The organism is Paracoccus sp. NSM, assembly GCF_052379855.1.
In the GTDB taxonomy this organism is placed as follows: domain Bacteria; phylum Pseudomonadota; class Alphaproteobacteria; order Rhodobacterales; family Rhodobacteraceae; genus Paracoccus.
On the sequence record NZ_JBQTCG010000006.1, the window covers coordinates 55,788 to 138,149 of the forward strand.

Sequence of the window (82,362 nt, forward strand, 5' to 3'; positions counted from 1 at the left end):
AGAAGACGCCCACCAGCAGAAGGAAACCGACAAAGCCCCCGGTGGTCAGCTCGCCGCTGAGCACATAGCCCGCGCCCAGCACCATCACCACGACCTGAACCAGACGCAGACCCATGTATTGCAGCGCGGTCGAGGCCGCCATGACCCGGTACGCGTCCAGCTTGGCCTGGCGGTAGCGGGCATTGTCGGCGGCGAAGAGATGGCTCTCATGGGCCTCGTTGCCGAAGGCCTGAACGACGCGGACGCCGCCAAGCGCCTCTTCCAGGCGGACGTTGAAATCGCCCACGCGGGAATAGATCGCGCGCCAGGTCGCGGTCATACGCCCGCCATAGACGATCACGATGGCCAGCATCGCGGGCACGATCAGCGCCACGATCAGCGCCAGTCGCGGATGGATCCAGAACATCAGCAGGAAGGCGCCGACAAAGGTCATCAGCGCGATGAAGGCATCCTCGGGGCCGTGATGGGCGACCTCGCCGATCTCCTCCAGATCGCGGGTGACGCGGGCGACCAGCTTGCCGGTCCGGGCGCGGTCATACCAGCGCCACGACAGGCGCGTCAGGTGGTCGAAGGCGCGGGCGCGCATCGCGGTCTCGATATTGATGCCCAGCTTGTGGCCCCAGTAGATCACCACCGACAAAAGGCCCGTATTGATCGCGTAAAGCACCAGAAGCCCGGCCGCCGCCGCCAGCGTCAGCGACCAGTCGCCCTGCGGCAGCAGGTGGTCGATGAAGGCCGTGACCGCCAGCGGAAATGCCAGTTCCAGCAGGCCCGACATGACCGCGCAGCCGAAATCCAGCCAGAACAGTCCCATATGCGGGCGGTAGTAGGAAAAGAAGTCTTTCAGCATCGGGCCTCTCAGGCGGGGATGGCGACGGGGCGACCGTCCGGGTCGGTCAGGACCTGCATCGGCAGACCGTAGACTGCATGCAGCGCCGCCGGGTCCATCAGGGCCGAGGGCGGCCCCTCCAGAACCACGCGGCCCTGTTTCAGCGCGACGATATGGTCGCAGAACCGCGCGGCCATGTTCACGTCATGCAGCACCACGACCGCGCTGCGGCCCTGCTTGTGGCACATCCGGCGCACCAGCGCCAAGACCTCGACCTGATGGGCGATGTCCAGCGCGCTGATCGGCTCGTCCAGCAGCAGGGTCGCGGCCTCCTGCGCGACCAGCATCGACAGCCAGGCGCGCTGGCGCTCGCCCCCCGACAGGGTGTCCACCAGCCGGTCGGCCAGCGCCGAGAGCCCGCATTCCGCCAGCGCCGCGTCGATCACCGCCCGGTCCGAGGCGCGACGCCGGCCAAGCGCGCCATGCCACGGATAGCGGCCCAGGGCGGCCAGCTCGCGCACGCTCATCCCCTCGGCCGGCGGGGTCACCTGAGGCAGGACGGCCAGCCGCCGGGCCAGCGCGCGGGCGGGCCATTCGGCCAGCGCGCGCCGCTCGAGGGTGATGCGCCCGCCATGCGGCACCTGCCGGGCCAGCGCCTTGAGCAGCGTGGACTTGCCCGAGCCGTTATGCCCGATCAGCGCCGTCATCCGCCCCTGCGGCAGGTCCAGGTCCAGTTCGTGCAGCAGCCTGCGGCCGGGCACGTCAACGATCAGGCGACGGGTGGAAAACAGTGTCATGCGCGCCTCAGCATCAGCCAGATCAGCCAGGGTGCGCCGATCAGCGACGCGAACAGGCCAAGCGGCAGGTCATAGGGAAAGCCCGCCATCCGGGCACCGAAATCAGCGGCCAGCATCAGGCAGGCGCCGGTCAGGGCGGCGCCGGTCAGGTGATCATCCGGCCGCAAGAGGCCCATGCGCCGGGCCAGATGGGGCGCCATCAATCCGACGAAGGACAGCGGCCCGACCAGCATCGTCGCGGCCCCCGTGGCCAGACCGGCCAGCCCGATCACCGCCAGACGCGCGCGCCCGACGGGCAGGCCCAGCCCGATGGCGACCGGCCCGCCCAAGGGCAGGATCGCCAGCCAGCGCGTCATCGCAAGCCCGGCCAGCAGCACGCCCAGGGCGACCCCGGCCATGGCCAGCGCATCTGCCATGCCCAGATGCGCCGAGGATCCCGACAGCCAGGCCAGCACGCGAAAGGCGCGCATGTCGCCCACGGCCATCATTGCCGTCAGCAGTGCCGAGGCGAGGGCCGAGACCGCGATCCCGGCCAGCAGCACACGCTCGGGCGGCAGGTCACGCCCCGCCGCAAAGGCCAGCAGCAGCGCAAGGGCCAGCGCCGCCCCCGCCATGCTCGCCCCCGCCAGGACCAGAGGCCCCGGCGCGGCCAGCGCAAAGACTGCCAGCGCGAAGCCAAGCGCCGCGCCGCCCGAGACGCCCAGAACCTCGGGCGAGGCCAAGGGGTTCGCGGTCAGGCGTTGCAGCATCGCCCCGGCTGTCGCAAGGGCCGCGCCCGCCGCCGCCGCCGCGATCAGGCGCGGCAGGCGCAGCGGCAGGAACTGGCCCGCCTGTGCCGGATCAAGGATCACCCAGCCGCCCGGCACCCGGCCGACCCAGACCAGCGCCGCACCGCCCAGCACAAGAACCAGCGCCAGCGCAGACAGCAGGCGGCGCGGGTGCTGTGCGCGCCGCGTTGCGGCGGCGGGCGTTTCCAGCCCTGGCGGCGCGGCACCGCGCAGGCGCGGCAGAAGCCACAGAAGCAGAGGCCCTCCGATCAGGCCGGTCAGGGCGCCGGTCGGGAACATCTCTCCCGTCAGCCGGGCACCATGCAGGACCGCCGCGTCGGCCAGCGACAGGATCAGCGCCCCTGCCAGGGGCGACAGGGCCAGAAGCCGCCCCGGATCAGACGCGCCCAAGGCCCGCACCATCGCCGGGGCGGCCAGCCCGACAAAGGCGATCAGCCCCAGCTCGGCAGAGACCGCCGCGCTCAGCAGAACCGCCAGCGCGATTGCCGCCAGCCGCAGCCAGCCGACATTGAGACCAAGGCCGCGCGCGACCTCTCCGCCGAGGGACAGCAGCACCAGCGGCCGCAGCAGAAGCCCCGCCAGCACCGCGGACGGTCCCAGAACCAGCGCCAGCGTGCGGGCGCTGGACCAGTCCTGCTGGACCAGCGAGCCGCCGTTCCAGATGACCAGCGACAGCAGGTATTCGCCCTGCGACAGGACAAGCGCCGCCGTCACCGCGCTGGCGGTCAGCGCGACCAGCATCCCGGCAATGACCATCGTCACCGGATGAAAGGACCGCGCCGCGCCGATCGCCGTGACCAGCGTTGCGGCACCAGCCGCCCCCGATGCCGCGACGGGCCAGCGCCCGCTTTCCAGCATGGCCGGGGCCAGCAGCGTCGCCAGGACCAGCGCAAGCTGCGCCCCCGCGGTGATGCCAAGCGTGGTCGGGTCCGCGACCGGATTCCGCAGCACGATCTGCAGCAGCGCGCCCGTCAGTCCCAGGATGGCCCCCGCCAGCAGCCCCGCCGCGACCCGCGGCAAGAGGCCATAGGCCAACATGATCTGGTCGAGGCTCATCCCCTCGGGGTGCCAGGGCCAGGCTGGCCAGGACGCGGCCTGAAGGACCGGCAGCCACAAGGCCAGCAGGACCGCCACAGCAACAAGGGGCAGCGCGCGGCTCATGCCATCGCCGTCACGAGGCAATCCGCGAAATGCAGTGCCGAGGGCAGCCCGCCGAACGCGTTCATCCGGGGCAGCTGATGGATGCGGCCCAGGGCGACCTGGGGCAGGCTGCGCCAGAGCAGGCTTTCCGCCAGCGCCTCGGCGGCGTGGGGGGGCACGGGGCCGGTCAGGATCAGCGTCGCCTCGGGGATCTCGGCCAGCCGCTCGATCGGGACGGGCGCCAGAAAGCTGTAGGCGGTGTCGCCGTGCCAGGCATTGGCCAGCCCCAGTCGCCCCAAGGTGGCGCCGAACAGGCTGTCGGCGCCGAAAATGCGGAAATGGCGCTGATCACCGATATCGATCAGCGCAAGGGGGCGCCCTGCATGGGCCGAAAGCCGCGCCGCCGCTGCGTTCAGTCGCGCATCGGTCTGGTGCCGGGCGCGCGCTGCCGCGGCGGGGTCGTCCAGCCGCAGGGCGAGGCTGTCCAGCGCCTCGGTCAGGGGGCGCATGGGCGGGATGCCCGGCGCGAACAGGGTCAGCGACAGGACCGGCGCAATGCGCGCCAGCTGCGGCTCATAGCTTGTATAATAGGACGAGGACAGGATCAGGTCGGGCCGCGCCAGATGCAGCACCTCGAGATTGGGCGAGCCGCGCAGGCCCAGATCGATGGTCGCGGGGGGCAGCGTGGTGGCGCCGATCCGGCGGAACTGGATCAGCTCGGCAGCAGCGACGGGGCTATGGCCAAGCGCGACGGCCGTTTCCAGCATCGCCCAGTCGATCGCGGCGATCCGGGGCGCTGCCCTGCCCGCGCGGACCGGCCAAGGCAAAGCCGCCGCCAACAGGGCGGCGGCGGTGGCGGTCAGAATCGTGCGGCGGTCGGGGCCTGGCGCATGGGGCGCCTTTTCTACCATTTCCATATCATTTGTGCATCCACAGTCCGGCCATCGGCATAGGTGCAGCCGAAGGCGCCGCAATTGGCCAGCCACGCCTTGTCCGTCAGATTGCGGATGTTGACAGAGCCGGTCAACGCGCCACTCGTATAGGTTGCGCCAAGATCGGCTAGTGTCGCGCCGTCCAAAGGCAGGGTGTTCTGAGCATCGCCGAAGCGATCACCCACATGGCGCAGTCCACCCCCCAGACGCCAACCATTGCCCAGATCGCGGTCCAGCCAGAGCCCCGCGACGTGGCGAGGTGCATTGGGCAGCGCGCGGCCCGCCGAGGCGCCGCCCTTCTGCTCGGTCTCGTTCCAGGCATAGCTTGCGCGCAGGGCCCAGCCCTCGGTCAGTTCCGCCGTCGCCTCGACCTCAAGCCCACGCGACGACACCTCGCCGAACTGGCGCTGGCCGGTGATGCCGCCCTCGGTCACGGTGCGGCTGACATTCGTCTGGCGCAGATCGTAGAGCGCCGCCGTCACCAATCCGTTCCAGCCCGAGGGTTCATACTTCACGCCCAGTTCGACCTGCCGCCCCTCGGTCGGGCGCAGGGCGTTGCCGTCGATATCGGCGCCGATCTCGGGATCAAACGAGGTCGAATAGCCAAGATAGGGCATCACACCGCTGGTGAGTACATAGCCCAGCCCGACGCGCCCGGTCGTGGCGCTGTCGCTTTGATCAATGGGCGCATTCAGGCCGCCACTGTTCACGGTCCGCCCGGTCTGTTCGGCGCGGTCATGACGCAGGGCCAGCTGGCCGCGCCATGCGCCGGCCTCGATCTCGTCCTGGACGTAGATCCCGGCCTGACGCAGGGTGACGCTGCGGTTCATGTCGAACCAGTAGGACGGGTCGATCGTCACACCATAGACCGGATTGCGCCAGTCCAGCGACGGGGCCGAGCCGAAGCGGGTCCTGGCCTCGGCCTCGTAGCGGCGCAGGTCCAGCCCGGTCAGGATGCGGTGCGTGACGGCGCCGGTGACGATCTCGCCGGTCAGGCGCGTGTCGAGGCTGAGGCTGTCGCTGGTCTCGTCCTGCGCGATGATGCCGCGCGTGATGTCGTTCCCGGTCAGGCCGGTGACGTAGAGACCGGTGTAATCCCAGTCCAGCCGCTCGGCCCGGAAGCCCTGTGACAGCGTCCAGCCATTGTCCAGCATGTGGCTGATCTCGGCGCCCGCATCGACCAGAACGCGGTCGCTGCCCTCGAAGGACGGCTCGCCCGCATGAAGTTCGCGCAGGCTCGCGGCATCGCCGGTCCGGGTCAGCGCATAGGGCACCTGTGCCGGGGTGATCGGAGCGTCCCGTGTGGTCGAGGCCAGCAGGTCGATCACGGTCCCGTCCTGCGGCGCCAGCCGCACCGCGCCCGCCAGATAGCCGCGCTGGTTGGTCAGATCCTCGATCTGCTGTCTGGTATCGCTGCCCAGCCCCGTCAGGCGCCAGGACAGGGTCGCGGAGGGGCTGCGGTTCACATCCGCGAAGGCGCGCAGGCTGCCATTGCTGTCAAAGCCCAGCCCCGCCTCGGAGAAATCGCCCGAACGCGCGCGCTTTTGCACCTGGTTGATGATGCCGCCGGGCGAACCCGCGCCATAAAGCGACGAGGACGGCCCGCGCAGGACCTCGACCTGTTGCAGGCCGTAGGTCTCGGAGGTGGGCGCGCCGAAATCGCGCAACTGGCGCAGCCCGTTCACATATTGCGCGCGGCTGCCGTCGAAGCCCCGGATCACGGGGGCGTCGAAGCGCGGATCGGTGCCGAAAGGCTGGCCGACCACGCCCGCCGTATAGGACAGGACCTGCCCCAGATTGCGCGCGCCCTGATCCTCGATCTGCTGGCGGGTGACGACCGATACGGATTGTTGCGTCTCGGAGAGGCGGGTCGCGGATTTGCCGATCTGCGCACCGGGCGAGACATAGCCCGACACATCGTCGAGGGTCAGCGTGATGCCGCCCAGAACGAAGACGGGTTCGTCCTGCGACAGGGCGGGATGGGTCAGGGCCGCAAGGGCGGCCCCTGCAAGAAGAACGGAGCGCGAGAGGATCATGGCTTTGCTGCTTTAGTGAGACGGCGCCTGATCGACTATTTCACTAAGATTTGTCAATCAAAACCTGACTTAAAAATTCAGGATTGAAAGACAGGCCGTCGGGACCGCCGCGGTCGCGTCTGCGGCGGCCGTTCATGGATCAGCGGTGGCTCCGCGCCTTCGCCGTCGATCCGCGTTCCACCAGCGAGACGGGCAGGATGGTCGGCGCGTCATCGCTGGCCTCGCCCGGGCTGCGACCGTTCAGCCCGTCCAGCAGGCGCCGCGCGGCGATCCGTCCCAGTCCGCGCCGGTCCTGCCGGATCGTCGTCAGCGGCGGGTTGGAATAGGCCGCCAGCGCGATGTCGTCGAAGCCGATCACCGACACGTCGCCCGGCACGTCGATGCCCAGACGCGACAGGCCCGACATGCAGCCGATGGCCAGCTGATCCGACAGGCACAGGATCGCGGTGGGGGGCTTTGGCCCCTGCATCAGACGCGCGGCGGCGGCGAAACCGTCGGCGATCTCGAAAGAGTGGCCGTCGATGCGGGTCTTGGGCAGGTCCAGCCCGGCCTGCGCCAGCGCCTCGCGGGCACCTGCCAGACGCTCTTGCGTCAGGACATTGCCGGGCGGCCCCGCCAGCAGCGCGAAGTCGCGATGGCCCTGTTCCAACAGATGCCCCACAGCCAGCCGCATCCCTGCCCGGTTGTCGCTGCGGACCGACGGGAAGTCATGGCCCTGTGCCCATTCACAGGCAAAGACGACCCGGTTCCGCATCGCGGGGGCCGCCAGATCGGCCAGCGAATCGGCGGGCAGGGCGCCGTCCAGACAGATCAGCCCATCCGCGCGGGCACCCTGAAGATGGCTGACCGCCGACTGCCTGCGCGCCTGTTGCGACAGCGTGTCGGCGACCAGCAGATCGACCCCCGCAGGCGCCAGACTGTCCTGGATGCCCGCGATGATCTCGGAAAAGAACGGGTTTCCCAAGTTGGGGACCAGCGCCAGCACCGTGTCCGTGCGCTGCACGCGCAGCGATCGCGCCTGCGAATTCGCCCTGTAATCATGGGCCTGCACCACGGCCATGACCTGCGCGCGCGTCGCCTCGGAGACCCGGTCGGGGTTGGACAGCGCGCGGCTGACCGTCGCGGTCGAGACCCCGGCCAAGCGGGCGATATCCTTGATCCCCATCGCCTTCATCGCCTCGACCTTTCTGGAAACATCGTCTGAGTAAACGATTACATTTCCCGTTGACGGATTGCAATCTGCGTGAGATGACTCATGGCAATCGTTTACATCGGCCGGAGGAGCCCCCGATGAAAACGATTGCCGCTGCCCGTGAACCGACAGGCAGCCGTCTCAGGGAGGAACGACAATGAGCAAGATCCTGATGCGCCGCCTGCGGGCGGGCGCTGCGCTGATGCTGCTGCCTGCCGCCTCGTGGGCCACCGATCTGGAGGTCACGCATTGGTGGACCTCGGGCGGCGAGGCCGCCGCCGTGCAGGAACTGGCGCGCATCTTCGAGGAGCAGACCGAACATCGCTGGATCGATGGCGCGATCGCCGGGTCGGGATCGACCGCGCGGCCGATCATGATGTCGCGCATCATGGGCGGCGATCCGATGGGTGCGACCCAGTTCAACCACGGCCAGCAGGCGCTGGAACTGGTCGAGGCCGGGATGATGCTGGATCTGACTGAGGTGGCCGAGCGCAACAACTGGCGCGAGGTGATCAACCCGCCCTCGCTGCTTGAGGCCTGCACCTTCGAGGGCCGCATCTATTGCGCCCCCGTCAACATCCATTCGCCGCAATGGATGTGGGTCTCGCCCGCCGCCTTCGAGGCCGCTGGGCTGGAACCCGCCACCACATGGGAGGAATTGAAGGCCGCCGCCCCCGCGCTGCGCGAGGCGGGCAAGCTGCCGTTGGCGCTTGGAATGCAGGGCTGGCAGCAGGGCCTTTTGTTCTACACGCTTGTCGCGGGTCTGGGCGGGCCGGAATTCTACACCAGCGCCTTTGCCGATGGCGACGAGGATGTGCTGCGCGGCGATGAGATGGCGCGCATCTTCGCCGAACTCGACGCGGCGCGCGAAATGTCCTCGGGCGGCAATCTCAGCGAATGGAATCTGGCCACCGCCCGCATCATCGAGGGCGAAGCCGGGGCGCAGGTCATGGGTGACTGGGCGCAGGGCGAATTCGCCGTGGCCGGCAAGACCGCGGGTCAGGATTACGACTGCATCATCGGCGTGGGCGGTGCGCCCGTCATCGCCACAGGGGGCGACGCGTTCTACTTCCCCGTGAACCGGAACGAGGCCACGACCGAGGCGCAACTGGCGTTGGCCGAGGTGATCGTCTCGCCCGAGGCGCAGATCGCCTTCAACGCGGCCAAGGGCTCGCTGCCGGTGCGCGGCGATATCGACCTTCAGGCGGTGAACGACTGCACCACGCGGGGCCTTGAAACGTTGGCTGCGGGCAACACGGTCCTGTCCATCGACGAATTGCTGCAACCGGATTCGCGCGGCCAGATCGAGGATCTGATGGCGGAATTCTTCGGGTCCACCATGACGGCCGAGGCCGCGCATGAGCGGCTGGTGCGTATCGTCCTGGCCGACAAGTGATCGCGGCTGCCCGGCTCCGGCCGGGCAGAGCGCAACCCTGCAGAGGCTTCCGACATGATCGTCCCCGACATTCCCCGCCGCGACCGGCCGAGCCGCCTGTTGCGGAACTGGCCCGCCAAGCTGGCCGCGACGCCCATGATCCTGACCGCGCTGGTGGTCTTCATCGGCTGCTCGGTCTGGACGGTGGTCCATTCCTTCACCAGTTCCCGCCTGCTGCCGCGGCTGGATTTCGTGGGCCTTGCCCAATACGAGCGGCTCTGGAACACGCCGCGCTGGCTGGTCTCGGTCGAGAATCTGGCGATCTACGGCATCGCGGCGCTGATCCTGACGCTGGTGATCGGGTTCCTGCTGGCCGTCCTGCTGGACCAGAAGATCCGGTTCGAGGACGGGTTCCGCACGATCATCCTGTTCCCCTATGCGCTGAGTTTCATCGTCACGGGGCTGGTCTGGCAATGGATCCTGAACCCCGATTTCGGGCTGCAGCACATCATCCGCGATCTGGGCTGGACGGGCTTCACCTTCGATCCGCTGAACAATCCCGATCTGGTCCTGCTGGCCCTGCTGGCGGCGGGTTTGTGGCAGGGGGCGGGGCTGACGACCGTGATCCTGCTGGCCGGGCTGCGCGGCATCGACGACGACATCTGGAAGGCCGCCCGCGTGGACGGAATCCCCGCCTGGAATACCTATCTGCGGGTGGTCATCCCGATGATGCGCCCGGTCTTTGCGACCTGCATCGTGCTGATCTCGGCGGGGATCATCAAGCTTTACGACCTGGTCGTCGCGCTGACGAATGGCGGGCCGGGCATCGCATCGGAAGTGCCTGCGAAATACGTCTATGACTACATGTTCGCCAACCAGAACCTGGGGCAGGGCTTTGCCGCATCCACGATGATGCTGGCCACGGTTCTGGCGATCATCATCCCCTTTGCGCTGCTCCGACTGGGAAGGAAACGCCATGCGTGACCATCTGGAACCGGCGCCCTCGCGCCTGCTGGACGGACCTGCGGGCCGTGCCCCCGTCCGCCGCTTCGCGCCCCGGCGCATCATGGTCTATGGCGCGCTGTTCGTGATCTCGGTCTATTACCTGCTGCCGCTTTGGGTGATGGTCGTCACCTCGCTGAAGGGCATGCCCGAGATCCGCATGGGCCACATCTTCGCCCCCCCGGTCGAGATCACCTTCGAGCCCTGGGTCAAGGCGTGGTCGCAGGCTTGCACGGGGCTGAATTGCGACGGGCTGTCGCGCGGCTTCTGGAACTCGGTCCGGATCGTCGTTCCGGCCACGATCCTGTCGATCGCGGTGGCGGCGGTGAACGGCTATGCGCTGGTCAACTGGCGCTTTCGCGGGTCCGAGGTATTCTTTGCCATCCTGATCTTCGGCGCCTTCATCCCCTATCAGGTGATGATCTACCCGATGGTCATCATCCTGCGCGAGATCGGGCTGATGGGTTCGGTCTGGGGTCTGGTGCTGGTCCATGTGGCCTTCGGCATGCCGATCATGACGCTGCTGTTCCGCAATTACTTCGCCTCGCTTCCCGAAGAGCTGTTCAAGGCCGCCCGCGTGGACGGGGCCGGGTTCTGGGGCATCTTCCTGCGCGTCCTTCTGCCGATGTCGCTGCCGATCCTGGCGGTCGGGGTGATCCTGCAAGTCACCGGAATCTGGAACGATTTTCTGTTCGGCGTGATCTATACCCGGCCCGACAGCTATCCGATGACGGTGCAGCTGAACAACATCGTCAACTCGGTCCAGGGGGTCAAGGAATACAACGTCAACATGGCCGCGACCCTTCTGACCGGGCTGGTCCCGCTGGCGATCTACTTCGTCTCTGGCAAACTTTTCGTCCGCGGCATCGCCGCAGGCGCCGTGAAAGGCTGACATCATGGCACAAGCACAAATGGCCACATCGGCCCTCGACGGGATCTCGGTCTCGATCCGCGACCTGTCGCTGTCCTACGGCGCGGTAAACGTGTTGAGCGACCTGAACCTCGACGTGGCCGAGGGCGAATTCCTCGTCTTGCTGGGGGCATCGGGTTGCGGCAAGTCCACGCTGCTGAACTGCATCGCCGGGCTGCAACCCGCGACCGAGGGACAGATCTTCATCTCGGGGCGCAACGTGACCTGGGCGGAACCCTCGGAACGCGGGATTGGAATGGTTTTCCAGTCTTACGCGCTTTATCCCCAGATGAGCGTCGAAGCAAACCTGTCATTCGGCCTGAAAAACGCCCGCGTCCCGCGCGCCGAGATCGCACGCCGGGTCGAGAATGCCGCCCGCACGCTGCAATTGGGGCCGCTGCTCAAACGCAAGCCCTCGGCCCTTTCGGGCGGGCAGAGGCAGCGCGTGGCGATCGGGCGGGCGCTGGTGCGCGACGTGGATGTGTTCCTGTTCGACGAGCCCCTGTCGAACCTGGATGCCAAGCTGCGGGCGGAACTGCGTGTGGAACTCAAGCGGCTGCATGCCAGTCTGCGAAACACCATGATCTACGTCACCCATGACCAGATCGAGGCGATGACGCTGGCCGACCGCATCGCCATCATGCGCGGCGGACAGATCCAGCAGCTTGCGACACCCGACGACATCTATCGCCGCCCCGCGAACCTCTATGTGGCGGGTTTCATAGGCTCGCCGCCGATGAACCTGCTGGAGGGGCGGCTTGAGGGCGGCGTCTTTCACGGCGCGCTCAGCGCCGACATCAGCCGCTATCCGTTCGAGCGCGCCCCCTGCGACGGCAAGGTCGTGCTGGGCATCCGCCCCGAACATGTCCGCGCCTTCGACGCCGCCGCCGCCCTGCCGATCCGTGCCGAGGTCGAGGTGGACGTGGTCGAACCGATGGGCGCCGACACCCTCGTCTGGACGCGGCTGGGCGACACGCCCTTTCGCGTCCGCATCGACGGCGAGACGCCTATCCGGGCGGGCCAGCGCCTGCCGGTCGGCTTTGACCCCTCCAGCCTGTCGCTGTTCGACGCCGAGAGCGGGCTGCGCCTCTGACGCATTTTCCTGGGAGATGAACATGAAATTGTCGCTGCAACTCTACTCGGCGCGCGATGCCGGGCCTCTGGCCGATGTCCTGCGCCTGCTGGCGGACTTGGGCTTTGACGCGGTCGAGGGCTATGGCGGCGTCTTTGGCGACCTGTCCGCGCTGCAGGGCCTTCTGGCGGAAACCGGGCTGGCCATGCCCTCGTTGCATGTGGCGCTGGATCTGGTCGAGAGCGATCCCGATCAGGTCGCCCGCATCGCCGAGGCGACCGGGGCAGGGGTGGTCTTTGCCCCCCATCTGACGCCCGAACAGCGCCCGCAGGACGCGGTGGGCTGGGCCGCGATAGCGGACCGTCTGGCCGCCGCCCATGCCGCGATGGCCGAGCGCGGGCTGCGTTTCGGCTGGCACAACCACGATTTCGAATTCGTGCCACTGCCGGACGGGCAGGTGCCGATGCAGATCATCCTGGACCGCGCCCCCATGATCGAGTGGGAGGCCGACATCGCCTGGATCATCCGTGGCGGGGCGGATCCGCTTGACTGGATCGCCCGGCACGGGCCTCGCATCACGGCTGCGCATTTCAAGGATATCGCACCCACCGGCGAGTGCGGCGACGAGGATGGCTGGGCCGATCCCGGCACCGGCATCATGGACTGGCCCGCCATCATCGCCGCGCTGCGCACCCATGCGCGGGTCGAATGGCTGGTCGCCGAACATGACCGCCCCGCTGATTTCGACCGCTTCGCCCGTCAGGCCGCCCGCGCCTGGGCCACGATCTGAAAGGCTGATCCCATGAACGAACTGAAACTGGGCCTGATCGGTGCGGGCAACATCTCGGAATCCTATCTGTCGCGGGCGCCGCATTTCCGCGCGATCCGCTTCGTCGCGGTGGCCGATATGAACCCGGCTGCCGCCGAGGCCCGCGCCACCGAATACGGGATCGAGGCCCGCAGCGTGGACACCCTGCTGGCCAGCCCCGATATCGACCTGATCGTGAACCTGACCATTCCGGCGGCGCATTTCGACATCTCGAAACGCGCGCTTCAGGCGGGCAAGCATGTCTATTCCGAAAAGCCCTATGTCCTGACGCTGGACGAGGGCCGCGAACTGGCCCGCATCGCCGCCGAGGCGGGGCTGCGCATCGGCTCGGCGCCTGACACGTTCCTTGGCAGCAGCCATCAGCAGGCCCGCGACCTGATCGACCGGGGCGCCATCGGGCGCGTCGCATCGGGGACTTGCGCGGTGATGAGCAGCGGCATGGAGAGCTGGCATCCAAACCCCGATTTCTTCTTTCTGAAGGGCGGCGGGCCGGTGTTGGATCTGGGGCCCTATTACATCTCGAATCTGGTGCAGTTGCTGGGGCCGGTGGCGCGGGTCGCGGCGCTTTGCGCCACGCCCAGCACGACGCGGGTGATCGGCTCGGCGGCCCGCAAGGGGCAATCGATCCCGGTCGAAACGCCGACCACGATCCATGCCCTGCTGAAATTTGCCCAAGGTGCCGTGATCAGCTTTCAGGCCAGCTGGGATGTCTGGCAGCACGATCTGGAACCGATGGCCCTTTACGGCAGCGAGGGCACGCTGCACCTGCCCGACCCGAACTTCTTCGACGGCGCGCTGCGGCTGACCCGCCATGCCGAACCGGCCAACCTGCCGGATTGGGATCATCCCCTTGGGCCTGCCAATCGCCTGACAAATGACGGCCGCAACGTCGCCGATTACCGCGTGGCCGGGCTGGCCGACATGGCGGCGGCGATCACCGACGGGCGTCCGCATCGCTGCGACGAGCGTCTGGCCCTGCATGTGGTCGAGGTGATGACCGCGATCCTCGCCTCGGGCGAGGAGGGGCGCTTTGTCACCCTGACCACGACCTGCGACCGTCCCGAGGCGCTTGGCCCCGAGGCGGCATCGGCCCTGCTGGCCTGAAAGGACGACCATGACCACGACCGAAAGCCGGGGCATCAAGGGCCCCGCCATCTTTCTGGCGCAATTCGCGGGCGACGCCGCGCCCTTCGACACGCTGCCCAACATCGCGGCCTGGGCGGCGGGGCTGGGCTACAAGGGCATCCAGCTGCCCTGCGATCTGCGCTTCATCGACCTGGACCGCGCGGCCGCGTCCCGCGATTACTGCGACGAGATCGCGGGCATCTGTGCCGAGGCGGGCGTCGAGATCACCGAGCTTTCGACCCATATGCAGGGCCAGCTTGTCGCCGTGCATCCGGCCTATGCCGCCCAGTTCGACGCCTTCGCGCCCGAGGCGCTGCGCGGCAAGCCCGCAGCGCAATCGGAATGGGCGGCGGGGCAGGTGGTCAAGGCTGCCCGCGCCTCGCGCCATCTGGGGCTTGACGTGCAGGTGGGGTTTTCGGGCGCGCTGGCCTGGCCCTATCTCTACCCTTGGCCGCAGCGCCCGCCGGGGCTGATCGACGAGGCCTTTGCCGAACTGGCCCGCCGCTGGCGCCCGATCCTCGACGCGCATGACGAGCAGGGCGTCGATTACGCGTTCGAGCTGCATCCGGGCGAAGATCTGATGGACGGCGCCAGTTTCGAGCGATTCCTCGACGCAACAGGCGGTCACAAGCGGGCGGCGATCAATTACGACCCCTCGCATTTCCTGTTGCAGCAGTTGGATTACCTGGGCTTCATCGACCTTTATGCCGACCGCATCCGGGCCTTCCACGTCAAGGATGCGGAATTCCTGCCATCGGCCCGACAGGGGGTCTATTCGGGGTTCTCGGGCTGGACCGAACGCGCGGGCCGCTTCCGGTCGCTTGGCGATGGGCAGGTGGATTTCCGGGGCGTCTTTTCGCGGCTGACGCAGGCGGGGTATCGGGGCTGGGCGGTGCTGGAGTGGGAATGCTGCCTGAAATCCGCAGAACAGGGCGCGGCCGAGGGCGCGCCCTTCATCGAAGCGCATCTGATCCGGCCCACGGAAACCGCCTTTGACGATTTCGCCGCCGGAGCGACCCCCGACCGGGGCGCGCTGCGGCACATGCTTGGATTGGAGTAGATCATGGAACGCATTCCCCTTGGCATGGTGGGCGGCGGGCAGGGCGCCTTCATCGGCGCGGTGCACCGCATTGCCGCGCGCATGGATGACCGCTTCACGCTGGTGGCGGGCGCGCTGTCCTCGGACCCCGCCCGCGCCCGCGCCTCGGCCGAGGCGATCGGCCTGCCGCGCAGCTATGACGATTACGACAGCATGGCCCGCGCCGAGGCTGCCCGCCCCGACGGCATCCGCGCCGTGGCCATCGTCACGCCGAACCACCTGCACATGCCCATTGCCCGCGCCTTCCTGCAGGCGGGCATTCACGTCATCTGCGACAAGCCCCTGACCGCGACCCTGCCCGAGGCCGAGGAACTGGCCCGCATCGCGGCCTCCTCGCAGGCGCTGCTGATCCTGACGCATACCTATGCGGGCTATCCGATGATCCGCGAGGCGCGCAGGCTGGTGGCCGAGGGCGCGTTGGGCCGCATCCGGCTGGTTCAGGTCGAATACGCGCAGGACTGGCTGGCCCGTCCCGGCCGCAGCAAGCAGGCCGATTGGCGCGCCGATCCCGCGCAGTCGGGCGAAGGCGGCGCGATCGCCGATATCGGCACCCATGCGGTGCATCTGGCGCAATACGTCTCGGGGTTGACGATCCGGTCGGTCGCCGCCGAGCTGACCACCTTCGTCGATGGCCGCGCGGTCGATGACAATGCCCATGTGATGCTGCGTCTGGGCGATCAGGCGCGCGGGATGCTCTGGGCCAGTCAGGTCGCTTCGGGCTCCGAGAACGAGGTCCGGTTGCGGGTCATGGGCGACGAGGCCGGGCTGGACTGGTCCCATGCCGACCCGAACCGCCTGCGCCTGACCCGTCTGGGCGAGCCGTCGCAGATCCTGTCGCGCGGCGGGCCGGGCTTTCAGGGCAGCGCGCGCGTCCCCTCGGGGCATCCCGAAGGCTATCTGGAAGCCTTTGCCTCGATCTATACCGACGCCGCCGACGCGATCATCGCGGGCCGGATGCCCGACGGGCTGCCGGGCCTGCAAAGCGGGCTGGACGGCATGCGTTTCATCCATGCCTGTATCCGATCCAGCCGGCAGGGTGGTCTCTGGCAGGATCTGCGCGACTAGAGCGCCCCTGTCGCGTCCGGCTGGGTGTCGTCCACGACGACCTTGGCCGGGACGACCTCGATCTCGCCCTCGCGCAGGGTCGTGCCGTCGAACCACGCAAAGCAGCGGGCGATCAGCGTCTCGACATCCTGGCGCAGCATGATCGTCTCGATGGGCAGGCAAGCGGCGAAAGGGTCCCAGTCGAAACAGGCGACCCGCAGATCAGGCAGGTCTGCCGCGTGCGCCTGCCAAAACCGGGCGAAACCCTCGAAGGCCGTGATCGAGTTCACCAACAGAGCCTTGGGGATCGCCCCGTTCCGCGCAAGGATCGACGCCATCGCATCGCAGGCCGCCCGCGGGCTGTAGCCGCAGCAATGGATCGCGGCGGCGTCGGGATCATGCCCGGCCTCGGCCAGCCCGGCGCGAAAGCCCTCGATCCGCGCCTCGGTCGCGTATTCGTCGCGTCTGCCGCCCAGAAACAGCGCCCCCGTCCGGGGCGCCAGCCCCGCCATCAGCCGCCGCGTCAGGTCGCGCGCGCCGCCATGGTTGTCCGTCACGACCGAAAACCCCGTGCCGCCGGGCAGATCCACATTGACGCAGCGAATCCCCGCCTCGCGGCAGAGCGCGTTGATGCGGGCCGGTTCCTCGGTCCCGGCCAGAACCAGAAACTCGACCTCTTGCGCGATCATCGTATCGGCCAGTTTCTGTTCGATCCGCGCATCCCTCTGGGTGCTGGCGACCAGCGGGATCAGCCCGCGCGCATGTGATTCGGTTTCGAAATGCTCGGTCAGGCCGGCAAAGAAGCGGTTGCGGTGATGCGGCACGATCAGCCCCGCCAGCGAGGACCGGTTCAGCCGCAGCGCCCGCGCCCGCTGATTGGGCCGGTAGCCCAGGCTCTGCGCCAGTTGCAGCACGCGCTCGGCCGTGTCGGCGTTGATCCGGTGATCCTTCCAGCCGCCGTTCAGCACAAGGCTAGCCGTCGCGGGCGAGGTCCCCGCCGCCTGCGCCAGATCCTTGATCGTGGGCTTCCGTCCTGTCCGCGCCATTCGTCCCCCTGATGATCCTGACCGGAAGAAATAGACGCATTTCCTGTTGACGTCATCTGCTAAAAGGATTTAGCAAATCCTTGACCGACCGGGGAGGAAAGGTCGGCATCACATCATGGGAGGAAATCATGTCGTCCTGGACAATGACGAGGCGCGCCCTGCTGGGCGCTGTTGCGGCGGGTGGACTACTGGCGCAGGGCGCGCTGGCCGACGACCACACGACCATTGGCGTGGTGGTCAAGATCGGGGGAATTCCGTGGTTCAACGCCATGGAAGCAGGCATCAGCGAACGCGCCGAGGAACTGGGCGTCAACGCCTTCATGATCGGGCCGACCAGCGCCGACCCCGCCCTTCAGGTCCGCGCCATCGAGGATCTGATCGCGCAGGGCGTCGATGTGATCGGCGTGGTCCCGAACGATGCCGACGTGCTGGAGCCCGTGCTGGCCCGCGCGCAGGCGGCGGGGATCAAGGTCGTCACCCATGAATCGCCCGGTCAGCAGAATGTGGACTGGAATTTCGAACTGGCCTCGGCGGTGGGCTTTGGCGAGGCTTATGGACAGCAGCTGGCCGAGTTGCTGGGCGGCCAGGGGCAATACGCGGTCTTCGTCGGCGGACTGACCGTGCCGTTGCACAATGCCTGGGCCGACGCCGCCATCGCCTGGATCGAGGCGAACCATCCCGACATGGAACTGGTCGGCGACCGCTTCGGCGTGGCCGAGGACGTGGACGCCTCGCGCCGCACGGCGCTGGACCTGATGCGCGCGCATGAGGGTCTGCGCGGCTTCCTGGCCTTTGGCAGCCAGGGCCCCATCGGCGCGGCCCGCGCCGTCGAGGAACGCCGCCGGGGCGGCGAGGTCATCGTTCTGGGGCCTTTCTCGCCCGGTCAGGGCCGCACGCTGATGCAGGACGGCATCCTGTCGGGCGGCTACATGTGGAACCCCAAACAGGCGGGCGAGGTCTTCGTGACGCTTGGCACGATGCTGGCCAATGACGAGCCGATCGAGGCGGGCATGGAGATCGAGGGGCTGGGCGTGATCGAGCCCGAGGGCCGCAACATCATCGTGGACCAGCTTGTCGAGATCAACACCGACACGGTGGACGATCTGGCCGCGATGGGCCTGTGATCCGCTCCGGGCGGGGCCGTGCCGGTCCCGCCCTTCCCTTGTCCGACGGAGGGTCTGATGCCCGAACCCGATCCGCAGGGTGCAAGCCTGCTGCGGCTGGCGCATGTCTCGAAACGCTTCGGCGGCGTGCAGGCGCTGGACGACATCGCCTTTGACGTCCGCCCCGGCGAGGTCCTGTGCCTTGCGGGCGAGAATGGCTGCGGCAAGTCCACGCTGATCAAGGTGATCAGCGGCGTCCATCGCCCCGAACCTGGCGCCGTGATGGAATGGGAGGGACGCGACATCACCGGCCTGACCCCCTCCGAGGCGCGCGCGCTTGGCATTCAGGTCATCTGGCAGGATCTGGCGCTTTTCCCCGAGATGAGCGTGGCCGAGAACATCGCATTCGAACGCAATCTGGGCGCACGGCCCCGGCTGGTGAACCGCAAGGCCATGCGGGCCGAGGCCGCCGCCGTTCTGGCGCGCCTTGGCGTGGACATTCCGCTGTCGATGCCGGTCGGGCGCCTGTCCATCGCCAACCGCCAGCTTGTCGCCATCGCGCGCGCCCTGGTGGCCGAGGCGCGGCTGGTCTTCATGGACGAGCCGACCGCATCCCTGTCTCAGCGCGAGACGGACGCCCTGATCGCCATCGTCCACCGCCTCAGCGCGCAGGGGATCGCGGTCGTTTTCGTCTCGCATCGCCTGAAAGAGGTGCTTGAGATCTGCACCCGCGTTACCGTGCTTCGCGACGGCAGGCTGGTCGGCACCTATCCGACGGCGGGCATGACGCAGGCCCGGCTGACCGAGCTGATGACCGGAACCAGCTTCGATTATGCCCCCCGCCCGGAAACGCGGCCCGCCGCGCCGCTGCTGGAACTGCGCGGCCTGACGCGGCATGGCGAATACCATGACATTGACCTGACCATCGCACCGGGCGAGATCGTCGGCCTGACGGGCCGCCTTGGTTCGGGGCGCACCGAACTGGCGCTGAGCCTTTTCGGCATGACCCGCCCGGACGCTGGCACGATCCTCTGGCAGGGCCAGCCCCTGCGGATGCGCCACAATCGCGACGCGATCCGCATGGGCATCGCCTATGTCTCCGAGGACCGGCTGTCGCTTGGCCTCGTGCAGCCGCAATCCATCGCCGACAATACCGTGGTGACGGTGCTAGACCGCGTGCTTGGCGGGCTGGGCCTGATATTACCCGCCCGCAAGTCCGCGATGGTGCGCGACTGGCTGACGCAGCTGCGCGTCAAGATCGGCCAGCCCACGGATGCGGTCTCGACCCTGTCGGGGGGCAACCAGCAGCGCGTGGTCCTGGCCAAGTGGCTGGCCACCGCGCCGAAGCTTTTGATCCTGGACAGCCCGACGGTCGGCGTCGATGTCGGCGCGCGGGCAGGGATCTTCGCCATCGTGGACGAGCTGGCGCGTCAGGGGCTGGCGATCCTGCTGATCTCGGACGAGGCGCCCGAGGTCTTTTTCAACGCAGACCGCATCCTGCACATGCGCGAGGGGCGTCTGATCGAGGAATTCACCCCTGCCCGCAGCACGCTGGCCGAACTGGAAGAGGCCGTCCATGCCTGAGATCCTGCGCGCGGTGGGCGCGACCGAACGCTGGCTGATCGTGGTCATCGTGGTGATCTGCCTTGGCCTGTCGCTGGCCACCGACACGTTCCTGACGCTGGTCAACCTGTTCGATCTGCTGAACTATTCGGCGGTGAACCTGATCTTTGCGGCGGGGCTGCTGGTCGTTCTGATCGCGGGCGGGATCGACATCTCGTTCGCGGTGGCGGCCTCGGTCGTGCAATATCTGGTCGTCACGATCCTGATGCAGATCGGCGGCGGCAACTGGGCCATCGGGCTGCTTCTAGCGGGGCTGATCGGCTTCAGCCTCGGCGCGATCAACGCGGCGCTGATCCACCATTTCCGGCTTGTCTCCATCGTCGTCACCATCGCCACGTTCAACCTGTTCTTCGGCCTTCTGATGTTCTTCACGGGCGGCGTCTCGATCTATGCGCTGCCGGGCTGGCTGAGCCGCCGGATCATCCTGTTCGAACACGAGACCCGGTCAGGCTGGGCCGAGATCACGCTGCCGGTTCTGGTCATGGTCGTGATGCTGGCCGCGACCTGGTTCATGCTGCGCCGCCTGAACCTGGGGCGGCAGCTTTTCGCCATGGGCGACAATCCCGAAGGCGCGCGGCGGCTGGGGATCAATATCGGGGCGATGCATTATCTGGCTTATGGTTGGCTTGGCCTCTGCGCCGGCATCGCGGGGCTGATGCAGGTGAACTACGCCCGCGAGGTCGTGCCCAACGCCCTCTATGGCCGAGAGCTTGAGGTTCTGGCTGCCGTGGTCCTTGGCGGCGCACGGCTGGGGGGCGGGCGCGGCACGCTGCTGGGCGCGGTGCTGGGCCTTGCGCTGGTCTCGATCACGCAGAACGGGCTGAACCTGTTGGGCGTCTCGCCCTTTGCCTTTCGCATGATCGTGGGCCTGATCATCCTGATCGCCATCAGCATGTCCTCGGAAACGCTGCGCGGCCTGACCGAGGGCCTGCGCCGCCGCCGCATCCGCGAGGCACAGTCATGAAAGGCGCCGCGATGCCCCGATTTCTGTCCGCCTCTGGCGAGCGTTCGACCCCGGCCCTGCGCGAGAACATGGCGCTGGTCGCCGTGCTGCTGGCGCTGGTCCTGCTGTTCTCGGTCCTCAGCGACCGGTTCCTGACGGCGGCGACCTTCTCGTCGATCGGCTATCAGCTGCCGGAGCTGGGCCTTCTGACGCTGGCCATGCTGATCCCGATCCTGTCGGGCGGCTTCAACCTGGCCGCGACCTTCTCGGCCAATATCGCGGGCCTTCTGCTGGCCTGGGTGCTGATCTGGGGCGGAGGCGCGGCCGCAGGTCCGGTCGTGCTGGTCGCCGCGATCCTTGTCGCGCTGGCAGGCGGGGGGCTGATCGGCTGGGTTCTGGGCGTGGTCGTCGCGCGGACGGGGGCGCATCCGATCCTGGCCTCGCTGGCGATGATGATCTTTCTGCGCGGCTTGGGCGAGTTCCTGACCCGCGGCGGCAGCGTCTCGGGCTTTCCGCCCGCGCTGTTGTGGCTGGGACAGGGGCAGGTCGCGGGTGTTCCGGTGCCTCTGGTCGTCTTCGGCCTCTGCGCGATCCTCTGGGCGGTGATCCTGAACCGGACGCGGCTGGGCTTCTCGATCTATCAGCTTGGCTCGAACCTCGAGGCCACGCGCTATTCCGGCGTCAACACACGCCGCGCCCTGACCATGGTCTATGTGCTGTCGGGCCTGATGTGCGCGGTGGCGGGCATCATCATGGCGGCGCGCTTCAATTCGGTCCGCGTCGGCCATGGCGAGGCCTATCTGCTAATCACCGTGCTGGCCTGCTTTCTGGGCCGGGTCGATCCCTTCGGCGGCTTCGGCCGCGTCATGCCGGTCGTTCTGGCGCTGGTGATCCTGCAGGTGATCGGCTCGGGGCTGAACCTGATCGGCACGAACCAGCATCTGGCCACCGCGCTGTGGGGGGCGATCCTGATCGCGGTGATGGTCGCGCGCCATCTCTGGGGCCGTTGGGCTGCGCGATGAAACCTTTTTCTGAAATAGCAACACCCTTGCAAGGACAGTGATATGACGATCAGCGGCTTTGGCGTGCATACCGCGATGTGGGCGATGGAGTGGAACCGCGAGGCGGCCGAATACGCCATCCCCGAGGCCGTGCGCCACGACATCGCGTTTCTGGAAATCACCATGCTGGACCCCGAAGGCGTGGACGCGGCCCATACCCGCGCGCTGCTTGAAAAGCACCAGGTCGCCTGCGTGGCCTCGCTTGGCCTGCCCCTTGACCGGCTGCCCACGAACAACCCCGAAGGCGCGCTGGATTTCCTGAAGATGGCGCTTGATGTGACCGCCTCGATCGGGGCCGAGGCGATGAGCGGCGTCCTTTACGGCGGCATCGGCCAGCGCACCGGCAAGCGCCCGACCGAGGCCGAATACGACGCCACCGCCCGCGTGGTCGAGAAGGCCGCCGCCTATGCCCGCACCAAAGGCCTCGGCTTTGGCCTTGAGGCCGTGAACCGCTACGAGAACCACCTGCTGAACTCGGCCGATCAGGCGGTCCGCCTGTGCGAGCGTGTGGGCGCCGAGAATGTCTTTGTGCATCTGGACACCTACCACATGAACATCGAGGAAAAGGGCCTGGCCAACGGCATCCTGCGCGCGCGCGAGCATCTGAAATACATCCACCTGTCCGCATCCGATCGCGGCACGCCCGGCATGGACACGATCCAGTGGGACGAGGTCTTCTGCGCGCTGGCCGCCATCGACTTCAAGGGCGGCATGGCGATGGAGAGCTTCATCACCGTGCCGCCTCAGATCGCCGACGCGCTGTCGGTCTGGCGCGATGTCGCCCCCTCGCGCGATGAGGTGCTGACCGACGGTCTGTCTTTCCTCAAGATGAAAGCGCGGCAATATGGGCTGATCTGACAGAAAGGCCCGACATGAAACCGACCGACGACCCCGCCATGCGCGGCCGCACCCCGATCACCCGCGCCGCGCTGACCGAACGGCTTGCCCCTCTGGCCGCCGGGCCGTCTCGCTGCTTTGTGGCCTTGGCGGGGCCGCCCGGCGCGGGCAAAAGCACCCTGGCCGAGGCGCTGCTGGCCGATCTGTCGCGCATTCATCCGGGACGGGTGGCGATCCTGCCGATGGACGGGTTCCATTACGACGACCTCTGGCTGGAACCGCAGGGGATGCGCCCGCGCAAGGGCGCGCCCTTCACGTTCGACGTGCGCGGCTTCGCCGCGACACTGGCGCGGCTGCGGGCCGATGACGGGCCGGTCGCGGTACCCGTCTTCGATCGCGCGATCGAGATCGCCCGCGCAGGCGCCCGCATCATCGACCCCGCCATCCGGCTGGTTCTGGTCGAGGGGAACTACCTTCTGCTGGACGATCCCGAATGGCATCCTCTGGCCGCGCATTTCGACCTGACGGTCGCGCTGGACGTGCCGCTGTCGGAACTGGAACGGCGGCTTCTGGATCGCTGGCGTGACCTGCCCCCCGCCGAGGCCCGCCTGAAGGTCGAGGCGAATGACCTGCCCAATGCGCGGCTTGTCGTCTCGTCCTCGCGCATGGCGGACCTGCTGGTCAAAGCCGACGGGTGAACGGGGCTAACGCAAGGCTTGTGAAAAAGGTTGAGCCTACGGGCGGACGCGGCAATCCCTGGCTCTGGCTTCTGGCTGGCTGCCAGCGAGAGCGCTCAAGGTAAGCCCTGATGATGCCTCGACCGTATTGGCCGCCTCGCCGTTGTGATCGCGTGACCAAAGAGCCGGTGCGCCGTGGTCAAGCCCGCCCGATCCGGGACAGCCGCAAACCACCGGGCGCGCGGTCCTGCGGACCTTGATCGCCGGGCGGCACTGAACCCTGACGCCCCGGCCGGCGTTCCCTGATGATCGCCACGGAGGATGTCATGGCTTCTCGCGCCGTCTGGAAGGGCCAGCTTCGTCTGTCTCTTGTCGCCATTCCCGTTGAACTGCACCCGGCCACGCGCTCGGGCGCGCGGCTCTCCTTTCGCCAGATCCACGGCCCCTCGGGCAAGCCGGTCCGCTACGAAAAGACAGTGGCGGGGGTAGGCCCGGTCAAGCCTGACGAGATCCTCAAGGGTTACGAGCTGGCCAAGGGCGATTACCTGCTGCTGCAACCCGAAGATATCGACGCGATCAAGCTGGAAACCCGCAAGACGCTGGAACTGGTGCAGTTCGTGGACCAGTCCGAGATCTCGCCGCTTTATTTCGACCGGCCCTATTACGTCATCCCCTCGGACGATCTGGCGCAGGATGCCTATCGCGTGGTGCGCGATGCACTGCGGGCCGAGGGAAAGACCGCGCTAGGCCAGCTGACGATGCGGGGGCGCGAATACCTCTGCGCGATCCGGCCATGCGGCGACGGGCTGCTGCTGGAGACGCTGCGCTATGAGGACGAGATCCGCGAAGCCGCGCCGCTTTTCTCGGCGATCGAGGATCAGAAAAGCGATGACGATCTGCTGGACGTGGCGACCCAGCTGATCCGCCGCAAGGCCGCGCCCTTCGATGCGGGCGCCTTTCGCGACCATTACGACGAGGCGTTGCGCGCCCTGATCGAATCCAGGCGCAAGAGCCGCAAGACCCCGCGCACCAAGCTGGGCGATGGCGACGACCAGCGCGGCGGCGGCGCGACGAATGTCGTCGATCTGATGTCCGCGCTGAAGGAAAGCCTGAAGAAGGACGGCCCCAAGCCGCGCGGTCGCGGCAAGAAGTCCGCCTGACATGCCGGGGCTGCAGCGATACCGCGACAGGCGCGATTTCGCCGCGACGCCCGAGCCGTCCGATCCGGGCCAGCCTTCGGGGCTGGCGCTGCGCTACAGTATACAGAACCACGACGCGACGCGGCTGCACTGGGATCTGCGGCTGGAATGGCAGGGCGTCCTGCTGAGCTGGGCGGTCACGCGCGGCCCCTCGCTGGACCCGTCCGACAAGCGACTGGCCGTCCGGACCGAGGATCACCCCCTGTCCTATCTGCAATTCGAGGGCGTGATCCCCAAGGGCCATTACGGCGCGGGCAGCGTGATGCTGTGGGATCTGGGCTGGTGGCAGCCCCTCGAACCGGCGGGGCGTGGGCTGGCCAAGGGCCATCTGCGGATGCGCCTGCACGGGCGTCGCCTGACCGGCGACTGGAACCTCGTGCGGATCAAGGGCCGTGCCTCAGACAAGGGGCGCGAGAACTGGCTGCTGATCAAGCAGCAGGACGAGGCCGCAGGCGGCCCCGACCCCGCCGCGCGCCACCGGACCAGCGTGGCGACCGGCCGTTCGATGGCCCAGATCGCAGCAGGGGCAAAGCCGGTCGCACCACCGCGCAAGGGCGGCACACCGCGCCCGGTCGCGCCGCAGCTTGCCACACTGGCCGACGAGGCCCCCTCGGGCGGCGATCACTGGCACGAGCTGAAACTTGACGGCTACCGCGCGCAGGTGGCTGTCGGCGCCGGGGGCACGCGCATTTTCACGCGGGCCGGGCATGACTGGTCCGACCGTTTCGCCGAATTGCTGCCTGCCTTCGACGACCTGGCCTGCAAATCCGCGCTGATCGACGGAGAGATCGTGGCCGGGGCCGGTCTGTCGGGATTCGGTGCGTTGCAGGATGCCATCGGGGCAGGGGGGCCGTTCCGCTTCGTGGGCTTCGACCTGCTGCATCTGGACGGGCGCGACCTTGGCGGGAAACCCCTTCGCCAACGCCGCGCCGCGCTGGAGACGCTGTTCAATCCGCTGCCGCCGATGGGGCCGCTGCCCCTGTCCCCCGTGATCGAGGGCCCTGTGGACGAGGCCCTCGATCTGATCTGCCGGCAAGGCGGCGAAGGGCTGATCGCCAAGCGGCACGACGCCCCCTATCGCGGCGGGCGAGGGCGCGACTGGCTCAAGATCAAGTGCCGCCGCAGGGGCGAATATGTGGTCGTGGGCTGGCAGCCCTCGGACAGCCCGGCGCGGCCCTTTGCATCGCTTCTGCTGGCCGCGCGCAAGGGCGAGGATTGGCGCTACATGGGCAAGGTCGGCAGCGGCTTCGACGGCACCGCGATGGCCGATCTGGCGGATCGGATGCGCCCGCTTGCACGAAAGACCGCACCGCTTGCGGCGCCTCGTCCCGAGACCGCAGGCGCGCGCTGGATCAACCCCGTTCTGGCCGTCGAGGTCGATTACGCCGAGATCACCGCATCGGGGCGGCTGCGCCACGCCGTCTATCTGGGCCTGCGCGAGGACAAGCCCGCCGACCAGATCCACCATGAGGAGCCCGCGCCCATGTCCGAGCCCACGACCGGCCGCGAGATGATCGCGGGCATCGCGCTGAGCAGCGGCGACCGGGTGATCTTTCCCAAGCCCCGGCTGACCAAGGCCGATCTGGCCCGCTATTACGAGGCCGCCGCGCCCCTGATGCTGTCCGAGATGGCCGACCGCCCCCTGTCGCTGCTGCGCCTGCCCGAGGGGCTGGAGGGCGAGCGGTTCTTTCAGAAACATCCCGGCAGGGGCTTCCCCGACGCGCTGAAGACCATGCAGATCGAAGGATCGGATGGCGACAGCGCGCCCTATGCCTATGTCACCGACGCGGCGGGGCTGGTCGGCGCCGTGCAGATGGGCAGCGTCGAGTTTCACATCTGGGCGGCGCGCCGCGACCGGCTGGACCGACCCGACCGGCTGGTGCTGGACCTGGACCCGGACGAGGGGCTGGGCTTTGCCGCGACCCGCCGCGCCGCGCTGGACCTGCGCGATCTGCTGGCCCAGATCGATCTGGATTGCTGGGCCATGCTGTCGGGCGGCAAGGGCATCCATCTGGTCGTGCCGCTGAAGCGCCAATCCGGCTGGGACAGCGTCAAGCTGTTCTCGCGCGGGCTGGCGCATCTGGCCGAAAGCCGCTGGCCGCGCCGCTTCACCGCGCAGATGGCGAAAAGCCGGCGCGAAGGCCGCATCTTCATCGACTGGCTGCGCAACGAACGCGGCGCGACCGCCATTGCGCCCTTTTCGGTGCGTGCCCGGCCCGGCGCTCCGGTTGCCTGTCCGGTTGGCTGGGACGAGTTGCCGGGGATCCGGCGGGCAGGGGCTTTTTCGACCGAGGCCGCGCTTGAACGGGGCTGGGCAGGGGTGACGCCGCCCCAGCCGCAGGCCCTGACCAACGCGCGCGTCGATGCGCTGGAACGGCTGTTGAACACCGAACCCCCCCGCACCTGAGGCCCTGCGATCACGCTGCGGGCGGTGTGCCCAGAACCCCCCGGCTGATCTCGTTCAGAAAGAGCCATTCGTCGATGTTCTCGGCGACGACGCGGGCCTTGCCGTCGATATGCAGAAAGGAATGGCCGTGGACGAAAGACCACAGCATATAGGCGCGCCGCATCACCAGCGGATCATCCGGTGGCAGGCCCAGCCGATTGGCCGCCGCCCTGACGACCACGCCGAAACAGCATTCGCCCTTTTGCTGAAGGTCCGGTGCATTTTCGTGCCCCTCGGTCAGTCCGAAAACCAGTCGGAAGACGCCCGGCTCGGCCCGCGCAAAATCGACATAGGCCAGCCCGATCGCCGCCACGGCCTCGAGCGAGCCGACCGGATGGGCTGCGGCGGCCTGTTCCATCGAAATGCGTAGCCGGTCCAGCGCCTCGCTTGCGACCGCGCGCAGGATTTCAGGGCGGTCCTTGAAGTGCTTGTAGGGCGCGGCAGAACTGACCCCGGCGCGGCGCGCCGCCTCGGCAACCGAGAACCCGTCCGGGCCATGCGTCTCGACCAGTTCGCGCACGGCCTCGATCAACTGGGCGCGCAGGTCGCCGTGGTGATAGGCGGATTTCGGGGTCACGGCGGGCGCGGGCGCTTCATCGGACATTGTGATCGCCCTTCGCAGTCGATGTCTTCCCGCGGAAGTTAGCAGCGCTTACATGCAGCCGCAAGGCGGTTCGGCGGCTTAGGGATGGCCACCCGCGAATGCGACCCGACGTTGCTTGCCACTTGCCAAAGTGAGTGATTCTAACTTATGTAAGTATCGCTTACATTGAGGATGCGACCATGACCGATCGCGCAGAGACCGTGACCCGCAAGGCACTCCGCCGGGGCGCGACGCTGGCCCTCACGCTTGTCATTGCCAGCGCCGCAGGCGCGGCCGTCATCGGGGGGCGCGCGCTTCTGTCGGCCAGCCCCGCCGATCCCGGCCCTGTCGCCCCACGAACGACGGTGCGCGTGATCGCGGTCGCGCCAGAGCCCGGCTACACCGTCACCCGCCGCTTCGCCGGTCAGGTCGAGCCTGCCGCCCGCATCGAGTTGGGTTTTGAACAGGGCGGGCGGGTCACGCAGGTTCTGGCCGACGAAGGCGATCTGGTCGCCGAGGGCACGGCTCTGGCGCGGCTGGATACCCGCGCGCTGATCCCCGAACGGGCCGCACTTCAGGCCGAACTTGCCGCGCTCAGCGCCGATGCCGAGCTTGCGCGGCTGACCCTGGCCCGACAGGACGCGCTGACCGAGCGAGGCTTTCGCGCCGTCGCCGCGCAGGACGAGGCGCGGCTGACCCTGGCGCGGATCGAGGCCGGGATGGACGCCACCAAGGCCCGGATCGCGGGGGTCGATGTGCTTTTGGACAAGTCCGTCCTGCGGGCGCCCTTTGCGGCGCGGGTCGGCGCACGGCTGGTCGATCCGGGTCAGACCGCGATTGCGGGCCAGCCGGTTCTGGTCCTGCATGACGCATCCCCGGCCCGACTGCGTGTGGGACTGCCCCCCGATCTGGCCGCCACGCTGTCGCCGGGCGACGCGCTGGCGGTCGAGATCGGCGGCCGGGTGCATGACGCCCGCATCCTGCATCTGCGCCCCGATCTTGACCCCGCCACCCGCAGCCGCCCCGTCATCCTGACGCTGCCCGAGGGGGCGGCCCCGCTCTTTGGCGAGACCGTGACCGTGGTCCTGCGGCAGCAGATCGACGAGGCGGGTTTCTGGGCGCCGCTCGCGGCTCTGCGCGAAGGCGCGCGGGGCAGCTGGTCGGTCATGGCCCTGCGCCCCGACCCGGGGGGCGATCTTGTCCAGCCCGTCGCGGTCGAGGTGATCCATGCCGAGGGCGCGCGGGTCTTCCTGCGCGGCGCCCTGCCGCAAGGCGCGCGCATCATCGCCGAGGCGCCCGAGCGCGTGGCACCGGGCCAGTCCGTGCTGGTCCAGCTTGCCCGTGCGGGGGAATAGTCCGATGAATACGCTGTTCTTCCGCCAGCCGCGCCTGGTGATGCTGGCGCTGCTGGTCATCCTGTCGGCGGGGGCCTCGGCCCTCTGGTCCATCGGGCGGCAGGAAGACCCGACCATCACCAACATCTTCGCCACGATCACGACGGTCTTTCCCGGCGCGGACCCGGCGCGGGTCGAGGCCCTCGTGACCGCCAAGATCGAGACAGAGCTGCGCACAATCCCCGAGATCGCGACCATCGAATCCACCTCGGGCACCGGCATCTCGGTCATTTCGGTCGAGCTGGAAGAGACCACCCCCCCGGCGTCCATCGAACAGGTCTGGAGCCTCGTGCGCGACGCGATGCAGGATGCGCGGCGCGACTTTCCCGTGGGCGTGCTGGAACCCGAATTCGACAGCGACAGCGCGGGCGGCTATGCCGCGATCTTCGCGCTGACCATGCCTGACGGATTCAGCCTGCCCCGCGCCGCGCGCGAGGCCGAGGCGCTGGCCGACCGGCTGCGCCGTGTGCCGGGCACCAGTCTCGTGGATCTGCACGGCCTGCCTGAGGAGGAGGTTCTGGTCACGCTGGACCCCGATCGCAGCGCCGCCTTGGGCCTGACCGCCGACGCGGTCTCGGCGGCGATCCGGGCTGCGGATGCCAAGGTTCAGGCGGGGCGGCTGCGCGGCGACCGGGCGGATCTGGTGCTGGGCGTCACCGGCGAGATCACCTCGCTCGACCGGTTGCGCGCCGTGGTGTTGCTGCAAGAGGAAGCGGGCGGCATCACGCTGTTGGGCGACGTGGCCGAAATCACGCGCGGCCCGCGCCTGCCCCTGTCCGAGGCCGCGCTGCATGGCGGGCGGCCCGCGATCCTGATCTCGGCCCGGCTGGGCGACGGGTTGCAGGTGGATCGCTGGATGGCCTCTGTTCGCGCGGCCATCGAGGGACAGCAGGCCGTGCTGCCCTGGGGCCTGTCGCTTGAGACCGTGTTCGACCAGAGCCGCTACACGACCGAGCGCCTGACCGAGGTCGGGCTGAACATGGCGGTGGGCGTCGCGCTGGTGGTCGCGGTCCTGTTCGTCACGCTTGGCGCGCGCGCCGCGCTGATCGTGGCGATGGTTCTGCCGATGGTCTCGCTGGCTTCGGTCGCCACGCTGAACGCGCTGGCCGTGCCGATCCACCAGATGAGCGTGTCCGGCCTCATCGTCGCGCTTGGCCTGCTGGTGGACGCGGCCATCGTGATGACCGACGAGATCGGCAAGCTCATGCGCGTGGGCCTGTCGCGGTTGCAGGCCGTCTCGCGCGCCGTCCGCCGGCTGGCCATGCCCCTGACCGCCTCGACCATGACGACGATCCTGTCCTTCATGCCGCTTCTGCTGCTGCCCGGGCCTGCGGGGGATTTCGTCGGCTCGATCGCGATCTCGGTCATCGTGATGCTGACCTGGTCGCTGGTGATCGCGCTGACCCTGACGCCGGCACTTGCCGGGCGCTGGCTGCGTCCCGGCGGGGGCGAAACCGCGCGCCAGGGGCCGGTGGGACGGCTGTTCCGCCGCGCGCTGACCCTGTCTATGGCCAATCCCCTGCGCAGCGTGATCATCGCGCTGGTTCTGCCGGTGCTGGGCTTTCTGACGCTGCCGGGCCTGACCCCGCAATTCTTTCCCGGCGTGGATCGTGACCAGTTCCATATCGAGGTCGATCTACCCCCCGGCACCAGCCTCGACGAGACGCTGCGCGTGGTGCGCCGGATCGACGCCGACCTCGCCGCGCGGGACGGGATCGCGGATATCGCCTGGGTGATCGGCCGCTCGGCGCCCGCTTTCTATTACAACATGGTCGGCAACCGCGATCAGGCCCCGGCCTTTGCGCAGGCGCTGATCCGCACGCAATCGCCCGCTGCGACCGCGCGCCTGCTGGCGGAACTACAGGCCGACCTGCCCGCCGCCTTTGCGCAGGCGCGGTTCGTGATCCGGGGGCTGACCCAAGGCCCGCCCGTCGCGGCCCCGGTCGAACTGCGCCTCGTGGGGCAGGATATCGACGCGCTGCGTCGGGCGGGCGACGATCTGCGCGGCCTGTTGGCCGAGGTGCCCCAGATCGCGCTGGTGCGAACCGGGATCGCGGGCGGGGCGCCCAAGCTGACCGTCACCGTGGACGAGGCGCGCGCGCGCCTTCTGGGACTGGATCCGGGCCAGGTCGCCCGGCAGATGGAGGCCGGGCTGGAGGGCGTGACCGGCGGCTCGCTGCTCGAGGGGACCGAGGAATTGCCGGTCCGGGTCCGCCTCGGGGCGGGGCTGCGCGGTGATCCGGTGGCGGTCGGCGACATGCCGATCCTGCCGCCGGGCGCGGCCAACGCGGCGCGGGCGGGCCTGCATCCCGGCGTGCCGCTGTCGAGCCTGGGCACGCTGCAACTGGAGCCTTCGGAAAGCACCATCACCCGCCGCAACGGCGAGCGCGTGAACAATGTTCAGGCCTACCTGATGCCGGGCGTCCTGCCCGCCATCGCGCTGGCCGGTGCCATGGCGCTGCTGGAGGCCGAGGGCTACGCCCCTCCGCAGGGCATCCGGCTAGAGACCGGCGGCGATACCGATGCCCGCGACAGCACGGTCCGGGCGCTGGTCGCACCCCTCGGGCTGATCGTCACGCTGTCCTTGGCGGTGGTGGTGCTGACCTTCAACTCGTTCCGCCTGACGCTGATCGCCTTTGCGGTGGCGGGTCTTTCGGCGGGGTTGTCGATGCTGGCGCTGGCGATCTTCGGCTATCCGTTCGGGATCAATGCGATCATCGGGGTGATCGGCTCGATCGGTGTGTCGGTGAACGCGGCGCTGATCGTGCTGTCGGGGCTGCAACAGGACGCGCGCGCCGCATCGGGCGACCGGCAGGCGATGGTCGAGGTCGTGGCAGGCTCGGCGCGGCACATCACCTCGACCACGATCACGACCGTAGGAGGCTTCCTGCCGCTGATCCTTGCCGGGGGCGGCTTCTGGCCGCCCTTCGCCATGTCGGTCGCCGGAGGCGTCGCGCTGTCGGTGACGCTGGCCTTCGCCTTCACGCCGCAGATGTTCGCGCTGACCCTGCGGCGCCCGGCGCCCGTAGCCGCGCCGGATCGATCCGCGACGCCGGAATTCTTGCACCCCGGCGGCGTATAGCCTAGGCGATACGGGCCGGTTCGATTCATCGCGCCGGGACGAGTTGATCGCACGACAAGGGCAGGACATGACGGCCTTGCGCGGGCGCTCGGCAGCCTCGAAGGGCCGCCCGAGCAGTTCATGACCTGGATCAATGCCGACGATCTGCTGCTGTCGGGCGCGCTTGCGCTGGTGTCCGAAATCGACCGGCAGTTCTCGTCGAAACAGGTCTCGTGGCTTGGCGGGGCCGTGGCGATCATGCGCGACGACGTGATCATCCAGTCACATGACCGTCCCCTGCCGGCCGCGGCGATCGGGGCGGGGCTTTGCGACGGGCATCACTGGCCCTTTGTCCAGCAGGAGGGCACGTTCTTCCGGCGCTGGCTCTGGAACAAGGCGGATGCGGCAAGCCTGCTGCCGACCTTCCGGCTGGCGGGCGATTGGGCGCTGTGGCAGCGCTTCGCGCAGCATGCCTCGTTGGTGCAGTCGCGCAATCCCCTGGGCGCGTTCCGGCTGCGAGAGGGTCAGCTTTCGGCCAGCCAGCGCGACCTCTATCTGGCCGAGATCGAGCGCCTGATCCCCACTGCAAAGCGCGACGAGGCCCTGCGCGCGCTGGCGGCGGCGCCAGATGTCATGCGCCGCACGATCCGCAGCCGCTATCCCGACGGGCTGCTGAGCCTCTATGACGAATCCGCCAGGTACGAGCTCGTGGCGCGCCATCAAAGATGCTTCGGCAAGGCCCCGCCGCAGGGCGAAGGCCGGGGCGCGACGCCGCCGGTTGAAGTAACGACCGGCACCTTGCCGGAAGCGGTCGTGCAGAAGCCCGAGCGCCCGCTTGTCCGGATGCCCGGGATCATCGGGCTGGACGCGGAATGGCAATTTCCCGCCATCACGGAACAGCACGCCTTCCACCGCCTGGCCGCGACCGGGCTGAACCTGCCGCGCGCGCCGCTTTACGTGGCCTTTCCCTGGGCCACGCTGATCGACAAGTTGCAGACCCGCGCTGCCGACGCGGCCGACTTCATGGCGGAACTGGACCGGGTCTGTGCCGTCCTGCCCGAAGGGCGGCGCAGGGTGACGGTCTGCCAGCACATCTTCGCGCGGAAGTATCAGTATCTCTTTGACATGGCCGGAATTTCCGATGTGTTCTGGCCCCATGCCACACCGGCCGACCAGCAGTGCGATCCAGCCGCGGAGACGGGCGTCAGGTTTCATCCCTTTCCGCTCTATCCCGTGCAGACGCCCGAGGCCCTGCCCGAAGCCTCGCCCGAGGCCGACGGGTTGGCGCGCCCGCATCTCTATTCCTTCATCGGCGCGCGGGCGAATTCCTGGTATCTGACGCAGTCGCGAAACTGGATCCTCGACCTTCTCAGCGATGATCCGAGGGGGCTGATCCGGGGGCGCGACGGCTGGCATTACCAGCGCGTCGTCTATGACAAGCAGATCCTGAAGAATGCCACTGGACAGCCCGAGACGCTGGTGGATCAATCCGCGACCGACGAGTTCCGCGAGGCGCTGACCGGTTCGGTCTTTGCGCTGTGCCCGTCGGGGACGGGGCCAAACTCGATCCGGTTGTGGGAAGCGCTGGCCGCAGGGACGATCCCGGTGATCCTGGCCGATGACTGGGCGCCTCCGGGCGATCGGCGGCTCTGGGATCAGGCGGCCATCTTCTGCCCCGAGACGCCCGAGGCCATCGCCGCGCTGCCGGACCTCTTGGCCGGGATCGCCGAGGATCCGCAGCGGATTGCCGCGATGCGCCACGCGATGCGGCAGATCTGGCTGCTCTATGGTGCGCCCTCGTTCGTCACCGACCTTCTTGACTTCATCCTGTCGAACGCGACCGAGGCCGGGGACGAGCCGCCCGCGGACGCGGCAGGGGCGCTGCTGGTGCGCTGGAGCGGGCGCCTGCTGCTGGACCCCGCCGCCGCCCTGGACGAGATCACGGCCTCGGACAAGCTGACCGCGACCCTCGCGGCCGAACGGGGACGGATCGCCGAGCCGCGCATCGGGCAGCATTTCGACGCGGTGCTGCGCCGTGCGCTGCATTTCACCCGGCGCGACCTGCCCGGCCTGACCCCGGCCGAGGGGCATGGCCTGCCCGCACCCTCGATCCGGCGCATCCATGCACCGCGTATTTGCCTTTTCGGCCGTCACGCTTCCCGGACGCCCATGGCATATGACGCGATCCGCCGCCATGTCGGCCGCCGCCTCGAGCTGGTGCCCGAACCCGAAGGGGCAGAACTGGTCGTGACGGGTTTCGATCTCGATTTCCGCGAGCACGCGGCGCGCATCGACGCGCTGGCCACCAAGGGCACAAGCCTTGCGGTGATCTCTGAGGAACCTCTTTGGGACATCACCTGGAGCGGTGCGCCCCAGGGTCGCCGCAATGCCTTGACGCAGGGCGGGATCACGCTGAATTACGCCCATCTGGCGCATGGCACGTCCGAGATCTTCGATTTCGAGACTCTGCCCTATTTCCCGCTGACCGACGACCGGTTCATCACGCGCTTCGCCAGCCTGATCGCCCGTCAGGCCGGACGCCGTCCAGCCGATCTGCTGGCGCATTGGCGTGCGGCCTGCCTGCCTGCCGCCTTCATCGCTGAATATCGGGCGGGCGAAAACTACCGCCACAAGCGCCCCGAGGGCGAGGTGGTCCGCCTCAGCGCCTATCGCACCGAACTGGCCGAAGCGATGCGCCCGGATGGCGCGCTGTGTCTGGGCAAGGGCTGGGGGGCCGACGCTACGCGGCAGGACCTGCCCGACTGGCATCTGGACAAGCTGGCCCAGGTGCATGACCGCAGCCTGCTTCTGGGCGCGCAAGAGAACATCCACCTGAACGGCTATATCTCGGAAAAGCCGTTCGACGCCTTCGCCTGCGGTGCGATCCCGGTCTGTTTCGCGGGGCCGCGACACCGGCTTTTCGAACTGGTTGCGCACGCCGCCATGGTGAACACCTACGGGCTGGAGGTCGCAGAGGCCGCCGCATATCTGACGGATTTCTCCCCCGATATGGCCCTAGCCGACGCATGGCTGGACACGGCACAGCGGCTTGCGTCGCTTTTCGGCGATTTCCGGATCGTCGAGGCCGAACGCGCGCGCATCGCCAACGCCCTCGTGACCGAGGTGATGTGCCATGTCTGACAGCGCCGCCGCAGAAATGGTCGATCCGGCTGCCACAAAGGAGGGTCCGCCCATGAAGCCGCTCAAGGCAGAGGCCGCCACCGTCGCCGCTCCCGCTCGGCGCCTGCTGGCCACGGCAGATGTCCCTCCGACCCTTTTGGACGCGCTGTCCGATCAGGGCACGCGGATCGAGACGCCCCCGGACCTGTCGCAGGCGGCGGATGGCGCCCCCGTGGCGATCCTGTGGGACATTCCCGCGGCCTCCATCCGTGAGGCGCTGGCCGAGAGCCGCGACCCGGCGCCCGTCGCCCGCGCCTGGCAAATCCGGGCGCAGGCCCTGCTGGACCTGCATCGGGCCGCCCCCGAGCGGTGTGCGTTGATCGCCGCCTCGGGGCTGGCCGGTCCGGATGCCGCGTCGGTGATCCCGCATGTTTCGGGTCCGAACGGTGCGGGCCTGGCACGGGCGATGCAAGAGGCGGGTGATCCGCTGGCCGCCTTGCTGGCACTGGGCGTTCTGGCCAGCGATCCCGACCTGCGCGACACGCTGTCGGCTCTGGATGGGGCGAGCCTTGGACAGATCCAACCCGCGACGCTGACCAGCGCTGCCGCACGATATGCGGCCCTTCTGGACAGCGCGGGTTGCGCGGTCCTGATGCGCGAACAGTTGCTGCTTCAGCAGCTCTCCCCGGCCGAGGGCGCGGGCGCATCGCCACGGGCCGCAACCGACGGACGCATGGCGCGCATCACGGCGGAACTGCATCAGACGCTGACCCAACTCAGGCAGGAACGGTCGCGGCGCAAGCAGGCCGAGGATCAGCGCGACAGCGCGGTGATGCGGCAGACGCAGACGGCCGAGACCCTGGCCGCTGTCCTCACCTCGCGCTCGTGGCGGATCACGCGGCCCCTTCGGACGCTCAGCATGTGGCTGTTGCGGTCCGCGCCCCCGATCGATGGCGGGCGCGATGAGCCGCGCTGACCCGCAGATCCGGGCCCGAACCCCATTCACGCGACGGCGGCACAAGACAGCCACCTCGCCAGAGGCTGCATGCTGATGCTGGACGAGACCCGCCCCGACCCGACCTTCAAGCAGCGCATGGATCAGCGTCTGTCGGAATGGTATCAGCGCAAGAACCCCGATCCCGACCCGGCGGTTCAGGCACGCCGCCTGTTTCTGGCCTCGTTGGTGAACAAGTCGGTGATGACCGGGTATATCGGTGGCCTCGGCCTGCCGCTGCCGCTTGTCCATGCCGAGGCCGCCTCGCTGGATCAGCTGGATATCGCCGCGCTGCCGTCGCGGGTGGTGATCAAGCCCAATAACGGCGCCGACAGCAAGGGCGTGATCCTGCTGGATGGCGAGGTCAACCGCATGAACGGCGACCGCGTGGCGCCGGCCGACCGGGCGCGCTATGTCCGCGAGACCTGGACCGCCGACAAGATCGTCGAAAAGCCCGGGACGCGGGTCATCGCCGAGGAATTCCTGCAGGATTACGACCCCGCCTTTGCCATTCCGCGCGATTTCAAGGTGTTCGCGGCCAAGGGCCGTTGCGGGCTGATCCAGGTGATCGACCGCAATCCCGAAAAGAAACTGCGCACCAACTCGTTCTTCACGCGCGACTGGTCCCATATCGACCGGCCGATCAAGACGAATTACCGCATGGGCCCCGCCTATCCCCGCCCCGCGGACCTTGAGGTTCTGATCGCGATGGCCGAACGCATCTCGGCAGAGATCGAGGAATTCTATCGGCTGGATTTCTACATGACGACGCGGGGTCCGGTCTTTGGCGAGTTCACGTCCTATCCCTCGGCCGGAGAGGCGTTCACGCCCTATGGCGACCGCCTGATGTGTCAGATGATGGATACGGTGCGCCCACCGATCCCCGCGCCTGCGCCGATCCCCGCACCTCGGGACGATCTGGCCGCCCGCTTTGTCGAGGCGGTCAAGGCCGCGCGCCTTGGCCTGTCCGAGACCGAGATGCCGGGGCTCGAGAACTGGCGCCGCAGGTTCCACCATGTCGTCTATGCGCTGAACAGGCGGTCGCGGCGCCATCTGCTGTTCCGCGACAAGCTGGCCTTTGACGGGATGGTGCGCAGCGCGGGCATGGATGCGCCGCAGACGCTGGCCGTGTTGGAGGGCGGCGTCGTCCATGATACCGTCGCGCGGGACAGGACCGATCCGACGACCTTTCTGGCGCGTCACGAGGGCGCCTTCTTCATCAAGGACAGGCACGGTGCCAGCGGCGAGGGCGCCTATGCGATCACGGCCCTGGGCGGAGAATTCAGCCTGAACGACAAGCCCTCGACCAGGGACGAGATCATCGCCCTGCTTCAGGGTCTTCCCTATCCGGTCCTCATCCAGAGACGACTGGCACAGCACGAGCGCTTGTCGGTGCTGAACCCCAGCAGCATCAACGGCGTCCGGATCGTGACGATGTTCGGCAGGACATGCCGCCAGGCCGAGATGCTGGCCACCGCGATCCGGATCGGCGCGGCGGGCAACGTCGTGGACAACCTCATCGGCGGCGGGTCGTTCTGCGCGATTGATCCGGCCTCGGGCGGGCTGCAGGGCACGCCGCGCAACAATGCGGGGGTTCCGCTATCGGCCGAGCAGCGGGGCCTCGATACATTCGAGGGTTACCGCGTTCCGCATTTCCGCGAGGCCGCCCGTCGCTGTCTGTTGCTGCACGAGATCATCGGCCCCGCCCCCGAGACGATCGGCTGGGATGTCGCCATCACGCCCGAGGGGCCGGTGTTTCTGGAAGGCAACATGTACTGGGACCCGACGTTGCATTCAGGCGCGGGTGACATCGCGCATATGGTCGTGTCGCGGCTGATGCAGCCGGGCTTTGCCTATTGTTGGAAGGCCTAGACGGGGCGGTCGGCCGGATCGGGGGCGTCGAGGGACAGGCGCTCTTTCAACACCTTCTCCACGTCTTTGCGGGCGATCGGCTTCAACAGGAACTCGTCCATGCCGACGGCAAGGCAGAGGCGCCGCAATTCGGGCGAGTCCGTGCCGCTGACCCCGATGATCGGCACGCCCGCCCGGCTGGTCCCAAGCGCGCGGATGCGCCGCGTCGCCTCGATCCCGTCCACGACGGGCATCTGGTGATCCATGAAGATCACGTCAAAAGCCTGGTCCAGCACGGCCTGCACGGCGGCGGCGCCGTTCTCGGCGGTCGTGACCTCGAATCCCAGCCGTTCCAGCAATTGCTGGGACAGGTCGCGCAGCATCGGGCTGTCATCCGCGACCAGCGCATGAGGCCGGCCGGCCCTTGCGTCCCGGGCGGTGACTTCCTGCGCCACGACCGCGCCCGAAGGCTGGTGCAGCACGAACTGCGCGCGGTTGACCAGCACAAGGGGATTGACCGGCTTGCGCAGCATGATCGTCTGAGGGCCGACAGCCTCGGTCATGCTGCGCGACAGAAGGATGCCGGGTCCAGGCGCGAAGGTTTCCGGTGACCAACCCCGCGCCTTGATCTCTCGGTCGTCCATGATCGTGACGGCATCGGCCTGTGGTGCGGTCAGCAGCGACAGCCCGACGCGGTGCAGGGCTCGCTTCAGGCTTTCGGCAAGGCGAGGACAGGCGACGGCCAGATAGGCTGCGCCGCGCGGCGGATCCTGGGCGGTCATCGGTTGCGGAACGGTCGCGGCCATTGGTAATTCGATCCAGAAGTGGCTGCCCCGGCCCTTGGCCGAGTCGACACCGACTTCGCCGCCCATCAGCCCGGCAAGCTGCTTGCAGATCGCAAGGCCAAGCCCGGTGCCGCCATAAAGCCGCGCGGTGGATTTGTCGGCCTGCGCGAAGTTGGAGAACAGCCGCGCCGCCTGATCCTCGGACAGCCCGATCCCCGTATCGCTGACGGCAAGACGCAACCGCCATTCATCCCCCGCCACATGCTGCCCCGAGACCGACAGCACGATCTCGCCCGAGTTGGTGAACTTGGCGGCATTCGAGAGGTAGTTCCCGAGGATCTGGCGTAGCCGCAGAGGATCGCCAAGCATCTCGGCGGGCAGGTCGGGAGAGATGTCCAGAACCAGCTCGACCTCGGCGGAACCGATCGCAGGCACGACGGATTCCAGGCATTCATGCGCCAGATCCGCGAGGTGGAAGGGGACGGTCTCGATCTCCATCCGGCCTGATTCCGCGCGCGACAGGTCAAGCAGATCGTTCAGCAGCCCCGCCACCTGCCGCCCGGACCGGCGGGCCTTGGCGATGTGATCGCTGCGCCGGGCAGGGTCGTCCTCATCGGCGGCAAGGTCCATGAAGCCAAGCACGGCATTCAGCGGTGTGCGGATCTCGTGGCTTATCGTCGAAAGGAACTGCATCTTGAGCTGGACCGCCTGTTCGGCGATATCCTTGCTCTTGCGGGTGGCGAGCCCCGCCTCGTGCTCGTCGGTCACGTCGCGCACGACCCAGACCGCCCCCGCGGCCGGTTCGGCCGGATCAAGCGGTGCGACGGTCACGCGGGCCCTGAAATTGGTGCCGTCCTGCCGTTCCAGCGTGTCCTCGAAGTGATAGGCCTCGTTCCGGAGGAAGGCGTCGGCCGCCGCCGCCGCCCGGTCGTCGGGCAGGATCAGCGACTTCAGCAGATGCCATTGCACGCCCACCTCGCTGACCGTCTGATGCAGCGCGAATTTCCGCAGCAACTGCGGGTTCGTCTGCACGATCACCCCTTCGCGAAGGACCGCAATGCCCACCATCGCCGCGTTCAGGATGGCCTGCTGTTCCATCCGCTTGCGCTCAAGCTGCTCGGTCCGCTCGGCCACGGCGCGTTCCAGATGGCTCTGATAATCGCGGAGCAGCGCGTCGGCTTCGTGGCGCGAGGTCATGTCTTGCAGGATGGCGATGACCTCGACGCCATTCTCGGCGGGAACCTCGCAGAGCAGCACGTCCAGATGCGCGATCTGCCCGTCCGGCCGCCGGTGCTTCCAGCCGACGCGCATCGACTGCGCGGTATGCAGCACATCCTCGAAGTCGGCCCATTCCTGCAGGCCGCGCTCTTGCTGCATCTCGCCCGCGGGCGAGATGTCGAGGAAGGCCCGCCCCACCAGATCGCCCTCTCGTTCACGGCCCAGCAGCCGCACGGCCGCCGGGTTCGCGGTGTGGTAGACCCCGTCGCGCAAGGTCGCGATGGGAAGGGCCGCGCTTTCGGCGATGACGGCAAGGCGGCGCTGGCTGCGGTCCAGCAGATAGCCCGTGGCCCTGGCGCGCCCCGCCTCGCGATCGACCCAATGACGCAGAAAGATCGCCAGCGCGGTCAGGCCGATCACGCCAAGGGCCAGCGCGCCCAGCACGCCGCGCAGCATACGCGCCGCGCCGTCGCGCGACAGCATTGCCTCGACTTCCGAGGGGATGCGCCGCGCGATCGCCTCGAACGACACCGGGTCCAGCCGTCCGACAAGCCGCCAGCCGAAATCGGGCGTCAGCCCCAGGTTCAGGTCGCGCACCACTGCCGAGTGATAGCGCCGGCCATCCGGCCAGACCTCCAGCCCGCCAGTGAAGTTGGTTCCCGCCTCTTCCAGCGCCCACAGATTGAGGGAGTCGTCCTCCAGTGTGTCGGTCGCGAACTTCACCTGGCGGTCGTCATCAACGATGAACAGCTCGATTTCCAGGCTGTCGGCGATCTCGCTCAGAAAGTCAGCGGCCCATGCGCCGTCGATATGGATCGCGACCACGCCGATCGTCGCGCCGGACGGGTCAACGACCGGGCGGGCGAAGTCGAGAAAGCGCAACGGCTCGTCCGGCGTCCCGCCAAGCAGGTCGCTCAGAAGGACGGCGTCGCGCAGATCGCCTGCGTGGTCTCCCCGCAGCCCGGTCTGAAACCAGAGCCGTTCGGAAACGTCCGCTCCGACCAGCAAACCGTGCGACGCCGCCTGCACCGTGCCATCCGGTGTGACAAAGCCTGCCCAACTGATCCTCCGGTGATCCTGCACCAGCGCGGAAAGTGTCTCGTTCAGATCGATATCAGCGTTGCGGGCGATGACTTCGGACAGCCAGACGACCTGGCGCCAGTTCTCGGACATGGCATGTGCAAAGGCGAGTGCCGCCCCGTTCGAACGGACATTGGCGGCCTGCACCATCGACGCGTCCTGCACCTCGCCGGTGCGCAATCGCAGAAGCTGGCTTCCGGCGACGAACAATCCAAGCATGAGCGCGGCCGTCGCGGAGACGATAGCCAAGGCGATAGCGTTCTGCTTTCTATGGCTTTTTGTCAAATTCATGCGGCTGGCCGGTCAACCTCGTCGAATGGATAGGTCTCGAATAGCTGCTGTGCGATAATATACGAAACGGTTCAATTGAACAATCTTTAATTGCGCGCCGGGCATGAATGCACCCGGCCAGAACAGCGCAACAGGGTCAAACAGGTTTCAGGATAGCCAATCTGCGCTGTGCGAACAAGGCTTGCGGATCGTCGGGCGCGACAAGGTGACCGCTCAGAATGTCGCACCACAGCAAGGGGCCGCCCGGATGGGGCAGGGCCAATCCTGACCAATCCGCGACCGGATGAACCGCCGCGACCACCATCAGCGCATCCGCACCGTCGTCGCGCAGGAAGGCCAGAACCGATTGTGCGTGCTCGCCCACGGCCAGAAGCGGACGATAGCTGCCCCGTGCGAAAAGGCCGGGCCGTTTTGCCCGCAAGCGCAGCAGAGCCGCCGTCAGACGCAGCTTTTCGGCGGCAAGACCTGCATCGTCTGACCAGATCGGGCCGCCATCCCATTCCGACAGAAGCCTGCGCCGCAGATCGAAATCGGCGGGGCGGCGATTGTCGGGATCGACAAGCGAATGATCCCCCGCTTCGGCCCCCTGATAGAGGTCCGGCACACCGGGCACAGTCAGCTTCAGCGCGGTCTGGATCAGGCTGGCAGCTTCGGCATCCGCGCGGAGGGCCGAGACGAAGCGGGCGAACGAGGCCCGAAAGGCTGGCATCGTGAGCGCCCGCGTGATCAGGCGGTCCAGAGCGCCCTCGTAACCCTCGTCCGGGTTGATCCAGCGAGTGTTCACGGCGGCCTCGCGGACGGATTTCAGCATTCCTGCGTGGACCCTTTCGGGCAGATCGCCCTCGATTCGGCCATTCTCGGGCCAAAGGCCCAGCAGCAGCTGATAGAGGAAATACCGCTCGTTCGGATCGACCGCATCCGCCGCATCGCCCAGCAAGGCGCGCCATTCGTCAAGTGCTGCCTGCCACCGCTTTGTGTTGCTGCTGATCGCGAGGATCCGCATCCGGGCATCCTCGCCCCGCTTGGTGTCATGGGACGCGGTGCAAAGCATGTTCTGCGGCAGCCGGGCCAGACGCGCCGCCTGCGCGGCGTGGAAAGCCGCGACCGACAGGCCGGTATCGCCGGGATGAGAGCCGACCTCGTTCAGCGCGATCAGCCGGTTGAAGCGGTAAAGCGCGCGATCCTCCAGACCCTTGGCCATCACAGGCCCGGAAAGCTGCTGGAACCGGGTCAGGGCGGCAAGCATCGCCCCGCGCCGGTCGGGCATCGCATCCAGCCCGTCAAGGGTCAGCGTCGCCCCCAGCAGGTCCCAGACCGCGGGGTCGGGATCGGGGGCGCGCAGGCGCGCGCGGGCCAGCGCGGACTCGATCCGTTTGCGGCTTTCGCGGGGCATCCCCTCCGCATCGCCATAGGTGCGATAGACGTCCAGCGCCGCGATCACCTGGGTCAGCGCCTCGCGGATCGCGCCCCGGCCCAGATCGGCCCATTGCGGTGTGCCTGCGGCCAGCGCGGCCAGTGCGTCAGTCAGGGCCTCGGCCTCGGCGCGCATGGGGCCGGACATGACGGCCAGCTTGGCCTCGTGCACGATGTCGTCGGGGGACTGGCTCTGGCCGGTCTCCTCGGCATAGATGCGGTCCAGCGCGTCCTCGCCCGCAGGATCGGCCAGCAGGGTCACGACCTGATTGGCGAATTCGTAGCCGGTCGTGCCGTCCGTGGACCAGTCGGGCGGCAGGTCCTCGCCCGGGCCGAGGATCTTTTCCACGAACAGCCAGAAGGGCCTGCCAACCGCCTGACGCAGCCTGCGGCAATAGCCGCCGGGATCGCGCAGCCCGTCGATATGGTCGATCCGGATGCCGCTGGCGGAGCCGTCGCGCAGCAGCGAGAGGATCAGGGCATGGGTCTCGTCAAAGACGCGGGGATCCTCGACCCGGACCCCGGCCAGGTCGCTGATCGTGAAGAAGCGCCGGTAGTTGATCGCGTCCGCATCCAGCGTGAAGCTGGCCGCGCGCCAATGCTGCCGCCCGATCAGAGCGTCCAGCAGGGCCGGATCGTCATAGGGCGACAGGTCGGCCCCGGCCTGCGCGAGGCGCGCAAAGAGGTCCGGCCAGCCCGCATGACGCGGCCCGGCCCCCGCCATCGCCGCGAATTCGGCCGCCAGAGGCGAGCCCGCGCGTTCCAGAACCTGCGCGTAATCATGCGGGTTGATCGGCAGGCGGTGGCTGTCATGGGCGCGCACGGCAAGGCGGCCGTCCTGTTCCAGATGCAGGCGCAGCCCGCCTTCGGCCAGAACCGTGCCATAGGCGGCACCCAGAAAGGGGAACAGGACCTTGCCGTCCAGCCTGTGCCAGTCGATGTCGAACCAATGCGCCCAGGGGCTGTCCGGGCCCCATTCCATCACGCTGTCCCAGAAGGCGTTTGCGTCCCCGCCGATTCCCATATGGTTCGGCACGAAATCGAGGATCAGGCCCAGATCGTGCCCCCGCAGCGTGGCGACCATCGCGTCGAAATCGGCGCGGCTGCCCAGTTCGGGGTTCAGGCGGTTGTAATCGGTGACGTCATAGCCATGCGTGCTGCCCGGCCGCGCGGTGAAGATCGGCGAGGCATAGACATGGCTGACCCCCATCGAGGCCAGATAAGGCGCAAGCGCGGCCGCGTCGGCAAAGCGGAAATCCGCGTTGAATTGCAGCCGGTAGGTGGCGCGCAGGGGGATCATGTCGTGGCCTCGTGCCACCAGACGACGCCGTGGGGCGGCACGGTGCCCGGCGCGCCGTGGATGCACTCGCCCCTTGCCTGCGGCAGCGCGGCAGGTGCCGGTGACAGGTTCGCGCGCAGGCCGAGGCGTGCGCCGGCAAGCCGCCAATCGACCGCAATCAGCCTGTCGCGGGCCAGTAGCACGCGGCCGGAATGGCCCGGTGCGTCCTTCAGATGCGGTATGATCCGTTCGCGGCGCAGGTCCAGCAGCCCCTGAACAAAGGCCAGCCAGTCGCGCCCCTCGGTCGAGGCTGCGCGGTCCCAGTCGATGCGCGAGGCCGCGAAGGTCGCAGGCGCGTTCGGATCGGGGATCGCGTCGCGTGTGGCCTCGGCCTCGAAGGCGGCGAAGCCCGTGAATTCACGGCGCCGCCCGTCGCGGACGATATCGGCCAGATCGCCGTCGAAGTCGGTGAAAAAGGCGAAGGGTCGCGTTTCGCCCCATTCCTCGCCCATGAACATCAGGGGTATGTGCGGCGACAGAAGATGGATGGCCATCAGCGCACGCACCATCGGCCTTGGCGCCAGCGTCAGCAGACGTTCGCCAAAGGCGCGGTTGCCGATCTGGTCGTGATTCTGAAGAAAATCGACGAATGCCGTCGGCGGCAGATGGGCCGAGGGCGCGCCGTGCCCGCCTTCGCCCTGCCAGACAAAGCCCTCGGCCAATGCGCGGGCGAATTTGGGCCAGGGGTCGGTGGCGAAAGCGGCGTAATAGCCTTCGGCCTCGCCGGTGGCGATGACATGGGCGACATTGTGGAAATCGTCGTTCCATTCGGCCGTGTGAAGCCGCACCTCACCGTCGGGGCCGCGTTCGTGCAGGGCGGTGATGTTGCGGTTGTCCTCGGTCGTCAGATGGGCGCGGGGGAAATGGGCGCGGACCTCTTGCGCGAGTTCGACAAGGATCTCGGGGTCCGAAGCGTCGCGCAGGTGATCGACCGCGTCCAGCCGCAGCCCGTCGAAGCGGAATTCGCCCAGCCAATAGAGCGCGTTCTCGATGAAGAACCGGCGGACGGGCGGGCGATCATAGGCGATGGCCTTGCCCCATGGCGTCAGCCTGTCGGGGTCGAAGAAGTCGGGCGCGTAGGTTTCGAGGTAATTCCCCTCGGGGCCGAAATGGTTGTAGACCACATCCAGAAGCGCCATCAGCCCGTGCCGGTGGCAGGCATCGACCAGCGCCTTGAGATCCTCGGGCGGGCCATAGGCGGGGTGGGGCGCATAGGGCAGCACCCCGTCATAGCCCCAGCCGCGATTGCCTGCGAATTGGGCGACGGGCATGATCTCGATCGCGGTGATGCCGGTGGCGGCCAGATCGGTCAGCCGGTCGATGGCGGCGCGGAACGTGCCTTCGGGGGTGAAGGTGCCGACATGCAGTTCCAGGATCACGGCCTCGTGCCAGGGACGGCCCTGCCAGGGATGCCAGTCGAAGCCACCCGGATCGGTGACGCGCGAAAGGCCGTGGACCGATCCCGCCTGCGCCCGCGCGGCAGGGTCCGGCACGACGCGGCCATCCTGCAGAACAAAGCCGTATTCCGTCCCGGCCCCGATGCCCGGCACGGTCAGCGCGAACCAGCCTTGATCGTCGCGCTGCATCGGATGATCGCGCCCCTCGCAGCGCAGCGACAGCCGCGCCTGCCCCGGTGCCCAGAGGCGAAAGCGCGTGCCCCCCTCGACCGCCAGCGGGCCCCATTCGGTCGGGCGGGTCATGGACGATCCTCGAGCACCATGACGCTGCGCGGCGCAAGCGCGGGGCCTTCATCGGACTGAACGGGCGCGTCGCGCAGATGCAGTGCGCCGGTGGCGCTGTCCAGAAGGCAGGTCCAATGCTGCGCGTGATCGGGGGGCGGCAAGGTCATCGGCACGGCCTCGAAATGGGCGTTGAGCAGGACCAGCAGGCTTTCGCCATCGTTTCGCAGCCACATGCCGACGCTGCGGGCGTCGGGGTCGTGCCAGTTGCCATCCTCCATCGGCTGGCCGTCGGGGCGCAGCCATTCGACCCGCACCCGCAGCCGGTCACTGCTGAGAAACGACGGCAGCGACAGAAGCGAGCGCGACCGGCGCAGCGCGATCAGGCCGCGCAGGTAATCGCGAAAGGCGGCCTCGCGCGGGGCGGGGGTGTCCCAGTCCAGCCAGTTCATGGGATTGTCCTGGCAATAGGCGTTGTTGTTGCCCCCCTGGCTGCGGCCGACCTCGTCTCCCATCAGGATCATGGGCGTGCCCTGCGACAGCATCAGCGTGGTCATCATCGCCCGGCGCAGCCCGTCGCGCAGATCGAGGATCGCCTCGTCCTCGGTCGGGCCTTCGACCCCGCAATTCCAGCTGCGATTGTCGGAATGGCCGTCGCGGTTGTCTTCCTTGTTCGCCTCGTTGTGCTTGTCGTTGTAGCTGACCGTATCGGCCAGCGTGAAACCGTCATGCGCGGTCACGAAATTGACGCTGGACCAGGGGCGGCGGCCGCGCTTGTCGAACCGGTCGGCCGAGCCGGTCAGGCAGGATGCGAGGTCCGGCAGGATCGCCTGATCGCCCTTCCAGTAGGACCGCACCGTGTCGCGATACTGGTCGTTCCACTCCGCCCAACCCGGCGGGAAATTCCCCAGCTGATAGCCGTTCGCGCCGGTATCCCAGGGCTCGGCGATCAGCTTGACGCCCGACAGGACCGGGTCCTGCCGCACCGTGTCGAGAAACGTGGCCGAAGGGCTGAACCGGTCCCGGTCGCGGCCGAGCGACGAGGCCAGATCAAATCGGAATCCGTCCACATGGCAGTCCTGCACCCAGTAGCGCAGGCTGTCCATCACCATCTGAAGGACGCGCGGATGTGTCAGGTCCAGCGTGTTGCCGCAGCCCGTCGTGTCGAAGTAATAGCGCGGATCATCGCCTTGGATGTAATAGCTGGCATTGTCGATGCCGCGAAAGCTGAGGGTCGGGCCCATCTGGTTGCCCTCGGCCGTGTGGTTGTAGACCACGTCCAGGATCACCTCGATGCCGGCCTCGTGCAGGCGGCGGACCATCAGCTTGAACTCGTGCAGGTTCGCACCCGGCGAGATGTAGCGCATCGCCGGCGCGAAGAAACCCGCCGTATTGTAACCCCAGTAATTCGTCAGTCCCTTTTCGATCAGGTAGCGGTCGTCGAAGAAGGCCTGCGCGGGCATCAGCTCGATCGCGGTGACGCCAAGGTCGTTCAGGTGGTCGATCACGCGCGGATCGGCCAGCCCGCCGAAACTGCCGCGCAGTTTTTCGGGGATGCCGGGATGGCGGGCGGTCATGCCCTTGACATGGGCCTCATAGATCACCGTTTCGGCCCAGGGGCGGTTCGGGCGCAGGTCCGGCCCCCATGTGACGGCCGGATCGACGACGACGCATTTTGGCATGACAAAGGCGCTGTCGCGTCGGTCAAAGGACAGATCCTCGCGGCCATGCCCGATCCGGTAGCCGAACAGCGCGTCGTGCCAGCGGATGTCGCCCCGAAGCTCCAAGGCGTAGGGGTCCAGCAGCAGCTTGTTGGGGTTGAAGCGGTGTCCGTTCGCGGGGTCATGGGGGCCGTGGACCCGATAGCCGTAAAGCTGGCCGGGCCGGACCTGCGGCAGGTAGCCGTGCCAAATCTCGTCGGTATATTCGGGCAGGGCGATGCGCGCGGTCTCGCGCTTGCCGCGGTCGTCGAACAGGCACAGCTCGACCTTGGTCGCGTTGGCCGAGAAGATGGCGAAATTCGTGCCCGATCCATCCCAGGTGGCGCCCAGAGAGGCCGGGCTGCCCGGATGGACGATAAAGTCGTTCTTGCTCATGCAGGGGTCATCACGATCGTGGCCAAAGGTGGAAGGGTCAGGCGCAGCGAATGCTCGCGCCCGTGCCAGGGTTCGGCCTCGGCCACCGGATGCGCTGCTTCGGAAACGCCCGAGCCGCCATAGCGTTCCGCATCGCTGTTCAGGATCAGCCGCCATGCCCCGTTTGCAGGCACGCCGATGCGGTAATCCTCGCGCACGACGGGGGTCAGGTTGCAGACGACCACGACGGGCGGGGCGCCGTCATCGGAATTGCGCTGCCAGACCAGCACGCTTTGGGCCGCGTCGCTGGCATCGATCCATTCAAAGCCCGCAGGGTCGCAATCCAGCCGGTGCAGCGCCGGAAAATCGCGATAGATCCGGTTCAGGTCGGCCACCAATTCCTGAACGCCCAGATGCAGCGGGTCGTCCAGGAGGTGCCAATCCAGCGACTGATCGTGGTTCCATTCGCGTTCCTGTGCGAACTCGCCGCCCATGAACAGAAGCTTCTTGCCCGGATGGGTCCACATAAAGGTGAAATAGGCCCTCAGATTCGCGAATTTCTGCCAGCGGTCCCCCGCCATCTGCCCGATCAGCGAGCCCTTGCCATGCACGACCTCGTCATGGCTGAGCGGCAGGACGAAATCCTCCGAGAAGGCATAGACGAGGCCGAAGGTCAGGTCGTGCTGATGGTGGCGCCGGTGGATCGGGTCGCGGCGGAAATAGGCCAGCGTGTCGTTCATCCAGCCCATGTTCCACTTGAAACCGAAGCCCAGCCCGCCCTGATCGACGGGGCGGCTGACCTGCGGAAAGGCCGTGGATTCCTCGGCGATGGTGATGGCGCCGGGATGGTCGGCGGCGACGCGTTCATTCACGCCGCGCAGAAAGGCGATGGCCTCGAGGTTCTCGCGACCGCCTTGCGGGTTCGGGACCCATTCGCCGGGCTGGCGCGAATAATCCAGATACAGCATCGAGGCGACCGCATCGACCCGCAGCGCGTCCACATGAAAGCGGTCGATCCAGTAGAGCGCGCTGGCCTCTAGGAAATTCGCGACCTCGCGGCGGCCGAAATTGTAGATCAGCGTGTTCCAGTCCTGATGAAAGCCCTGTCGCGGATCGGCATGTTCGTAAAGCGCGGTGCCGTCGAAAGCCGCCAGCCCATGCGCGTCCGAGGGGAAATGCGCGGGCACCCAATCCACGATCACCCCGATCCCGGCCTGATGCAGCCGGTCCACGAGGCGCGCGAACCCCTCGGGCGGCCCAAAGCGGCTGGTGGGCGCGAAAAGTCCGATAGGCTGATAGCCCCATGACCCGGTGAAGGGGTGTTCGCTGACGGGCAGGAATTCGACATGGGTAAAGCCCATCCGGTCCAGATAGGACACCAGCAGATCGGCGATCGCGTCGTAATCGAGGATCTCGTCCGCGCCACCCCGCCGCCATGATCCCAGATGCATCTCGTAAATCGAGATCGGGGCCTGCCGGTCCTGCCGCGTCGCGCGTGCCGCCATCCAGCCCTGATCATGCCAGTCATGCGCGGGCAAGCCGTGAACGACCGAGGCGGTTTCCGGCGGCGCCTGATGCGCGAAGCCCACCGGATCGGCCTTGAGCGGCAGGCATTCGCCATGGACGCCCAGAACCTCGTATTTGTAGACATCGCCTGCCATCAGGCCGGGGATGAACAATTCCCAGACCCCCGGTCCCAGCCTGCGCCGCATCGGGTGGCGCCGCCCGTCCCAGGCGTTGAAATCGCCCACTACGCTGACACGCCGCGCATTCGGCGCCCAGACCGCGAAGCTGACGCCCTCGATGCCCTCATGGGTCACGGGATGCGCGCCCAGCCGGTCGTAAAGACGCCGGTGGCTGCCCTCGGCCAGCAGGTATTCGTCCATCTCGCCCAGAACCGGGCCGAACCTATAAGGGTCCTCGACCTGCCATTCATGCTTTCCCGCCCGCATGGCCAGCCGATAGGGTCCTTGGGGGGCGGGGCCGCAGAAGAACCCCTCGGGGTGGATGCGGTCCAGCCGGGTGACGCTGTCGCCGGACAGGGCGATCACCTCAGCGGCCTGGGGCGCAAAGACACGCAGTTGGCCGTCATGCGGGCCGAGGATGGCGAAAGGGTCGTGATGCCTGCCGCGCAGGATGGCCTCGATGGCCGACAGGGTCAGGCCATCGGGCAGGTCGGGCGCAACGGTGTCGGTCATGGGGCCTCTCGGTTCAGCAGTTCCAGGATGCCGGCCAGCGGGATGCCGACCCAGCCAGGGCGGTTGCCCATTTCATAGCCCGCCTCGTAGACCGCCTTCTGCAGCAGGAAGAGGTCCAGCAGCGCGTCGGCCAGCGGCGCGTCCGGCATGTTGGGGGCGCCCTGCATATGGTCACGCCAGGCATTCAGGAAGGCAGCGCTGGCGGTTACGCGCCATTCCTCGATCCTTTCGAGGGCCCGGTCCGCCGAGCCGCCAAAGCCGGTGCGGTGCCGCGCGGCGGCGGTCTGGGCGGCGTAATCAAACGAGCGAAGCATCCCCGCCACGTCGCGCAAGGGCGAGGTCTTGGCCCGCCTCTCTTCCAGACTGCGCGAGGGCTCGCCCTCGAAATCGATGATGGCGACGTCGTTCTGGGCCAGAAGAACCTGCCCCAGATGAAAATCGCCATGCACCCGCGTCAGGCTGGCCGAAGGCTGCATCCGGCCAATGCCCCGCAGGCTGTCCAACAGGCGCGCCCGGTTCGCAAGCAGTTTGGCCGCCAGTGGTGCGGCATCCTCGGGCAGGTCCGCGCCTTCCAGCCGATCCAGCAGCGCGACGGCCTCTGCCTCGGCCTCGGCGGCCCAGTCCGACAGGTGGCGGGCCGTCATCGGCTCGGCCGCAAAGGCCGGGTCGTCGGTCGGGGTGGCCAGCGCCAGGTGCAGTTCCGCCGTCCGCTGCCCCAGAAGCGCGCCGATCGACAGGGGAAAGTCGAAGCCATGCGGAGGGGCGGGATCGTCGGCGGTCAGAGACCAGGTCTCATTCTCGCTCAGGTCCAGCGACAGCGCGTCGATCACCCCCGACCATGCATCCCCGCGATTGGGGACAAAGGCGAAGGCGGCGGCCAGCACGGTCTCGTCATCCTGAGCATGGACCAGATGGCCCAGGTAGCGCGGCGTGTGGGCATAGCCCGCAACCTCGGTCAGGAAATGCGCGACTTCGACATCGGGCTGATGCCCGGCGCGCAGGCGACGATAGAGCTTGAGGATGATCTGGTCCGAAAACGCGACGGACAGGTTTGACTGCTCGACCCCAAGCTGGCGCAGCGCACCGGGATCGGTGATGGCGCGCAAGGCGTCGGTCCCGTGGTAGTGCAGCGCGCCCTGCCGGTCGTCCGCCTTCATCGCGTCCAGCATGAGGACGGGCAGCCTTTCATCAAAGGCGCCGTCGATCAGGGCGCCCACGCGCGCGGTGTGGCGGATCTTGGCCAGCGTCCAGGACAGTTTCGGCGCACCGGGCCGCAGGTGGTCGTCACCCCAACGCGCCGAAAGCGGCAGGAAATAGCGCGGCGCGTTCGGGTCATCGCCCGTGCGGATCGAGACCAGAGCATGGTCGCCCTGACCCAGATCGCCCAGGTGATCCAGGCCCACCCGGTCGGGCGCGGCCTGATCCTTGGCGGCGAACCAGCGTTGCAGGGGCAGCCATTGCGGCAGGACCTCGTGGCGGAACTGCGCCCCTTCGCGCCCGGCAAGGGCGGTGGCGACGCTGCCGTCGCGGGCGGTCAGGGTGATGAATTCGGGCAGGATCTCGGGCAGCTGGTCGTGCCAAGAGGGCATTTCCTCGGGGCCGGACAGGGCGAACCAGTAGAAGCCGTAAGCTGGCAGGGTCAGCATGTAGGGCAGATCGCCGATCGGCGGAAAGGCCGAGCGCCCCGTCAGTTCCACCGGCACCCGCCCGCGATGGCGCGCCAAGTCCAGCTCCACCGCCTGCGCGGCATCGGACAGGTTCGCCACGCAGAGATAGGCGCGCCCCTCGTGCTGGCGCAGATAGGCCAGGATCTTCCGGTTGCCGGGATAGAGCAGCGTCATCTCGCCCCGGCCAAAGGCGGGGTGCTGGCGGCGCACGGTGATCATCCGCCGCATCCAGTTCAGCAGCGAGGACGGGTCTTCGGCCTGCGCCTCGACGTTGATGACCTGATGGCCATAGACGGCGTCGATGATGGCGGGCAGGTAGAGTTGCTGCGGCTTGGCGGTGGAAAAGCCCGCGTTGCGGTCGCCCGACCATTGCATCGGCGTGCGCACGCCGTCGCGGTCGCCCAGATAGTAATTGTCGCCCATGCCGATCTCGTCGCCGTAATAGATGATCGGCGTGCCGGGCATGGACAGCAGCAGCGAATTGAGCAGTTCGATCTTGCGGCGGTCGTTCTGCATCAGGGGCGCCAGCCTGCGGCGGATGCCCAGATTGATGCGCGCCCGCGTGTCGGTGGCATAGGTCTGCCACAGGTAATCGCGCTCTTCCGAGGTCACCATTTCCAGCGTCAGCTCGTCATGGTTGCGCAGGAAGATGCCCCATTGGCAATTCTCGGGGATCTCGGGCGTCTGGCGGATGATGTCGGTGATCGGATGCCGGTCGGCCTGCGCCAGCGCCATGTACATGCGCGGCATCAGGGGAAAGTGGAACCCCATGTGGCATTCGTCGCCCTCGCCGAAATAGGGGCGGGTATCCTCGGGCCACTGGTTCGCCTCGGCCAGAAGCATCCGGTCGGGGAAATGCGCATCCAGATCGGCGCGGATGGCTTTCAAGACGTCATGCGTCTCGGGCAGGTTCTCGTTGTTGGTCCCGTCGCGTTCGACCAGATAGGGGATCGCGTCCAGTCGCAGCCCATCGACGCCCATCTCCAGCCACATGCGCATGACCTTAAGCACCTCGGCCAGCACCTTCGGGTTGTCGAAGTTCAGGTCGGGCTGGTGCGAATAGAAGCGGTGCCAGTAATAGGCACCCGCAACCGGGTCCCAGGTCCAGTTCGATTTCTCGGTGTCCAGAAAGATGATCCGCGTTTCGGGCCATTTCTCGTCCGTGTCGGACCAGACATACCAGTCGCGCGCGGCGGATCCGGGCTTGGCGTGCCGCGCCTTCTGGAACCACGGGTGCTGGTCCGAAGTGTGGTTGATGACCAGTTCGGTGATCACGCGGATGCCGCGCTTGTGCGCCTCGGCCACGAAGGCCTTGAAGTCGCGCATCGTCCCGTAGGACGGATTGATCGACCGGTAATCGGCGATGTCATAGCCGTCATCCCTCAGCGGCGAGGGGTAGAAGGGCAACAGCCAGATCGCCGTGACACCCAGTTCCTGGACGTAATCCAGCCGCTGCATCAGCCCGGCGAAATCGCCGATGCCGTCGCCGTTCGAATCCATGAACGCCTTGATGTGCAGCTGATAGATGACGGCGTCCTTGTACCAGTCGGCCTGCGACCGGTCGATGCCGCCCTTCATGGCGAAGCTGGCGCCCTCGCGCCCCGTCAGCGGCCGGTTCATCGGGCCACCCCCGGCGCGATGATCTGCCAGATCGCATAGGGGCGGGTCTGTGGGTCAAGTTCCAGCCACTGGGTCTTGCCGTGCCAGGTGAAGCTGTTGCCGTGGATCAGGTCACGCACCTCGACCGAGGCATCGTCGGGCAGGCCCAGTTCCCCAAGCGGGATCTCGAAATGGAAGGCGGCGGGGTTGTGGGGGTCCAGATTGACATGGACCAGCACGAAATCTTCGCCCGCGCGCTTGGCATAGGCCAGAACCTGATCGTGATGGGCCGGGCAGAATGTCAGGTTGGTGAATTGGCGCAGCGCGGGATGGTCACGGCGCAGGCGGTTCACCAGCCGGATGTCGTCCTGGATATGGCCGGGCTGGTCCATGTCCCAGGCCCGAAGCTGGTATTTCTCGCTGTCGAGATATTCTTCCTTGCCCGGAACGGGGGCGGCCTCGCAGATCTCGAACCCGTTATAGACGCCGTAATTCCCGCCAAGTGTCGCGGCCAGCACCAGACGCGTGCGGAAGCCCGGCCTGCCGCTGGATTGCAGAAAGCGAGGATTGATGTCGGGCGTGTTGACGAAGAAGTTCGGGCGCATCACCAGACGGCTGTCGGTCTGCGTCAGCTCGGTCAGATATTCGGTCAGCCCGGCCTTGTCGTTGCGCCAGGTGAAATAGGAATAGGATTGCGAAAAGCCCAGTTTCGCCAGCCGTTTCATCACCTTGGGCCGGGTGAAGGCCTCGGCCAGGAAGATCACGCCCGGATCGCGGCGGCGCACCTCGGCGATCAGCCATTCCCAGAAGGGGAAGGGCTTGGTGTGCGGATTGTCCACGCGGAAGATCCGCACGCCGTGATCGACCCAGAACAGGACGACGTCGCGCAGGGCGTGCCACAGGCCCGGCAGCGCATCGCGGTAGAAATGGACGTTGACGATGTCCTCGTATTTCTTGGGCGGGTTCTCGGCGAACTTGATGCTGCCATCGGGGCGCCAGTCGAACCATTCGGGATGCGCCTTGATCCAGGGATGGTCAGGCGAGCACTGGATGGCGAAATCCAGGGCGACCTCCAGCCCGTGGTCGCGCGCGGCGCGGATCAGGCGGTGGAAATCGTCGAAATCGCCCAGTTCCGGGTGGATCGCGTCATGGCCGCCATCCTCGGACCCGATCGCATAGGGGCTGCCCGGATCGTCCGGCCCGGCAGTCAGGCTGTTGTTCGGCCCCTTGCGGTTCGTGCGACCGATCGGGTGGATGGGCGGGAAATAGAGGACGTCAAAGCCCAGGTCGCGCACATAGGGCAGCCGCGCGATCACGTCGTCAAAGGTGCCGTGACGGGCTGCGTCGCCCGATTGCGAGCGGGGCATCAATTCGTACCACGCGCTGAAGACGGCGGCCTCGCGGTCCACATGAACGCGCAACGCGTCCGAGCGGGTCAGATGGGTGCGCGGCCCGGCGCGCTGCATCAGCGCGGCGACCTCATCCGAGGCCAGCACGGCCAGCCGGTCGGCCTCGGGCGCCTTGCTGCGGGCCAAGGCCTTGTCGTCGCGCAGGATGGCGCGGATCAGGGCCTTGTCGTCGCGACCGGCCCGCCCCTCGGGTCCGCCAGCGGCCTCGATCAGGCGGCGACCTTCCTCAAGCTCCAGCGCGATGGCCTGACCGGCGGCGTGCTTGGCCGCGATCTCTTTCAGCCATGTCGCGTAAAGATCGCGCCAGGCGATCAGCGCCATCTCGTGATCGCCCGGCTCAGAGAAAACGATCCGGGCCTGCCAGCGGTCATTCACGACGAAAACCATCGGCGTCTCGTCAAAGGCATCCTGCCCGGCGGCGCGCGTCAGAAGGCTTGCTGCGATGACGTCATGCCCGTCCGAGAAGATGTCGGCCTCGACGATCTCGGGCTGCCCGGCAACTGCCTTGGCCGGAAACCGGCCCCCGTCGATGATATGCGAGATGTCCTCGATGGCCAGCCGGGACGCAGCCAGACGCGACAGGTCGGTCGCGGGTTCAGGCAGGGCCAGCGCGGTGCGGCGTTTCGGGCGGTCGGTGAGCGGCGTCGTCGCGGTCAATGGCAGGCCCCCTCGGATTGCAAAGGGGCGGGAAACCTGCGGACCGGCGCGATGTTCCTGACCGCGCGGACTGATCTTTGTTGATCGTGCCCCGGAGCTGCCTTGCGGGGCAGGGCCAGGCTGACCCGCAAGGATCAGCCGTCGGCGGCCCGGCACGCGGCGGCATCGAACAGGCAAGTTCAGGCTTGAACGTAGCGTTATGTGATATAATAACGCATACATTCCTCGGAGACGGAACCCATGACCAGATTGCTTGCCTCTGCCGCCCTTGCGGCGCTCTTGTCCTCGCTGCCTGCCGCCGTCCTGGCCCGTGACGGGGTTCTGGATGTCGTCGCGCCTTTCGAGATCAAGGGCCCAGATCCGGTCCTGTCGGGCAGCGTGTTCATCAAGATGGATGTTGCGGAAACGCTGGTGAATGCCGATGCCGAAGGCCGGCTGATCCCCGGCCTTGCACTGGATTGGCAGCCATCCGGCGACGGGCTGGAATGGCGCTTCCGCCTGCGCGAGGGCGTTCTGTTCCACGACGGCACGCCCTTTACCGCCGAGGCCGCGGCCAGCGCATTGAATATCGCGCGCGCCAAGCCGGGCCTGCTGGAGACCGCGCCGATCACCGAGATCACGGCCAAGGATGGTGCGCTGGTCATCCGCCTGTCAGAGCCCTTCGCGCCGCTGCCGGCCTATCTGTCGGAATACCGCTCGCTGATCTACGCGCCGGCAGCCTATGCCGAGGATGGCAGCGTCACCGAGATCATCGGCACCGGCGCCTATCGCGTCACGGTGCTTGAGGCGCCGTCGCGGCTGGAGGCCGAGGCCTTCGCAGATCACTGGGACGGCGCCCCCCCGATCGAACGCGTGACCTATCAGGCGGTTGGCCGGGCCGAGACGCGGGCGTTGATGGCCGAAAGCGGTGATGCGGATTATGTCTTCAACCTGGACCCCGCCTCTGTCTCGCGGCTTTCGGCGGTGGACCGGGTTCAGGTCCTCTCGGTCTCGGTCCCGCGTTCGCTGCTGATCAAGGTGAACGCGGGCCATCCCGCGCTGGACAGCCCGGATGCGCGGCGCGCCCTGTCGCTGGCCATCGACCGCGCGGGGCTGGCGCAGGCGATCCTGCGCTATCCGGCGGCGGCGGACCAGATCCTGCCGCCCTCGGCCGGGGGTTGGCATTCGGACAAGGTCGAGCCTCTGGCCCATGACCCCGAGGCCGCACGCGCGCTGCTGGCCGAACTGGGCTGGACCGCCGGTCCTGACGGCATCCTGATGCGCGACGGACAGCGTCTCAGCCTGACGCTGACGACCTATCCCGACCGGCCCGAACTGCCGCTGTCGGCGGCGGTGCTGCAACAGATGTTCGCCGATATCGGGGTCGAGATGATCATCGATTCGACGAATTCGTCTGAAATCCCGGTCCGTCATTCCGAAGGCACGCTGGATATCGCGCTGATCGCGCGGAACTTCGCGTTGGTTCCCGACCCGGTGGGCACCTTCCTGACCGATTACGCCCCGACCGGCGACTGGGGCGCGATGAACTGGCAGAACGCCGATTTCACCGCCCTGATCCATGATCTTGCGCGGGGCGAGGGGGAACAGGCCGAACGCGACCGCGCCATCGCCATCCTGCAGGCGGAATTGCCCGTCATCCCGGTGGCCTGGTATCAGCAGAACGCGGCGGTTTCGAAGGCCATCACGGGGGCGGTGCTGGACCCTTACGAGCGCACGATCGGCCTGCGTCGGATCGAGTGGGCCGAATGACGCATCCGGTGCTGCGCGCGATCCTCTATCGCGCGGCGCAGGCCCTGCTGGTCGCGCTGCTGGTCGGGGTGCTGACCTTCCTGATGATGCAGTCGCTGCCCGGCGACATGGCCTTTCGCATCGCGGCGGGGCGCTACGGCTATGACGGCGTGAACGCCGAGGCCGCCGAGGCCGTGCGCCGCGAACTGGCGCTGGACCAGCCTGCGCTTGGGGCCTTTGCGGCGTGGTTCTGGGACCTGTTGCGGCTGGATTTCGGCACCTCGGCCCTGTCCGGCGCGCCGGTCTGGGACGAGATCCGCCACCAGCTTGGCGCCAGCCTGCAACTGGCGGCCGCCGCGATGGCGCTGTCCTTCGTGATCGGCCCGCCCCTTGGCATTCTGGCGGGCCTCAGGGCCGGGGGGTGGCTGGACCGTGCGTTGCTGGTCGTCTCGACCGCGTTGCGGGCGGTGCCGCAATTCCTGATGGGGCTGGTCCTGATCGTTCTGGTCTCGATCCAGCTGGGCTGGCTGCCGGCAGCAGGCCATGGGCGGCCCGAGCATTTCATCCTGCCCGCGCTGACTTTGGCGCTTGGTCTGGCAGCGGTCTCGGCGCGGATCGCGCGCGATGCGATGGCGGCGGTGGCCGCAAGTCCGCATTACGCCTTTGGCCGCTGGAAGGGCCTGTCGGAATGGCAATTGCTGCGCCGCCACGGGCTGCGCAATATCGGTGTGGCGCTGGTCACCTATCTGGGGCTGCAATTCGCCATGCTGGTCGAGGGCGTCGTGGTGATCGAGACGATCTTCGGCTGGCCCGGCATCGGTCACGCGCTGGTCCATGCGATCTTCGGGCGCGACGTGCCGATGGTGCAGGGGACCGCGCTGCTTCTGGGTCTGGGATTCGTCGCGCTGAACGCGATGGTGGATCTGACCGCGCGCTGGATCGACCCGCGCGACCGCACCGACCGGAGGCTGGGCGCATGAGCCTGACCCTGACAGACCTGCCGCAGCAATCGCGGGCATGGGCGCGGCTTATGGGTGCTTGCCTGCTGGTGCTGGTCCTGGCCTTTGCGCTGCTGGCGCCGCTGGTGTTTCCGGCCGATCCGCTGCGCCAGAGCCTTGGCCAGATCCTTGCCGCGCCTGACGCGGCCTCGCCCCTGGGCTACGACCATCTGGGCCGGTCGCTGACCGCGCGGCTGGCCTCGGCCCTGCGTCTGTCGCTGGCCATCGCGGCGGCGGCGGTTCTTAGCGGTGCCATCCTGGGCGTCGCGGCGGGCGTGCTGGCCGCGTGGCGCGGGGGGTGGCTGGACCGCGCGCTGAGCCTGATCGCGGATGCGTTTCTGGCGCTGCCCGGTCTGCTTCTGGTGCTGATCGTCTCGGCCATCGTGCCGGTGACGGCCTTCGCCTTCTGGATCGGCCTGACGCTGGTTCTGTGGATCGAGTTCTTCCGCCTGACGCGTGCCACGGTCAGCCGCCTTCTGGCCGCCCCCGCGATCGAGGCCTCGCTGCTGCTGGGCTTCGGGCCGATCCACGTCTTTCGCCGCCACCTCTGGCCGGAACTGGCGCCGATGCTGCTGACGCTAGGCGCCTTTGGCGCGGCGACGGCGGTCATGATGATCGCGGCCCTCGGCTTCGTCAGCGTGGGCGTGCGCCCGCCCCGGCCAGAACTGGGCCTGATGATGGTCGAAATGCTGCCCTATTACCGCGAGGCACCGATGGCATTGCTGGTCCCGGTCGCAGCCACCTTCCTGACCCTTCTGGGCCTCAACCTTGTCGCCGGGGGGCGCCGCGCATGAGCGATCTGTTGAACGCGGTGAATGTCTCGGTCCGCTCGGGGATGACAGCTCTGGTCGAGCCCGTCTCGCTGCGGCTGGCGGCGGGCAGCCCCGTCACGATCCTCGGCGAGACCGGATCGGGCAAGAGCCTTCTGGCGCAGGCGATCATCGGCACCCTGCCTGCGGGGCTGCAACCCGCCGGCCAGGTCGAGATCGCGGGGAACGCCCTCGATCTGGCTCGACCGCAGGCCCTGCGCGCCTTGTGGGGCCGCGTGATCGGCGTCCTGCCGCAAGAGCCGTGGCTGTCGCTGGACCCGCTGATGCGCGCGCGCGCGCAGGTGGCCGAGGGGCATGCCCTTGTCCGCGGGCTGGGCTGGGCCGAGGCCGGGCTTCAGGCCGACCGTGATCTGGCCGAACTTGGCCTTGATGGTGCGGGCGCGGCGCGGCCCGATCAGCTTTCGGGCGGTATGGCGCAGCGGGTGGCCTTTGCCGCCGCCCGCGCCGGGGGGGCGCGTATCGTGGTCGCGGACGAGCCGACCAAGGGTCTGGACATCGCACGCCGCGACGACGTGATCGCGCTGCTGATGGCCGGGCTGAGGCAGGGCGGCGGCCTTCTGACGATCACCCATGATCTGGCGCTGGCGCGTCAGATCGGGGGCGAACTGATCGTCATGCTGAAGGGCCGCGTGGTCGAGCGCGGCCCCACCGCCGAGATCCTGACCCGCCCGCGCCACGCCTATACCCGCCGCCTGATCGCCGCCGATCCCGCAAGCTGGCCGCGCCCCGTGCCGCGCCCGCCCCTTGGCGCGCCCGTCCTGAGCGCCGAAAGCCTGACCGTCCGCCGGGGCGGGCGACAGCTTTTCGACGGCTTCGGTCTGGACCTGCATCCGGGCCGGATCATCGGCATCGAGGGGCCAAGCGGTTGCGGCAAGTCCACGCTTGGCGATGTGCTGCTGGGCCTCTGCCAGCCCGCGTCTGGCCGGGTGATCCGGCAGCCCGGCCTGTCGGCGCGGCGGTTCCAGAAGCTCTATCAGGACCCGCCAAGCGCCTTTCCGCGCCACCAACCCCTTGGCGGCGCACTGGCGGATCTGGTCCGGCTGCACCGGCTGGACCGCAGCCGCATCCCCGCCTTGATGGCGCGCCTGCGTCTTGATCCGAGGCTGCTGCTGCGCCGCCCGGCCGAGGTTTCGGGCGGCGAATTGCAGCGGCTGGCATTGCTGCGTCTGCTGCTGCTGGACCCGGTCTTTCTGTTTGCCGACGAGCCGACTTCGCGGCTGGACCTGATCACGCAGGCCGAGGTGACGGCCCTGCTGGTCGAGACCGCGCGCGAACGCGGCATGGCGCTGCTGATCGTCAGCCATGATCCCGACCTGCTGGCCGGGATCTCGGACCAGGTGATCCGGCTGGGCAGCGCCGCGACCCACGCCGACGGGATGCGGGCGGCGGGCTGAACCCGCCGCGCCTGCTCAGCCCATGCGTTCCGAGGCGTATTCGTTCGGGCTGGCGGGGAACACGACCGTTTTGTCGCCGCTGATGAAGACGCGGCGATGGATATGGGCGTGGATGGCGCGCGCCAGCACCTGGCTTTCCACGTCGCGGCCAAGGCTCACGTAATCCCCCGCGCTTTGGGCATGGGTCACGCGCACGGTGTCCTGTTCGATGATCGGGCCTTCGTCCAGATCGGCGGTGACATAGTGGCTGGTCGCCCCGATCAGCTTGACGCCCCGGTCGAAGGCCTGCTTGTAAGGGTTCGCGCCCTTGAAGCTGGGCAGGAAGGAATGGTGGATGTTGATGATCCGCCCCGACATCTTCTGGCACATCTCGTCAGACAGGACCTGCATGTAGCGCGCCAGCACGATCAGCTCGGCACCCGTCTCGCGGACGATGCGCATCTGCTCGGCCTCGGCCTCGGCCTTGTTCTCTTTCGTCACCTTGATGCAGTGGAACGGCAGATCGTGGTTCACGACGACCTTCTGGTAGTCCATGTGGTTCGAGATCACCGCCACGATGTCGATCGGCAGCGCCCCGATCCGCCAGCGATAGAGCAGGTCGTTCAGGCAATGCCCGAAGCGGCTGACCATGATCACGACCTTCATCTTTTCGCAGGGATCGTGGAAGGCATGGACGATATCGCTGCCCTCGATCACGGCGCGGAAGGCCTGATCCAGCTCTTCGCGGGTCTTGCCCTGTTCCGACATGAAACTGAGACGCATGAAGAAGCGGTCGTTCTGCAGGTCGGTGAATTGCGAGCTGTCATGGATGTTGCAGCCGGCCTGCGCCAGAAACGAGGAAATCGTTGCGACGATCCCGGTCCGGACAGGGCAGGAGACGGTCAGGATGAGCTGGGGCATGGCGATGTCCTCTTGCTGGGTAGGGGGGATGGCATGGATCGGCCCGGCCGCGCAGGGGCAGGGTGATCGGGACCTTTCTCATGGGTAGCGGGTCGCAATTGGGGCGGCGTGAAGATTTGCGACGGGCGGCCAGCAGCTTTGCGCCAGTCCGCTGATGCTGCGACGCAGCGGCCGTTTGGCGCATTGACCGCGATCAAGGGCTTTCGGGATGGGGCGCAATGCTACCGCCGGAATGTCGCGTCCGTCCTGCGACGCTGCGGCACTTGGACACATAAACGTCAGACTTGAAGATGCTTGTCTCGGCCCGCTGCCGGATCAGCCGCACATCGCACGGAAATGGAGCCTCGGCAGGACCCCCGTCCTGCGGGATCGGGACGCGTCGCGCCCGGCCACGGGACCTTGCCATTTCCGCGCCAAGACCAAGACGGCCCTATCGGCGGGTTTCCCTTCAGGCAGGCACGGTGCCAACTCAGGAGGACGTAAGCGTGACCTATGTGACCAAGGAGGGCGAGGCCGGGGATCGGCCCGACGCCCCTCCGCCCGAAAGCGTGATCCCGACCGATTACCAGGTCGGTCAGGACAATATCGAGGGCCAGCTTGGGGCAATGCCCTACAGCGTCCACAACCCTGTCTTTCTGATCTCGGCCCTGTGCGTGGTGGCCTTCGTGGTGTTCACGCTGGCGCTGCCGGACACCGCGGGAAATCTTTTCAGCGCGCTGTTCTCGGGCGCGACGAAGGGGTTTGACTGGTTCTTCATCGCTGCCGCCGATGTGTTCGTGATCCTGTGCCTCGTGCTGGTCGTCAGCCCCTACGGCAAGATCCGGCTGGGCGGGGCGGCGGCCAAGCCCGATTTCGGCTATCTCAGCTGGTTCTCGATGCTGTTCGCGGCGGGCATGGGCATCGGGCTGATGTTCTACGGCGTCAGCGAGCCGCTGAGCCATTTCACATCCTCGGCGGGCGGCATCGCGGTCGGTGCGGACGGGGTCCGCACGGATTGGGCACCCCTGGGCGCCGCCGCGACCGAGGCCGAGGCGATCCGGCTGGGCATGGCGGCCTCGATCTTCCACTGGGCGCTGCACCCCTGGGCGATCTATGCGGTCGTGGGCCTGAGCCTTGCGCTGTTCAGCTACAACAAGGGTCTGCCGCTGACGATCCGCTCGGCCTTCTATCCGATCTTCGGGGAACGCGTCTGGGGCTGGCCGGGCCATATCATCGACATCCTGGCGGTCTTTGCCACGCTGTTCGGTCTGGCGACCTCGCTTGGCCTTGGCGCGGTGCAGGCCAATGCGGGCTTCAACAAGCTGTTCGGGATGCCGATCAACGAAACCTCGCAGACGATCCTGATCATCGGCATCACGGCCATCGCGCTCTATTCGGTGATCCGGGGGCTGGAAGCCGGCGTCAAGCGCATGTCCGAGATCAACATGGTGCTGGCCTTCGGCCTGCTGATGTTCGTGCTGTTCGCGGGCCCGACGCTGCTGCTGATCACCGACATGGGCAACTTCCTTGTGGCCTATGTGCAGTATCTGCCCGCCCTGTCGAACCCGGTCGGGCGTGATGACGTGAACTTCATGCAGGGCTGGACCTCGTTCTACTGGGCGTGGTGGATCAGCTGGTCGCCCTTTGTCGGCATGTTCATCGCCCGCGTCTCGCGTGGCCGGACGGTGCGGGAATTCATCATCAGCGTGCTGTTGATCCCGTCGCTGGTCTGCGTGATCTGGATGTCGATCTTCGGCGGCGAGGCGATCAGCCAGGTGGTCCGCGAAGGCTATGGCGCGGTCCGCGACGCCGAGCTGCCGCTGCAATTGTTCGCCATGCTGGACGGCCTGCCGCTGACGCAGATCACCTCTTTCGTGGGGATCGTGCTGGTCATCGTGTTCTTCGTCACCTCGTCGGATTCCGGATCACTGGTCATCGACACGATCACCTCGGGCGGCAAAGTCGATGCGCCCGTTCCGCAGCGCGTCTTCTGGTGCGTGTTCGAGGCTGTGGTCGCGGTCGTGCTGCTGATGTCGGCGGGCGGCCTGGGCGCGCTGCAATCCATGGTCATCTCGACCGGGTTGCCGTTCACCGTGCTGCTGCTGTTGATGTGCGTCGCGATCTGGAAGGGACTGGCCAGCGAACCGCGCTGACACGTCTGACCACGACGACGAAGGCCCCCGCAGCCGCTGCGGGGGCCTTTCTCATTCCCGCGCCTGCCGCACGGCCTGCGGGGTCCGGCCATAGCGGCGGCGGAACATGCGGCTCAGATGCGAGCTGTCGCAAAAGCCGCATTCCAGCGCGATCTGCGAGATCGGTCTGTCGCCCGTGACGATCAGGTGATGGGCCAGCGACAGGCGCATGTCCAGAAAAGCGGCCTGCGGCGAGGTGCCAAGCGCGGTCTGGAAATGCCGTTCAAGCTGGCGTTTGCTGTGGCCGATGCGGTCCGCGATCTCGGCCACGGTGAAGGGCTGTTCGATGTTCTGCTGCATCAGCAGCAGCGCGCGCAGCACCATCGGATCACGCGTCTTGAAATCCATCGTGATGCCGGGCTGCGGCTTGTCGGCCTGCAGGGCCTCGTCGATGATCATGATGTGCAGGCTCTTGCTGGCTTGCGCGCGGCCGACATGCTTGTCCACCAGGTGGGCCGCCAGATGGGCCGAACTGGCCCCGCCCGAACAGGTCAGGCGGTCGCGGTCCACCACGAAGATCTGGTCGGTGACGGGGTTCAGCCCCTCGAATTGTTCAAGGAAATCGGCGTGGTGGAACCAGCTGACGCAGCAGCGATAGCCGTCCAGAAGCCCCGCCTGATGCAGCAGGAAGGCGCCCGTGCAGACGCCGATCAGCGGAACCCCCAGTGCGGCCGCATCGTGCAGAAAGCGGTGATAGCCGGGGGGCAGGACGGCCTCGTCCTCCATCAGGCCGCCGATCACGGCGATGTAATCGAATCGGGCCGGATCGCCCAACCGCTCCTTGGGCTGGACGCTGATCCCGCAGCTGGAGGTCACCGGCTCCATCGTGTCGGACAGGACGGTCCAGTTGCAGAGAATCGGGCGGCTGCGGTCGCCCTCGTCCGCGGCAAGCCGCAGAACATCAACGAAATTCGCGAAGGCGCATAATGTGAACCGCTTGGCGAGGATGAAGCCCACGGACAGGCGCGTGTCGCCCTGCTGGCGGCGCAGCGGGCGGGCGATCCCATGACGGTGGGGGGCGGGTGCAAGGCTCATGGCGCGGCCTCGGGGTGATTGTGACGCTGCCATGTCGTAGCTCTAATACCGCGATGACGCAAACGTCCTGTCGCACGGGGCCGCGAAACGGCAATGTTGGCGTCAACAGAGGCCGCTCTCTGCCCCGACAGGATCGTTCAACGACGATCCGGCGCAAGGCAGGGCCGGCACGGGCACAAGCCCCCGATGCGGGGCCATCGACAGAGAGGAACCGACATGAAGATCCTGGTCCCGGTCAAGCGGGTGGTCGATTACAACGTGAAGATCCGCGTGAAATCAGACGGTTCGGGCGTCGACCTTGCCAATGCCAAGATGTCGATGAACCCGTTCGACGAGATCGCCGTCGAACAGGCCGTCCGCATGAAAGAGGCCGGCGAGGCCTCCGAGGTGATCGTCGTCTCGGTCGGTCCCGCGCAGGTGCAGGACATTTTGCGCACCGCTCTGGCGATGGGCGCCGACCGCGCCATCCTGATCGCCGCCGAGGGCCGGATCGAGCCGCTGGCTGTCGCAAAGATCTTGGCGCAGGTCGTGCGCTCGGAGCAGGCCGGGCTGGTCGTTCTGGGCAAGCAGGCCATCGATGACGACTGCAACCAGACCGGCCAGATGCTGTCCGCGCTGTTGGGCTGGAGCCAGGCGACCTTTGCCTCGGCGGTCGAACTGGCGGGCGATCATGCCCTGGTCACGCGCGAGATCGATGGCGGTCTGCAACAGATCGAGGTCAGCCTGCCCGCGATCATCACCGCCGACCTGCGCCTGAACGAGCCGCGCTATGCCAGCCTGCCCAACATCATGAAGGCCAAGAAGAAACCCCTGGCCCAGCACAGCCCCGAGGAACTGGGCGTCACCATCGCGCCCCGCCTGAACGTCATCCGCGTCGAAGAGCCCGCAGCCCGCGCCAGCGGGATCAAGGTCGGCAGCGTCGCGGAACTTCTCGACCGGCTGAAATCCGAAGCCGCCGTCATCTGATCGGGCCTCTAACTGGGAAAGACATCGCCATGGCCATCCTTCTCTTTGCCGACCACGACAACGCCTCGCTGTCCGAACACAGCGCCCGCGCGCTGAGCGCCGCGCGCCGGATCGGCGCGGATGTGGACATCCTGATCGCGGGGCAGGGCGCCGCCCCCGCCGCCGAGGCCGCCGCCCGGCTGGAGGGCGTTCGCCGCGTCCTGCTGGCCGAAGGTGACGCGCTGGCCGAGTGCCTGGCCGAGCCTGTCGCCGCGCTGATCGTCTCGCTTGCGGGGGATTACGACACCATCCTGGCCCCGGCTACCAGCAGCGGCAAGAACGTCATGCCCCGCGTGGCCGCGCTTCTGGACGTGATGCAGGTCTCCGAGGTGATCGAGGTCATAGCCCCCGACACGTTCAAGCGCCCCATCTATGCCGGCAACGCGATCGAGGTCGTCCAGTCGCCCGAGGCCCTGCGTGTGCTGACCATCCGCAGCGCCAGCTTCGCCCCCGCCCCCAACGGCAACGCGACGGCCCCCGTCGTGGCCGTTTCGGGCACGGACCTTCCCGCGCTTTCCCGCTTTCGGCAGAACCTGCTGTCGGCCAGCGACCGGCCTGACCTGTCCTCGGCCAAGATCGTTGTCTCGGGCGGACGCGCGCTTGGTTCGCGCGAACGGTTCGAGCAGGTCATCAATCCCCTGGCGGACAAGCTGGGCGCCGCCGTCGGTGCCAGCCGCGCCGCCGTGGATGCAGGCTATGCCGCCAACGATTTTCAGGTCGGCCAGACCGGCAAGGTGGTGGCGCCCGACCTTTACATCGCCTGCGGCATCTCGGGCGCGATCCAGCATCTGGCGGGGATGAAGGACAGCCGCATCATCGTGGCGATCAACAACGATTCCGAGGCGCCGATCTTCCAGGTCGCCGATTACGGCATCGTCGGCGACATCTTCGACGTCCTGCCCGAGATGGAGCGCGCCCTGTGATCGCCGAGGCCCGCGCGGCCAGCGCCGCCATCATCGACGGCCGCGCCTTTGCCGATGGTCTGGGCGAACGGATCGCCCGGCAGGTCAGTGACTTCTCGGCACAGACGGGCCGCGCGCCGGGTCTGGCGGTGGTCCTGGTCGGCACCGATCCGGCCAGCGAGGTCTATGTCCGCTCAAAGGGCCGGATGGCGCGCAAGCTGGGCATGGAAGGTTTCGAGCATGTCCTGCCCGAAACCGTGTCGCAGGCCGATCTGATGGCGCTGATCGCGCGGCTGAACGCCGACGCGGCCGTGGACGGCATTCTCGTTCAGCTTCCGCTGCCCAAAGGTCTGGACAGTCTGGCCGTCATCGAGGCTATCGATCCGGCCAAGGACGTGGACGGGCTGCACCCGGTCAATGCGGGCTATCTGGCCTCGGGCCTGCCGGGGCTGGTGTCCTGCACACCGCTTGGCTGCCTGATGCTGCTGAAGGACAGCCTGGGTGATCTGACCGGCCTCGATGCGATCGTGGTCGGGCGTTCCATCCTCGTGGGCAAGCCCATGGCGCAATTGTTGCTGGGCGCGAACTGCACGGTGACGATGGCCCATTCGCGCAGCCGCGATCTGGCCGCCAAGGTGGGCCGCGCCGACATCGTCGTGGCCGCCGTCGGTTCGGCCGGAATGATCCGGGGCGAATGGATCAAGCCGGGTGCGACGGTGATCGACGTGGGCACCAGCCGCGTGATCCGCGACGGCAGGACCTGTCTTGTCGGCGATGTGGACTTCGCGGGCGCCAGCCAGCGCGCACGGGCGATCACGCCGGTGCCGGGCGGGGTCGGGCCGATGACCATCATGACGCTGATGCACAACACCTTGATCGCTGCTTATCGTCGCACGGGGCTTTCCGCCCCGAAGATAGATTGACGGATCGCCCGCCGTGTGATGCGGCATAGGAATTACAAGCGGCCCCGCCGCATCGCCTCAAGTAAGGATGAGCAAGATGTCCAGCTTTCCCTCTCGCGCCCGCGTCGTCATTGTCGGCCTCGGCGGCATCGTCGGTGCCTCGGTCGCGCATCACCTGATCGAGAACGGGTGGGACGACATCGTCGGCATCGACAAGTCGGGCATCCCGACCGATATCGGCTCGACCGCGCATGCCTCGGATTTCTGCTACGCGACCAGCCATGACCTGCTGTCCTGCTGGACGACCATGTATTCCATGGATTTCTACGAAAAGCTGGGTCACTACAAACGCATCGGCGGGCTGGAGGTCGCGCGCGTGGGCGATGACGCCCGCATGGCCGAACTGAAGCGCCGCGTGGACAGCGGCAAGGCCTTCGGCACGAATGTCAGCATCATCTCGGCCGCCGAGGCCAAGGCCAAGTTCCCGCTGCTGGAGGAGGATCAGATCCAGGGCGCGCTGTGGGATCCGGACGCGGGCCTCGTCGTGCCGCGCTCGCAGACGGTCGCGGGCAAGCTGGTCGACATGGCCGAGGCGGCGGGCAAGCTGAAATCCTTCGCCAATACGCCCGCGCTGGAACTGCTGCACGAGAATGGCCGTATCACCGGGGTCCGCACGACACGCGGCACGATCATGGCCGATCATGTCGTGGTCTGCGCGGGTCTCTGGGGTCGCCTGATTGCCGAGATGGCGGGCGAGGACCTGCCCGTGATGCCGGTCGATCACCCGCTGACCTTCTTCGGTCCCTACGAGGAATTCGCCGGCACCGGCCTGGAAATCGGCCGCCCGCTGCTGCGCGATCAGGGCAACTCGGCCTATCTGCGCGACACCGGCGATCCCAACACGACCGAGGGCGGCCAGATCGAGTGGGGCTATTACTACGAAAAGGACGTGCGGATGGTCCATCCGCGCGACCTGCTGGAAAAGCACGAGGCGCGCCTGTCGCCCTCGCAGCGCGACCTGGTGCTGGATGACGTGATCGAGCCCCTGGAACGCGCGATGGAGCTGACGCCGATCCTGGGCGAGCTGGGCTTCAACGAAAGCCACTCGTTCAACGGGCTCTTGCAGACGACGACCGATGGCGGCCCCTCGATGGGCGAAAGCCGCAAGCTGCGGGGCCTGTGGTATGCGGTGGCGATCTGGGTCAAGGACGGCCCCGGCATGGGCAAGCTGATCGCCGACTGGATGACCAAGGGCCGCACCGAGATCGACCACAACCGCATCGACTATGCGCGGTTCAGCGATTTCCAGCTGACCGAGGATTTCATCTCGGGCCGCTGCGAGGAAACCGCAGCCAAGATCTACAACCCGCCGGTCCACCCGCGCGAACCATTCGCCAATGCCCGCGGCATCCGCCGGTCCCCGTTCCACGAGCGGGAAAAGGAGCTTGGCGGCTACTTCATGGAACTGGGCGGCTGGGAACGCGCGCATGGCTATGCCGCCAACGAGCACCTGCTGGAGAAATACGCCGATCAGGTCCCCGAGCGTCTGAACGAATGGGACAGCCGCCACTTCTGGCGCGTTTCCAACGCCGAGCAGCTGGAGATGAGCGCCGATTGCGGGATCATCAACCTGTCGCATTTCCACATGACCGACATTTCCGGGCCGGATCATGTCGAACTGATGGAATATCTGTGTGCGGCCAAGATCGGCGGTGACGCCAATATCGGCAAGGGCATCTATACCCACATGCTGGACGAGGAAGGCATGGTCCGCGCCGACTTCACCGTCTTCCGCATGGAGGATCGCTGCCGGCTGGTGAACGGGGCCGATGCCGGCCCGCGCGACCTGATGTACATGCGCCGCGTGGCGCAGGATCGCGGCCTCGACGTCACCATCACCGACACGACCGAGGATTTCACCACGATCGGCATCTGGGGCCCGAATGCGCGCGAGAACCTCAAGAAGGTCGTGGCCGATCCCGATGCGCTGGATGTTGCGAACTTCCCCTTTGCCGCGATCCGGCAGATCGAGATCGCGAGCCGCAAGGTCATGGCCTTCCGCATCTCGTATGTGGGCGAACAGGGCTGGGAACTGCACATGGCCTATGGCGATGGTCTGGCCGTGTGGGACGCGCTGCGCGGGGCAGGGGTGATGGCCGTGGGGGTCGAGACCTACGCGAACTCGCGCCGTCTGGAAAAGTCGCTGCGCCTGCAGAACGCGGACCTGCTGACCCAGTACAACCTGCTGGAGGCCGATCTGGCCCGTCCCAAGGTCAAGGAGGCCGATTTCGTCGGCAAGGCCAAGCATCTGGAATACCGTGCCCGCGATCATCAGCCCGCGATGCTGTGCACGCTGGTGATGACCGACAATGTGGACAGCCAGGGCGTCGCCCGCTACCCGGTCGGCACGCTGCCGGTGATGGACCCGGATACCGGCGCGGTGCTGATCGACAGCCTGGGGCGGCGGTCCTACACGACCTCGATCGCCTACGGTCCCACGGTCGGCAAGAACATCGCGCTGGCCTATCTGCCCTGGGATTATTGCCAGCTGGGTCGCAAGCTGCAGGTCAGCTATTTCGACGAAATCTACCCGGTCGAGGTCGCGGGGATCGGCTATGCGCCGCTTTACGACCCCGAGAACCTGAAGCCGCGCAGCTGAGGCGGTTCGGTTAGCTGATCTAAATCAACTCGCGGCCGGGGAACCGGCCGCGACATCCTTTTGCGCCATCAGCCAATCCGCCAGTTGCCGTGCATTGGCCGAGGCTCTTCCGTGGATGCGCAGGTAGAACGGCCAGGGCGAGGGCAGGGCCTCGGGGACCAGCGGGACCAGCCTTCTGCTTGCCAGATGCGGGCCCAGCAGCGATTCCCAGCCCAGCACCGCGCCGATATGATCCTCGGCCGCCTGTAGCGATACGAGGTGGTTGTTCAGCACAAAGCCCGGCCCGGTCGGTTGCTGGCCCGCGATCGCCTGAAACCATTGCGGCCAGGTCGTCCATTCCGGCTCGTCCGAGCGGGTGTGGATCAGCGGCGCGCGCGCCAGATCGGCAAGGCTGCCGATCCCGTGGCGTTCTGCGAATGTCCGCGTGCCAAGCGCAAGGATGCGGTCCTGCATCAGGATCGCGGTCTCGTCGGGCACTTCGGCGGGGTCGCCGTAATGGATGCTCAGATCCGCGCCCTCGGGGGCGGGGCCATCCTGCACCAGATGCGACAGCGCGATATCGGGATGCAGGGCCAGAAAGCCCGCAAGGCGCGGCATCAGCCACAGTGTGCTGACCGCCGTCGTCGCCGCGATCGACACGCCCGACCGGACCGAGCGGCTGCGGATCCGGCCCACGCTTTCGGCGATCCCCTCAAGCCCGCGTTGCAGCGCGACGAACAGCAGCGCGCCCGCCTCGGTCAGTTCCACCCCGCGATAATGGCGGAAGAACAGCGGCTGGCCCAGTTCCGATTCCAGCGCCTTGATGCGGTGGCTGACGGCGGCCGGGGTCACGTTCAGTTCGGCCGCGGCCCGCTTGAAGCTGAGATGCCGGGCCGCGACCTCGAAACAGGCAAGATCGCCGAGCGGGGGCAGGTTGTAGGGCTTGGGCATGATGTCGCATCCGGCTGGGAAAATGTCGCTGACGTGACGCAGCGGAAAGAGTTTAACCAGAGTAATGTCACATGAGATTTTATCCCATTGTCAAGACGCGCTTTGGCTGGCTTCGTCACGCCAGACAAACCCGGCTTTGCAGGAGCCCATCATGCCAGGACGTCCCCAGCCCCTTTCCGACCTGATCGCGCAGCACAAACCCGGCCACGGGCTGCCGCAGGCCTTCTACACCTCGCCCGAGGTCTTCGCGCATGACATGGAGACGATCTTCTACCGCGACTGGCTTTTCGCCATGCCCGCCTGCGCGCTGGACAAGGCGGGCAGCTTCCAGCGGCTGCGGATCGGCGCCTATGACGTGATCGTTCTGCGCGACAATCAGGGCGGGATCCGCGCCTTCCACAATTCCTGCCGCCATCGCGGGTCGGTGATCTGCTCGGTCGCGCAGGGCAAGGTCGCGAAACTGACCTGCCCCTATCACCAATGGACCTACGGGCTGGACGGCAAGCTGCTCTGGGCGCGCGACATGGGCGAGGATTTCGATCCGACGCAGCACAACCTCAAGACTGTGCATTGCCGCGAAGTGGCGGGGCTCGTCTATATCTGCCTTGCCGACGAAGCGCCCGATTTCGACGCCTTCGCCGGCACCGTGACGCCCTATCTGGGCGTGCATGACCTGTCCGACGCCAAGATCGCCTTCCAGTCCACCATCATCGAGAACGGCAACTGGAAGCTGGTCTGGGAAAACAACCGCGAATGCTATCACTGCGCGGGCAACCATCCCGACCTTTGCCGCACCTATCCCGAGGATCCCTCGATCACCGGCGTCAGCCCGGACGGCACCTTCCCGGAAAAGGTCGAGAACCACTTCAACCGTCTGGAGGGCGCGGGCGCGCCCTCGCGGTTCCGCATGGCGCCGGACGGTCAATTCCGCGTGGCGCGGATGCCGCTTTTGGACGGCGCGGAAAGCTATACGATCAACGGCAAGATCGCCGTGCAGAAGCGGCTTGGCCGGGTGCCGTTCCTTGATGCCGGGACGCTGCTGATGTTCCATTATCCGACGACATGGAATCATTTTCTGACGGACCACTCGATCACCTTCCGCGTGACCCCGATCAGCCCGATGGAAACCGAAGTGCAGACCACCTGGCTGGTCCACAAGGACGCGGTCGAGGGCGTGGATTACGACCTGAAGAACCTGACCACCGTCTGGGAACATACCAATGACGAGGATCGCCGCGTGGTCGAGCATAACCAGCAGGGCATCTGCTCGCCCGCCTATCAGCCCGGCCCCTATTCGACGATCCACGAGGACGGCGTGATCCAGTTCGTGAACTGGTATCTGGATCGCCTGCGCGCCCGCCAGCCGGGTCTGGCCGTGGCGGCGGAGTAAGCCGATGCTCGACGCCCGGCAGACAGCGAAATGGACCGATGACGAGCCGCTGGAATGCGTCTCGATCCTGCCCGAATCCCCCAATGTCGTGACGGTGTGCTTTCAGGCGCCGTCGGGCCGGCCGTTCGAGTTTCTGGCCGGCCAGTTCCTGACGCTGGAACTGCCTCTGCCGGGCGGCACGATCCACCGCACCTACACGATCTCGTCCTCGCCCACGCGGCCGAAATCGCTGACGATCACGATCAAGGCGCAACCCGGCTCGATCGGGACGCGCTGGATCATCGACAACCTGCGCCCCGGCATGAAGCTCAGGGCCAAGGGCCCGGCCGGGCGCTTCACCTCGACCCATTTCCCGGCGCGGAAATACCTGTTCATCTCGGCCGGGTCGGGGATCACGCCGATGATGTCGATGACGACCGAGATCTACGATCTGGGCCGCCATTGCGACATCGTCTTCGTGAACTGCGCGCAGCGCCCGTCCGAGATCATCTTCAAGCGGCGGCTTGAGCATATGGCCACCCGGATCGAGGGGCTGGACCTGAAATGGGTCGTCCAGCAGGCCGATATCTACCAGCCCTGGACCGGCTACAAGGGCCGGTTCAACCAGCTTATGCTGGGCCTGATGGCGCCCGATTATCTGGAACGCGAGGTCTTTTGCTGCGGCCCGGCGGGCTTCATGCAATCGGTCAGCGAGGCGCTGGCGGGGCTGGGCTTCGACATGGCGCATTACCATCAGGAAAGCTTCGGCGCGCCCGAAGCGGGCGATCTGCCAGCGGTCGAAAGCGGCACCACAGAGGCGGCGACCACGGATGCCGCGCAACTGGTGTTCCGGGATTCAGGCATCACCCATGATTGCAGCGCCGCCGATACTGTGCTTCAGGCCGCGCGTGCGGCGGGCGTGGCCATCCCCTATGGTTGCAGCATGGGCGTTTGCGGCAGTTGCCGCATCCGCAAAGTCTCGGGCGATGTGCACATGGTCCATAACGGCGGCATCAGCGAGGACGAGGTCGAAGAGGGCTACATCCTCGCCTGTTGTTCCCACCCCCGCGGCACGGTCACGCTGGAGGCATAGCCGCGCCCCGGATCTCGCCCGGGGTCAGGCCGCGTTCGGCCTTGAGCGAGCGCGCCAGATGCGGCGCGTCGCAGAACCCGCAGGCCAGCGCGATATCCGTGACCGATTGCGCCGTCTGCCGCAGCCGGGTTGTCGCGCGGTCCAGCCGGATCTCAAGATAGATGCGCCGGGGCGATTGCCCCAGATCGGCCTGAAAGCGCCGCTCGAGCGTGCGGCGCGCGGTGCCGAGCGCGGCCGCGATCTCGTCCACGCTCAGCGGCTGTTCGATATTTTGCTGCATCTTCAGGACGGCGCGCTTGACCAGTTCGTCGCGCGCCTGCCGCGCCAGCATCTGGCCCGGCTGGGCGCGCTGGCCGCTCAGCGCATCCTCGATCATCATGATGTTCAGGCTTTTCGTCGCCGCCGATTGCCCGACATGGCGCTGCACAAGGAACGCCGCCAGATGGGCGGCGCCGTGCCCGCCCGAACAGGTCAGGCGGTCGCGGTCCACCACGAAGATCTGGTCCGAGACAGGGGTCTCCCGTTCGAACCTGTCGATGAAATCCTGATGGTGGAACCAGCTGACGCAGCAGCGATAGCCTTGCAGCAGCCCCGCGGCCTGCAGCGTGAAGACCCCGGTGCAAAGCCCGACCAGCGGCACGCCCCGCGCGGCCGCCTGCGCGATGAAGTCCAGCGCCTGCGGGCCAAAGGCGGCGCGGTCGCTGATGAGGCCCCCCACGACGACCAGATAATCGAACGCCCCCGCCCGGCGCAGCGGCGTGTCCGGCTGCACCCGCACCCCGCAACTGGACCTGATCGGATCCATCCGGTCGGCCAGCACCGTCCAGTCACACAGAATCGGGCGCGATTTGTCCGCGTCGTCGGCGGCCAGCCGCAGAACATCCACGAAATTGGCGAATGCCGACAGGGTGAACTGGTCGGCCAGAAGGAAAGCGACTCGGAGGCGGGTGGCAGGGGTCATGACGCGATCCTACACGATGCCTGCCGCAAATCTACAAACGAGACGCTGCCTGAAACCATATTGTGACAGGCAGATGCGATGAAAGGGCCCCTGCCATGCAACGTTTCTCTGCCATGTCCCTGCTCAAGAACGCGCTGACGGGCCACAAGAACTGGCGCGAGCAGTGGCCCGACAGCCAGCCCAAGGCCGAATACGATGTCGTCATCGTCGGGGCGGGCGGCCATGGTCTGGGCGCGGCCTATTACCTGGCGAAAGAGCACGGCATCACCAATGTCGCGGTGATCGACAAGGGCTGGCTGGGCGGTGGCAATACGGGCCGGAACACGACGATCATCCGGTCGAACTATCTCTATGACGAAAGCGCGCGGCTTTACGATCACGCGCTGGACCTGTGGGAGAACCTGTCGCAGGAACTCAACTACAACGTCATGTATTCCAAGCGCGGCGTGATGATGCTGGCGCATAACGTCCATGACGTTCAGTCCTTCCAGCGGCACATTCATGCGAACCGCCTCAATGGCGTGGACAACCGCTGGCTGACGAAGGAAGAGGCCAAGGCCTTCTGCCCGCCGCTGAACATCAGCCCCGACGCGCGCTATCCGGTGATGGGCGCGGCGCTGCAGATGCGGGCGGGCACCGCGCGGCATGATGCGGTGGCCTGGGGCTATGCGCGGGCGGCGGCGGCGCGGGGCGTGGACATCATCCAGAACTGCCCGGTCATCGCGATCCGACGCGGGCCTGACGGCGCGGTCCAGGGCGTCGATACCGCCAAGGGCTTCATCAAGGCGAAGAAGGTCGCGGTTTCCGCCGCCGGCAACACCAGCGTCGTGATGGACAGCGCGGGCGTCCGGATGCCCCTGGAAAGCTTCCCCCTTCAGGCGCTGGTCAGCGAGCCGGTCAAGCCGATCTTCCCCTGCGTCGTCATGTCGAACACCGTCCACGCCTATATCAGCCAGTCCGACAAGGGCGAGCTGGTGATTGGCTCGGGCACCGACCAATATACCAGCTACAGCCAGCGCGGCGGCCTGCCGCTGATCGAGCATACGGTCGCGGCGATCTGCGAGGTCTTCCCGATCTTCAACCGTATGCGGATGCTGCGCAAATGGGGCGGGATCGTGGACGTGACGCCGGACCGTTCGGCCATCCTGGGCAAGACGCCGGTCAAGGGGCTCTATGTCAATTGCGGCTGGGGCACCGGCGGCTTCAAGGCCACGCCCGGCGCCGCGCATACGCTGGCCTGGACCGTTGCCAAGGACGAGCCGCACCCGATCAACGCGCCCTTCACGCTTGAACGCTTCACCACCGGCCGGCTGATCGACGAAGCCGCCGCCGCCGCAGTTGCCCACTAGTCGGCGCGCATCAAGGATTTCGCCATGCTTCTGATCCATTGCCCCTATTGCGACGAAACCCTGCCTGAACTGGAATTCGCCTATGCGGGCGAGGCGCATATCGCGCGCCCCGCCGACCCCTCGGCCCTGTCGGACGAGGAATGGCGCGATTTTCTGTTCATCCGCACCAATGCGCGCGGTCCGCATTACGAGCGCTGGCGGCACATCCACGGCTGCGGGCGCTTCTTCAACGCGCTGCGCGACACGGTCAGCGACCGTTTCCTGACGACCTACAAGGCCGGCGAAGAGCGCCCGGCGCTGACCATTCTGGAGGCCGCGGAATGAGCCGCTATCGCATCCCCGGCCTCGGCCGCGTCGATCCCGCCAAACCCGTCAGCTTCACCTTCGACGGCAAGCGCTACACCGGGCTGCGCGGCGACACGGTCGCCTCGGCCCTTCTGGCGCATGGCGTCCACCTGATGGGGCGTTCGTTCAAGTATCACCGCCCGCGCGGCCCCGTCACGGCAGGGTCCGAGGAACCGAACGCCCTGATCGGCACCTCGCGCGGCCCGGGCCGGTTCGAGCCGAACACCCGCGCCACCGTGCAGGAACTGCGCGAGGGGCTGGTGACGGAAAGCCAGAACAAGTTCCCCTCGCTGAAATTCGACATCGGGGCGGTGAACGACCGCGCCTACATGCTGTTCTCGGCCGGTTTCTACTACAAGACCTTCATGTGGCCGCGCAGCTTCTGGGACAAGGTCTACGAGCCCTTCATCCGCGCCGCCGCGGGCCTGGGCAAATCGCCGACCGAGGCGGACCCCGACGATTATGCCTCGCGCTATCTGCATACCGACGTGCTGGTCGTGGGCGGGGGCGCGGCGGGGATCTCGGCCGCGCTGGTCGCCGCGAAGTCCGGCGCCCGTGTGGTTCTGGTGGACGAGAACCCCGAGATGGGCGGCTCGCTTCTGTCTGATCCGGCGGTCCGGATCGAGGGGCGCGGTTCCTGGGCCTGGCTGGCCGATCAGATGTCGCAGTTGCGCGCAGCCGGTGTCACGCTGATGACCCGCACCACCGCCATCGGCTATTACCATCAGAACATGGTGGGCCTGGTCGAGCGTCTGACCGACCATCTGGACCACCCCCCCGCCGGCGCCCCGCGCGAACGGATGTGGCGGGTGCGCGCCGGTCAGGTGATCCTGGCGCAGGGCGCGCTGGAAAAACCGCTGGTCTTTGACGGCAACGACCGGCCCGGCGTCATGCTGGCGGGCGCGGCGCAGACCTATCTGAACCGCTACGGCGTCAAGGTCGGCGATTGCGCGGCGGTCGTCACCAGCCATGACAGCGCTTGGTATGCGGCCTTCGATCTGGTCGATGCCGGGGGCCGCGTGGCCGCCATCGCCGATCTGCGCGCCGAGGTCCGCCCCGATCTGGTCGAGGCCGCCCGCAAGCGCGGCATCGAGGTCCTGACCGGCCATACCGCCACCGCCACCTATGGCCGCCTGCGCGTCAAGGCCGTGCGCGTGAACCCCGTGCGGAACGGTCAGGTCGGCGCGGGCCGCAAGATCGCCTGCGACGCGTTGTTGATCTCGGGCGGCTGGACGCCTTCGCTGCATCTCTTCTCGCATACCAAGGGCTCGCTGACCTGGGACGAGGCCAGCCGCACCTTCCTGCCCAACCACAAGACCGAGGCCTGCCAGATCGCGGGTGCGGGTCGGGGCCTCTGGGGTTATGGTCCTGTGCTTGAAGATGGCGCCAAGGCCGGTCTTGCCGCCGTCGAGGCGCTCGGCCGCACGGGCCTGCCGCTGTCGGCCAAGGTCGAGGGTGATCGCCCCGGCACCGGCACTAGCCAGAAGGAACTGCCCACCGACCGCAGCGCCGGAAAGGCCAAGGCCTTCGTCGATTATCAGAACGACGTGACCGCCAAGGACATCCGGCTGGCCGTGCGCGAGGGGATGCGCTCGATCGAGCACGTCAAGCGTTACACGACCAACGGCATGGCGACCGATCAGGGCAAGATGTCGAACATCAACGGGCTGATGATCGCCGCCGACGCCCTGGGCAAGGAGCCGCCGCAGGTCGGTCTGACGACCTTCCGCCCGCCCTACACGCCGACCAGCTTTGGCACCTTCGCGGGCTACCACAAGGGCGCGACCTTCGAACTGACCCGCAAGACGCCGATCGACCCCTGGGCCGAGGCGCATGGCGCCGTGTTCGAGCCCGTCTCGCTGTGGCGCCGGGCGTGGTATTTCCCGCAAGGGACCGAGGACATGCATCAGGCCGTGGCGCGCGAATGCCGCATGACGCGGGCATCGGCGGGGATGTTCGACGCCTCGACCCTGGGCAAGATCGAGGTCGCGGGCCCGGATGCGGTCGAGTTCATGAACCGCATGTACACCAACCCCTGGACCAAGCTCGCGCCGGGCCGGTGCCGCTATGGCCTGCTTCTGGGCGAGGACGGGTTCATCCGCGACGACGGCGTCATCGGGCGCCTTGGCCAGGACCTGTTCCACGTCACCACCACCACCGGCGGCGCCGCGCGGGTCATGAACATGATGGAGGATTACCTCCAGACCGAATGGCCCGACCTGAATGTCTGGCTGACCTCGACCACCGAGCAATGGTCGACCGTCGCGGTCAACGGCCCGAACGCCCGCAATGTGCTGGCGCCTCTGGTCGAGGGGCTGGACCTGTCGGACGCGGCCTTCCCGCATATGTCGGTCGCGGAATGCACCGTCGCGGGCCTGCCCGCGCGGCTGTTCCGGATCAGCTTCACCGGCGAACTGGGCTTCGAGATCAACGTCCCCGCCCGGCACGGTCTGGCATTGTGGAAAGCGATCCACGAGGCAGGCCAGCGCTATGACATCTGCCCCTACGGAACCGAGACGATGCACGTCCTGCGCGCCGAAAAGGGCTATATCATCGTGGGCCAGGATACCGACGGCACGATCACGCCGCAGGATGCGGGTCTGGACTGGGCCGTGGGCAAGGCCAAGAAGGACTTTGTCGGCAAACGCTCCCTCCAGCGTCCCGACATCGTGGCGCCGAACCGCAAGCAGCTTGTCGGCCTCTTGACCGAGGACGGCACCAGGCTGGAAGAGGGCGCGCAGATCGTGCTGGACCCGAACCAATCGCTGCCGATGACGATGGCGGGGCATGTCACCTCGTCCTACGATTCGGTCGCACTTGGCCGGCCCATCGCGATGGCGGTGATCACCGGCGGGCACGGGCGGATGGGCGAGACGGTGCATATCCCGATGCCGAACGGCACGGTGCGCGCCACGATCACCTCGACCAATTTCTACGACCCTGACGGCGAACGGCTGAAGGCCTGAGGAGCGCGACATGACCACACAACGCCACGATTTCGACGCCTCGCCCTTTGCGCTGGAAACGCTGCCCTGGTCGCCGCGGTTCTCGCTGCGGGTCCGCCCCGAGAACCGCGCCGCGCTGGCGCAGGCGCTTGGGCTGGACCTGCCCGAAAAGGTCGGCCATCGCAGCAGCGGAACCGCCGAGGTGGTCTGCCTCGGGCCCGATGAATGGACGATCCTGACCACCGAGGGCGCGCGCGACGCGCTGGCCCGCGCCGGTGAGGCCGCCTATGCCGCCATCCCCCACAGCCTGGTCGAGATCAGCGACCGCGAAATCACCTTGCGTCTTTCCGGCGCGCAGGCGCTGACCGCGCTGACGGCGGCCTGCCCCCGCGACGTGGGCGCGCTGCCGGTCGGTCGCGCGGCGCGGACGCTGTTTGATACCGCCACCGTGATCCTGTGGCGCGACGGGGCCGACAGTTTCCGCATGGATGTATGGCGCAGCTTCGTGCCGCATGTCCGCGCCATCCTCGCCAAGGTCGAGGCCGAGCTGAAATCCGGCCTCTGAGCCACCCGACATGACCCCTGCCGCTGCGGCCGCCCGGCCGCGGACGATCCCGCTTTGCCGAAAGGTTTTTCCATGCTCGACTTCAAGACCCAGACGATCTCGGACAGCGCCGTCGCCGATGCCATCGGCCGCGAACTGGGGCGCCAGCAGGACCAGATCGAACTGATCGCCTCTGAGAACATCGTCTCGGCCGACGTGCTGGCGGCCCAGGGCTCGGTCCTGACGAACAAATACGCCGAGGGCTATCCCGGCAAGCGCTACTATGGCGGTTGCGAATTCGTTGACGAGGTCGAGGACATCGCCCGCGACCGCCTCAATCAGCTTTTTGGCGCGGCCCATGCCAACGTCCAGCCCCATTCGGGCGCGCAGGCGAACCAAGCGGTATTCCTAGCGCTGCTGCAACCGGGCGACAAGATCATGGGCCTGTCGCTGGCGCATGGCGGCCATCTGACCCACGGCTCGCCCGTCACCATGTCGGGCAAGTGGTTCCAGGTCGTCAGCTACGAGGTCGAGGAAGACACCCACCTGATCGACATGGACAAGGTCCGCGCCAAGGCGCTGGCCGAGAAGCCGAAGCTCATCGTCGCGGGCGCCTCGGCCTATCCGCGCCACATGGACTTCGCCGCCTTCCGCGCCATCGCGGACGAGGTCGGCGCGTATCTGATGGTGGACATGGCCCATTACGCGGGCCTGATCGCGGCGGGCGAGTATCCGAACCCGGTGCCGCACGCCCATGTCACCACCTCGACCACGCACAAGACCCTGCGCGGCCCGCGCGGCGGCGTGATCCTGACCAATGACGAGGATCTCGCCAAGAAATTCAACTCGGCCGTTTTCCCCGGCAACCAGGGCGGGCCGCTGATGCATGTCATCGCCGCCAAGGCCGTGGCCTTCGGCGAGGCGTTGCAGCCGTCCTTCAAGGATTACGCCAAGAACGTGATCGCCAATGCCCGTGCGCTGGCCGACACGCTGACGGCGGGCGGGATGGGCATCGTCTCGGGCGGCACCGACTGCCACATGGTCCTGTGCGACCTGCGCCCGCTTGGCGTGACCGGCAAGGCCGCCGAGATCGCGCTGGAGCGTGCGGGCCTGACCTGCAACAAGAACGCGATCCCCTTCGATCCGGAAAAGCCCTTCGTCACCAGCGGCATCCGGCTCGGTTCATCGGCCGGGACGACCCGCGGCTTCGGCGAGGCCGAGTTCCGCCAGATCGGCGAGATGATCCTGCGCGTCCTTCGCGCCCTTGGCCAGAACCCCGAAGGTGACGCCGTGCTCGAGGCCGAGGTCCGTGCCGAGGTCAAGGCGATCTGCGCGCGCTTCCCGATCTACGGCGCGTAGATGTTCCTCTCGGTCTTTGACATCTTCAAGATCGGCATCGGCCCCTCGTCGTCGCATACGATGGGGCCGATGGTCGCCGCAGCCCGCTTTCTGGACGACCTGCGCGGCGGGACCGAGAAGATCCCCGGCGCGACCCATCCGCACCGGTTGCAGGCGGTTCTGCATGGCAGCCTGGCCTTCACCGGCAAGGGCCATGCGACCGACCGCGCGGTGATCCTGGGCCTCTGCGGGCTGACGCCGGACCGCATGGACCCTGACGACGCCGAACGGATCGAGGCCGAGGTGCGCCGCACCGGCCTCGTCCGCCCCGAAGGACTTGGCGATCTGGTCTTTGAGCCAGACCGCGATCTTGTCTTCGATTACGGCCCCGCCTTGCCCGGCCACCCGAACGGCATGGTGCTGCGGGCGCTGGACCCGTCGGGCGCGACCTATCACCAGCAGACCTATTATTCGGTCGGCGGGGGCTTCGTCGTCACCAAGGCCGAGTTGGAGGCCAGCCAGTCGGGCAGGGCGCCCGTCCAGCAGGGCGCCGATGTGCCGTTCCCCTTCGAGAGCGCGGCCGAGATGCTGGCGATGGGGGCCGCCTCGGGGCGCAGCATAGCCCAGATGAAACGCGCCAACGAAGAGGCCCGTCTGGGCGACCGGCTGAATGCGCGGCTGGACGAGATCTGGGCCGCGATGGATGCCTGCATCGCGCGCGGGCTGACACAAGACGGCATCCTGCCCGGCGGGCTCAAGGTCCGCCGCCGCGCCCGCGCGATCCATGAACAGCTCGAATCCGAACGCGGCCGCAACCTGAATCAGCCGCATCAGGCGAATGACTGGCTCAGCGTTTACGCGATGGCCGTGAACGAGGAAAACGCGGCCGGGGGCCGGGTCGTCACCTCGCCCACCAACGGGGCGGCGGGCGTGGTGCCGGCAGTCGGGCGCTATTACCTCGATCACTGCGTCGGTGCGCACCGGGACGGCATCCGCGACTACCTGCTGGTCGCGGCGGCGATCGGCGGGCTGATCAAGCACAATGCCAGCATCTCGGGCGCCGAGGTCGGCTGCCAGGGCGAGGTGGGTTCCGCCAGCGCGATGGCGGCGGCGGGTCTTTGTGCCGTGCTGGGTGGCACGAACGCGCAGATCGAGAACGCGGCGGAAATCGCGCTGGAACATCACCTTGGCATGACCTGCGATCCGGCGGCCGGGCTGGTCCAGGTGCCCTGCATCGAACGCAACGCGCTTGGCGCGATCAAGGCGGTCTCGGCCGCCAGCCTCGCGCTCAGGGGCGACGGCGCGCATTTCCTGCCGTTGGACAATTGCATCCGCGTGATGCGCGACACGGGCCGCGACATGAACGAGAAATACAAGGAAACCTCGCAGGGCGGCATCGCCGTCAACCTGCCGGAATGCTGAAGGCCAGGCAATGAAGGCGATGCA

General features: G+C 67.5%; 57 protein-coding genes (1 of these 57 cut by a window edge). 38 read left to right on the top strand and 19 right to left on the bottom strand.

What is annotated here, in order from left to right; all coding sequences use genetic code 11:
- The 6 genes from ACTZWU_RS11070 to ACTZWU_RS11095 all read right to left on the bottom strand — a co-directional run.
- A protein-coding gene (locus ACTZWU_RS11070) for an ABC transporter ATP-binding protein (RefSeq protein ID WP_444737418.1) crosses the window boundary here: on the bottom strand, positions 1-850 show its beginning. It extends 851 nt beyond the left edge of the window; the window shows 850 of its 1,701 coding nt (coding positions 1-850); the start codon lies at positions 848-850; its stop codon lies off the left edge, out of view.
- Positions 851-858: 8 nt separating this feature from the next.
- Positions 859-1,626 (bottom strand): ABC transporter ATP-binding protein, encoded by a 768-nt coding sequence (locus tag ACTZWU_RS11075; RefSeq protein ID WP_444737419.1) that lies wholly within the window; start codon positions 1,624-1,626, stop codon positions 859-861.
- The gene (gene fhuB / locus ACTZWU_RS11080) at positions 1,623-3,575 is read right to left on the bottom strand and encodes a Fe(3+)-hydroxamate ABC transporter permease FhuB (RefSeq protein WP_444737420.1); all 1,953 of its coding nucleotides are present in this window, start codon (positions 3,573-3,575) and stop codon (positions 1,623-1,625) included. Before fhuB ends, ACTZWU_RS11075 begins: the two co-directional genes overlap by 4 nt.
- The gene (locus tag ACTZWU_RS11085; protein ID WP_444737421.1) at positions 3,572-4,465 is read right to left on the bottom strand and encodes an ABC transporter substrate-binding protein; all 894 of its coding nucleotides are present in this window, start codon (positions 4,463-4,465) and stop codon (positions 3,572-3,574) included. The genes fhuB and ACTZWU_RS11085 overlap by 4 nt, the downstream gene beginning before the upstream one ends.
- Positions 4,459-6,522: a TonB-dependent receptor gene (locus ACTZWU_RS11090; protein WP_444737422.1), complete on the bottom strand. Its 2,064-nt coding sequence runs from the start codon at positions 6,520-6,522 to the stop codon at positions 4,459-4,461. Before ACTZWU_RS11090 ends, ACTZWU_RS11085 begins: the two co-directional genes overlap by 7 nt.
- 139 nt (positions 6,523-6,661) lie before the next feature.
- Positions 6,662-7,696 (bottom strand): LacI family DNA-binding transcriptional regulator, encoded by a 1,035-nt coding sequence (locus ACTZWU_RS11095; RefSeq protein ID WP_444737423.1) that lies wholly within the window; start codon positions 7,694-7,696, stop codon positions 6,662-6,664.
- A gap of 175 nt (positions 7,697-7,871) precedes the next feature.
- Here ACTZWU_RS11095 and ACTZWU_RS11100 point away from each other — a divergent pair, with 175 nt between their 5' ends.
- Genes ACTZWU_RS11100 through ACTZWU_RS11135 form a run of 8 tightly spaced genes read left to right on the top strand, consistent with a single transcriptional unit; the run spans position 7,872 to position 16,191 of the window.
- Positions 7,872-9,110 (top strand): ABC transporter substrate-binding protein, encoded by a 1,239-nt coding sequence (locus tag ACTZWU_RS11100; protein WP_444737424.1) that lies wholly within the window; start codon positions 7,872-7,874, stop codon positions 9,108-9,110.
- A 54-nt stretch (positions 9,111-9,164) separates the two neighbouring features.
- Positions 9,165-10,073, top strand: a complete 909-nt coding sequence (locus ACTZWU_RS11105; protein ID WP_444737425.1) for a carbohydrate ABC transporter permease — start codon at positions 9,165-9,167, stop codon at positions 10,071-10,073.
- Positions 10,066-10,983 carry a carbohydrate ABC transporter permease gene (locus tag ACTZWU_RS11110; RefSeq protein ID WP_444737426.1) on the top strand — a complete coding sequence of 306 codons (918 nt, stop codon included), beginning with the start codon at positions 10,066-10,068 and terminating at the stop codon, positions 10,981-10,983. Before ACTZWU_RS11105 ends, ACTZWU_RS11110 begins: the two co-directional genes overlap by 8 nt.
- A 4-nt stretch (positions 10,984-10,987) precedes the next feature.
- Positions 10,988-12,094 (top strand): ABC transporter ATP-binding protein, encoded by a 1,107-nt coding sequence (locus tag ACTZWU_RS11115; RefSeq protein ID WP_444737427.1) that lies wholly within the window; start codon positions 10,988-10,990, stop codon positions 12,092-12,094.
- Between the two features lie 22 nt (positions 12,095-12,116).
- A complete protein-coding gene (locus ACTZWU_RS11120) occupies positions 12,117-12,863 on the top strand; it encodes a sugar phosphate isomerase/epimerase family protein (RefSeq protein WP_444737428.1) in 747 nt (248 codons plus the stop codon).
- A 12-nt stretch (positions 12,864-12,875) separates the two neighbouring features.
- Positions 12,876-14,006 (top strand): Gfo/Idh/MocA family protein, encoded by a 1,131-nt coding sequence (locus tag ACTZWU_RS11125; RefSeq protein ID WP_444737429.1) that lies wholly within the window; start codon positions 12,876-12,878, stop codon positions 14,004-14,006.
- A gap of 10 nt (positions 14,007-14,016) precedes the next feature.
- On the top strand, positions 14,017-15,087 hold the full coding sequence (locus ACTZWU_RS11130; protein ID WP_444737430.1) for a sugar phosphate isomerase/epimerase family protein: 1,071 nt from the start codon (positions 14,017-14,019) through the stop codon (positions 15,085-15,087).
- Between the two features lie 3 nt (positions 15,088-15,090).
- Positions 15,091-16,191, top strand: coding sequence for a Gfo/Idh/MocA family protein (locus ACTZWU_RS11135; RefSeq protein ID WP_444737431.1), 1,101 nt, complete (start codon positions 15,091-15,093; stop codon positions 16,189-16,191).
- On the opposite strand, the gene ACTZWU_RS11140 is transcribed toward ACTZWU_RS11135, so the two are convergent.
- The gene (locus tag ACTZWU_RS11140) at positions 16,188-17,216 is read right to left on the bottom strand and encodes a substrate-binding domain-containing protein (protein ID WP_444737432.1); all 1,029 of its coding nucleotides are present in this window, start codon (positions 17,214-17,216) and stop codon (positions 16,188-16,190) included. The two genes, ACTZWU_RS11135 and ACTZWU_RS11140, sit on opposite strands and share 4 nt — an antisense overlap.
- Positions 17,217-17,344: 128 nt before the next feature.
- Here ACTZWU_RS11140 and ACTZWU_RS11145 point away from each other — a divergent pair, with 128 nt between their 5' ends.
- The 8 genes from ACTZWU_RS11145 (at position 17,345) to ligD (ending at position 27,066) form a co-directional block, all read left to right on the top strand.
- Positions 17,345-18,340: a substrate-binding domain-containing protein gene (locus tag ACTZWU_RS11145; RefSeq protein WP_444737433.1), complete on the top strand. Its 996-nt coding sequence runs from the start codon at positions 17,345-17,347 to the stop codon at positions 18,338-18,340.
- Between the two features lie 57 nt (positions 18,341-18,397).
- A complete protein-coding gene (locus ACTZWU_RS11150) occupies positions 18,398-19,903 on the top strand; it encodes a sugar ABC transporter ATP-binding protein (protein WP_444737434.1) in 1,506 nt (501 codons plus the stop codon).
- Positions 19,896-20,906 (top strand): ABC transporter permease, encoded by a 1,011-nt coding sequence (locus tag ACTZWU_RS11155; protein WP_444737435.1) that lies wholly within the window; start codon positions 19,896-19,898, stop codon positions 20,904-20,906. Before ACTZWU_RS11150 ends, ACTZWU_RS11155 begins: the two co-directional genes overlap by 8 nt.
- A gap of 11 nt (positions 20,907-20,917) precedes the next feature.
- A complete protein-coding gene (locus tag ACTZWU_RS11160; protein WP_444737436.1) occupies positions 20,918-21,907 on the top strand; it encodes an ABC transporter permease in 990 nt (329 codons plus the stop codon).
- A gap of 42 nt (positions 21,908-21,949) precedes the next feature.
- Positions 21,950-22,804 (top strand): sugar phosphate isomerase/epimerase family protein, encoded by an 855-nt coding sequence (locus ACTZWU_RS11165; protein ID WP_444737437.1) that lies wholly within the window; start codon positions 21,950-21,952, stop codon positions 22,802-22,804.
- Between the two features lie 14 nt (positions 22,805-22,818).
- Positions 22,819-23,481 (top strand): nucleoside/nucleotide kinase family protein, encoded by a 663-nt coding sequence (locus ACTZWU_RS11170; protein WP_444737438.1) that lies wholly within the window; start codon positions 22,819-22,821, stop codon positions 23,479-23,481.
- Between the two features lie 305 nt (positions 23,482-23,786).
- Positions 23,787-24,620, top strand: a complete 834-nt coding sequence (ku, locus tag ACTZWU_RS11175) for a non-homologous end joining protein Ku (protein WP_444737439.1) — start codon at positions 23,787-23,789, stop codon at positions 24,618-24,620.
- Between the two features lies 1 nt (position 24,621).
- On the top strand, positions 24,622-27,066 hold the full coding sequence (ligD, locus tag ACTZWU_RS11180) for a DNA ligase D (protein WP_444737440.1): 2,445 nt from the start codon (positions 24,622-24,624) through the stop codon (positions 27,064-27,066).
- A 10-nt stretch (positions 27,067-27,076) separates the two neighbouring features.
- On the opposite strand, the gene ACTZWU_RS11185 is transcribed toward ligD, so the two are convergent.
- Positions 27,077-27,709 carry a TetR/AcrR family transcriptional regulator gene (locus ACTZWU_RS11185; protein WP_444737441.1) on the bottom strand — a complete coding sequence of 211 codons (633 nt, stop codon included), beginning with the start codon at positions 27,707-27,709 and terminating at the stop codon, positions 27,077-27,079.
- A 179-nt stretch (positions 27,710-27,888) separates the two neighbouring features.
- Here ACTZWU_RS11185 and ACTZWU_RS11190 point away from each other — a divergent pair, with 179 nt between their 5' ends.
- The 5 genes from ACTZWU_RS11190 (at position 27,889) to ACTZWU_RS11210 (ending at position 38,129) form a co-directional block, all read left to right on the top strand.
- Positions 27,889-29,043: an efflux RND transporter periplasmic adaptor subunit gene (locus ACTZWU_RS11190; protein ID WP_444737442.1), complete on the top strand. Its 1,155-nt coding sequence runs from the start codon at positions 27,889-27,891 to the stop codon at positions 29,041-29,043.
- A gap of 4 nt (positions 29,044-29,047) precedes the next feature.
- Entirely contained in the window at positions 29,048-32,164 is a 3,117-nt protein-coding gene (locus tag ACTZWU_RS11195) for an efflux RND transporter permease subunit (protein WP_444737443.1), read from the top strand.
- Between the two features lie 120 nt (positions 32,165-32,284).
- Complete coding sequence (locus ACTZWU_RS11200; protein WP_444737444.1) at positions 32,285-35,284, top strand: exostosin domain-containing protein; 3,000 nt, start codon at positions 32,285-32,287, stop codon at positions 35,282-35,284.
- Positions 35,285-35,336: 52 nt separating this feature from the next.
- On the top strand, positions 35,337-36,239 hold the full coding sequence (locus ACTZWU_RS11205) for a hypothetical protein (protein WP_444737445.1): 903 nt from the start codon (positions 35,337-35,339) through the stop codon (positions 36,237-36,239).
- Between the two features lie 75 nt (positions 36,240-36,314).
- Positions 36,315-38,129, top strand: coding sequence for a sugar-transfer associated ATP-grasp domain-containing protein (locus ACTZWU_RS11210; RefSeq protein WP_444737446.1), 1,815 nt, complete (start codon positions 36,315-36,317; stop codon positions 38,127-38,129).
- Here the strand turns inward: ACTZWU_RS11210 and ACTZWU_RS11215 are convergent.
- From ACTZWU_RS11215 to ACTZWU_RS11245, 7 genes are all read right to left on the bottom strand, one after another.
- Positions 38,126-41,410: an ATP-binding protein gene (locus tag ACTZWU_RS11215; RefSeq protein ID WP_444737447.1), complete on the bottom strand. Its 3,285-nt coding sequence runs from the start codon at positions 41,408-41,410 to the stop codon at positions 38,126-38,128. The genes ACTZWU_RS11210 and ACTZWU_RS11215 overlap by 4 nt on opposite strands.
- A gap of 208 nt (positions 41,411-41,618) precedes the next feature.
- Entirely contained in the window at positions 41,619-44,195 is a 2,577-nt protein-coding gene (gene treY / locus ACTZWU_RS11220; RefSeq protein ID WP_444737448.1) for a malto-oligosyltrehalose synthase, read from the bottom strand.
- Positions 44,192-45,934 (bottom strand): malto-oligosyltrehalose trehalohydrolase, encoded by a 1,743-nt coding sequence (gene treZ, locus ACTZWU_RS11225; RefSeq protein ID WP_444737449.1) that lies wholly within the window; start codon positions 45,932-45,934, stop codon positions 44,192-44,194. Before treZ ends, treY begins: the two co-directional genes overlap by 4 nt.
- Positions 45,931-48,009, bottom strand: coding sequence for a glycogen debranching protein GlgX (gene glgX, locus ACTZWU_RS11230; protein WP_444737450.1), 2,079 nt, complete (start codon positions 48,007-48,009; stop codon positions 45,931-45,933). The genes treZ and glgX overlap by 4 nt, the downstream gene beginning before the upstream one ends.
- Entirely contained in the window at positions 48,006-50,186 is a 2,181-nt protein-coding gene (gene glgB, locus ACTZWU_RS11235; protein ID WP_444737451.1) for a 1,4-alpha-glucan branching protein GlgB, read from the bottom strand. The genes glgX and glgB overlap by 4 nt, the downstream gene beginning before the upstream one ends.
- Complete coding sequence (treS, locus tag ACTZWU_RS11240) at positions 50,183-53,473, bottom strand: maltose alpha-D-glucosyltransferase (protein WP_444737452.1); 3,291 nt, start codon at positions 53,471-53,473, stop codon at positions 50,183-50,185. Before treS ends, glgB begins: the two co-directional genes overlap by 4 nt.
- Entirely contained in the window at positions 53,470-55,443 is a 1,974-nt protein-coding gene (locus ACTZWU_RS11245; protein ID WP_444737475.1) for an alpha-1,4-glucan--maltose-1-phosphate maltosyltransferase, read from the bottom strand. Before ACTZWU_RS11245 ends, treS begins: the two co-directional genes overlap by 4 nt.
- A 315-nt stretch (positions 55,444-55,758) precedes the next feature.
- Here ACTZWU_RS11245 and ACTZWU_RS11250 point away from each other — a divergent pair, with 315 nt between their 5' ends.
- The 4 genes from ACTZWU_RS11250 to ACTZWU_RS11265 are packed head-to-tail and all read left to right on the top strand — an operon-like array spanning position 55,759 to position 60,468.
- The gene (locus tag ACTZWU_RS11250) at positions 55,759-57,267 is read left to right on the top strand and encodes an ABC transporter substrate-binding protein (RefSeq protein WP_444737453.1); all 1,509 of its coding nucleotides are present in this window, start codon (positions 55,759-55,761) and stop codon (positions 57,265-57,267) included.
- Positions 57,264-58,226 carry an ABC transporter permease gene (locus ACTZWU_RS11255; protein ID WP_444737454.1) on the top strand — a complete coding sequence of 321 codons (963 nt, stop codon included), beginning with the start codon at positions 57,264-57,266 and terminating at the stop codon, positions 58,224-58,226. The genes ACTZWU_RS11250 and ACTZWU_RS11255 overlap by 4 nt, the downstream gene beginning before the upstream one ends.
- Positions 58,223-59,038, top strand: a complete 816-nt coding sequence (locus ACTZWU_RS11260; RefSeq protein WP_444737455.1) for an ABC transporter permease — start codon at positions 58,223-58,225, stop codon at positions 59,036-59,038. The genes ACTZWU_RS11255 and ACTZWU_RS11260 overlap by 4 nt, the downstream gene beginning before the upstream one ends.
- Positions 59,035-60,468 (top strand): ABC transporter ATP-binding protein, encoded by a 1,434-nt coding sequence (locus tag ACTZWU_RS11265; RefSeq protein ID WP_444737456.1) that lies wholly within the window; start codon positions 59,035-59,037, stop codon positions 60,466-60,468. Before ACTZWU_RS11260 ends, ACTZWU_RS11265 begins: the two co-directional genes overlap by 4 nt.
- 15 nt (positions 60,469-60,483) lie before the next feature.
- On the opposite strand, the gene purU is transcribed toward ACTZWU_RS11265, so the two are convergent.
- On the bottom strand, positions 60,484-61,368 hold the full coding sequence (purU, locus tag ACTZWU_RS11270) for a formyltetrahydrofolate deformylase (RefSeq protein ID WP_444737457.1): 885 nt from the start codon (positions 61,366-61,368) through the stop codon (positions 60,484-60,486).
- A gap of 605 nt (positions 61,369-61,973) precedes the next feature.
- Between purU and ACTZWU_RS11275 the strand changes: the two genes are divergently transcribed.
- A complete protein-coding gene (locus ACTZWU_RS11275; RefSeq protein WP_444737476.1) occupies positions 61,974-63,500 on the top strand; it encodes a BCCT family transporter in 1,527 nt (508 codons plus the stop codon).
- A 51-nt stretch (positions 63,501-63,551) separates the two neighbouring features.
- On the opposite strand, the gene ACTZWU_RS11280 is transcribed toward ACTZWU_RS11275, so the two are convergent.
- Entirely contained in the window at positions 63,552-64,574 is a 1,023-nt protein-coding gene (locus ACTZWU_RS11280) for a GlxA family transcriptional regulator (RefSeq protein ID WP_444737458.1), read from the bottom strand.
- A 216-nt stretch (positions 64,575-64,790) separates the two neighbouring features.
- Between ACTZWU_RS11280 and ACTZWU_RS11285 the strand changes: the two genes are divergently transcribed.
- The 4 genes from ACTZWU_RS11285 to ACTZWU_RS11300 all read left to right on the top strand — a co-directional run bounded on the left by ACTZWU_RS11285 (position 64,791) and on the right by ACTZWU_RS11300 (position 70,042).
- A complete protein-coding gene (locus tag ACTZWU_RS11285; RefSeq protein ID WP_444737459.1) occupies positions 64,791-65,540 on the top strand; it encodes an electron transfer flavoprotein subunit beta/FixA family protein in 750 nt (249 codons plus the stop codon).
- Positions 65,541-65,569: 29 nt separating this feature from the next.
- Positions 65,570-66,502: an electron transfer flavoprotein subunit alpha/FixB family protein gene (locus tag ACTZWU_RS11290; protein WP_444737460.1), complete on the top strand. Its 933-nt coding sequence runs from the start codon at positions 65,570-65,572 to the stop codon at positions 66,500-66,502.
- On the top strand, positions 66,499-67,404 hold the full coding sequence (gene folD / locus ACTZWU_RS11295; protein WP_444737461.1) for a bifunctional methylenetetrahydrofolate dehydrogenase/methenyltetrahydrofolate cyclohydrolase FolD: 906 nt from the start codon (positions 66,499-66,501) through the stop codon (positions 67,402-67,404). The genes ACTZWU_RS11290 and folD overlap by 4 nt, the downstream gene beginning before the upstream one ends.
- Before the next feature lie 76 nt (positions 67,405-67,480).
- Entirely contained in the window at positions 67,481-70,042 is a 2,562-nt protein-coding gene (locus tag ACTZWU_RS11300) for a GcvT family protein (RefSeq protein WP_444737462.1), read from the top strand.
- A gap of 24 nt (positions 70,043-70,066) precedes the next feature.
- On the opposite strand, the gene ACTZWU_RS11305 is transcribed toward ACTZWU_RS11300, so the two are convergent.
- Positions 70,067-70,972 (bottom strand): LysR family transcriptional regulator, encoded by a 906-nt coding sequence (locus tag ACTZWU_RS11305; RefSeq protein ID WP_444737463.1) that lies wholly within the window; start codon positions 70,970-70,972, stop codon positions 70,067-70,069.
- 151 nt (positions 70,973-71,123) lie between these two features.
- Here ACTZWU_RS11305 and ACTZWU_RS11310 point away from each other — a divergent pair, with 151 nt between their 5' ends.
- Positions 71,124-72,362 carry an aromatic ring-hydroxylating oxygenase subunit alpha gene (locus tag ACTZWU_RS11310; protein ID WP_444737464.1) on the top strand — a complete coding sequence of 413 codons (1,239 nt, stop codon included), beginning with the start codon at positions 71,124-71,126 and terminating at the stop codon, positions 72,360-72,362.
- A gap of 4 nt (positions 72,363-72,366) precedes the next feature.
- Positions 72,367-73,434, top strand: coding sequence for a 2Fe-2S iron-sulfur cluster-binding protein (locus ACTZWU_RS11315; RefSeq protein ID WP_444737465.1), 1,068 nt, complete (start codon positions 72,367-72,369; stop codon positions 73,432-73,434).
- Here ACTZWU_RS11315 and ACTZWU_RS11320 read toward each other — a convergent pair.
- Positions 73,418-74,395, bottom strand: a complete 978-nt coding sequence (locus ACTZWU_RS11320) for a GlxA family transcriptional regulator (protein WP_444737466.1) — start codon at positions 74,393-74,395, stop codon at positions 73,418-73,420. The genes ACTZWU_RS11315 and ACTZWU_RS11320 overlap by 17 nt on opposite strands.
- 95 nt (positions 74,396-74,490) lie before the next feature.
- Here ACTZWU_RS11320 and ACTZWU_RS11325 point away from each other — a divergent pair, with 95 nt between their 5' ends.
- The 6 genes from ACTZWU_RS11325 (at position 74,491) to ACTZWU_RS11350 (ending at position 82,338) form a co-directional block, all read left to right on the top strand.
- Positions 74,491-75,744, top strand: a complete 1,254-nt coding sequence (locus tag ACTZWU_RS11325) for a sarcosine oxidase subunit beta family protein (RefSeq protein ID WP_444737467.1) — start codon at positions 74,491-74,493, stop codon at positions 75,742-75,744.
- Between the two features lie 24 nt (positions 75,745-75,768).
- Positions 75,769-76,068, top strand: a complete 300-nt coding sequence (locus tag ACTZWU_RS11330; protein WP_444737468.1) for a sarcosine oxidase subunit delta — start codon at positions 75,769-75,771, stop codon at positions 76,066-76,068.
- Positions 76,065-79,055: a sarcosine oxidase subunit alpha gene (locus ACTZWU_RS11335; RefSeq protein ID WP_444737469.1), complete on the top strand. Its 2,991-nt coding sequence runs from the start codon at positions 76,065-76,067 to the stop codon at positions 79,053-79,055. Before ACTZWU_RS11330 ends, ACTZWU_RS11335 begins: the two co-directional genes overlap by 4 nt.
- Positions 79,056-79,065: 10 nt before the next feature.
- Positions 79,066-79,599, top strand: a complete 534-nt coding sequence (locus ACTZWU_RS11340; RefSeq protein ID WP_444737470.1) for a sarcosine oxidase subunit gamma — start codon at positions 79,066-79,068, stop codon at positions 79,597-79,599.
- Between the two features lie 72 nt (positions 79,600-79,671).
- A complete protein-coding gene (glyA, locus tag ACTZWU_RS11345; protein ID WP_444737471.1) occupies positions 79,672-80,937 on the top strand; it encodes a serine hydroxymethyltransferase in 1,266 nt (421 codons plus the stop codon).
- A complete protein-coding gene (locus tag ACTZWU_RS11350) occupies positions 80,938-82,338 on the top strand; it encodes an L-serine ammonia-lyase (RefSeq protein ID WP_444737472.1) in 1,401 nt (466 codons plus the stop codon).
- Positions 82,339-82,362: the final 24 nt, after the last annotated feature.

Bases quoted from the DNA above. Each gene is read 5' to 3' on its own strand.
- ACTZWU_RS11075 (WP_444737419.1), bottom strand. From the start codon at position 1,626: ATGACACTGTTTTCCACCCGTCGCCTGATCGTTGACGTGCCCGGCCGC.
- fhuB (WP_444737420.1), bottom strand. From the start codon at position 3,575: ATGAGCCGCGCGCTGCCCCTTGTTGCTGTGGCGGTCCTGCTGGCCTTG.
- ACTZWU_RS11085 (WP_444737421.1), bottom strand. From the start codon at position 4,465: ATGGTAGAAAAGGCGCCCCATGCGCCAGGCCCCGACCGCCGCACGATT.
- ACTZWU_RS11090 (WP_444737422.1), bottom strand. From the start codon at position 6,522: ATGATCCTCTCGCGCTCCGTTCTTCTTGCAGGGGCCGCCCTTGCGGCC.
- ACTZWU_RS11095 (WP_444737423.1), bottom strand. From the start codon at position 7,696: ATGAAGGCGATGGGGATCAAGGATATCGCCCGCTTGGCCGGGGTCTCG.
- ACTZWU_RS11100 (WP_444737424.1), top strand. From the start codon at position 7,872: ATGAGCAAGATCCTGATGCGCCGCCTGCGGGCGGGCGCTGCGCTGATG.
- ACTZWU_RS11105 (WP_444737425.1), top strand. From the start codon at position 9,165: ATGATCGTCCCCGACATTCCCCGCCGCGACCGGCCGAGCCGCCTGTTG.
- ACTZWU_RS11110 (WP_444737426.1), top strand. From the start codon at position 10,066: ATGCGTGACCATCTGGAACCGGCGCCCTCGCGCCTGCTGGACGGACCT.
- ACTZWU_RS11115 (WP_444737427.1), top strand. From the start codon at position 10,988: ATGGCACAAGCACAAATGGCCACATCGGCCCTCGACGGGATCTCGGTC.
- ACTZWU_RS11120 (WP_444737428.1), top strand. From the start codon at position 12,117: ATGAAATTGTCGCTGCAACTCTACTCGGCGCGCGATGCCGGGCCTCTG.
- ACTZWU_RS11125 (WP_444737429.1), top strand. From the start codon at position 12,876: ATGAACGAACTGAAACTGGGCCTGATCGGTGCGGGCAACATCTCGGAA.
- ACTZWU_RS11130 (WP_444737430.1), top strand. From the start codon at position 14,017: ATGACCACGACCGAAAGCCGGGGCATCAAGGGCCCCGCCATCTTTCTG.
- ACTZWU_RS11135 (WP_444737431.1), top strand. From the start codon at position 15,091: ATGGAACGCATTCCCCTTGGCATGGTGGGCGGCGGGCAGGGCGCCTTC.
- ACTZWU_RS11140 (WP_444737432.1), bottom strand. From the start codon at position 17,216: ATGGCGCGGACAGGACGGAAGCCCACGATCAAGGATCTGGCGCAGGCG.
- ACTZWU_RS11145 (WP_444737433.1), top strand. From the start codon at position 17,345: ATGTCGTCCTGGACAATGACGAGGCGCGCCCTGCTGGGCGCTGTTGCG.
- ACTZWU_RS11150 (WP_444737434.1), top strand. From the start codon at position 18,398: ATGCCCGAACCCGATCCGCAGGGTGCAAGCCTGCTGCGGCTGGCGCAT.
- ACTZWU_RS11155 (WP_444737435.1), top strand. From the start codon at position 19,896: ATGCCTGAGATCCTGCGCGCGGTGGGCGCGACCGAACGCTGGCTGATC.
- ACTZWU_RS11160 (WP_444737436.1), top strand. From the start codon at position 20,918: ATGCCCCGATTTCTGTCCGCCTCTGGCGAGCGTTCGACCCCGGCCCTG.
- ACTZWU_RS11165 (WP_444737437.1), top strand. From the start codon at position 21,950: ATGACGATCAGCGGCTTTGGCGTGCATACCGCGATGTGGGCGATGGAG.
- ACTZWU_RS11170 (WP_444737438.1), top strand. From the start codon at position 22,819: ATGAAACCGACCGACGACCCCGCCATGCGCGGCCGCACCCCGATCACC.
- ku (WP_444737439.1), top strand. From the start codon at position 23,787: ATGGCTTCTCGCGCCGTCTGGAAGGGCCAGCTTCGTCTGTCTCTTGTC.
- ligD (WP_444737440.1), top strand. From the start codon at position 24,622: ATGCCGGGGCTGCAGCGATACCGCGACAGGCGCGATTTCGCCGCGACG.
- ACTZWU_RS11185 (WP_444737441.1), bottom strand. From the start codon at position 27,709: ATGTCCGATGAAGCGCCCGCGCCCGCCGTGACCCCGAAATCCGCCTAT.
- ACTZWU_RS11190 (WP_444737442.1), top strand. From the start codon at position 27,889: ATGACCGATCGCGCAGAGACCGTGACCCGCAAGGCACTCCGCCGGGGC.
- ACTZWU_RS11195 (WP_444737443.1), top strand. From the start codon at position 29,048: ATGAATACGCTGTTCTTCCGCCAGCCGCGCCTGGTGATGCTGGCGCTG.
- ACTZWU_RS11200 (WP_444737444.1), top strand. From the start codon at position 32,285: ATGACCTGGATCAATGCCGACGATCTGCTGCTGTCGGGCGCGCTTGCG.
- ACTZWU_RS11205 (WP_444737445.1), top strand. From the start codon at position 35,337: ATGAAGCCGCTCAAGGCAGAGGCCGCCACCGTCGCCGCTCCCGCTCGG.
- ACTZWU_RS11210 (WP_444737446.1), top strand. From the start codon at position 36,315: ATGCTGGACGAGACCCGCCCCGACCCGACCTTCAAGCAGCGCATGGAT.
- ACTZWU_RS11215 (WP_444737447.1), bottom strand. From the start codon at position 41,410: ATGCTTGGATTGTTCGTCGCCGGAAGCCAGCTTCTGCGATTGCGCACC.
- treY (WP_444737448.1), bottom strand. From the start codon at position 44,195: ATGATCCCCCTGCGCGCCACCTACCGGCTGCAATTCAACGCGGATTTC.
- treZ (WP_444737449.1), bottom strand. From the start codon at position 45,934: ATGACCCGCCCGACCGAATGGGGCCCGCTGGCGGTCGAGGGGGGCACG.
- glgX (WP_444737450.1), bottom strand. From the start codon at position 48,009: ATGAGCAAGAACGACTTTATCGTCCATCCGGGCAGCCCGGCCTCTCTG.
- glgB (WP_444737451.1), bottom strand. From the start codon at position 50,186: ATGACCGACACCGTTGCGCCCGACCTGCCCGATGGCCTGACCCTGTCG.
- treS (WP_444737452.1), bottom strand. From the start codon at position 53,473: ATGAACCGGCCGCTGACGGGGCGCGAGGGCGCCAGCTTCGCCATGAAG.
- ACTZWU_RS11250 (WP_444737453.1), top strand. From the start codon at position 55,759: ATGACCAGATTGCTTGCCTCTGCCGCCCTTGCGGCGCTCTTGTCCTCG.
- ACTZWU_RS11255 (WP_444737454.1), top strand. From the start codon at position 57,264: ATGACGCATCCGGTGCTGCGCGCGATCCTCTATCGCGCGGCGCAGGCC.
- ACTZWU_RS11260 (WP_444737455.1), top strand. From the start codon at position 58,223: ATGAGCCTGACCCTGACAGACCTGCCGCAGCAATCGCGGGCATGGGCG.
- ACTZWU_RS11265 (WP_444737456.1), top strand. From the start codon at position 59,035: ATGAGCGATCTGTTGAACGCGGTGAATGTCTCGGTCCGCTCGGGGATG.
- purU (WP_444737457.1), bottom strand. From the start codon at position 61,368: ATGCCCCAGCTCATCCTGACCGTCTCCTGCCCTGTCCGGACCGGGATC.
- ACTZWU_RS11275 (WP_444737476.1), top strand. From the start codon at position 61,974: ATGCCCTACAGCGTCCACAACCCTGTCTTTCTGATCTCGGCCCTGTGC.
- ACTZWU_RS11280 (WP_444737458.1), bottom strand. From the start codon at position 64,574: ATGAGCCTTGCACCCGCCCCCCACCGTCATGGGATCGCCCGCCCGCTG.
- ACTZWU_RS11285 (WP_444737459.1), top strand. From the start codon at position 64,791: ATGAAGATCCTGGTCCCGGTCAAGCGGGTGGTCGATTACAACGTGAAG.
- ACTZWU_RS11290 (WP_444737460.1), top strand. From the start codon at position 65,570: ATGGCCATCCTTCTCTTTGCCGACCACGACAACGCCTCGCTGTCCGAA.
- ACTZWU_RS11300 (WP_444737462.1), top strand. From the start codon at position 67,481: ATGTCCAGCTTTCCCTCTCGCGCCCGCGTCGTCATTGTCGGCCTCGGC.
- ACTZWU_RS11305 (WP_444737463.1), bottom strand. From the start codon at position 70,972: ATGCCCAAGCCCTACAACCTGCCCCCGCTCGGCGATCTTGCCTGTTTC.
- ACTZWU_RS11310 (WP_444737464.1), top strand. From the start codon at position 71,124: ATGCCAGGACGTCCCCAGCCCCTTTCCGACCTGATCGCGCAGCACAAA.
- ACTZWU_RS11315 (WP_444737465.1), top strand. From the start codon at position 72,367: ATGCTCGACGCCCGGCAGACAGCGAAATGGACCGATGACGAGCCGCTG.
- ACTZWU_RS11320 (WP_444737466.1), bottom strand. From the start codon at position 74,395: ATGACCCCTGCCACCCGCCTCCGAGTCGCTTTCCTTCTGGCCGACCAG.
- ACTZWU_RS11325 (WP_444737467.1), top strand. From the start codon at position 74,491: ATGCAACGTTTCTCTGCCATGTCCCTGCTCAAGAACGCGCTGACGGGC.
- ACTZWU_RS11330 (WP_444737468.1), top strand. From the start codon at position 75,769: ATGCTTCTGATCCATTGCCCCTATTGCGACGAAACCCTGCCTGAACTG.
- ACTZWU_RS11335 (WP_444737469.1), top strand. From the start codon at position 76,065: ATGAGCCGCTATCGCATCCCCGGCCTCGGCCGCGTCGATCCCGCCAAA.
- ACTZWU_RS11340 (WP_444737470.1), top strand. From the start codon at position 79,066: ATGACCACACAACGCCACGATTTCGACGCCTCGCCCTTTGCGCTGGAA.
- glyA (WP_444737471.1), top strand. From the start codon at position 79,672: ATGCTCGACTTCAAGACCCAGACGATCTCGGACAGCGCCGTCGCCGAT.
- ACTZWU_RS11350 (WP_444737472.1), top strand. From the start codon at position 80,938: ATGTTCCTCTCGGTCTTTGACATCTTCAAGATCGGCATCGGCCCCTCG.